This is a genomic window from Anaerovirgula multivorans, assembly GCF_900188145.1.
Taxonomy (GTDB): domain Bacteria; phylum Bacillota; class Clostridia; order Peptostreptococcales; family Natronincolaceae; genus Anaerovirgula; species Anaerovirgula multivorans.
The window spans coordinates 1-115343 of sequence record NZ_FZOJ01000005.1 but is presented as its reverse complement, the minus strand read 5'-3'; the positions used below and the strand labels follow the sequence as shown (position 1 = coordinate 115343).

At 36.4% G+C, this 115343-nt stretch carries 88 protein-coding genes, 1 pseudogene and 3 riboswitches (1 of these 92 running past the window's edge); of the genes and pseudogenes, 13 read left to right on the top strand and 76 right to left on the bottom strand.

Going from position 1 to position 115343, the window contains the following annotated elements; all coding sequences use genetic code 11:
• Window positions 1–1209 carry the beginning of an acyl-CoA dehydratase activase gene (locus CHB72_RS06840; protein ID WP_089282138.1) on the bottom strand. It extends 2844 nt beyond the left edge of the window, so 1209 of the gene's 4053 nt are visible here — the first part of the coding sequence; the start codon lies at window positions 1207–1209; the stop codon falls past the left edge of the window.
• A gap of 403 nt (window positions 1210–1612) precedes the next feature.
• Between CHB72_RS06840 and CHB72_RS06835 the strand changes: the two genes are divergently transcribed.
• Window positions 1613–2293, top strand: coding sequence for a Crp/Fnr family transcriptional regulator (locus tag CHB72_RS06835; RefSeq protein WP_089282137.1), 681 nt, complete (start codon window positions 1613–1615; stop codon window positions 2291–2293).
• A 93-nt stretch (window positions 2294–2386) separates the two neighbouring features.
• Here the strand turns inward: CHB72_RS06835 and CHB72_RS06830 are convergent, their stop codons facing one another.
• The gene (locus CHB72_RS06830; protein ID WP_089282136.1) at window positions 2387–2725 is read right to left on the bottom strand and encodes a cupin domain-containing protein; all 339 of its coding nucleotides are present in this window, start codon (window positions 2723–2725) and stop codon (window positions 2387–2389) included.
• Window positions 2726–2994: 269 nt separating this feature from the next.
• Here CHB72_RS06830 and CHB72_RS06825 point away from each other — a divergent pair.
• A pseudogene (locus CHB72_RS06825) lies at window positions 2995–3264 on the top strand (transposase); the annotation flags it as partial.
• A 100-nt stretch (window positions 3265–3364) separates the two neighbouring features.
• Here the strand turns inward: CHB72_RS06825 and CHB72_RS28225 are convergent.
• The 11 genes from CHB72_RS28225 to CHB72_RS06775 all read right to left on the bottom strand — a co-directional run bounded on the left by CHB72_RS28225 (window position 3365) and on the right by CHB72_RS06775 (window position 13250).
• Window positions 3365–3511, bottom strand: coding sequence for a HepT-like ribonuclease domain-containing protein (locus CHB72_RS28225; protein WP_141131333.1), 147 nt, complete (start codon window positions 3509–3511; stop codon window positions 3365–3367).
• 115 nt (window positions 3512–3626) lie between these two features.
• Window positions 3627–4628 (bottom strand): 3-dehydro-L-gulonate 2-dehydrogenase, encoded by a 1002-nt coding sequence (yiaK, locus tag CHB72_RS06820; protein ID WP_089282134.1) that lies wholly within the window; start codon window positions 4626–4628, stop codon window positions 3627–3629.
• Between the two features lie 159 nt (window positions 4629–4787).
• Window positions 4788–6005, bottom strand: coding sequence for an MFS transporter (locus tag CHB72_RS06815; protein WP_089282133.1), 1218 nt, complete (start codon window positions 6003–6005; stop codon window positions 4788–4790).
• 64 nt (window positions 6006–6069) lie between these two features.
• Entirely contained in the window at window positions 6070–6408 is a 339-nt protein-coding gene (locus tag CHB72_RS06810) for a cupin domain-containing protein (RefSeq protein WP_089282132.1), read from the bottom strand.
• Between the two features lie 331 nt (window positions 6409–6739).
• Window positions 6740–7474 carry a mannitol dehydrogenase family protein gene (locus CHB72_RS06805; protein ID WP_089282131.1) on the bottom strand — a complete coding sequence of 245 codons (735 nt, stop codon included), beginning with the start codon at window positions 7472–7474 and terminating at the stop codon, window positions 6740–6742.
• A gap of 144 nt (window positions 7475–7618) precedes the next feature.
• A complete protein-coding gene (uxuA, locus tag CHB72_RS06800) occupies window positions 7619–8689 on the bottom strand; it encodes a mannonate dehydratase (RefSeq protein WP_089282130.1) in 1071 nt (356 codons plus the stop codon).
• A 62-nt stretch (window positions 8690–8751) separates the two neighbouring features.
• Complete coding sequence (locus CHB72_RS06795; protein ID WP_089282248.1) at window positions 8752–9222, bottom strand: YcxB family protein; 471 nt, start codon at window positions 9220–9222, stop codon at window positions 8752–8754.
• A gap of 8 nt (window positions 9223–9230) precedes the next feature.
• Entirely contained in the window at window positions 9231–10523 is a 1293-nt protein-coding gene (locus tag CHB72_RS06790) for a TRAP transporter large permease (protein WP_089282129.1), read from the bottom strand.
• A complete protein-coding gene (locus CHB72_RS06785; protein WP_089282128.1) occupies window positions 10513–11046 on the bottom strand; it encodes a TRAP transporter small permease in 534 nt (177 codons plus the stop codon). The genes CHB72_RS06790 and CHB72_RS06785 overlap by 11 nt, the downstream gene beginning before the upstream one ends.
• A gap of 156 nt (window positions 11047–11202) precedes the next feature.
• Window positions 11203–12273, bottom strand: a complete 1071-nt coding sequence (locus CHB72_RS06780; RefSeq protein WP_089282127.1) for a TRAP transporter substrate-binding protein — start codon at window positions 12271–12273, stop codon at window positions 11203–11205.
• Between the two features lie 290 nt (window positions 12274–12563).
• Window positions 12564–13250 (bottom strand): GntR family transcriptional regulator, encoded by a 687-nt coding sequence (locus CHB72_RS06775; protein WP_089282126.1) that lies wholly within the window; start codon window positions 13248–13250, stop codon window positions 12564–12566.
• A 299-nt stretch (window positions 13251–13549) separates the two neighbouring features.
• Between CHB72_RS06775 and CHB72_RS06770 the strand changes: the two genes are divergently transcribed.
• On the top strand, window positions 13550–15262 hold the full coding sequence (locus CHB72_RS06770; RefSeq protein WP_089282125.1) for an IS1634 family transposase: 1713 nt from the start codon (window positions 13550–13552) through the stop codon (window positions 15260–15262).
• Between the two features lie 1038 nt (window positions 15263–16300).
• Here CHB72_RS06770 and CHB72_RS26360 read toward each other — a convergent pair.
• The 12 genes from CHB72_RS26360 to CHB72_RS26355 form a co-directional block, all read right to left on the bottom strand.
• A complete protein-coding gene (locus tag CHB72_RS26360) occupies window positions 16301–16444 on the bottom strand; it encodes a hypothetical protein (protein WP_176431238.1) in 144 nt (47 codons plus the stop codon).
• Window positions 16445–16688: 244 nt separating this feature from the next.
• Window positions 16689–21110 (bottom strand): S-layer homology domain-containing protein, encoded by a 4422-nt coding sequence (locus tag CHB72_RS06760; RefSeq protein ID WP_089282124.1) that lies wholly within the window; start codon window positions 21108–21110, stop codon window positions 16689–16691.
• 71 nt (window positions 21111–21181) lie between these two features.
• Window positions 21182–22648, bottom strand: coding sequence for a prenyltransferase/squalene oxidase repeat-containing protein (locus CHB72_RS06755; protein WP_089282123.1), 1467 nt, complete (start codon window positions 22646–22648; stop codon window positions 21182–21184).
• A 38-nt stretch (window positions 22649–22686) separates the two neighbouring features.
• The gene (locus CHB72_RS06750) at window positions 22687–24087 is read right to left on the bottom strand and encodes a DUF4430 domain-containing protein (RefSeq protein WP_242975066.1); all 1401 of its coding nucleotides are present in this window, start codon (window positions 24085–24087) and stop codon (window positions 22687–22689) included.
• Window positions 24088–24089: 2 nt separating this feature from the next.
• A complete protein-coding gene (locus CHB72_RS06745; protein WP_089282121.1) occupies window positions 24090–26522 on the bottom strand; it encodes a VWA domain-containing protein in 2433 nt (810 codons plus the stop codon).
• Entirely contained in the window at window positions 26509–28029 is a 1521-nt protein-coding gene (locus CHB72_RS06740; RefSeq protein WP_089282120.1) for a vWA domain-containing protein, read from the bottom strand. The genes CHB72_RS06745 and CHB72_RS06740 overlap by 14 nt, the downstream gene beginning before the upstream one ends.
• A complete protein-coding gene (locus CHB72_RS06735; protein ID WP_089282119.1) occupies window positions 28030–28869 on the bottom strand; it encodes a DUF58 domain-containing protein in 840 nt (279 codons plus the stop codon).
• A 1-nt stretch (window position 28870) separates the two neighbouring features.
• Complete coding sequence (locus tag CHB72_RS06730; RefSeq protein ID WP_089282118.1) at window positions 28871–29842, bottom strand: AAA family ATPase; 972 nt, start codon at window positions 29840–29842, stop codon at window positions 28871–28873.
• The gene (locus tag CHB72_RS06725; protein ID WP_089282117.1) at window positions 29842–31248 is read right to left on the bottom strand and encodes an ICP22 family protein; all 1407 of its coding nucleotides are present in this window, start codon (window positions 31246–31248) and stop codon (window positions 29842–29844) included. Before CHB72_RS06725 ends, CHB72_RS06730 begins: the two co-directional genes overlap by 1 nt.
• Complete coding sequence (locus CHB72_RS06720) at window positions 31241–31948, bottom strand: hypothetical protein (RefSeq protein WP_089282116.1); 708 nt, start codon at window positions 31946–31948, stop codon at window positions 31241–31243. The genes CHB72_RS06725 and CHB72_RS06720 overlap by 8 nt, the downstream gene beginning before the upstream one ends.
• A complete protein-coding gene (locus tag CHB72_RS06715; protein WP_089282115.1) occupies window positions 31941–33941 on the bottom strand; it encodes a hypothetical protein in 2001 nt (666 codons plus the stop codon). The genes CHB72_RS06720 and CHB72_RS06715 overlap by 8 nt, the downstream gene beginning before the upstream one ends.
• 104 nt (window positions 33942–34045) lie before the next feature.
• Window positions 34046–34231: a hypothetical protein gene (locus CHB72_RS26355; RefSeq protein WP_176431237.1), complete on the bottom strand. Its 186-nt coding sequence runs from the start codon at window positions 34229–34231 to the stop codon at window positions 34046–34048.
• Window positions 34215–34407: riboswitch (cobalamin riboswitch) on the bottom strand. Its footprint overlaps the gene before it by 17 nt.
• Window positions 34408–34539: 132 nt before the next feature.
• Here CHB72_RS26355 and CHB72_RS06710 point away from each other — a divergent pair.
• On the top strand, window positions 34540–36753 hold the full coding sequence (locus CHB72_RS06710; RefSeq protein WP_089282114.1) for a nitrogenase component 1: 2214 nt from the start codon (window positions 34540–34542) through the stop codon (window positions 36751–36753).
• Complete coding sequence (locus CHB72_RS06705; protein WP_089282113.1) at window positions 36719–38044, top strand: nitrogenase component 1; 1326 nt, start codon at window positions 36719–36721, stop codon at window positions 38042–38044. The genes CHB72_RS06710 and CHB72_RS06705 overlap by 35 nt, the downstream gene beginning before the upstream one ends.
• Before the next feature lie 70 nt (window positions 38045–38114).
• On the opposite strand, the gene CHB72_RS06700 is transcribed toward CHB72_RS06705, so the two are convergent.
• The 22 genes from CHB72_RS06700 to CHB72_RS06595 form a co-directional block, all read right to left on the bottom strand.
• Window positions 38115–45524: an S-layer homology domain-containing protein gene (locus tag CHB72_RS06700; RefSeq protein WP_089282112.1), complete on the bottom strand. Its 7410-nt coding sequence runs from the start codon at window positions 45522–45524 to the stop codon at window positions 38115–38117.
• 429 nt (window positions 45525–45953) lie between these two features.
• Window positions 45954–46745: a DUF4430 domain-containing protein gene (locus tag CHB72_RS06695; protein ID WP_176431236.1), complete on the bottom strand. Its 792-nt coding sequence runs from the start codon at window positions 46743–46745 to the stop codon at window positions 45954–45956.
• A 277-nt stretch (window positions 46746–47022) separates the two neighbouring features.
• A complete protein-coding gene (locus CHB72_RS06690; RefSeq protein WP_089282110.1) occupies window positions 47023–51357 on the bottom strand; it encodes an S-layer homology domain-containing protein in 4335 nt (1444 codons plus the stop codon).
• Between the two features lie 118 nt (window positions 51358–51475).
• Entirely contained in the window at window positions 51476–51640 is a 165-nt protein-coding gene (locus CHB72_RS06685; RefSeq protein WP_207652513.1) for a DUF2292 domain-containing protein, read from the bottom strand.
• A 145-nt stretch (window positions 51641–51785) separates the two neighbouring features.
• Window positions 51786–51977, bottom strand: a riboswitch (cobalamin riboswitch).
• A gap of 84 nt (window positions 51978–52061) precedes the next feature.
• A complete protein-coding gene (locus CHB72_RS06680) occupies window positions 52062–53489 on the bottom strand; it encodes an S-layer homology domain-containing protein (RefSeq protein WP_089282108.1) in 1428 nt (475 codons plus the stop codon).
• Between the two features lie 5 nt (window positions 53490–53494).
• Window positions 53495–54133, bottom strand: a complete 639-nt coding sequence (locus CHB72_RS06675; protein ID WP_089282107.1) for an ECF transporter S component — start codon at window positions 54131–54133, stop codon at window positions 53495–53497.
• A gap of 33 nt (window positions 54134–54166) precedes the next feature.
• Entirely contained in the window at window positions 54167–55840 is a 1674-nt protein-coding gene (locus CHB72_RS06670) for an ABC transporter ATP-binding protein (RefSeq protein ID WP_089282106.1), read from the bottom strand.
• Complete coding sequence (locus CHB72_RS06665) at window positions 55813–56733, bottom strand: energy-coupling factor transporter transmembrane component T (RefSeq protein WP_089282105.1); 921 nt, start codon at window positions 56731–56733, stop codon at window positions 55813–55815. The genes CHB72_RS06670 and CHB72_RS06665 overlap by 28 nt, the downstream gene beginning before the upstream one ends.
• A gap of 13 nt (window positions 56734–56746) precedes the next feature.
• Window positions 56747–57697, bottom strand: coding sequence for a DUF4430 domain-containing protein (locus tag CHB72_RS06660; protein WP_089282104.1), 951 nt, complete (start codon window positions 57695–57697; stop codon window positions 56747–56749).
• 31 nt (window positions 57698–57728) lie between these two features.
• Window positions 57729–60956 carry an S-layer homology domain-containing protein gene (locus tag CHB72_RS06655; protein WP_089282103.1) on the bottom strand — a complete coding sequence of 1076 codons (3228 nt, stop codon included), beginning with the start codon at window positions 60954–60956 and terminating at the stop codon, window positions 57729–57731.
• A 196-nt stretch (window positions 60957–61152) separates the two neighbouring features.
• Window positions 61153–61344: riboswitch (cobalamin riboswitch) on the bottom strand.
• Between the two features lie 281 nt (window positions 61345–61625).
• A complete protein-coding gene (panC, locus tag CHB72_RS06650; RefSeq protein ID WP_089282102.1) occupies window positions 61626–62537 on the bottom strand; it encodes a pantoate--beta-alanine ligase in 912 nt (303 codons plus the stop codon).
• 154 nt (window positions 62538–62691) lie between these two features.
• On the bottom strand, window positions 62692–63489 hold the full coding sequence (gene panB, locus CHB72_RS06645) for a 3-methyl-2-oxobutanoate hydroxymethyltransferase (protein ID WP_089282101.1): 798 nt from the start codon (window positions 63487–63489) through the stop codon (window positions 62692–62694).
• Window positions 63486–64364, bottom strand: coding sequence for a Rossmann-like and DUF2520 domain-containing protein (locus tag CHB72_RS06640; RefSeq protein WP_089282100.1), 879 nt, complete (start codon window positions 64362–64364; stop codon window positions 63486–63488). Before CHB72_RS06640 ends, panB begins: the two co-directional genes overlap by 4 nt.
• 299 nt (window positions 64365–64663) lie before the next feature.
• A complete protein-coding gene (locus CHB72_RS06635) occupies window positions 64664–65038 on the bottom strand; it encodes a sigma-70 RNA polymerase sigma factor region 4 domain-containing protein (protein WP_242975059.1) in 375 nt (124 codons plus the stop codon).
• A 111-nt stretch (window positions 65039–65149) separates the two neighbouring features.
• On the bottom strand, window positions 65150–66121 hold the full coding sequence (locus CHB72_RS06630; RefSeq protein ID WP_089282099.1) for an SIS domain-containing protein: 972 nt from the start codon (window positions 66119–66121) through the stop codon (window positions 65150–65152).
• Between the two features lie 46 nt (window positions 66122–66167).
• Window positions 66168–67883 carry a hydantoinase B/oxoprolinase family protein gene (locus CHB72_RS06625; RefSeq protein WP_089282098.1) on the bottom strand — a complete coding sequence of 572 codons (1716 nt, stop codon included), beginning with the start codon at window positions 67881–67883 and terminating at the stop codon, window positions 66168–66170.
• Window positions 67876–69945, bottom strand: a complete 2070-nt coding sequence (locus CHB72_RS06620) for a hydantoinase/oxoprolinase family protein (RefSeq protein WP_089282097.1) — start codon at window positions 69943–69945, stop codon at window positions 67876–67878. The genes CHB72_RS06625 and CHB72_RS06620 overlap by 8 nt, the downstream gene beginning before the upstream one ends.
• Before the next feature lie 38 nt (window positions 69946–69983).
• On the bottom strand, window positions 69984–70829 hold the full coding sequence (locus tag CHB72_RS06615) for a sugar phosphate isomerase/epimerase family protein (protein ID WP_089282096.1): 846 nt from the start codon (window positions 70827–70829) through the stop codon (window positions 69984–69986).
• Window positions 70830–70841: 12 nt separating this feature from the next.
• The gene (locus CHB72_RS06610; protein ID WP_089282095.1) at window positions 70842–71735 is read right to left on the bottom strand and encodes a fructoselysine 6-kinase; all 894 of its coding nucleotides are present in this window, start codon (window positions 71733–71735) and stop codon (window positions 70842–70844) included.
• Window positions 71736–71927: 192 nt separating this feature from the next.
• On the bottom strand, window positions 71928–72971 hold the full coding sequence (locus tag CHB72_RS06605) for a TRAP transporter substrate-binding protein (protein ID WP_089282094.1): 1044 nt from the start codon (window positions 72969–72971) through the stop codon (window positions 71928–71930).
• A gap of 23 nt (window positions 72972–72994) precedes the next feature.
• Window positions 72995–74287: a TRAP transporter large permease gene (locus tag CHB72_RS06600; RefSeq protein ID WP_089282093.1), complete on the bottom strand. Its 1293-nt coding sequence runs from the start codon at window positions 74285–74287 to the stop codon at window positions 72995–72997.
• Entirely contained in the window at window positions 74280–74843 is a 564-nt protein-coding gene (locus CHB72_RS06595; RefSeq protein ID WP_089282092.1) for a TRAP transporter small permease, read from the bottom strand. The genes CHB72_RS06600 and CHB72_RS06595 overlap by 8 nt, the downstream gene beginning before the upstream one ends.
• A 517-nt stretch (window positions 74844–75360) precedes the next feature.
• On the opposite strand from CHB72_RS06595, the gene CHB72_RS06590 reads away from it, so the two are divergent.
• Window positions 75361–76071, top strand: a complete 711-nt coding sequence (locus tag CHB72_RS06590; protein WP_089282091.1) for a GntR family transcriptional regulator — start codon at window positions 75361–75363, stop codon at window positions 76069–76071.
• Between the two features lie 43 nt (window positions 76072–76114).
• Here the strand turns inward: CHB72_RS06590 and CHB72_RS06585 are convergent, their stop codons facing one another.
• Entirely contained in the window at window positions 76115–76489 is a 375-nt protein-coding gene (locus CHB72_RS06585; RefSeq protein ID WP_242975058.1) for a sigma-70 RNA polymerase sigma factor region 4 domain-containing protein, read from the bottom strand.
• Window positions 76490–76822: 333 nt separating this feature from the next.
• Here CHB72_RS06585 and CHB72_RS26350 point away from each other — a divergent pair, with 333 nt between their 5' ends.
• The 5 genes from CHB72_RS26350 to CHB72_RS06565 all read left to right on the top strand — a co-directional run bounded on the left by CHB72_RS26350 (window position 76823) and on the right by CHB72_RS06565 (window position 82802).
• A complete protein-coding gene (locus CHB72_RS26350; RefSeq protein ID WP_176431235.1) occupies window positions 76823–76960 on the top strand; it encodes a hypothetical protein in 138 nt (45 codons plus the stop codon).
• Entirely contained in the window at window positions 76947–78311 is a 1365-nt protein-coding gene (locus tag CHB72_RS06580; protein ID WP_089282090.1) for a uroporphyrinogen decarboxylase family protein, read from the top strand. The genes CHB72_RS26350 and CHB72_RS06580 overlap by 14 nt, the downstream gene beginning before the upstream one ends.
• A 191-nt stretch (window positions 78312–78502) precedes the next feature.
• Entirely contained in the window at window positions 78503–79870 is a 1368-nt protein-coding gene (locus CHB72_RS06575; protein WP_089282089.1) for a uroporphyrinogen decarboxylase/cobalamine-independent methonine synthase family protein, read from the top strand.
• 94 nt (window positions 79871–79964) lie between these two features.
• Window positions 79965–81155 carry an MFS transporter gene (locus tag CHB72_RS06570; protein ID WP_089282088.1) on the top strand — a complete coding sequence of 397 codons (1191 nt, stop codon included), beginning with the start codon at window positions 79965–79967 and terminating at the stop codon, window positions 81153–81155.
• A gap of 279 nt (window positions 81156–81434) precedes the next feature.
• The gene (locus CHB72_RS06565) at window positions 81435–82802 is read left to right on the top strand and encodes a uroporphyrinogen decarboxylase/cobalamine-independent methonine synthase family protein (protein ID WP_089282087.1); all 1368 of its coding nucleotides are present in this window, start codon (window positions 81435–81437) and stop codon (window positions 82800–82802) included.
• Between the two features lie 354 nt (window positions 82803–83156).
• Here the strand turns inward: CHB72_RS06565 and CHB72_RS27255 are convergent, their stop codons facing one another.
• The 3 genes from CHB72_RS27255 to CHB72_RS06550 all read right to left on the bottom strand — a co-directional run bounded on the left by CHB72_RS27255 (window position 83157) and on the right by CHB72_RS06550 (window position 85578).
• Window positions 83157–83468 carry a transposase gene (locus CHB72_RS27255; RefSeq protein ID WP_242975057.1) on the bottom strand — a complete coding sequence of 104 codons (312 nt, stop codon included), beginning with the start codon at window positions 83466–83468 and terminating at the stop codon, window positions 83157–83159.
• A 218-nt stretch (window positions 83469–83686) separates the two neighbouring features.
• A complete protein-coding gene (locus CHB72_RS06555; protein WP_242975056.1) occupies window positions 83687–84460 on the bottom strand; it encodes an HAD family hydrolase in 774 nt (257 codons plus the stop codon).
• On the bottom strand, window positions 84460–85578 hold the full coding sequence (locus tag CHB72_RS06550; protein ID WP_242975055.1) for a PTS transporter subunit EIIC: 1119 nt from the start codon (window positions 85576–85578) through the stop codon (window positions 84460–84462). The genes CHB72_RS06555 and CHB72_RS06550 overlap by 1 nt, the downstream gene beginning before the upstream one ends.
• 170 nt (window positions 85579–85748) lie before the next feature.
• On the opposite strand from CHB72_RS06550, the gene CHB72_RS06545 reads away from it, so the two are divergent.
• Together CHB72_RS06545 and CHB72_RS06540 are read left to right on the top strand one after the other, a co-directional pair.
• Window positions 85749–86678, top strand: coding sequence for a helix-turn-helix domain-containing protein (locus CHB72_RS06545; protein ID WP_089282085.1), 930 nt, complete (start codon window positions 85749–85751; stop codon window positions 86676–86678).
• Window positions 86679–86915: 237 nt separating this feature from the next.
• Complete coding sequence (locus CHB72_RS06540; protein WP_089282084.1) at window positions 86916–87137, top strand: T7SS effector LXG polymorphic toxin; 222 nt, start codon at window positions 86916–86918, stop codon at window positions 87135–87137.
• 513 nt (window positions 87138–87650) lie between these two features.
• On the opposite strand, the gene CHB72_RS06535 is transcribed toward CHB72_RS06540, so the two are convergent.
• The 25 genes from CHB72_RS06535 to CHB72_RS06420 form a co-directional block, all read right to left on the bottom strand.
• A complete protein-coding gene (locus CHB72_RS06535; protein WP_089282083.1) occupies window positions 87651–88424 on the bottom strand; it encodes an REP-associated tyrosine transposase in 774 nt (257 codons plus the stop codon).
• Window positions 88425–88640: 216 nt separating this feature from the next.
• Complete coding sequence (locus CHB72_RS25870) at window positions 88641–88805, bottom strand: RCC1-like domain-containing protein (RefSeq protein WP_141131331.1); 165 nt, start codon at window positions 88803–88805, stop codon at window positions 88641–88643.
• Window positions 88806–88938: 133 nt separating this feature from the next.
• Complete coding sequence (locus tag CHB72_RS06530) at window positions 88939–89901, bottom strand: hypothetical protein (protein WP_089282082.1); 963 nt, start codon at window positions 89899–89901, stop codon at window positions 88939–88941.
• Between the two features lie 119 nt (window positions 89902–90020).
• Window positions 90021–91175, bottom strand: a complete 1155-nt coding sequence (locus CHB72_RS06525) for an RCC1 domain-containing protein (protein ID WP_089282081.1) — start codon at window positions 91173–91175, stop codon at window positions 90021–90023.
• A 110-nt stretch (window positions 91176–91285) separates the two neighbouring features.
• Window positions 91286–93721 (bottom strand): hypothetical protein, encoded by a 2436-nt coding sequence (locus CHB72_RS06520; RefSeq protein ID WP_089282080.1) that lies wholly within the window; start codon window positions 93719–93721, stop codon window positions 91286–91288.
• Between the two features lie 197 nt (window positions 93722–93918).
• On the bottom strand, window positions 93919–94212 hold the full coding sequence (locus tag CHB72_RS06515; protein ID WP_242975054.1) for a hypothetical protein: 294 nt from the start codon (window positions 94210–94212) through the stop codon (window positions 93919–93921).
• Window positions 94213–94462: 250 nt separating this feature from the next.
• The gene (locus CHB72_RS06510; RefSeq protein ID WP_089282079.1) at window positions 94463–94759 is read right to left on the bottom strand and encodes a hypothetical protein; all 297 of its coding nucleotides are present in this window, start codon (window positions 94757–94759) and stop codon (window positions 94463–94465) included.
• Window positions 94760–94772: 13 nt separating this feature from the next.
• Window positions 94773–96023 (bottom strand): DUF4280 domain-containing protein, encoded by a 1251-nt coding sequence (locus CHB72_RS06505; RefSeq protein WP_089282078.1) that lies wholly within the window; start codon window positions 96021–96023, stop codon window positions 94773–94775.
• Between the two features lie 13 nt (window positions 96024–96036).
• Window positions 96037–96561 carry a hypothetical protein gene (locus tag CHB72_RS06500; protein WP_089282077.1) on the bottom strand — a complete coding sequence of 175 codons (525 nt, stop codon included), beginning with the start codon at window positions 96559–96561 and terminating at the stop codon, window positions 96037–96039.
• A gap of 79 nt (window positions 96562–96640) precedes the next feature.
• Window positions 96641–97240: a hypothetical protein gene (locus CHB72_RS06495; RefSeq protein ID WP_089282076.1), complete on the bottom strand. Its 600-nt coding sequence runs from the start codon at window positions 97238–97240 to the stop codon at window positions 96641–96643.
• An 18-nt stretch (window positions 97241–97258) separates the two neighbouring features.
• The gene (locus tag CHB72_RS06490) at window positions 97259–98671 is read right to left on the bottom strand and encodes a phage baseplate assembly protein V (RefSeq protein WP_089282075.1); all 1413 of its coding nucleotides are present in this window, start codon (window positions 98669–98671) and stop codon (window positions 97259–97261) included.
• Window positions 98668–99261: a hypothetical protein gene (locus CHB72_RS06485; protein WP_089282074.1), complete on the bottom strand. Its 594-nt coding sequence runs from the start codon at window positions 99259–99261 to the stop codon at window positions 98668–98670. The genes CHB72_RS06490 and CHB72_RS06485 overlap by 4 nt, the downstream gene beginning before the upstream one ends.
• Before the next feature lie 110 nt (window positions 99262–99371).
• On the bottom strand, window positions 99372–100148 hold the full coding sequence (locus CHB72_RS06480; RefSeq protein WP_089282073.1) for a hypothetical protein: 777 nt from the start codon (window positions 100146–100148) through the stop codon (window positions 99372–99374).
• A 27-nt stretch (window positions 100149–100175) separates the two neighbouring features.
• A complete protein-coding gene (locus tag CHB72_RS06475; protein ID WP_089282072.1) occupies window positions 100176–102785 on the bottom strand; it encodes an acetate and sugar kinases/Hsc70/actin family protein in 2610 nt (869 codons plus the stop codon).
• A gap of 22 nt (window positions 102786–102807) precedes the next feature.
• Window positions 102808–103503, bottom strand: a complete 696-nt coding sequence (locus CHB72_RS06470) for a hypothetical protein (RefSeq protein WP_089282071.1) — start codon at window positions 103501–103503, stop codon at window positions 102808–102810.
• Window positions 103500–104777 (bottom strand): hypothetical protein, encoded by a 1278-nt coding sequence (locus CHB72_RS06465; protein WP_089282070.1) that lies wholly within the window; start codon window positions 104775–104777, stop codon window positions 103500–103502. Before CHB72_RS06465 ends, CHB72_RS06470 begins: the two co-directional genes overlap by 4 nt.
• Window positions 104778–104800: 23 nt before the next feature.
• Window positions 104801–106612, bottom strand: a complete 1812-nt coding sequence (locus CHB72_RS06460; protein ID WP_089282069.1) for a PP2C family protein-serine/threonine phosphatase — start codon at window positions 106610–106612, stop codon at window positions 104801–104803.
• Window positions 106613–106646: 34 nt separating this feature from the next.
• Window positions 106647–107495, bottom strand: a complete 849-nt coding sequence (locus CHB72_RS06455; RefSeq protein ID WP_089282068.1) for a PP2C family protein-serine/threonine phosphatase — start codon at window positions 107493–107495, stop codon at window positions 106647–106649.
• Window positions 107496–107500: 5 nt separating this feature from the next.
• Window positions 107501–108007, bottom strand: coding sequence for an FHA domain-containing protein (locus tag CHB72_RS06450; protein WP_089282067.1), 507 nt, complete (start codon window positions 108005–108007; stop codon window positions 107501–107503).
• 16 nt (window positions 108008–108023) lie between these two features.
• Window positions 108024–108578 (bottom strand): FHA domain-containing protein, encoded by a 555-nt coding sequence (locus CHB72_RS06445; RefSeq protein WP_176431233.1) that lies wholly within the window; start codon window positions 108576–108578, stop codon window positions 108024–108026.
• 14 nt (window positions 108579–108592) lie between these two features.
• A complete protein-coding gene (locus CHB72_RS06440) occupies window positions 108593–109033 on the bottom strand; it encodes a DnaJ domain-containing protein (protein WP_089282065.1) in 441 nt (146 codons plus the stop codon).
• A 53-nt stretch (window positions 109034–109086) separates the two neighbouring features.
• Window positions 109087–109512 carry a membrane-associated protease 1 gene (locus CHB72_RS06435; RefSeq protein WP_089282064.1) on the bottom strand — a complete coding sequence of 142 codons (426 nt, stop codon included), beginning with the start codon at window positions 109510–109512 and terminating at the stop codon, window positions 109087–109089.
• Between the two features lie 33 nt (window positions 109513–109545).
• Complete coding sequence (locus CHB72_RS06430) at window positions 109546–109971, bottom strand: membrane-associated protease 1 (protein ID WP_089282063.1); 426 nt, start codon at window positions 109969–109971, stop codon at window positions 109546–109548.
• Window positions 109972–110126: 155 nt separating this feature from the next.
• On the bottom strand, window positions 110127–112292 hold the full coding sequence (locus CHB72_RS06425; protein WP_089282062.1) for a transcriptional regulator: 2166 nt from the start codon (window positions 112290–112292) through the stop codon (window positions 110127–110129).
• 45 nt (window positions 112293–112337) lie between these two features.
• The gene (locus CHB72_RS06420) at window positions 112338–114344 is read right to left on the bottom strand and encodes a vWA domain-containing protein (protein WP_089282061.1); all 2007 of its coding nucleotides are present in this window, start codon (window positions 114342–114344) and stop codon (window positions 112338–112340) included.
• Between the last annotated feature and the right edge of the window lie 999 nt (window positions 114345–115343).

Below are 115343 nucleotides of genomic sequence, written 5' to 3'. Positions count from 1 at the left end.
TTGAGCTGTTATTTCGTCTATGATGACATCAACACCTACAAATTTTCCTGTCATATATCTTCCAGAGCCAGTAGCACCTACTCCAAGAACCCGTATATCTTTTCCAACATCCTCCCTTATTCCCAAAAGTCCTTTTTTAACTGCTTTTATAGGATCACCTAAGGTTCTTAGATACTTAAATGCAATAATATTATCCTCCTGATCCATAAGCACGACATTTATACTGGTAGAACCTACATCAAGACCAATATAGCCACTTACTTTTGAATTTGCCTCCACTACCTTACAGTTATGTTTATCAAGACTATCATTTTTCCCATACTTGCCTAGCGAAGGGAGGATCACCCTATCCTCTATTAAGTTGATTTTTGTGTCAGACTTTTGAATGATGTTTTGTAGTTTCGATAAATCAACAGACAAGTTTTCTTTGCTGGCTATCATTGCTGCCCCTAATGCTCCCATGTTTCCACAGTCTTCAGGTATTATCATCTCATTCTCTTTTAGTTTCAGTATATCTTTTAAGACCTCGAAGATTGCTTGGTTATAAGCAACACCTCCTGTAAATAACACTGGCTTCATTATGGGGTGTTTCTTCACAACATTTGCCCTATAATTCTTCACTAGAGCATGGGCCAGACCAAGCAATATATCTTTTGCATCGGTTCCTTCCTGCTGATGATGGATGATATCTGTTTTAGCAAATACACTACATCTACCAGCTATTCTAGGGACAAAAGTAGCTCTTTCCGTATACTTAGAATAATCTTCAAGTTTAATTCCTAATCTTGATACCTGTTCTTCTATAAAAGAACCTGTGCCTGCTGAGCAGTTTGAATTGATAGATATTTTTATATTCGACTTATGAGATTCACCTATGTTGGTGATGTATTTTGCACTTTGTCCTCCGATTTCTACAATAGAATTTATATTAGGATAGAGGTGTCTACTTCCTTCTACTAAAGAAGTCACCTCATTGATCCATGTTAATCTTTGGTCTGTTGAAAGAAATTTACTTCCTTGACCTGTTGCAGCAGCATTGGTTATATTTTTTTCCCCGTATTTCCCTATCGCTGTCTTTATATACTGGTCTATTTCCTCTTTAATTCTTCCTTTATGTAATATATACGCGCTATCGACAATTTCCCAGCTCCTATTGATTAATACAAACTTTATAGAAGCGTATCCTATGTCCATACCTAAACTATACAAAGCAAGACCTCCTTTTACCACAATCTACAATCAACATAATTTAAATTATAATGACCGACCATAGCGTTTAATAAAAATAGATTGCAAACTTTTTGTATCTGTCATCCTGAATAATAACGAAGAATCTTACGAAATGAAGAATCTTTCTTTACTATTGATCAAAATTCTTCGCTATGCTCAGAATAACACCAATCGTAGCAACATGTATTTTTATTAAATTCTGGAATTGGTTATCTATAGAGAATTCTATTTCTATTTTTAAAAAACGTGATTGACTTTGATAATCATTTTCATTTATACTATAGCTAGATTATATACTTAAATTTCAAATAAAAAAGTATCTCTCGATACACTTTCATACAATTTTTGTTTATTTGGGATTTTTTTTATAGGGGGTAGAATTATGAGTAGTAGCATAAGGTTTCTTAATCATTGTGTTTTATTTAAGCACTTATCCAAGGATGAAATTGAAGAGCTGTTATCTGATATTACTTATACTATAAGATTATACAAAAAAAATGAGGTGGTTTTTTCCCCTCATGATTTTACTGATACTTTAGGAATTATCTTAGATGGATGTATAGAAGTTCAAAAGATATTTGCATCTGGTAAAGTACTTACAGTTAATAGAAGGTTCCCATATGACTTGATTGCAGACGCATCTTTATTTGCAGATATTAACCATTATCCTTCTACTATATCAGCCTGTGAAAATAGTCAAATTTTCTTAATTAATAAAAGTAATCTTTTACAACTGTTTTCCAAAGACCAAAGCATCATGGCCAATTTTTTAAAAGCTGTATCTAATCGGGTTTTAGCCCTCAATAAAACCATAGATATCCTCTCTTTAAACTCTGTTCCCGCTAAGATAGCTTACTTTTTAATTATGGAACAGAGGAAACAAAAGAGCCTTACAATAAAATTAGAGTTCACGAAAAAATCCTTGGCAGAGCACTTGAACGTATCAAGGCCTACCCTATCAAGAGAGCTTAAAAATCTACAGACAAAGGGAATTATATCTTTTGTAAAAAGAAAGATTGAAATACATAGTCTTGAAAAACTAGAGCAGATTTGTTCTCATTGAACGAAAAAAATCAAAATAGAAACAGCTAGAGGTTTGGTTTTACCTAATCTCTAGCTGTTTCCTATAGCGTCTATACTATTTTCTAAATATCCTCTAGGGTTTAAAAACTACGACTAAAAACATTTTAAACTGCTCTTTTGCCAGTAGTGCATGAGGAATGCCCGCCGGCATGACAATCGTCTCTCCCTTTTTTACATGAAAGACCTCTTCTCCTATGGTGATTTCTGCTTCTCCATCAAGTAAATAAACCATTGCATCTCCTTGAGAAGAATGGGAGCTTATCTCTTCTCCTTTATCAAAAGCAAATAATGTTAAGCTTACATTTTTTCCTTGAGCCAGTGTTCTACTAATTACCTGCCCTTCTTGATAGGCAACTAGAGATTCCATTTCCAGTGTTTTAGAAAATTCTATGTTTTTAATGAATTGTTCCATAAAAATCCTCCTTATATAATTATTTATTTCATATACTACAATATCATTTATCCAATATCTTTTCTGTAACCGGCGTCACATATTTGTTTTTTTATTTCAATTTAAAGTTGAGAAGAAGATATTTGGGACTTGTTTTATTTTCTACACAATATTTCTATTTATACCTAATGCTTTAGCTATCTTTCTTATATATAGATTGCAATAAACTTGTTACACGGTAAAAATATCCATTGAAAACTCAAACCATTTCATTGTATTATGTAAGCTATATGGTACTAGATAATGCTAGAATTCACCATACAAAGCTACTTGAACCATTTCTAGAAGAACAAAAGGATAGATTGCAACTAGTTTTTTTACCACCTTATAGCTCAAAACTTAATCTTATTGAAGGCTTGTGGGGGTGGATGAAATCCGAGATAATAAATAATGTTTTCTATCCTAATGCTAGAAAAATAAAAATAGCTGTAAGGAACTTTATACATTCTATTAACCAAGCGTCTCAAAGGATTATAGATCGTCTTTGTGTTCAAATGTAAAACCTTTATTGCAAATCATATATTTTGTATTACGTCCTTCATTCACAGGGGTAGAGCTTATATCTAAGGATGTTTTTCCTAGCATATAGACTAGATATATTCAGTTTATTGATATCTTTTTAGTAGCTTCTCCAATAATTTCTAACTTTCTAATTACCGCATCCTGAATTAAAGTAGATTCCATAAACTTACTTTTTCCTTCTTTTATATAGCTTTGCTTAGTGGGTAAATAAACAAATATTCCCATATTGTTTTATTTGCTGTGTATATTTGTTTATAGAATGTAAAACAAGCTACCAAGTTTTAGTAGCCTGCTTTGTTCATGTATATCGACAAACCACATATGTACTACGTGTCTCTCGTTATAGCTTCAACAATGTTTCCCACATTTCCTCGTTTACGGGAATATCTTCTCTCATATTCGCTACCCGTTCTCGGAAAGCTCTTTCTCCAGGATAAAGGATATCGGTAACACTTACCTTCTTTGCTGATGTCTTAATATACTCAGTCATGTCTTCTATATAGGCATCAGCATAATCTTCACCGGCATATACTATGGGATTTATAGCGATAAATACCTGTGAAATGCCTGCATCATTTTTGTTCATCCTTAGATCATAGGTAGATTTGCCAACTGATAGTGCTGCAACTACCATATCAATGGCTATAGAAAGTCCAGATCCCTTCCAATAACCTGTAGGAAGAACTTCACCACCATCTAATATAGCATTGGGGTCGTCAGTAAGATTTCCATCTTTATTATAGCCTCCCATAACCGGCAGCTTCTTTTCAGCAAGGGAGTATGTCTGCAGTTTTCCAAAGGAAAACTGAGACTGAGCCATGTCCAATACCACGTGCCCTCCACTTTTATGTGGAATAGATATAATAAAGGGATTATTTCCTATACGCTTTTCAGTACCACCCCATGGTGGCATATTTGGGAATGTATTTGTCATGCAAATACCGATACACCCTGCATCGGCAGCCCTCAATCCATAGGTACCTCCACGAAGCCAGTGATTAGTGTTTTTAAGAGCAACACATCCTAAACCGTATTGTTTGGCCAATTCAATAGCTCTATCCATGGCAATACACGCATTTATTGGACCAAAGCCTAGCTGTCCGTCCCATTGTTCAAGTGCTCCGGCACCATTCAACATTACTGGATGTCTATCGGGCTTAATCATACCTTCATCTATAGATTTTACAATAACAGGAAACCTATTTAAGCCATGGGAATATACTCCATCACGGCTGTTGTCTGCAATTATGGAGGCTCCAATCTCCGCAGCTTCTGCTTCAAATCCTCTACTTATAAGAACTCTTTTAATTTCACTTTTCAGTTCATCATAAGATACCCTCATTAATAACCCTCCTATAGTTCCAGTTTTTATTAATAGAATAAATTCTCTTACCTTAGTGTTCAGTTATTATTTCTTATAGTAGTTCTTCACAATCTGCATCATACCATTTTGGAACATTACGTATTTTTGCATAATCTTAAGAAAGATATAATCAACTTTCTAAATATTTTCAAATTCTTTATTCCCATTCACTTTTAACTGCATTTTTAGCCTTGATACGTTTAAAATTACACATATGATCATTAAAACAATCGCACCTACAATAGCACTCATACCAGCAAAAATACCAAAAGCATCTGATAATGCCCCGGTTATAATTGGCATGATAATAGCACCAATACCTCCTAGCATTAACAAGACCCCCATCGCCATAGGATAAGACTTAATGATATTTCCAACTGTAGAAATTGTTGTAGGATAAATACCTGCCATAGAAAATCCTAATCCCATTATCGCAATGGTAATTACCTTTAAGTTATTTGTAGAAAGTAATAATAAATAAAAAGCAGCGGTACCACAGCTAGTTATTAACAAAAGCACTTTCTTAGATATTCTATCTCCCCAAAATGCACAGGTTAATCTACCAGCAAGAATAACTACCCATAATAGAGAAGCAAGCATTTGGGCATATTCTATGGTCATAATACTTGAATCAATGAAATATTTAACCATCCACCCATTAATAGTTGCTTCTGCACACAAATAAAAAAACAAAATTCCAGCACTGATGCAAAAATCCTTGTTCTTCAAAAATTCATAAGACATCTTTACTTTTTCACTCTTTTTCCCAGTGTTACCTATTTTCATCCTTGAGAAAAGAAGCATAGAAATAATAGCAAGAATAATAATAAAGCCGGCAGCTATTTTCCAACCCAGTTCCCCAGAAATGTTTGTAGATAGAATAACTAAAAATGGAGAAGTTAAAGCACCCACAGCAAAAATACTATGTAAAATATTAAGAGCAGCTGGACTACTATTGGATATCTCATTTACAATTGTGTTATTAAAATTAGAAATACTACCACGGCTTAAACCTGTAAATAAAAACCCTAAAATCAATAGAACTGGATTACCTGTTAGAATCATGATTGAAAATCCCATCACAACAAAGCTACATAAAAATATAATTGATTTTTTTCTACCTAAATATAGAGGTAATATGCCTGCGATAAATCCAGCAATTAAATTACCTGCCTGGTGGGCAGAGATTAATCCGCCACTTACTGTATTGTTCAATTCATATTCAACACTAATTAAAGGAAGCAGTGAACCTAAAATCATAGAATATAAACCATTGACTGCAAAAACGAAAAAGCAACAATTCAAAATATATCTTTCATCTTTGTTAAGCTGTGTGTAAAACCATTGATTTTTCATATTCCTTAATTCTCCTATTTAAACATAGATGACAATCCTAGTAATTATAGCACAACAACCTGAATTATTTATTATTTATAAAATCCTCCCTATAGGGAGTAAACATATCCAAAAGTATCCCCTTTTTAGTGCATTTACAACCGTGCACAAGGTTAGGCATCTTATATAAAGTATCACCCTTCTTTACGATTTTTTTAATTCCGTTAATTTCAAACTCAAACTCACCCTCCAAAACATAGGAAAGCTGCGTATGAGGATGACTATGTAAAGTTCCCACAGCGTCTTTGTCAAAGTGTACTTCAACAGCCATAAGCTGATCTCCGTATGCTAATATTTTTCTTTTTACCCCTTCTGACACTGTTTCAAAATTACAATCTTCTGCAAAAACAAAAGGCTCATTCATGATTATTACTCCTCTCGGAAAAAAATAGTATCTTATCAAGCAGTGTGTGCTAAACGATACTTCACTTTATATCCCCACGGAAAACATCAAGTTTGTATTAAAATTATCACCTAATTTATATTTCCTCAAAGCTGCATTTATGTACCCCCAAGGGTTGAAATTCTGCTTCCTTACTTTGTACATAGAAATATGAAATATATTGTTAATGGTAAAAAGATAAGATTAAATAATTATGTATATTTTGATGGGGATAGAATCATAATGGCATTAGAAGTGTTTCAAGATCAAACTGACGTATGTAAGGTATGATGAGAAAAAGGAAGGAATCTATTTAATGAACATATTTTTTTAGTGTTTCTCTAACTGCACCCTTTTTCGATACCAATTCTGTAAAATATCCTTCAACTTTTTCTCCTATGCCTGCATCATAAAGATTTACACCAAATATGGTTGCATTTGATAAGATAGGTTTAAGCTTGTCATGGAATGGTCCCTTATCCCCAAGAGCAATAGTTGTAACATAAGGTACTACCTCTCTGAGAAGCGGGTCTGGACTTTGCGGAGCATTATTAAAATCTTCAACTACCGCAGGGAAATATTCTCCCTTGGCATCATTTAAACTGTATCCCTTTTCTGTGATTGTGAAGCTTGCCATTTGCAAACTTGGATTGACAAAAACCTCTTTTAACCTATACCAGTTTTCTTCATTCTGTGCATCTACAATCAAGGATTCTACAATACTAGCTACAACCGTCTTCTCTATGTTTCCATCTGACTTTAAGGTAACAAGCACACTTAGGTTATCATGAAGCTTATTGATCTTTTCTATGATTTCATAGTCAAATCCCTCTGCTACGATGATCCCCTTATCATTCTTACCCTCATTTAAAATATTTTGCTGGACATTTGCTATAAATGCTCTAAAGATATTGCCTGCACCAAAATGAATCCAGATAGGGTTAGCCTTGGTATTTGCTTTAACTTGCTCAATATTAAATTTAGGAAGCTTAAATTCTGAATTTTGCCACACCTTCCCATCGTTTAAATTCTTTAAATTTAACTTCATTTTAGTTCACCTCTTTTTCTAGTTTTATACTTATCCATTAAATCCATAACTAATATTCATACATATAGTACTATCAGACACCCCATAAGATAAAGATGTCTGATAAATTTTTTATTAAATAGCTATAGATTGATATACTTTAGATTATTTTTTAGCTGACTTCTCTATTGCTTCCCATAATCCATTTAGGTAGGTTGCACCTAAAGCTCTATCATATAAACCATAACCAGGCATCGCCTTTTCGCCCCAAAGCATCCTTCCGTGGTCAGGTCTAATAGGTCCAGTCATACCGATATCATAAAATGCTTTCATAATTTCGAACATATCTAAAGATCCATCAAAAGATAGATGAGCTGCTTCGTCAAACTTACCCGGTGCAAGATGGATAAGGTTTCTTACATGGCCAAAGTGAATTCTTCCCTTGAAGCTTCTTATCATATCTGGAATATCATTGTGAGGGTTTGAGCCTAAAGAACCTGTACATAATGTAAGACCATTATTCATTACAGGAACCGCATCTAATAACCTCTGAATATTTTCCTTATTATTTATAATTCTTGGTAAACCAAATACAGACCATGCCGGATCATCCATATGAATGGCCATTTTGATTCCATATTTTTCGCAGGTTGGCATAATCGCCTTTAAGAAATATACAAGATTTTGGAATAGCTTTTCTTCATCTACTTCTTTATATATTTCAAATAGTTCTTTTACCCTTGCAAGCCTATCTGGTTCCCAGCCAGGCAGAATAAACCCACCAGAATTGGCATCCATTTCTTCAAACAGTTTTGCAGGATCAATCTTATCGACAAGTTCCTGATCATAAGAAAGGACTGTAGATCCATCAGGTCTTTCTTTCGCAAGGTCAGATCTTGTCCAGTCAAATACAGGCATGAAATTATAGCATACTAAATCGATTCCTTCTTCACCAAGATTTTCCAGAGTTTTGATATAATTTGCAATATATTGCCCCCTTGTAGGAAGACCAATTTTAATATCATCATGTATATTTACACTCTCAATACCACTCAATTCAAGCCCTGCTGCTTCTATTTCTTCCTTCATGGCTCTGATCGCTTCTCTACTCCATATCTCTCCAGGCTTAGTATCATAAAGCGTTGTAATAACACCTACACAGCCAGGAATTTGTCTTATTTGCTCTAAGGTTACGGTATCATATTGGCTTCCGAACCATCTTAATGTCATTTTCATTCTTATAGACTCCTCTCTATTTTCATATTCATATATTAGCATGGTAGTATGACTCATTATATTTATTTTTGAATCTTTGAAAATACATAGTCATGAAAAGCTTCTTTTTGTTTTCCTAGCACTCTATTCGTTAGTATAAAACCATGTTTATCCGTTGAGAATATAACAATCATACTCGGTTTTTTTGACACTCCTTTTATGGTATTCCATTTTAAATCTGAACTTTGTTTTTCAGTTTTTACATGAATTCCATTATCATCAAAGCCTATCTCCATATCATGTGGAATCGCTGCTACCTGTCTTTTTCCTCGCATATAAACGACTGCAGGTTGAATAACTGTAAATAAACAAATTCCAATTATTAGAAGCATTCTCATAAAGCTATTTACATAACCCCAAAATTTTGCTGTCAACAATAACATCGCAACAGTAAATATAATATTACATACCCCTACCATTGAACCATAAATACCGTACATGGATAACTGCCAAATATCAAAAGCTGTTGTTTGATAATTGAATTTATATTTCATATCTCTCATTACCTAAATAAGGATGGAAGCCATAAACTAACTCCGGGGACAAAGGTAATCAATAAAAGGGTAATAATCATACATACATAAAATGGTAATGTGGCTCTTACAACCCGCTCCATTGATACTTTACCAACTGCAGAACCAATAAATAATACGGCACCAACGGGTGGCGTTAAAAGACCTATACCACAGTTTAAAACAATCATAATACCAAACTGAATAGGACTAATGCCAATTGAAGTTGCTATTGGCAGCAAGATTTGGGTAGCAATCAGTATGATTGGAGCCATATCCATAATACATCCAAGAACCAAAAGAATAAGGTTTAAAAGTAGTGCTAAAAGAATTGGATTATCTGTAAGACCTATAATTGCATTTGCTGCTAACCTAGGAACACCCAATCGTGTCAGAAGAAATCCAAAAATACTAGAAGTTGCAATCAGAATGAGCACGATAGAAAGTGTATCTATACACGTTTCAAGCACTTTCCAAACACCCTTCCAATCAAGACCTTTATAAATAAATACACTAACGATCAAACTGTAAATAACCGCAATAGCTGCTGATTCTGTAGCTGTAAAAATACCACCAACTACACCTACTACAACGATTAGAACGGCTGCAAGAGCCCAAAATGAAACGAAAAATTGTTTTAACAAATTCATCATGCTGAATTTCTCGCCCTTTGGATAGTTTCTCCTAACAGAAATAATATAGGAGCCTATCATCAAGGATACTGCCAGTATTGCCGCCGGTACATAGCCTGCAAGGAAAAGGCCTCCAACTGAGATACCACCTGCAGTAGTGGCATAAATAACCATGTTATGACTTGGCGGAACCAAAAGTCCTTCAACAGATGAAGTAATGGTAACAGCCGTTGAAAAGTCATCATCGTAGCCTTGTTCTACCATCATAGGGATTAAAATACTACCAAGAGATGCAGTATCTGCAGATGCAGAACCAGAGATACCTCCAAAGAAATAGGACGCAACGATATTAACCATCGCCATACCTCCTCGCATCCAGCCTACACAGGCCCTCGCCAGGGCAATCAGCTTTTCAGAGATTCCTCCTGATCCCATAAGAACCCCCATCGTAATAAAGAAAGGTACTGCCATAAGGCTGAAAGAACTAATCCCCTTTACCATCTGCTGAGCAATGGTACTAAGTGGAAGTCCTTGGTACAAAAGAGTGAACACAGACGATAGAGCCACTGCATAAGCAATAGGAAATCTTAAAAATATCATGATAAAAAAACTTCCTAGTAAAATCAGTATTGCCATAGTCTCAGCACTCATTGTATACCTCCTCTTTTAGAAAAATTCCTTTAATATGATTGTATATAGTGTCTATTTCGAAAATCACCATAGCTATACCTGCTAGGGGAACCGGAAAATACATCCAGAATCTAGAAACACTTGGCATACTTACATAGGATCCTCTTGAACCAAGCAACACTGCATATCTCCAACCTACTACCATCATAATCACTCCAAGTGCTAAAACAGCAGCATCCGAAAGAATATCCAAAGCGATTATCACTTTTTTAGGCAAATACTTGTCAAATGCTGTCATACGAATATGTGCCTTTCTTCTAATGGCTAAAGCCGCTGACAGAACTGCCATATATGCCATGCAAGTTAAAACCACTTCTTCACTCCATGCTGGATCTGGAATAAAAGAAATGTATCGACCGGCCACTGCCATAGTGGTAATGAGAATATCTACTATTAAAAGTAACTTGCATAAGAAAAGAACTATCTTATAAGTCATATCATATGCAGGTTTTATCTTGTCTATTGTATTAAAAATGTTTGGCATACCTTACCTCCCCCTATAACTAAAGTTTTTCTTTAAAATACTCGGTCATTCTTATTAAAAATTTAGACACAAAGGTTATAATATACCTCTGTGTCTTTTGAAAATTATTCAAATTAAACAATTTATATTATGCTTCTAGCCAATCTTTTGTGAATATTATTGCATGTCAACAATTTTTTGATAAAGTTCAGCATTATTTGCTGTAGCAGAAGCAATGACATCTTTAACTGCTTCCTGCCATGGTGTAATATCGTTAACTTCTACAACATTAACACCTTCTGCTTTTAACTCTTCTAGCACTTTATTTTCAGCTTCCTCAGAAATCCTTCTATTAAATTCTGATGCATATCTACCAGCTTCCATAAGAATATCTTGCTGTTCTGCTGTAAGTTTATCCCAAGCTTCATCTGTAATAACTACTTGGATTGCCCCAAGTGTATGCCCATTAAGAATTAAGTTTGGTGCAACTTCTGGGAACGCATTTGATTTGTAGTTAGCGATAGGCTGTTCAGCACCATCAACTACACCTGTTTGAAGTGCAGAATAAAGTTCACCGAAAGCTACAACTGTAGGTGAAGCACCAAGTCCTTCTACCATCCCATTCATAATAGGATCATTTGATACTCTTAGTTTCATACCTCTTAAATCTTCCATCCCACTAATTGGGTTAACTGTAAAGAAATGACGGAAACCTTCTTCCCCATAGAATAAACCTCTAATACCAGTACCTTTTTCGTGTGGCTCTTGAAGGAATTCAGGAGCTAAGTCAGATGTAGCAAAATTCCAAAAATGCTCACGGTTTACAAATGTAAAAGGAACAGAAAGCAGTTTTGACTTTTCTCCGCCGTAGCTTGTAAGAGCAAAGGCTGAGATACGGGACATATCAATTGTTCCGCCACCACCAAGCATTGTATCAAGCACATCATTTTCTGATCCTAAAACGCCGCTTGCCGCAATATCAATCTTAATCTTTCCACCTGAAAGTTCTTCAACTTTTTCTTTAAAAACAAGACCTGTTTGACCGACTATAGTATCAAGTGGATTAACTTCTGCATATATAAGAGTAATCTCCGGTGCTTCTTGATTTGTTTGTTCTTGAGTCGGTTCTGTTGCCGATGGTTCTGTTGGTGATGGTTCTGTTGGTGATTTTACACCACAACCTGCCAATGCTGTAACAATTAACACTAGTACAAGACTTAATGATAATACCTTAAAACTTTTTTTCATTTTGTCCCCTCCTATTTTTTTACTTAATATTTGCATTGTAGAAAGTTCCTAAAAAACCTTTTCCTTAAATCAGCACCTACATCTAGAAAATTTCTACATAAATGCCGCTAATTTTTCTTTACTACAAGACAACGTTTTCATAAAAACTAAAAATAGTTCTTTATTTCATTCTTTAAAATTCATAATGACTTTTATCCTTCATCTTTATCTATAATGCATACTACCATACTACCATACCTAGAATTAATTATATTATCAATTAAAATTTTAAATCTGATTCTTTTTTACGATTAGTCCTTAAAGTATTCAGGATACTTTTCTTTTAATTCTATCTGCTCAAATATCAGCTTTTTGATATGATTGCTTATAACTTCCTGTCCCATTTGCTCATCATGATTTCTAATACTCTCTAAAATCTGCATATGTTGTCCAATAACATTTTTCCAATTGATATCTGCAATAAAGGTAAGCATACGAACACGCTTGTATTCTGAATTAATTTGTTGTATGAAAGACCATGTTCTTACTTTGTTGCATCCCCTAAATATGATTTTATGAAACTCTTCATCCATCTCTAGAAACTCAAAGTATGATCTCTTCTCTATTAGTTTTTTTTGTTCATTTATATTCTCTTGAAGAACATCTAATAACTCCTCTGGAAACTTTTCCGTAGCAATCTTAAACACAGACTTCTCTAAACTTTCCCTAATAAATCTTGCATCCTCAACAATATCTAAATCAATATAGGAAATATAAGTTCCTCTCTGAGGAAGGATGTAGAGTAAGCCTTCTTTGGCTAATTTAATGAAAGCTTCTCTGACCGGCGTTCTACTAACATTTAGAAGATCAGAAATCTCCTTTTCACTCACTCGAGTTCCCGGAGCCATGTTAAGGTTAATAATGTTTCTTTTGATGACTTCATATACATAATCACCGACTGTCATTCCATCTCTTTGTTTTTCTATTGCTAAATTCACATGTTCACTTCCTCAGAAGAATAATTTTATCCATTATGTACCGCTTGCTACCATACTACCATAGTATATATTTGCTGTCAACCATTATTTGGAATATATTAAGATGGACATAAAAGAACCCCCTTGTGATAGATTTCTCGTCAAAATCTATCATAAGGGGGTTCCGGGTTTTTGACAGTTGAATAATAAAAGAATCCTAAAGCTATTGAAAAGGCTTTATTTTTTGTCAAATTTCAAAATATACCTTCGTATTTTATCGTAATCTATTATAATATAATAGATTGGAGGGAATTTTTATTATGAGACTATCACTTTCAAAATCTAAAAATGCTACTCCACTTTATGTGATAAAGGATGTTATTGAAAAGAATAAACGCACTACTAAAATTGTAGAAAAACTTGGAACCATTAACGAATTAGAGGAAAAATTAAGCGGACAGGATCCTATCGAATGGGCTAAAAAATATATTGCCGAACTTAATGAAAAAGAAAAAGAAGAAACTAGTAAAATCATGGTTCAATACTCGCCTACAAAGCTTATAGAAAAAGAAAAACAACATTTCTTTAACGGGGGCTATCTTTTTTTTCAAAAGATTTATCATGAACTGGGACTTCACAAAATCTGTAAAGAGATTTCTGACCGCTATAAATTCACCTTTAATCTTGATTCTATACTTTCAAGGCTTTTATACGGCAGAATTATTTTTCCTAGTTCTAAGCTTTCAACCTATAACCTTTCTTCTAAGTTTTTAGAAAAGCCTGTTTTTGATATTCAACACATCTATAGGGCACTTGAAGTGATTTCAAAGGAGACGCACTTTATTCAATCTGAACTCTATAAAAACAGCCTAAAACTTTCTAAACAAAATGCTGGCATTCTTTATTATGACTGTACAAATTATTTCTTCGAAATTGAGCAAAAACAAGGGCTCAAACAGTATGGTTATTCGAAAGAACATAAGCCTAATTCTATCGTTCAAATGAGGCTTTTCATGGATGGTGATGGTATTCCTCTTACATTTAGCATCACTAAAGGTAATACCAATGAACAGCTTACTTTGAAACCTTTAGAGCAAAAGATACTGGATGATTTCAAACTTTCAAAATTTGTTATCTGTACTGATGCTGGTCTAGCCTCAACGGATAATAGAAAGTTTAATGACCAAGGTGAGCGTGCTTTCATTACCACACAGTCTGTCAAAAAACTTAAAAAGCACCTCAAAGAATGGGCGCTTTCAAACGAAGGATGGCATTTAAGTGGTGATAACAAGGTTTATGACATCTTCGATATCAAGGAAGATCAGTTTACAGACAGAACATTCTATAAAGAACGCTGGATCAAAGAAAATGGTTTGGAGCAAAAGCTAATCGTTACTTATTCTATCAAATATAGAGATTATCAAAGAAAGATTCGAAATGCTCAAATTGACCGTGCTGTTAAGGTTGTTGAAACTAATCCTTCAAAACTTAAAAAAAGCAATCAGAACGACTACAAACGATTTGTTGAAAAAACAAGCGTTACACTAAATGGTGAAGTCGCTGAAAAACACCTCTATAGCATCAACTTAGAAGTTATTGCAAAAGAAGAAGCTTATGATGGTTTTTATGCTGTCTGCACCAACTTGGAAGATGAAGCTTCTGAAATTATTAAGATCAATCACAGACGTTGGGAGATTGAGGAATGCTTTAGAATTATGAAAAGTGAATTTAAGGCAAGACCTGTGTACTTAACAAGAGATGATCGTATCGAAGCCCATTTTACAACTTGTTTCTTAGCAATGGTACTCTACAGATATCTTGAAAAGCGCTTAAATAGTAAGTTCACCTGTTCTGAGATTGTACAAGGGTTAAAAGATATGAATTTTTACGAAATCCCTGGCGATGGCTATATTCCAACTTATATGCGAACGGATTTTACAGACGTTCTTCACGAGGCTTTTGGCTTCAGAACGGACTATCAAATCATGAAAAACACTCAGATGAAAAAAATTTTTAAAGACACGAAAAACTAAAAAAAGTACGCACTTTTTGAACACATAAAGAAAGCTTGAAACCTAGTTTTTTCAATAGGCTACAAGCTTTCTTTCTTTCGCAACTGTCAAAGATGGGATATTTGTCAATTATTATTTCTTCTTAATAATATCCTAAATAAAGGAAGACTCTATTTTACAACTTTAAATATTCATATTACTGTATTTTTCAATATCAATCAGCCCATATTTGATTTTGATTCTATCTAATTTTTCAATCATAGGCTCAGAAATAAGATATAGAAAAAAATGGTAGCAATAGCATGAACCATGTCAAACCAAAAGCCTGAAATATAAGTTGCTAATAAAGCTCCCCATGAAAATTTAGATGTAAATATTAATAAGCTTCCTAATACTTTAGCTATCTTTCTTATATATCTATTTATCCTTCGGTGTATTGCTAAGACTCCCTCTTCAAGTAAACAAACTAAGTGTGAGATCAATCACTGCATCCTGGAAATAGACTCGACTACAATTCAGTGGGAGTAAAAACTCCCTCTTAATTAAGTTTCATTTTATCTTTTCTTATACAAAAACTCTTGAGTTAAACTATGTACTTCTCCTCAATGTTTAAAAGTTATTGCTAAGTACTTAGCAAAACTACTAAACTCTAAATATGTAAACTAAGCTGAAGGAAAATTTTTTCTCCTTGGAATTGGTCTTTAATTGAATATGTTTGCTAGTTTAATAATCAGACTATTCATTATTTTTCTTTTAAAACTAGCTATATTATTTTCCAATATAGCTTTGTTGATTTTTTCTAGATTATTTTTTGATTTTTTAGCTTTATTACTAATCTGTTCTTCATCAAGTCTCCTTTTAGAAATTCCTCCACTTATTGTTATATCTCCTTTTTAAAGTTTGATAGCTGTTAGTTCTTCCATAATCTCTGTGGAAAACTTCATTATTTTTTCATTAACTTCTTCTTTATCTTCAGATTCGATTATGTATCTTATCTGTCCCCATATATTCACTATGTTTATAAAAAACTGCACTATCTCCTCTAAATCGTTAGCTTTTTTACTTGTTTTTTTCTGTCAGATCCAGTGCTTCCACTTCAAATATAGAAATGATTTTCTCTATAGTTTCCTTTTCAGTTGCCTTTTCCAAAGTTTTTATTAAAATCTCCATTACATTCTTTTGCATATCTATAATAAACTTCAAATTCTCTTCTGTTGTTATCTTTCCTGCATCCCTTTGACCTTCTTTACATAGTATTGATGTTCTTACTTTCCCTTAAGTCATACAGGCTTATGGCTGCTTCAGCTCTTGTTACAGCTTTATCATGATTTTGTTTTTAGGGTATAAAACCCCCACCTCTAAGTGTTAGCGTAGGTGGGATTCTTAATCAGGTGGAGTAGACTCTCCACCTGATTCCTCGGTGTTCAGCTTTAGCTGGACGAGTTCACTACTTCATCATTAAATCATATAATCTGCTGATCATATAGGTGGCTTCTGCTCTATTGACAGGCTTTAATGGATTAAAGTTTTCTTGTTCTAACAATATATCATTTGCTGCTAAAAGTGCTACTCCTTCTTTTGCCCATTGATCTATTTTTTCTGCATCTTCAAACCTTCCCAATATTTCCATATCCTCTTGAATAAAACCATAGGATACTAATGTTTTAGAAAGAATAACTGCTAATTCTTGATTGGTTATATTGCCATTAGGATCAAAGCTAGTTTTACTTTTTCCGCTTATTAATCCCTTATCGAATACCGTTGCTACTGGTATATAATACCAATCATTCTCTTTTATGTCGGCAAACATCATATCAATATCATCTTTTGGTGGATATTTTAGGATTTTGAACATTAACGTAGCAAATTCTGCTCTAGTAAGGGTGCCGGACGGGTCAAAGGTTTGGTTGTTTTTTCCACTAATGATTCCTTTAGATGCCATTTTTTCAATATCTCTTTGTGCCCATTCAAATCCATTTAAATCATCAAACTTTCTTTCCACATGCTCTATCACGATTCCTCCTTCACTGTTTGTAAGAAAGGTTACCCCTTCATTTTCTTCATCATACACGCCGCCCATGATGATTCTATTTCCTTCTTCTGTAATAAGAATTGCTGCTAAATTATCTTTGTTATCTTCTTCTAGATTATAAGGAATCGTAACTTTTATTGGTTCTTCTAATTTATCCGTAATATTGATCTTGGTTACTTCTCCTATTTTCTCTATCTGTATTGTAATTTCATCTTCTTTATTATCAAGGCTTCCAAAGGTAGACGGCTTTATTTCTATAGTTGCTCTATCATCTACAAGCCTCAAACTAACAATCTCTTCCTTTATTTCTCCCAATAATTTACTGCTCATTTTTATTTCAGATCTTTCATCTCCTGTAATTGGTAATTTTATCACTAGGTCATTGGTGATTTTTCTTTTACTACTATTTCTATCATTTTCTAACATTACCCTGTTAACTTTTTCCAAATGACTTTTTACTCCCTTCGCCTTGTTAATAATTTCTTCTTCATTCAGTTCAACTGTAGATACATCTCCACCTATCTCCATACTTTTTTCTTTAAAATCAATAACTGTCAACGCTTCTATTACCTCTTCTAAGAACTGCATTACTTTTTCATCTACTTCTTTCTTTTCTTCAAGTTCCCCTATTGACCTTATCTGTCTCCATATATCTGCAATATTTATAAAAAGATTCACTTTCGTATCCAAATCATTCACTTTTTCTCTTATTTTTTCTGTTAAATTTAGTACTTCCACTTCAAATATAGACACGCTCTTTTCTATAGTTTCGTATTTTTCTGCTTTTTCTAAGGCTTTTATCAAGACTTCCACTACTTTCTTTTGTATCTCTATAAGAAACTTGAAGTTTTCTTCTATGGTTATTCTATCCGTTGCAAGATTGATAAGATTTAACACATCCTTCACTTCAGAGGCTATTTGCAATGCTTTATCATCTGTTTGTATCTCTTCAGCTGTTTTTTGCAGTTTTTCATACGCATTTTCCAATGCCTTTAATATCTCTTCTTCTTTAGATTTTTCATCTATTATTATTTTAAACTCGTTTTGATATTTTTCATTTTCCATTTCTATGTTTGTCGGAGATATTGTTTCACCCGTAACATTTATTACTATGCCTATTGGTCTGACAATGTCCTTTAATCCTTCTTTATTCACCCTCTCTGCACTTATTGTATAACTGCCTGGACTTAAAAATTTCAAAGTAGCTTTTCCTTCTGAATCTGTAATAACCTCTTTTCCATTTTCTTTGTAAGGGCTTCCATTTACATGGATTTGTGCATTTCCTACCTTCGACCTAACGGTTGCCCCAATACCGCTGGGGGCACTTAAATCAGTTTTTTCTCCAATTAAAGTTATGGTGATTTCCTCTCCTGTTTTGGCATTTGTTTTATCTGCTTCCATCTTGGTAAAGAGGGTTTCAAAGCCATAGGCCCCAAAATACCATTCTATAACGTCTCCATCCGAAAGAACATATTCCTGACAACCAAAGTTAGGTAAAACGCCATTTACTCTATACATCCATCCTGATGTAGATCTATGATCAAATTCTCTATTTCCATCAATCATGGCAATATATAATGACCATCCATAATCTTGAAAATCATAGCGGGCTCTTACCTGTTCTAATGCCTCCACTGTTGCATGGGCGGCTGTTGGTCCGTTAGGAAATCGATCTTCTCCCCACCCTGCCGAAGGTGTGGCAGAACTTCCTGATGCTGGACCTAAGTACTCATCAAGACCAAAGACGCTTGTCGTTATAGTTCTCATAGGTACTACCGTCCGGTCATACCCCTCAACCCGAATTTGCACAGTCACTATTTTGTCGGGGTTTTCTGGATTTTCTGGGTCTACAGGGTTTGTGGAGCCTTCTTCAGTATCATACAATACAAAGCTTGCTAAATGCTTTGTTCTAATCACCATAGCATTTCCATCAAAGTAGGCATATGCATCTAATTTTTTTGCTTGTCCTTCCTCTTCATTTGCTACCTTATCTATTATCTTTACATTGCCTAGATGATCTATGTAAGCTATTTGTTTTTCAATATCTGTTCCAACTATCATTGTAATAGGTTGGTCAAGTGCTATGCTTTCTACTTCCGATCCAGCTATAATATAATCACTTATTGATTTTACCTTTTTTGCTTCTGTTTTAAGTATCTGATTTATCTTTTCCTCTGCAGCCTTCAAGCTTTCTTGGCTGCTAATGATTTTAGGTAGTTCTACTATGTCTGCCCCGGTGGTAATTTTCGTACCTTCTTTGATGATGAGCTTGATTACATTCCCTTTATGATTTTTTCTTTCTGCTTCAATGTAAGAAAGTACTTTATCTTCTAAAACTATTTTTGTACTCTCGTTGCTGTTAGGCATTTGAATTTGCAAGGATGTTACATTTTTAGGTACAGTTATTTCTACTAAAGCGTACTTTACTTCATCTTCACTGATATGAGCTTTCCCTTCAGTGTCTGGAACAGCAATGATCTTATGTACTAGATATACCAAAGATTTCATTGTATCTACAAGAAGCTGCGTTCCTTGATTCACTTCCTTCTGGGTTGCATCTTCCTTTGCCAAGATTATTTCTGCTTTAGCTATAGCATTTTGTAATACTTTATAGCTTACCTCCGTATAATTAGCTTTTTCTATTGCCTTTGCTTCTTTTAACTTTGCTTTTAAGGCAGTCTTGTCTACTGTTGGAATTTCCTCTCCCCATCTAAAGATACTTCCCTGATTCCCATCCATATAGTAAAGCAATTGTGCTATGCCATATAATGCCTGTTCACTGGCCATCCCATTGGGCTGCCCTGGTTCTGAACCTGGTGAAGCTTCAAAGGAATGGGTAAACCCCCCTGGTACTTTAAATTTTAAAATTGCATCCCCTATGGCATTTCCATTTTTTACAAATTCTTCAGAAAAAGGATCTATATTGTTAGCAGTTAATCCCATCACCACTTGCACACAAGATTCTACATTTACTGTTCCCCATGAGTAGTATCCCCCCGCAAATTCTCCTTCTTGTATTTGAAGGGATGCCAGTACATCCGCCGCCCGCTTTACTGCTGCTCTTACTTGAGGATTACCATCACTATAGGGGCCCAGAGCAATCATTGCCATGCCTGTGATATCTGGATCAGGTACGTTGCCGTATAATGCCCATCCTCCCACAGCTCCATTAGAGGCTGTAATTTCTTTTGATAAAATCTCATCAATCATTCTTTCCCTTGTCCAAACTGCATTATCCGGCACTTCATAATCCCTTGTATCTACAGCTATCAATCCGAAAATTACCGCATTGATCCCCTGATTTGTAATATAATCGGTCCCATCGTCCTTGTATCTTGGATTGTAAATTCTTTCTATTAAGTCAATACCTCCAACATCCCTTGGATTTCCTCCTGCTGCAACGATACCTATGGTCATTCTTTCAAACTCTGTTATTTTAAAGCTTCTATCTCCTTGATCCTGCAGCTCCGCTTGATCCTGAACAATAGGCACTCTGCTTCCTACATAGTCTGATGGTATTCTATGCCTATAGCCTTCAAGTCTACCAAGCCCTGAGACCACCCAATCCATACTATTGGCACTTTGCAGAAGAAAATCTACCGTATCTGGTAATGCTGCTTCCAACCTGTCTCTTAGATCTGGTTGTTTTTCTTCTGAGATTGTTAAGGTATCTCCCTGCAGTGTTTTTTCATCATAGACGGATTCTGTTACTGTCATCTTTGAAGAAGTACTCAATTCTTCCCCAAAGGAAAAAGCCATGTTGCCTAATCCTAATGAAGAAAATAGAATGCTGAATACTATAAGGATAGATAATATTTTCTTATTGTATTTTAACAATCCAACCCCCCCTAATTCTTCAAATTTTCTTTCACTGTTTTGCTAACTTCTTCATCTCCTAGACCTTTCTTTTACATTGCACTTTTGCTTTCCTTTAAGGCATATAAGCTTATGGCTGCTTCTGCTTTGGTCACGGCTCTATCCTTATCAAAGCCCTGATAGATCAATCCTTTTCCCTTTAACGCTTCTATTGAATTCTCAATTCCTATAGCTTTCGAAAGAATTTCAACAAAATTTTCTCCTGTTATTTCAGTTTTATAGGAGGAAAAATCTACTGTTTCTATCTTATAGCCTAAATCCTGCATTCTTTTAAGGGCTCTTTCTAATTCCTCCTTCTTGATTGGCTCAACTGGATGAAATTTGCCTTCATCATCAATTAGCATAATATAATCATAGGCAAGTGCCAAGGCTTCTTTGAACCCTTTATCCTGTGGTTCAAAATCCTTAAACACATGTTCCACTGCTGTAGGCTTATATTTTTCATGAAGTATATCATAGGCGGCCTTATTATTATAGGCATCCGCTAATCCATACAGAGATTGTTCCGTAGCCATACCATTGCTATAAACAGGTAAATTATCCTCCTCATTCAAAACATGGCTAAAGCTTCCATCTGCCTGTTGAAATCTAAGAATAGATGCTACTGGATTTCCCCCACTAGGTTTTGTCCATTCTGGTCCCATAGGATCTACGCCAAACAAAGTCAATGCCTTAATAACCCATGCACAGCTTTCTGGATTATCCGTACCCCAGGAATGGAATCCTCCATGCTCCAGCTGTTCCTCCTTTAGAAAATCCCATGCTCTTTTTACATGAGGTTGAGATAGATCTTCTCCTAATATTGCAAACGCCATTAATCCTCCTGCCGTCATATCTACATCCGATACTACTCTTTTATAATCCTCAGGATCATCAAAATACTTGACATCCCACGTAAATCCCCCATCTATATGCTGTTGTTTTATCAGCCACTCCAAACATTTATCTCTGTTGGGAATAGGTTCTCCAGCCACATGAAGGGCAATGATGCCGAATATATGGGCGTTAATTAAGGTTTCTCCTACGGGCTTACCTGTTAAGTTATCCGCTACAGAATCAGCAAAATGTCCATTTTTCATCATGGTGCCCTTAACGGTTTCTACTAGATTATGTCCTCCAAAATCTCGAGGATCTTTTCCTGCTGAGGTTACTCCTATAATGGTTCTTTGATAATCTGTATTTTTTACCTTTGAAAGCCCTGCTCCTGTCTTAACCTGTTCTTCTCTCCAATAAGGACCATTTTTCCCATTGATCGTCCATTTTGGGCCACTTACATCCTCCCCCATAGCAGAAAGCCCTAAGGCCGGCCAATCTAAAATTCCAGCATAGCTGTATTCCTTATAGGTCTTATGGTAATAATCAACAGTTTCTCTTATCCTCTTATACAGTTCTTCCCTGGTGATACTGGACTTATTTGCTGCAAAAACAGGTTGGACCACACTCAGTAACATGATCCATATCAATAGTAAACTTAAGACTTTTTTCCACTTGCCTCTCATTGGTATACACCTCCATTTATATTTTCCTTCACCAATTATTAGATGTAAGGAATTTTTTCTACACCCTTTTCAGACACTACGATACCAAAGGCATCCTTAAGCTTTTCTGGTTGATTTAATAATGTTTCAAAGGTGATTTTAAAACCCTTGTCATCAGTTCCTGCTACAATCCATATTGGCTTTGTAGCACCTATTCCAGCTGCATAGCCATAGATAGTACCTGCTTGCGTATGAGAGGTTTTCTTATTTCCCCTGTGATCTAAAGCATGAAGCTTCCCCTCTTCGAATTTAGCATAAACCCCAATAAATTTGTTCTTATCATTTGTCTCTTCTAATAAATTTATCTCTTTTCCTCTGCTATTGGTTATTGTAGACTCCTTCACCAGCTCCTCCCAAACACCTAATACGATATAGTATTTCGCAGGATTTTCTAATAGTTTTGCATCATACACAGCAATATCTACTTTTTTTACACCTTGTTTTTCCAGGCTTGCCTTTAGCTGTTCTGCTTCATTTTTGTAGTCTCCTGTATACAGGATGACTGTTCCAGGATTGTTTCCAAAGAAGCCACTCTTGAAGGGCTGTGGGTAGGAGCCTATAACAGCAGGAATAAACATCGTGGTTTCCCAGTCATGAAAATCCCACCAGATAACGTCTCCTGGCTCTGGGCGATATTCTGCCACCCCTATAGGTGCCAATATCCCATTCACCCAATAGAACCAATCCTCTTTTTTTCTTTGACTTCCCGTAAAAAAGGTGAATTTCGATTCAATCCCATTAATAGCGTTTACAAAACCTCCTCCATAGGCAGTCTGTATATCTAGGTTTCTAAAAAGAACCTCCATCCCTACCTCGTCCTTTACCATGCCCACATTTTTTGCATAAATTTTGCTATGACCAAAGTCAGTAGTAACCCGTAAATCCACTTGATAGGGGCTTCCTATATCTCCAGATGCCTTTCTACGGTCAGAATCCTGCTCAGCAGGTCTTCCCTCCACATACTTGATCTCCCCTTGAACAGGGCCTTTGTAATTCGTATATTCTACACCATCGATTACCGTAACATTATTTTTTTTATCCTTTTCTCCCTTACTTGCCTCACCACTGATTTCTTTTGTATTCTTTTCTTCTTTTTTGGTATCCGTTTCTTCCTTTTCTGTATCACGCTGCTCTTTCGAATTGCTTTCTATCTCTTTTTCCTCTTCTGTAGCTTTTTCCTCTTCCGCAGTTTTTTCCTCTCCTTCCTCTTTTTCTTCTTCCCTATCCATTAATTCATCAATATTACCCTTTTCTTCTTGCTTTTCATGTACCTCTACCACCGAATTATTTTCATCAAGATTTGTAATGGTCTTTTCGCTTTCCTTAGAACATCCCAGTAATCCTAGCACCAGTGCCATTACCAGTATCAGTGATAGAACAAATTTTTTACCTTTTCTCATTTTCAAGCCCAAAACCTCCTCCAGTTTTTTCTAAGCCATAAATCTGATATAAAAAAGATGATGGCTAAAGTTAAAAAAATATCCTTTAAATCCCTATAGGATCTAGTTTTGATGGAAAGAGGATGTTTAAATACTTCTGTACTGTTGTCTATTAAAGTGAAATCCTTAAAAACTTCCAACCGCTTATCCTCCTGCAGCCTCATATCATGTTCAGGAGAATAATCTAAAGCAACCTTTCTTCTATAATTGCGGCTTTCTCCATCTTCTGAATTTATATGAATATTTAATAAATACTCTCCCACAGCCTCTAGGTATAGATTTTCCTCAAAGATTCCCTTGGATGTTTGACGCATTCTTCTATCGAACTTTATGGCAGAACCATAAATATGCTCCAGCCTTACATTTTCTGCCCCTTCTTTTGCCTTTATCCTCAGATGGAGATTCCCCCCCTCTAAATCCATTTCTATTTCATCCTCATTAAAGCTTTGCTGCCTTATGTTGGTATTTACCATCTCTCTCCATACCACTGTCATTTCTTCCCAATCTATCCACTGATCAGACCATTTTCCCTCTAAATCCGAGGTCCATACCATCGTTCTCCCTAAACCATAGTTTCTTTCTGCCAAAAGAGGTTCTCCCAAATCTGTCGCCAGAATTAAATGACTGCCCTCCTTTAGGGTAGTGGATACATAGCCGTATAGATTTGGCATAGAACCAGAAAAGCTATTGTTATTTCCACTATATTGGGGGAGGATTTCTCTTTCGTTTACATACTTTCTACTGGCTACATAGTTCTCCTCTGTTAATAGCTTAGGTATTTCAGCAGCATTTTCAGCAAAGTAGCTCCTCCCTCCTGTTGCATTGCTCAGCTCCTCTAAAAACCTTTTGTCAGCATCTACTCCTATGGCTATGGTGGATAAGGTGATTCCCTCTTCCTCCATCTCCCTTAGAAGTCCATCATATCCCTCCTTTTCTCCTTCTCCATCCGTCATAAGTACAATATGATTTATTTTTGTGTCACTATTTTTTAAGGTTTCCATTGCCTCCTTAATGGCTGGCAGAATCAATGTTCCTCCTCTTGCACTGATCTTGCTTACATTTGCTTCTATCTTGAAATGGCCTGGAGACTTTTCATAGGGTACAATCCATTCAAAAGTATCAGAAAAAGCCATTACCCCTAAATAATCCTCTTCATCAAGAATCTTGGTTGAATTGACTATAGAGTGCTTAGCTAACTCTAATTTTTTTTCATGTCCATCTCCATCCTCCATGCTGCCAGAGGCATCCACCACGACAATCAAACCCATGCTGGCCTTTTCTTTATCTGCCTTGATAAGGCTATCTACTGGCAGCATTTTTTCTAATAGCGTTCCCTTATATCCCCCTAATGCAAAACTGTTTTCTCCTCCTATAACCAGAAGACCACTTCCCAACTGCCTTACACAGTATTCGATTGCATCCTCTAAGCTTTTCCCTATTGCATCATGGGCTACATTCACCAATATAATCTGTCCATATTCCGATAAATCCTCTATTGTATAATTGGCTTCCCTAGCTGTTATAGTATCTATATCTATCCCTAAGCTTCTTGTGAGAGATACAACATTTTTTGCCTGGTTTTTTTCACCTATAATCAATACTTTGGGCCTGTCCTCCAAATAGATGTAGGCTGTCGCCCTGTTGTTTTGAGGGTTTTCATCTCCTACAGCAATGATTTCACCTGTTATTTTTTTGACAAAGTTGTTCCCTGTATCCAGCTTTATTTCATAGGAATTACTGCCTTCTGCAAAGTCAATAGCCTTAGATACAATTTTTTCACCATCTCCATAAATGTTTATGATGCCTTCTCCCCTGTAGTTAGCCTCTATCTCAGCCACGATAAACATATCTCCATTTTCATATATAGAAGCTGGTAATTGTAGCTTTGTAAACTGAACATCTGTCTTTTCTTTTCGTTTTAAAGAATAGGCTAACAGATTGATGTCTTCTTTGGCTAACCTAAATGCAGCTTCACGATAATTTCCTATATTCTCTTCTGCATCTGTAAACAAAACCAATCTTTTCTGAGTATTGTCAGGAAAACAGGTTACTGCAAAATTTAGAGCATTTTCTAAATTGGTAAAATTGCTGTCTATTTTTGTATTGAAGATCACTTCTTTTTTTTCACGGGTTGAGGGTACCTCTATCATGGCATCTTTGCCAAAGGATATAATCGTGTAGGTATCCTTTTTTCCTTTTGTTTCAATTTGTTTATTGACATAGGCTTGTACAGCATTTTCATGCTCCAAAGCACTCAGAGATCTGTCTACCAAAAATATAGTGCAAGTATCAGAGGATTCTCTTGTTATGGGTATATAAAAAAGAGAAAATATCAGACATGCAATGGCAGCAATCCTTAACAGTATCCATCGATTTCTGCTTTTAATATCTAGCATTTTTATACACCTTCCATTCTATAAAAAGCAGCAGCATTGCCAGATATATGAAAATATTTTCAGGCTGTATTACTACCGGAATCCAGCTTTTTTCTGTTGAAACTATAGACACCGCCTCCCCTACAATAAATTTCTTAGGTGGATTGTTGATAGGTTCCATATTTTTCAGAAAGCTTTCATCCAACAAATGGTACAGCATTTCCTCTACATAGATAGGAAACAAAGGTGTCATTGTTAAATTTGTTTTTGATAGGTCTATTGAAGAGTAGACTATCCTTCTATTTCCCTCTACTCCAATAATCGCTAAAGCCTTCCCCTCGCTTTCAATTACAGGATGAAAACCCTTTTTTTCCTCTAAAACAAAGGGGTTTTCTATATAAAGTGTTTCTTCAGCTGATTCATAACCTCTTATCCTAAGCTCCTTTGTCCCCTCTCTTTCTTCCGCTTCTAGAATTTCCTCCCCCTTTAGATACCAAGTAGGCTTTTCGATTTCATACACATGTTTTTTATCTATGATATAGAGGTCATACCCCGCCTCTATTTCCTCTGATTTTTTCCAGTTGATGCCTCTAATACTTTCTAGGGCTTTTTCCATGTAATAGTTATCCCCTATTAAAAGAACTTCTTTTTTGTAGTCTTTCCCTATCCCCAACACATATTGGTTATCCTGCTGCAGCATATCTTCAATATCCAACGAAACCTTGATCACTTCCGGTTCAGCTTCCAGAGCTATTAATAAATCCTCCTCTTGATTTCCTTTAATGATTTTCCTTTGAAGATATTCCCTTCCACTTTCGTCTCTTAAGGATACTTTTGCTTCTATACTAGTGGTACTATAATTCCTAATACTGCAAATAACTACATGCTCATAATAGTCATACTTTACATCGGTAATCCCCAAATTATATAAATCCTCCCCTACCGTTATAATCCCTTCCATATCAGTTATCTTCTTGTTGGTAATAAAAATTTTACAGGAAAGAAATTCAGGATTTATCCCCTCCATTGCCTTTAAATTTAAAGGTTTATTAGAAGGCTTTACAGCTTCTAAGGATTGTATTGCTTCTCTTTTGCTGCCTCCTTCTAATAGGAGATTCATTTCATCATTGGCTGTTATTAGGGTGACCACTACCTTCTCCCCTAACCCGCTAATATAACTTCGTCCCTTATCCTTTGCCAGTTCTAAATGACTTTTCCCACTGGAGACCGCCTGCATAGAGAAGGAATTATCAAGAATGATGGTTACATTTTCCCTGGGTGCTCCCCCATAGATCATAGGCTTTGCTAGAGCCATCACCATAAATATCACAATTGCTATCTGTAATAATAAAAGTAAGTATTCCTCTACTTTGCTTATTTTTATTTTTTCTGCATCCGCTAAAACCTCTTGCCATAGTTTTATACTGGTAACCTTTAGCTCTATTTCCTGTTGTTTTTTTAAATAAATGATGATTACCATGATGATGCCTAACAGCATCCATAGTCCCAGTGGATTTAAAAAGCTCATTTATATACCTCCAATGGCTTCAAACAAGATTTCCGCTGGAGATCTTGTGGTTTCTGAAAAAATATATTTTATACCCCTTCTATTGCATTTTTCTTTTGTTTCATCAAGAAAAGCGCTGATTTTTTCCTTATAAATGCTATGAATATCCTTTGTAACAGCAATTCTTTGTTCTTCCCCTGTTTCTGTATCTATGAGCTTTAAATTTTCCTTTAACTTAGGACTTCTTTCTTCCTCCGATAAAATATGAAATGCAATGATTTCTTCGTTTCTAGAGGCTAAAAAATCCAGCATTTTTTCATAACCCTGTGATAAAAAATCTGTAAAAAGGAAGGTGATACCACTGTAGAAAACCTCCTGCTGTATTAAACCTTCGTAGTTGGTTTTCCCCTCACAATGCAACCTTTCCATCTTTACCTTAAAATCATAAAATTGATCAATATTGTTTAATTTGTATTCTACAATCTCTGACTGATCATTTAGTTTCACAACCGTCAACAAATTTAACCCTTTAAGGGTTAAATATCCTAGTCCCATAGAAAGCTGCTTTGCCAATTGAAATTTGTTATGTTCACCGTAATCCATAGATAAGCTGGCATCTAAAATAATTTTTATATGTATTTGACTTTCCTCAGTAAACTGCCTTACATACAACTCCTTTGTGCGGCAATAAAGCTTCCAATCCAGCTTCCTCAAATCATCCTGTGGAGCATAGGGCCTATGTTCAAAAAAGTCCGTAGAGCTTCCCAATCCAAAAGACGCTGTATTGCCCTTTGTTCCCTGAAGGATTTTTCTTTTAGGCGTAATCTTTAAGCCTTCGATTTCTCTTAAAAATTCTTCCACTTTATATCACCTGCTTTAAAATTGTGGAAATAATGGTTTGTCCATCTACTTTGTCGGAGATGCTTTTGAAATTTAATTTTACTCGATGGTTTAAAGCGACAGGTGCGATAGTATAAAGATCCTGAAGGGCTACATGATATCTTCCCTCGGTTAAAGCTTTTGCTTTTGCTCCCAAAATAAGGGCCTGGAGTCCTCTGGGGCTTGATCCCCATCGTACATAGTCCTTTACCTCTGGTATCTTCGTTTCTTCCGGATGGGTATTTAGAATGATTTGAATAGCCCTGTCCTTCACCTCATCACATACCGGCACGCTATATACTATTTTTTTCATCTCCATAATTTCTTCCTTCGTCACTACAGCCTCTAGGTCTACTTCTGTTTTTTCTCCTACGGTGATATCTACAATATCTGACAGCTCCTTCTGTTTAGGCAGTTTGATTTCTACCTTAAACATAAACCGATCCAACTGCGCCTCCGGCAGATTATAAGTTCCCTCCATCTCTATAGGGTTTTGGGTGGCTAACACAAAAAATGGTTCTTGCAGGTTATAGGTTGTCTTGCCTACTGTCACAGTTTTTTCCGCCATCGCCTGTAGTAAAGCACTTTGGGTTTTAGGCGTAGCACGGTTGATCTCATCTGCTAATATGAGGGAACTAAATATAGGCCCCTTTTCAAACTGAATTTCCATCTTTTCATGATAATTTCTTACTATCTCCGTTCCTATAATATCCATTGGCATTAAATCAGGTGTAAACTGGATTCTTGCAAAAGGTAGGTTCAACACCCTGGCAAAGGTTTTTATCAATAAAGTTTTCCCTAAACCCGGTGCCCCCTCCATTAAAATATTTCCTCCGCAGATAATGCCAATGAGGACATGATGAATATTTTCTTGTTGGCCAATCATTTGCTTCCCTACTTCCGCCGTGATCAAGTCGAAAACCCTTTTAAAGTTTTCTGGGATATTTCTATACATCAATTTTCCACCTCTAGTTCTTTAAAGTAGTTTATAACTAGCCTTCTATTTGCTGCTGATACCTTATATCTATCTAAATAGCCCATAGGATTTTCCACAAACTCTCTGTAATAGGCACTTCGACTTTCCTCTATTCCCTCTATCCCTATGGTCTCCTCTATACCTCTCCGCTGAAAATTACCCTTCTCTGATTCCTGTCCAGAAAAAGCTGCCTCTACAAAAGCTTCCTCCATAGGGGAATCTTCTCCTTCCTTCCCGATACTTCCCTCTTCTTTAAAGCCAGTATCTGACTGTTTTCCTGTTGTTGATCCACCTATGCCGCTATTTTCCTGGCTGTTTTCTTCTCCAAATCCTCCCTCTAACCGCTCTTCTCCTAGCTGCCTGGTGGCCTCCGCCCTCTCGAGGGTTTCAGTTGTTCCTTGGGCAAAGTTTTCTATGACGTCTTCTCCAGATTTACTTTCTAAACCCTCTTCTGCCTTTGAAAGCATCCTCTGTTTCATTTCCTCTAATTCTTTGGTTTTTACATCCATATCATCCCATAATCTCTCCCGTTGCTGAGGATCAGAAAAATGCTCCAGCATATTTTCCTCTTCATGGCCTGTACCCTCTTTATCAATTCCCTTCGAAGAATTTTCTTTTCCTGCAAGATTGCTTATTTCTCTTGAAAAGCTATTGGCCTCTTTATTTGAAAAGCTTTTACCATAAATACCCTCCAAAATCTCTTGGGTTTTTTGAATTTCCCATGCGGCTTCATTATATTGATAGGCTCTATTTAGTTCTTTTTTTAAAACTTGTACGGCTTCAATAGCTTCATTTTTTTCTTCCTCACCTAAAGTTATTTCATTCTCCTCCAATATTTTCATCATTTCCTCTAATGCTGTGACTTCTTTCTTGATCTCTTGGTTGATCCTTTCCCTTTCATGGGCTGCTTCTCTTGAGGTGGTGGGTAAATATAGCAATAAAATAGCTATACAAAAAGACATCATGCCCAGAAAAAACTGCTTTTTATAAAATCTTATCCTGAATCTTTTATGGGGTTTTATTATTTTCAATACTTTGCCGGTTTCCTCCAAAAAACAATACCATACAGTATCCTCTCTTTCCTTATGCTGGATATAGGTGCCGAACCTCTCCCGAAAATCCATAGCATCACCAAGCCTTGCAGTTTCTTTTATAGTAGGTCTTTTCACCAGTCCCATTACTAAAGCAATAAAGAGGTAGACAGCCATTAATCCCAGTCCCTTATCCCTTATGTTCATAATCATGTGAAAATGACTGATAACAATCAATAACAGCATTGTTACACCAAAACAACAGATACCATAAGCTATGGATTTTAAAAACCTTTGTATCCAGTATTTTTTTCTTAATTCATAAAGGGCATCGTTAATATTTTTTTCATCCATCTTGACTTCTCCTCATCATCCTATATTTACTGATGCAGAACAAAAGGATTTCAAAAAAAATCCAGAACAGGAGGAAAAGCATCACAGGTACATAGCCTATATGATTCACTTCTCCCATTTGTGTTCTTAAAATACCAATGATGGTTAACAACGGATTAATAAAAAATCCTTTAGGTATTCTTTTGTCAAAAACAGATACCAGCACCAGACTCTTATATTGATAAAACAGATAAAATAGCATCATCCCCCCAACCATAACAACAAAATTGAAAAGATTTACGTAACAGACTTTTTTCTTATCTATAGCTGCCAGGCGTTGTTTTATATTCACCAGAATTATCCCCCATAGATATTGTATACTTAGTGGCAATAGGGGTTGAAGCCTGCCTATTTGGTTGCCATAGGCTACCACCATGAGCAATGGCAGGATACCTAATGTAAACACCCCCACCTGCAATAGACTGTCTATGTAGTTTCCCTCTTCAATTTTCAGAGCCTGTACCAATATGGTATAAAGAATAAATTGAAATAAGAAGAAAAAAGCGTAAAAGCCCATGCCAAATAAACTTTCTTCCGAAGAGTTTTTTACAGCAACAATCACCAAATAAGCAACGACTACAGAGGCACTTATGCAGAGATCCAAAATACAAATCCTTCTATTTTCCTCTTTGATTGAGATTTTTTCCACAAGCTTATTCATCTGTACTTTCCCCCTCTACTAGCACACGAATCTGGGGTAAGAATATTCTGGATTCCCCTAATATCCTTATAGAAAGAGGTTCCTTTGAAATATAGCTGTCTATTGCATTTCTGGATAGGTAGCCGATATCTTCCCACCTCTGGGTTTCTTGATTTAAAACCTCTATCACAGGATTTCCCATCTCCACCTTCATGTTCAGATCAATGGCTTTTACCCTGCCACCTCTGGGAATGTTGTAATAGATCAACAAAGCTTCTTCCTCTTCTAAAGTAAATTCCCTTTTGAAAGTCTCATCAACATATCCCTCGTATACCGTTTGAGGTCTTATACTCCCCATAGGATAAACCGTTTCCTTTTCTTTATCTAGCGCTATCTCCAGTACATGCATTACATATTTATCATTTTTCATTTTGCTATTATTTTGTTCCAGCACTTCTTGTTCTGATGAAAATCCTATTAATTTCAAATTATAAAGACTTTCATCCTGGTGATAATAATAATACTCAAAAATCATCCTTTGAAGACTGTTAAATTCTCCTTTGGCGAACAATATGCTCAAGTAATTAAAATCACTGGTATTGCTTAAATTATGATCGAGGCTGTAGTGAAGCTGAATACTTTCCTTTCCCTTCATATCCCCTATAGGGATCAAAGTATCTCCTATTAAAAGCACCGCCTGTTCTAAAGTACCAGAAAGAGGATTTTCTATGGTGCCTCGAACCACATCTTCTGCGTCTATCTCCAACTTTATCCCACTGCTGCCGATATCCTCCAATCTCCTTCTATAGATAAATTTCTCTCCTTCTTCCTGAAATAAAATTCTCCCTTCGTTTAAATAGAGCTTTGAAATATCCTGGGTATGGTTTCTCATATAATCACCCTGCACTTTCAGCTGGGTATTCTCCCTGTTGTTCTCAAAGCGAATAAAGGTAGCTGTATCCGTCAAATATCCCCTTTCTTTGATTTCTAAAATAGCAAAGCTTTTTGTTCCAAACTCTAGAAAATTTGTTGCTATTAAAAATCCTGCTATAGAAAATAGCATCATCAATAAAAAACCTTTTCCCTTTTTATAATGATTCACCACCATCAACAGCAAAAGATAAATGACGATTAAACCAACATAGCTATATACTTTTCCATATCCATCTCTTTGCCAAAGACCCCCTAAAGTAAAATTTTTTTGGGATTTCTCTACAATGTTGTTGATATTGCTGCCTTGCCGTAATCTACTGTAGGGAAAATAGTAATCAAAATATTCACCAATATTTTCAATATCCTTCTCTAAAATAACAATGTTTCCATTTCCAAAAGAAAAGGCGTTTTTCTTGCTCCTTTCCCCTGCTGCCCCATCAAAGATATTTTCAACAGCAGCAATATCTCTTGCAAATAATGTATTCCCTTCCTTGATCCAAAGCCTTATTCCCTCCATCAAGCCTTCTGTAAGCTTCCTTGTATCATATCCATCTATTACAATAAAATCAAAGGCTCTTAGATCATATCCCTTAAGATAGGTTTTATCAGCTATATTTACTGCTACTGCCGTACCATAACCTAATCTGATATTTCCGGTATTCCCTAAATAACCGGGGATGCTATTGGTTTCCGACAACACACCTATCAATAATGCCTCCTGATGAAGCATCTCTAGCTCATACCTCTCTTTTTCTTCATGGTCATCCTTCCTAAAAATCATCTCTATTTCCCTATCATTTCTATTAAATGGCAAGGAAAAAATAAATTCTTTTTCTGTATTTCCCTCCAAAAACACCTGGATAAAATAACTTTCATCCCCTATCTTTATTTCTATTTCTCCATCTAGGGGATACTGCTGGGATCGTACATTTAGTTTCACAGGATTCATAAACGCTGGTTTCACCCTGCCGTCAAATCCTGCTTCAATGGTTATGCTTGTCTTTGAAAAACCGAAGGAAAATACGCTATTTGGCAGATAAACTAGAATAATCAAAAATATCATGATCAACTTTTTCTTCAAATCCCCTTACCCCCTTTTATCCTTCAAGTATTTTGGCAAACAAAAAAACCAGAGTTATCTTACTTTTTTGAAAAGAAGATACCTCTGGTTTTCCAGTCAGTACTTTATTTGTTTTTTTCATGGACTTTTCTCATCTTACTTGGTTTTTGCAAAATAAAAAAACATCTTTTCCCCTGGGGAGCATCGGATGTTTTGCAAATTTCTTCAACACCATTTCCAGTTGATATATTCTGACAATGATGATACAAGCCCCTTCTCATCCCCGTGAGAAATACAGAGTACGCTTTCATGGCAGGTCTCCTGGCTTCGCTTCATTGAAAAACTATCTCCTTCCCATTCTCATCAACAGTGGTTATGATAATTTTCTCAGCGTTACAGTGGCGGGACCGCGTTGGATTTCCACCAAACTTCCCTTTTCAGTTTTGAAAACTTCCATTTCCAAAACACCATAAAAACTTTTTGTTTAATTCTACCAATAGTGTACCATTTTTTACAATTCAAATCAAGAGACAGTTCTTTTTCACTAAAAAACAATTAACACTTCTTTAAAAATTATGTACAATAGAATTAGAATTCATTTATTGCGAGGTGAAATAGCTTGAAAGAAATTGCTTTTTATGGAAAGGGCGGTATTGGGAAATCTACAATTTCCGCTAATATTGCAGCAGCTCTGTCCTTATTGGATAAAAAAGCATTGCAAATCGGTTGTGATCCTAAGCATGATTCTACTCGTCTCCTATTGGGAGGACAGCAGATTACTACAGTACTGGATTATTTAAAGACCACCAATCCCTTAGCGTACCGCTTGGAGGATATTCTCTTCCATGGGTTTAACGGTATTGGCTGTATCGAGGCAGGAGGACCTGAACCGGGAATTGGTTGTGCAGGCAGAGGGATTTTGTCTACCTTTGAACTTTTAAACCGCCTAAGCTTAAAAAAACATACCTATGACTTTATACTCTATGATGTGCTGGGAGACGTGGTCTGCGGAGGTTTTGCAGTACCTATTCGAAGAGAGTATGCTGATGAAATCTACATTGTAACCTCCGGAGAGTATATGTCCCTCTATGCTGCCAATAACATCCTCCGGGGAATCAGAAATTATGATGACCAGAAAAAACGGGTAGCGGGGTTGATTTTCAATCAGCGTAATATTCAAAAGGAGATATATCGGGTAGAAGCCTTTGCCGAGGCAGTAGGTCTACCTATCTGTGGATACATTCCCAGAGACGAGACCTTTGCTCTTTCAGAAAAAGCAGGTAAAACCCTGGTGGAAGGCTTTCCTGATTCTCCCCTTAGAGATACCTTTAGGGATCTGGCGCAACAGATGCTCACAGACATTCCTCTATATGAGGCGAAACCATTAACTGATGCGTTATTGGAGGAAGCCGTTTTAGAGATAAAGAAACAACCATTTTCCCATAACATAGCCATAAAACAGCCGCCTATAAAAGAAAATACTGAAGTAATCATATCCTCTGAAGGGATTGATATACAAAATCCAAACGGCTTTTTATCTAAGAACATTATCTCACAGGAACCTCTTCATGGATGTGCTTTCAATGGTGCTGCCACCATGAGTGTCCATGTAAAGGATGCTATTGTTATTGGTCACGGTCCCAAGAGCTGCTGCCATATCTCTTATCAAGGTATTTCCTCTGCTGGGAGAAGAAATTTATTTGAAAGAGGCAGTTTGTTGCCGGTACCTATAGCTCCTAATCTTGTCAGCAGCATGATGGATGAAAGTATCATGGTTTTTGGAGGGATCGATCTGCTGAGGGAAAAAATTCAAGAAATGAAAAAATATCATCCTAAAGCTATTCTTCTTCTAAGTACCTGCCCTGCAGGTATTATTGGAGATGACCTCAGTCAAATGGAGGCTTTCTCAGAGCCAGGACTACCGGTGATCCCTATCGCAACGGAGGGTAATCTGTCGGGAGACTATCTTCAAGGAATGATTCTATCCTATCTTACCATTGCTGAAAAACTGATTCAAAGAGATGTTCCTCAAATACCCGACTGTGTCAATATTGTATTTGAAAAGGTAGTGGCAAAAAATACAACCCAAAACTTTAGTGTCATTAAAGGATTATTGGAACCATTGGGCATAAAAATCAACTGCCGTTATCTTTGTGAAACCAACGTATCAGAAATCCAAAACTTTATGGCAGCCCCTCTCAATCTATTGGCCCACAAAGATTATATGGGCAGGATGATGGAGAAGTTTTTTCAGGATACCTATCAGGCTGTTTTTTTAGATGTTCCTTTTCCTATAGGTTTTTATGAAAGTAAAATATGGCTTTCCAAGGTAGCCTCTTTTTTTGGCAAGGGTACTTTGATAAACGAAACCATTGTTATGCATGAAGAGATCTTTCAAAGAGAAATCCAAAGGCTAAAACCTATTTTGAAGGGTAAAAAATTAATGATCATTACCTACAATCATCAGATAGATTGGATTTTAGAGGTGGCACTAGCTTTAGAAATGGATATCGTTAAAATAGGTATTTTAAACTTTTCACAGGATGATCTTTTTATTACTCGTTTTGCAGATCAGTTTCCTTTGGTAGAAAATTATGATCAACAGCAACGTACTGAAGATGTTCAAACCTTGAAACCTGATATCCTTTTATCCAACTACACTTCCTCAGATTTAGATCCTTGTGTCTTATTCGATACCATCCCCTACTGTCCTGATGTAGGTTTCTTATCAGGACTAGTATTGGCTAAAAGATGGGCCAGGTTGCTGCAACTAAATTTACAAGAGGGGTGGAGAAAAGATGAAGTTTTATTCCAGAAATATTACAGCCGATAGTCTAACAGGAGCTGTCTTTGCTTTGGAGGGCATCCGAAGATCAGCAGTGATTATGAATGCACCTACAGGATGTAAGTTCTATCACAGCGCTATTTCTGACAATCAGTATCCAAGACAGATCTCCTTTGATCCACTAAATTATCCAGAGACCTTTTATTTTGGACAGCCAAGGGTGCCCTGTACCTATTTGGACAGTTATGATTATGTATACGGCAGCAAAGATAAACTCAATGCATTACTGGATTTTATCCACGGAGAGGATTATGCTTTGGTGGCTATCGTCAATTCCCCTGGTGCTGCCTTGATTGGCGATGACTTAGAAGGTATTGCCAGGGCTAAACTTCCCCATACGCCTCTGTTGGTAATAGAAAATCCTGGTTTTTCACAAAGCTTTTATAAGGGTTTTCAGGACACACTTCAAGCCCTCCTAAAAAATCTTCCTCTGGTAAAAGGGCTGAAAAAGAAAAACAGTATCAATCTCATAGGTATATCTATTTTTAATAAATACTATCGAGGGGATATAGAGGAAATAGAGCGACTTTTAAAACTATGCGGCATTGAGACCAATTGCGTTTTATGTGCAGATACCAGCCTTGATGATCTTAGAAGAATTCCACAGGCTGCCCTCAATGTCATTTTATATCCGGAGCTGGGACTAGATATCGCCAGATATTTAGAAGAAGCCTATGGGATGCCTTACTTTTTATTTGATAAGGGCCTTCCCATTGGCTTTGATTTGACAGAGGCCTTCCTGTCAGGAGTTTGCGAAAAACTTTATGGCGATGCTTTACCGACAGATGAGGGACTTAAAGATCAGCAATCTTCTTTTACCATGGAGTTGGAAAAGGCAAGGGTTGATGCCTATCTGCACCTTTCAAGAATTCATTCCCTTACGGGACTGCCTAGGGGCGTTACTTTTTCTGTCGAAGCCCTCTCCTCCTCTTTGTATGCCTATACAGATTTTTTCTTAAATTATTTGGGTATGATTCCCAACGCCATTGATCATATAAAAGATGATCCCTGCCTCTTTACAGATAAATTGAGGACTCTTTTAGAAAAACATCACCTGGAACAAGGGCTGCACCAAAGTGTTTATGAAGCAGAAAGTGATTTGGTATTTTCCAACGGCAGTACTATCGCTCAGCTAAAGCTAAAAGGTCATGCCTTCAGTGGTATAGAAATTGAACTTCCCAGTTTGGGCTATATTGATGTCTTCCCCAAAACACATCTGGGAATTAAGGGAAGCCTTCTCCTAGTTGAACAAATTCTTAATGGCATGAATTTTTCTTAAAGGATACAAGGTGCCGTAAATTTATTGTAGAAAAAACTGCCGACCCTCTTGGCCGACAGTTTTTTATTTTTTATTCCTGGATTAAGTTATACAACTTGTACAGCATCACTGCTGTCTGGGCACGATTGGTTTTTTCTTTTGGTGCAAAGTTTCCATCTCCCATACCTTTTATGATGCCTTTTTGGTGGCAGAGGACAATGGCTTCTTTTGCCCATGGTGCCATTTCTTCTTTGTCTTTAAAGTTGTTTAATACACTTGTATCTGTTGTTTCTTTTTTCAATACTTTCGCAATGATTACTGCCATTTCTTCTCTGGTGATTGCTCCATTGGGATCAAATTCGTTATGGTTTCTGCCTTTAATTAATCCGGCTCTGTAGGCTTTTGTTACTGCTTCATAGTACCATGCGTCAGAGGCTATGTCTTCAAAACCTATTGCTTGTGCTATTACTTCTTCATGGTTTGTTAGCTTGGTTATCAGAGCTGCAAATTCTGCCCGAGTAATGTTTCCTCCAGGATCAAAGATACCTGCTCTTCTACCACTAATGATACCTTTTCCCGCCATAGTTTCTATGGCTTCTACTGCCCAGTCGTAGTCTGCAAGGTCTGTAAAATAGTTTTGTTTCATGACTGCTTGTGCTTCTTCTGTCTGTTGGATTGTCTCTTCTGTCTGCATGGCCAGGTATTTGCTAAAGTGACTGGTACTAAAGGTGATGGTCTTCGTTAGTGGATGATAGGTTCCTCCTATCAGCGCTAAGCTTCCATCCTCTTTAAGTAGGAATACTTTCACTTCCTTGTCTTCTTCGACCTCTCCTGTATAGGGAAGAGTCACTTCTATAGCTTCTGCAAAGCTTTTAATAGTTTGATTTCCTATTTGCGCATTTAAATCTAAGATGATGCTATCCTTTGGAATAGCGGATCTAGCGGCAATAGGAAGATCTTTTAGTTCTATCTTTTGCGCTGTAAGGGTAATGGTTTCTCCTGCTGCTACTTCTCCAAAGGTGTTCTCTGTTAAATGGAAGCTCACCTGTTCTGTTTTTAATGTAATTTTTTGTATACCTGCAGCTGCTGCTCTTTGAAGGAGCTCTTGATCCAACTGTAGTTCTGTCTCTTGACTTTCTCTCGCTGTTATCTGGATGATCATTTCTTTTGTGAGGCTGCTTTGTATACCGTTTTCTTTTAGGATCTTTTCCATTTGTTCTATCTTTTTAATAGTTTTTTCTGCCATTTCTTCTAGTCTGTCTATCGTTGCTTTTGCAATGATTTTTTCTTTTATAAGGTTTACTGCTTTTTCTGTTAATTCATAGGTGCTAAATTTTTCAATAATGGTTTTAGCTATTTGAATGGCTGCCGATTCTACTGCTTTACTATTTTTTGTACCTATGTTTCTAATCAGTTTTCCTGCAGCAGTAATACTTTCTTCTGCTGCTTGATCCAACAGGGTTTCTTTTTGGATTTTTTGAATCAAGGTGTTAACGATTTCTAAGGTTTTGACTGTATTCTGTGCTAGCTTTTGTTTGTCTGTTATCTGACTAAGCTTTGTGAGGGTCTCTGTCAATGCTTCAATCAATTCAGCACTTTTGGTAATAAGTTCTGATGCATTTTCCTGGCTTTGTATTCTTTCTGCTGCAGCTTGGTAGACCTTTAGGATATCTTGGATATCTTTGAAAATATTTTCTATATCAGCTTGTGTGCTGATTTTTTCAATGGACTCTTTATAGATATCCAAAGTCTTTTTCACTGCATCGATAATCTCTTTATCTGTAGTAGAAACCAGGATGGTATCGTAGAGTTCCTTGTAAACTGGATTGTTGATTTGCGCTGCTCCTCCTGAAGGAACGATGCTGCTTCCACTGACGCTGATGGTTACTGGCTCTGGTCGTATAATGTTTCGGATACCTTCGCCGCTGAAGCGTTCTGCACTGATACTGTAGCTTCCTGCTTCGTAAAAAGTCAAAGTAGCTTTCCCCTCTTGGTCGGTTTTTACTTCTTTACCTTCCATTTCATAGGGTTTTCCATTGACATAGATGATGGCATCTTTTAAAGGTTCTCGTTTTTCTGCTCCAGTATCCATATCGGTGTTCATCCCGGTTAATGTAAAGATTACCTTTTCTCCTGTGGCAACACTGCTCTTGTCTCCATTGAGCTTGGTATACCATGTGTCAGAACCATAGGCACCAAAGTACCATAGAATGTCCTCCCCATCCTTTAAGATGTGGGCCTGGCTGCCATAGTTGGGCATCCAGTCGTTCACACGATACATCCAGCCGGAGGTTTTACGATAATCAAATTCTCGGTCTCCTCCAATCATAGCAACATATAGACTCCAACCATAGTCCTGTATATCATGTTGTGATATACCATTTTGTTGTAGGGCTGTTATTAGCTGATGCAAAGCAGTGGGTTTCGTCAGTCTATCGGGATCCCATCCTTCGGAAGGGGTTGCAGTACTCCCTGTGCCTTTGCTTAAATAAGGGGTCAAGTCGAAATTGGTGGTGTTTACCATTTGTTTTGGCACCAAGGTACGGTTATAGCCTTCTACCCGTATATAAGCAGAGACTGTACCTTCCACTGGATCCTTTGGATCTACTGGCCCCGGACCCGGTTGCCATTCTCGTACTTTAAAGAGGCTGGTGGCTATATGACCTCCTTCCATGGTGACATATACATGGTAATCTCCTATCTCTAGGGTATCTGGTATGTCTAAGGTCAATTCTGCTTTGTTGTTCTTTGTTTTTGCTGTAACGGATGCAATCCCTAGTACAGGTGTGATTTCTTGTCCTACATCGTCTACTAAATCTTTCATAGTTACTAATTCCGCATTTACAGTGGTATTATCTCCTATCAGCATGGTGTTGACTGTTACTTCTAACTTTATCGCCTCTCCCTTCTGTACAGAAGTTTCCTCTAAAACTACACTGAGGATGGAGGGAATCTTAATTTCATAGGGGGGAAGATCTTTTTTAGGGATTCCCTTGTACATGGATTCTTTATGCTTGATATCTGTTAACGCCATCAGACTTTGCTGAGTAGCCATATAATTTTTCATCAGGCTTCCATGGGAGAAGGAACCATTTGCTTCGTCCTGTGCTTGGAGGATCATACTTAGCAGGTTTCCATTGACATTGGAAAAATCCTTCATTAATGGATCTTCTCCTCCACTGGTTAAACCCTGTACTACGGTTACAATGGACTCGGGATTGTAACCGGAACTTCTATATCTTCCTAAGGGTGTTATTCTATTTCTGACATCTTCTCTTAAGATAAGATAAGCTTCATTGGCTACTGGAAAACGTCCTCGATAGGGTCCTAGGGCATTCATTCCCATGCCTGCCATGTCTACACCAAAACTACCGAAATCTAGTTCTCCACTTTTATCAACCACTCGTTGAGCAAAGGTGGTTACCAGTCGTTCTTCTGATGCTGCATCGTAGCCATCGGAGGCATCGGCTCCGGCGGCATGCATGGCGATGATGCCCCACATATGGGCGTTGTCGCCTCCTTCAAAATCATAGTTATATGCTTCAAGGGTGTTGACCATCATCTCAATGACATTGATACCGGCAAAATCTCTTGGGTCATGGCCGCTGGCCACAATCCCTAATATACTTCGTTCAATGTCTGTGGGTCTGGGATTGTTTCCGGTAGAGTAGCCCCAATCACCACTTGAAATTTTTACGGCCTTCCAATAGGCATAATCTCTGCCTTGGCGGTCCTGCCATTTGCTGTTGCTAAGGTCTTCACCTGCCCAGGCTAAGGCTATAGCATCCCAATCGTCCAGTATGTAACCTTCATTTTTTACAATGCGATTTAAGTACTGTACTGTTCTGTCGATGGCATCCTTTACCAAAGCATCGGTGTTGCCAAAGACGGTGTAAGGCAGGGCATATTGGGATCTTTCCCCCATTTTTACTGTTAGGTAATATTCCCCCGCCGGTAGACCCTCTGGTATGTTGAGGATGCTTTTTATGGAGGAACAATTGGGTTTGCTAACGGATCCGCTGTGGTTTCCAATCTCTGGGTTGTTATGATGATATACCATGGCCTCTCCCTTAAAGTTGAGGGGTTCGCCTCCCTTATCCTGGCTAAGGGAAATGGTAATGGGCAGTCCCTGCAGCTGGGATGCCAAATCTCTGTCGAAGATGGTTTCAATATATGCGTCGTAGCTAAACCCACTGCTGGTTCGAAGGAGGTTTACCTGCATGTCTCGTATGAAATCAACTTGTATTGGCAGTGGGACAGCTGTTCCTGTTTTGTTTGTGTTGGAATCGGTATATTCAGCGCCAATGAGGATTTGGTGATAAAAGTCTCCCTCCACTAGGCCTCCTAAGTCTTGATCCGTAAGGCTGAAGCTATAGCTGCTACCTCCCGTGCCAAGGTTGATTCTGTTTTCCTCTACTGCTTCTCCTTTGTAGTAGTACCAAATGATGTCACTTTCAATGGGCTGACCAAAGGAGTCTGTCACTTGGGCGTTGACTTGAACCATTTCATTCTGCCGGAAAAAGCTATTTTCTGTGGGAAGTGTCAGGATTAATTGCGGTTCTTCTCCTTCACCAAATAGGGAATAAGGAAAGGTGTATTGATTCTCCCCATATCCCACCTGGATTTGATGATCCCCTGGCGTAGTATCAGCAGGAATCGTTAAGATAAAGGAAGCCTGATTTTCTGCCACTGTTCCTAAAGCGATGATGGGTTTTCCATCGGAATCAGCTAATGGTTCGCCATCCTCCTTTAGCAATGAAGCTGTGATTTCATAGCCATTGAGGGCTGGACTGGTGCTAACTTGTATCGGTACATCATTGTCTTGAGGGTTGTTCCCCGTCCTTTCGCTAACCTCAACATCAACAATTGTTTGGATATCGATTTCAACAGGATTGGAAAGATGGCCATCGTATTGGCCATAGATATAGATCCTCTGAAGACCAGTGGTTTCGTCTACCCCCTCCAGCATATCCAGTTGTACATTCAGTTGGGTAGCATCGTTTCCTAAATCACCAATTTTTTCTCCATCTGGGGTAATGGTGTAGTACCAATGAATACCCGATGTCACCGGCTGACCGTTTTCGTCAATGGCAGTGGCAGTGAAGTTAACTGTGTCTCCATGGTTATACAGGTCTTTTGGGGGGTCTTGTAGAATGGTGATTCCCTTGGATTCAATGAACCAGTAGGGGATATTAACACCCCGATTGCCAGAAGCGAACTGTAAAAAACGCGTACCTCCCTCAATACCTGCTCCTGCTATTAATTCAGCAGATAGTTCTAGGGTTCCCATCACTAGATAGCTCTCATCCAACTCACCGTTTAAAATTGAAACTCTAGCGGTTCCCGCCCCTCCCATATCAATGTAAGCATTACTATCTGGCGCTTTATGCAAACTTACCCCTGAAGCTCCCTTGGGGTTGGAAAAGGTTGTGCCAGGGGTTACCTGATAGGAAAAATCAATGGCCATCCCTTGGCTGTTAAAGGGTTGTTGGGATGGTTCTGCGATGAGGCTGCCTAATTCTATAGGGATTACAATAAACACTGGACCGTAGTAGGTATTATAATTACCGTTTTCATATCTGCTAAATAGCTTGTCCGAATTTTGCCAGCCGCTTTCATCATCACCATATTCCACAAATAAGAAGTTTATATACTGCGCACCAGAAAACTGCATACCCAGTTGTCCTGTTTCTGCTATCTGAGGGGTAAAGGTGATCTTATCTGCCTTCAGCTGATAATCGGTGATATACACCCGTTCCGTCAGACTACGATCCTGAAGCCGCGAATGGTAATAAAACCTTATTTTATCGATATTTTCTTCTAAATCCAATACTTGGCCTTCATTATCGGTAATAACAATACGGGCAGTAACTGGCTGACGATGCAGGTAAACAGCATAACCGTCTTCATGAACGTTGTACTCATGGTCTACAAAGGTGATTTCAAAGTTGATGTTTTCCTGCTGCTGCAATGCGAATACAATCTCTGGGGTAGCTTCGCTTACATGGGAGTGGAGGCTGTATTCTCCCGGTTCTAAAGCTGACGGCAGGGTATAGTCCAGTTCTACTGCTGATTTTTCCTCTGATGCTATCAATATACCGCTTAGGGTAATCTTCTCTCCCTCTATTTCTACTGGATTGTCCCCTTTCTTTAATGTGAGATTTATAGTTTCTCCTGCATACTGCAGGGGAGCAGTGGCGGTTATCGTTAGGATTTCCTCAGGATTTACCGTAGCTTTGTCTGCTGTTATATCTTTAAACAGACTGATGGGCAGGATAATCCCTTGGCTGACAAGGATTTCTTCTTCTGTACCATATTCTGCGTAGATTTTTATATAGCCTGCATTGTAGTCCCAATCAATTTCTATATCTGATGGCGCATAGGTCAATTGAGTTCCTGCGGATTCTGCTATGATGATGGGGTCTTTTCCCTCTATGTCCATGGTACTGGTGGATGTCTTGTAGTACCATTTCACCCCTTCTTCTGTCTCTATGGGATTGCCCTCTGTGTCGGTGATTTCTGCCACCAGTTCCAGCTCTGCTCCATTCCTATTGTTCCTTGCGTTCAAGATATTGGCATTGTTGGTTGGGCTGGTGATGGTGATGCTTTCAGGTGTCTGAGGTATTTGTGTTCCTTCGGTAATGGTGAAGATTACCTCTGGAGTAGGGGCACTGGCAAAGGAATGAAAGCTGTATTCTCCTGGTGCTAGATCCGCTGCTACAGTGTAGCTCAGCTCTACTGTAGCCTGTCCCTCTGATGCTGTAAGCTCTCCACTTAGGGTAATATTTTCTCCCTCTTCTTTCACTACGGTATTACCTTTTTTCAAGGTGAAGTTTACAGTTTCTCCTGCATATTGTTCTGGTGTAATGGCTGTTACTGTTATGGTTTCGCCTTGTTTGACTTCTTCTTTATCTACGGTAACGCTTTTAAATAGGCTGGTGGCTCGGGTAATGCCGCTACTGACTACTTTTTCATCCTCTTCTCCGTATTCTGCGTAGATTCGCACAAAGCCTGCTTGATACATCCAGTTGATAGCTACATCTGATAGGACATAAGTCAATTGGGTTCCTGCAGATTCTGCTATGATGATGGGGTCTTTTCCCTCTATGTCCATGGTACTGGTGGATGTCTTGTAGTACCATTTTACCCCTTCTTCTGCCTCTATGGGATTGCCCTCTGTATCGATAATTTCTGCCACCAGTTCCAGCTCTGCTCCATTTCTATTGTTCCTTGCGTTCAGGATATTGGCATTGTTGGTTGGGCTGGTGATGGTGATGCTTTCAGGTGTCTGAGATACCTCATCAGAGGTCGGTATCTGCACTGGAGCTGTTCCTTGTTCTCCATAGACTGTTTCTGTTACACTTATGGATGCTTCTGATTGAATTTCTAAAAAGTCAGCAGCTGCATTCTCTGCCAGCACTGGCAGGGATAGACTAGAAATTATCATTACCATGAGAATCAGCCATGCCATCCATCGACTCCACTTCTTTTTATATAGCATTTTTTCCTCCTCCTCCTTTTGTTTTCACTGAAATAGCTTCTATACCCTCCTTTCTTTTTATAGGTTATTTTTTGACTTTTTTTCCTTTCTTTGTAGTATGATTTTTATGCAAAAAACTGGAGACAACACTCTATTTTTAGAGGTTGCCTCCAGTTTTCTGGTCAGCTTTTTTATATTTTGTCAAAACATATTGATATTAATAAAAAAAATTGTTTTTATCTTTTAAATCATTCCTAAAACTGTATGAAGAATTTGTTTTTTTAGCAAATAATGTTTTTTTCAGCTCATTCATTTCTATTTTACCTATTTTTGTCTTTTTATACAAGGTTTTTCTCTTTTTACAGACTTTCTTTTTACTTAAAAAAGGGGAGCCCTTTTTAATGAAGGGTTCCCCTTTTGCTATGCTAGCGTTTCATTCTTAACTGTCTTTTAATTCAAAGGCACAATGAAGGATTCTACATATTCAATGGCACCATTGTTTTCGTAGGTTCCTCGGTAGTATACACCATAATTTCCACTAGGCAATTCCCCGACATCGAATACGACTCCTGATGAACTTAAAGGCTTTTCAACTTGGTAGACAGGATTATCTATATTTACTAATACAATGGTTCCTGTAGTTAAAGTTGTAAAATCAGTGAATTCAAAGTCCCATAGGTTGTTATTGTAGCTGTATTGAGCGGTTACAGTATATTCGTCTTCATCCTGTTCCACATTGACTCTAGTATATCGGGTGCTTTCTGGTGTGTCATACCACATATAGATGCTATCATTATCCTGCAAATAAGTGGATGCAATGGTTCCACCCAGTACTCCATAAGTGGGATCATCGTCATCTTCTATAGGTACCTTATGATTTACCCTAAAAACCCAGCCGCTATAGGTGCCGGCTTCTCCGTAGCTTTGACCATTGATTTCGCTGACATAACCATAATCCAAACCTTGAATAGTCAAGCTTGAATCATTCGCAGCTGCAGCCTCTAAAGCATCCTTTACATTTTTAGTGGTATTGCCAGTTAACGCAACTTCATCATCGAAAAAGATATTTCCTTCTCCATAACCCATAATTTTTACATGAACATCTATCGGTCCTGTTGGATAAGGAGCTCGATCGTCAATCAAATACATCGCACTACTATCTGCCCAAGCGGTGGTTACCCCCAGTGTAAATATCATGATCAAAGTCAATAGAAGGCTTAAAAATCTTTTATTCATTTTCATTTCTTTTCCTCCCTTTGTCTTATTCAACTTCCTATTCCTATTTTCCTTACTGCTCATCTGTTTCTCTATACACCCCCTTTTGAAATGTTTTCTCTTTTGCTAATGATCACCTTCTTTCTATATAACAAAAGACGGCATCCTTTTGGATACCGCCTCCAGTTTTCTGGTCAGCTTTTTTTATTTTAACCTGCTGTTTTCTAGGATTGAATCTTCGGCATCTCCCTCATTTCCTACATGTACCTTGCTACAAAATCAAAACAAATCTTTTATCTTTATACTATTGAATAATTTTTACAATTGCTGTTACTGCTTCAGCTCTTGTAGCATTATTTTGAGGTTTAAAGGTATTATCTGGATAACCGTTAATAATACCATTGTTACCTGCAGTATTTACTGCTTCCTTTGCCCATGAAGAAATGTCCCTATCATCTGCAAACTTATTTTGCACTGTAGTATTTTCTAGACTGGCAGCCTTTACTACCATCACTGCCATCTGTTCACGGGTAATAAAATCATTAGTACCAAAGGTGGTTTCATCGTAGCCACTTAAAATACCGTTAGCATAAGCTGTTGAAATATAATCCTTTGCCCAATGGTTTTCTGTATCAGCAAACACCTTACCTGATTTCACTTCTAAACCAAGAGCCTTCACCAATGCTGTAGCAAATTCAGCTCTTGTGATATTGTTATTTGGCTTAAAGGTTCCATCTGCATATCCACTGATGGCTCCTATTTCTACCATTTTGTTGATGTGTGCTGCTGCCCAGTGCCCTATGACATCGTTAAAGGTTTCCACTGATTTTTCTGCTGCTTCCTCAACTTCATTTATTACTTCAACTGCTTCTTCTGCTTCCTTTTCTTTTTCTACCGCTAATACAGCAAACTTTCCAAGATAATCTGCTTCGCCCTTTACTTTACCATTGGATTGATCTACTTTTATGTTGTCTAGCTCTATCCATTGTTTTTTTCCTTCATCTAACCAGAAAAGAGAGATATCATATTTGTCGAAATCTACTTTAGATTTGTCAAAAGGTACAGTTAGGGTTACTGCTTTTTTGAAATTCTCCTCTTTGTTTTTAGTGATCTCAAATACATCTCCTGCAAACTTGCTATTTGAAGCCATCGGTAATCTAGAAGTACCAGTTACTTTTTCGATTTTTATCTCAAAGTCACTATTCATTGTATTAGCAGGAAAATCGATACTAACACCCTGCCCTTTAACTGTGGCTGATTGAGTTGCTTTTACAGTTGTGGTTGAGGTTGAGGTGCTTCCCCCTCCTCCACCACCAGAACTTGATCCGCCACCAGAAGTTTCTGTTGTTATTGAGTAGAGAATATACTCTGTAAAATGTTTAGTTTTTACGATTAAATCATTTCCACTATCAAAAGCATATTCTTCTTTTTTACTGCTTAATCCTTCTTGATCGCTTGCGTATTTTTGAATAGAGTATATTTGCCCATTTTGAACATAAGCAACTTGTTTTCCTTTACCACCTGCAAAATTTATAGTGACAAAATCACTAAATTCTACTTTTTCATTTTCTCCCACAGAAAAAGCTATAAGAATTTTATCAAGTTTTTTGCCTGTAGGGATGAGACTATTTACCTTAGCTTTTCTCGTAGACTCATCAGGATCTTTTGTAGTAATTAATTCAATCGCTGTTGCAGCATCTCTTGTCATCTTTGTACCCTTTGGAATAACTACGGATACATTGCCTTTGCTAGTTTCAATTTGTGGTAAACCTGTGTTAGCTGGAAGTTCAACAAAAACTTTCCCCTTCTGACCTTTAGGAATGTCTATACTGATTTCTTTTTCTTGGTCTGATTCCTTCACAGGTATTTTATAGCTTTTGTTATTTTCTGGAATTGCTATCTTAGGCTTATTGTTATTTTCAGGCAATAGAATTTCTTCTACTTCCGGTTCTTCTACTTTTGTTCCATACTTCTTGGCTTCATTGAAACTAGCTGTTGCTGTTTCTAAAGCTCTCAGAGCTGCATCTACTTCTGCCTGTGTTGCATTCTCATCATCAAGTACTGCTTGAACCCCTTCAATCGCAGCCTCATAGGCTTTCTTTACTGCTGCTGTTACCCATTTTTCTGTTGGTCCCACATCTTTTCCGTCTTCACTTACGGTTACTGATGCTTTGTTTTCATTTGCTGATATGATTGCTGTCTGTAATATTGTTTTGTCTACCTCTTCAGGCGGCAGCTCCATTGCTTCGATTAAACTGTTTAATGCATCATTGAGCTCTTGTTGTGAGACATCTATTTTTTGAAGAATTTTTAATCCATTATTGTAAGCTTCATTAATTTTAGGATCAGATAAATATGTTTCTCTTTCTTTACTGCTATTAATTTCTGCTATTTTCTTCGTTAATCGATCTCTATTTACTACCGGGAAATAATCATTTTCGTTTCCCCATCCCATAGCACTGGCTCCGCCTATATCGGCCCCATAGGCTAATGTAAATTGCACCCGCATTACATCACCGTCTTGAAGATATTTATCAGCAAAGCCAACGTTTGGAAATACATTGTTTACTGCATACATCCAACCAGATGCATGGTTGAAATCAAACTCCCCTAAACTACCATCCCAATAACCCGTTTCTTTATAGGGTAATCCATTTTCTGTTAACTTTTCTTTCAACACTTCTGGGATTTTAGGTGTTGTTTTATAGATTGTATTGTTACCATCGTAAAGACGTGCTAAGTAAAAATTGCTTTGTGGAGTACCTGTATGTTCATATTTATATCCTTGATCATCCAATATCTCAAGCAATTCTTGGGCTGCAGTACGCCCTTTATGAACATTCACTTGAATAGGCTCAATCAAATGTCCTAAACCAATTGTGAAAGCTTCCATAGTAAAAGTAAAGGTACCGATTACATCGCCATCTTCTGCTTCTTGCCGAATCAAAGTATATTCATATAAATAATTTTTACCATTATAGTTTACATTGATTTTTACATGATTTATTCCTATTTCTAAATTTAAAGTATAACTGGTCTTCTCTAAATCATCCCAAGTGACACTGACGGGTTTTTCATTATTTGTAACCTGAATATTTGAGACATTTATTTTTTTGCCATCGGCATCCCTTGCCCATAGATCAAAGGTAATCTTATCTGCTTTTGTGATCATATCTTTTAAATCAGTTGTAATAGTTGGTGCTTCTGATTCTTGAATATCTTTACCTGCTACATCTGTCATATTATACAGGGGATTTTTTCCCTCTACAAATCTGTCATAGGCTACAAGTGCGTAAGTCCCTTGATCAGTAGCCATGCCATTTGCTACTCCGCCTTCTCCTCCGCCACCTGTATCAGCTCCTGCATATACATGCATAAATCCGCCCTCTGGTAACGCGAAGCTCATTAAGGCATCAACAACTGAACGACCATTTTTAATAAATTGAGGATCCGTATGAGGATCTATTCCTAGTCCAGTTAGAGCTACTATAACCTGTGCACAGCTTTCACTGTTTAAACTGCCCCAACTAGCATAACCTCCATTCTCTTCTTTCTGCACAGACGAAAGCCACACTATTCCTCTATCTACCGCCGCTTTTACTTGTGAATTGCTTTCATAATATGGTGTCAGCCCTTGTATGGCCATTGCTGTAATATCTGGATCTGTAGATCCTGCAGTTCCTTGTAAGGACCATCCGCCACCATTTATTTCTCTTGCTAAGATATAGTCAATAAGTTTTTCCCTTGTGGTTTGTTCAGCAACCCCTTCAATGATAGGTATTTCATAATTTTTAGTGTCTAGTGCTATCAAGGCAAAAATCGGACCATTAATTCCTTGAGTTTTTACAAAATTGAAATCAGCTAAGCCATCCCTTAAGTCATATCCTGCCACATCAGTAATATCTTTTCCAATAGAAGTTAAACCTAAAATTACTCTTGAATGTTCAGTTCCTTTGCTTCTGTCTAATTTACCTTTATATCTTTCCATTAAACTTGCTACTTTATCTTCCACATTTGTATAATAAGTATCATAATACCCCTCTGGAACTGCATAGTCCCCTCTTGCCAATGAAAGAATAGACCACTCTCCGCCAAGGGTTCCATAGGTAGGGTTGTCCACGGTATTAACGATATAAGCAAAGTTTCTTTCCAGCTGTTCCTTTATTGTAAGTTTTTCCTCTACTTTGCTTCCATCTTGCTTTGCTGCATTAAATATTATCGTTGCTTCTTCTAATGCTGTCACTGCAGCTTCTACTTCCTCTTGTGTTGCACCTTCATCATCAAGTACTTTTTCTGCATCTGCTATTGCAACCGCATAAGCTGTCATAACTTCTTCAGTTACCCATTTTTTTGTTATTTCTACATCTTTACCTTCTTCACTCACTGTTACAGATTCTTTGTTTTCATGAGCCGCTGTGATTGTTGTTTGTAATAGCTCCCTAGTATTCTCCTGTCCACTATCATATACAGCCTCAGTAACTGTCAATTCTGTCAAAGCTTTTTGGTCATTGGCTAACCTCATCACATCAGGGTTTACACCTTCATTCATGGCCCATGCGATAATAGGATTAAATAGCGCCAAAATCATTATTAACGTAATACACAAAGCTATGCTTTTATTCAATTTCTTTTTTGACACTTCTCAGACCCCCTTCTCTTAGTATAAATCTCTTATTTTGACAAATAAAAAAAACCAGTCCCCACCTTCCTTTTAAAGTAGGTACCTCTGGTTTTCCAGTCAGCACATGTTTTGAATTTTACAGTTTAATAGATTTCTTTAAGTCTTCTACTCGAATGGGACAACTGTCTTGAATAATTACCCTGACCTCCCCATGCCCGACTTTTCGAATCAAATCAATCAAATTCTTTTCTCTTTCTGTCATTTTCTCTTGAAGGTTTTCCTCCTCTATTGAAGTTTTCAACTCTCTCCCCCCTTTACCAAAATTAAAAACACCTTTCCCCTTGGGAAGAGGAAAGGTGTTTTGCATACAAGTTCCTATCATTTCTTAAGTGTAATTGTACTAAATAAAAAATGAATTGATGTTCTCCTTCTCATCCCCGTGAGAAATGTAGAGGATTTTCATGGCAGGTCTCCTGGCTTTGCTTCACTGCAAAACTACCTCCTTCCCGTTGTTATCAACAGTGGATACGATAGTTTGCTCTGCATTACAGTGGCGGGACCGCATCGGATTTTCACCGAACTTCCCTTTTAACTTTTAAAGGATTTTCTTTAAAAGAACCATAAAAATCATTTTATTCAATTTTCATTATAATACCATATTTTTCAATTTTAATCAATATATAACTCCAATATCCCTTAGGTGTTAATAACATCATAAATAATTATTTTAGTAACACTTCTAAGCTATAGGCACATTGTGCTCTTGTAGCAGGTTTGGTTGCATCAAAATTAGGATAAAGAAGACCTTTTTTGCTGGCAACACGAATATACCCAGCATACCAGGCTTCTCCATTCGCTGGTTTTGCACTACCCTCTAATCCTAAAGCATGTACAAGCGCCGTCATGACCTCAGCTCCAGTAATGGTTTCTTCCGGGGCAAACATTCCAGAGCTTCTGCCCTTCATTAGACCTTGGTCTGATACTGCTTTAATATAAGGATTTGCCCAATGAGAGGTGGGAACATCCTTGAAATTTCGAGTAACAGCACTAAAGGATTTGTTTTTGTTCATAGATAATGCTATCATCGTAGCAAATTCCTGCCTTTTTACAGCAGTATTGGGTTGAAAAGTTCCATCTGGGAAGCCTTTTAAAACACCTTCTGCTACCAATTTTTTTATGGCAGAAGCTGCAAAATGACTTTGAGGTACATCACTAAACCGTAGGTTTTCTCTCCTAAGCTTTTTATAAATACTCTCTCCTCGATAGTAATCTCCTAAAGCTATTAACGCTTGATAAGTAGCCATCGTATTACTATCTCCATTTAATGCATGACTGAAGGAGCCATCCTTTTTCCTATAGGCAAGCAATGCAGTTACCAAATCGCCATCTTTCTTGCTCCATTCTGAACCCCCTGGATCTATTCCCAGCATCATTAGTCCTTGGATTACTTGAGAAAGAGATTCAGAGCTGCTTCCACCCCAACCTGTAAAGTCTCCTTTATCTCCCTGTTGATTTTTTAAGTACTGTATAGCCTTTTTAACAGCAGCATGGTCCTTGGTTTCTCCAAGAGCTCCAAAAGCTATTAATACCATGCCAGTCATATCAATATCTGAAGATTTTACTCTGGTATCAATACTGAAGCCCCCATCAGCATTTTGGTTATCAACAAGCCATTTTAGTGCCTTATCCCTGTTAGGTATGGTTTCGCCTGCTGTGTATAGAGAAATAATGCCCCATACATGGGCATTGACTAAATTGCTGCCACCCTTAGCAATTGAATCCCCAAATTTCCCGTTGGCAAGCTGTGATGTTTTAACTTCGTTCACAAGATTGTACCCACCAAAGCTCCTTGGATCCTTTCCTGCAGCTACTGCTCCAACAATACTTCTCTGATAATCAGTGCTTCTATCTGCGGTAAATAGTTCTCCCTTACGTATTTGATTTTCTCTTTTATTGATAAAAGAAGAAACATTTTTACTCATAGCAGCAAGCCCTAAAATCGGCCAATCAAGCATACCATCATAGCTGTTGCTGCCAATATTTTTTTCAAGATAGCTAATGGTACTGTTGAGATTGCTTGTTGCAGCAGCTTGTAAACAGACTGTCATTGTTAAAACAAGGGATAAAAGAAATGCTATTCTTTTTTTCACCAATATCAACTCCTCTCTAATTCTTGTACGGATAAAGAACTTACCGTCAACCTTCTTTTAAATCTATGAAGAATTTTTATTAAATCAGCACCTAAAAAATACATAAAGAATACATTCCCCGAAGCATGTATCAAGTCAAACCATATACTTGTAAGCTGTACAGCTATGAAGGATTTTAATGTAAGGGGATATACAAAGGTAAGCCAATGCCAGATATTTAAAATCCATCCAAAGAATAAACCCCACATGAAGGATAGAATAAGAAGAGATAGGTTTGCATACTTCCATTTCCATCTACCAAGTATACCTCCACTGAGACCGACTAAACCCCATGCCATCATCTGCCAAGGAGTCCAGGGGCCATGCCCTAAAAAAAGATTGGAAACAAAGGCAGCTAGAGACCCTACCATAAAACCAGGTCCTGCACCAAATACATAACCACTGATCAACACTAAAAAGGTAGTAGGTTGAAGACTGGGAATGGCTGCAAAGGGTACTCTACTGAGTCCTGCAAAAGCTGCTAGCGTTGCAATAAGAGCAATCTCCTTTGTTGAACCAGCTTTTCTGTCATACCATAAATAAATAATTACTAAAGATGCAGAAACAATCACTAGACTAAACAATGACCAATGGGTACTTAGCATTTTTCATCACCTCTCACTTTCGAATGGATATCCTTATCCTATAGCTGCTTGCTCTATGATTTTGTTAATAACTTGTATAGATTCCTCTATATTTAGGACCTGATCATTAATTCCTTTAAACAAGCGATTTATTTGAGGTGCGTAATATAAAGAGTTTGCCAGCACCTCTCTTTTCTTGCCATCTGCTATGATTTCTCCCTCTGCCATAATCATGACACTATCACTGATTTCTGCCGCAAATTCTACATCATGGGTAACCATCAATATACTGGTTCCTTGATGCTTGATCACCTGTAAAGTCTCTCCTAGCTCATCTTTTAGCACCACATCCAACCCTCTAGTAGGTTCATCCAGCAATAAAATCTCTGGATTTGTGACCAAAACAGTCCCCAGAGCAACCCGTTGTCTTTCTCCTCCAGAAAGATCTCTTGGATTCATTTTTCTTTTATCCTTCAGCTTCAATAAATCTAAAATTTTCTCCACTCTTTTATCATCTTTTTCCCCTCTTACCTTCAGGTTAAAGAAGATTTCTTCTTCTACCGTATCATGAAACAAATAATCATTAGGGTTCTGGGATAAGTAGCCTATATGTGCTGCTATCTTTTCAGGCTTAAGATGGGTTATGTCTTTTCCTCTATATTCTATTTTTCCCTTGACAGACTTCAAAAGCCCGACAATTGTTTTTAAAAGGGTAGATTTTCCTGCACCATTTTCTCCTAAAATCACCGTAATGCTATTTTTCCAAAGGTGAAGGTTGACTTTCTTTAAGACAAAATCCTTTTTATTGTAGGTAGTATATACATTAGAAAGCTTCAATATTTCTATTGCATTTCCTGTAGCTTCAATAGAATTCCTCTCCTCCTTATAAGGATTGATCCATTCTTTAACTGCCATCCCATTCAATACAGCTCTGCCCTCCTTGATAGTAAGGGGAATATTCTCTCTCCTCCACTTTGAAAAAAACTGTGAAACAGGAGGAATATATTGAGGATGCTTTTCTGCTGCCCATTCCACCGTTTTTCTTGGAGTTTCACTATGTAAAACTTTTCCATCCTCCATAAAAATGATTCGATCCGCTAAATGGAAGCATCTATCAATTCTTTGCTCCACAAGAATCACCGTCAATCCCCACTCCATGTTGAGTCTCTGAACATAGTTTAGAAACTCTTGCGCAGCAAGGGGATCTAGTTGAGAGGTTGGTTCATCTAATAATAGAACCTTTGGATGCATTGCCAGTACAGAGGCCAACACTACCTTTTGCTTTTGACCTCCTGACAGGTGAAAGGTGTTTTCATCCTTCAATGAGGATATTCCAAATAGGGCAAGTACTTCTGCAATCCTTCGGCGCATTTCCTGATAAGGTATATTGATATTTTCAAGCCCAAAAGCAATCTCTTGCTTTACTCCTGTCATAACAATTTGTTTTTCGGGATCTTGAAAAATCATACCCACTTCTCTTGCAAGCTGATTTTTATCCCATTTCCCCAAAGAAGATCCAGAATAATGTACCCCTCCTCCTATTTTGCCCCCATAATAGTCTGGTAGCAAACCTGCCATCGCCCGCAGTAATGAGGATTTGCCACAGCCAGAAGCTCCAATGAGAAAAATAAATTCCCCCTCCTCTACTTGAAGGTTCACTTTATCTAAGGCAGGTTTTTCTCTGTCCGGATAAAAATATGTTAGATTTTTAATTTCAAATAGTCCCATTTTTCCCACCCCCATGCCACAAGCACTGGCAAAATCATAAATATTCCAATAACGATGATCATATATAGGTGTTGCTTTGAAGTTAAGGATGTTCCTAGTTTCGGATAGAAAGTAATCTCTGTCCACCCAAGCATTCTAGACCATACAAGTGCTAATAAAGCCATCGTACTGCTAAATGATACTAAAATATCTCTACCCCCAAAGGACAATGGATAGTAACAGCTGCGAGGCCCACTGCCATAAGCTCTGGCCTGCATGCTTTCTCCTAGGTTGAAGCTATCCTCTAAAGAAGAAAACAGCAATACTTTGATTAAGGGTAATCTGTTTTTTATTCTACTTATATGATTCCCGGTATAATACTGAAGCCCTCTGCACTGCTGTATTTCAGATGCACTTTGTAATTGCTGGCTCATATAGGGGATGGTCTTTGTTGTTAATGCCACCAGCAGCGCCGATTTAGGAAACACCTTTGAAAACACAGAAAGCGCCTTATCGGGATCCATGACCCTGTTATAAAAGATAAAAAGGGAATAAATGATGAATAGCCTTAGTCCCATCACTAAACCAAATATAATAGCCTCTAGTGATATGCTTATCCTCCCAAAAACAGGAACAACAGGACCTACCCATAGTACTGTAGCCCCCATATTGTTGATAAAGAGATTAATCGTCATCAACATGATCACCATATAACCATACATCCTTAAGCTTCTTATCCAAGTTTTAAAGCTTTTAGCGACAATTAATGCAAAAACAACGGCAGTCATAAAACCCATAAGAATAAAAGGGTTGGTGGTAAGAATAGTACCTATCATCATTATGAGTATATATAGCAGCAGTGTCACTGGATGCAGGGTTTGAAAAAAAATTTCCTTTCTTTCAAAAACATACATAGTTCAGCCTCCATCATTGTTGTACTGGCAAACCTATGACTTCTGATTCAGTAACTAAAATACCAAATTTCTTTGATATCCTGTCCTCATGATCAAGCAAGACCTCAACTGTACTGGCAAGGCCTTTCCTATCTACCCCTGTCAAAAGCCAAAGGGGAGTATCATCTCCCATTCCCATTCCAGTAGATAGAATGGCACCCACACCTTCATCATAAGCATTTTGTCGTTCAGCTTTTTCATTTAGTGAATAGAAAGCATCTGTATCTAGCTCAGCGAACCAACCAGTTTTATCTCTGTGGTTCTGTACACCCTTCCAGAAGTTGCTCTCTGAAAGCTCTTCCCATAAAGCAAGAACGATGGTAATCTTTTCTCTATCAGCAGCTAACCCTTCTTGGTAGTCTGCTACCTCTATATCTGCTACCCCTGCTTTCTTCAGATAATCTCTTAAAGAAGCTCCCCATTCTTCACAGCCCTCTCCTACTAAAATAAGAGTCCCAGGATTTTTTCCTTGATAGCCATTAACAAAAGGTTGAGGAAATGCCCCAATCACTGCAGGCGTAAAGGGAATATCTCCCCATGAATGATAATCCCACCATATACTGTCCCTGCTGGTTGGAAAATATTCCGTTGCACCAACATTTGTCATAATCCCATTGATAAAGTAAAACCAATCTGACTTCTCCTTTTCTATGGTGTTGGTATATCCTGATGTAAGTCCGTTGATGGCATTAACAAAGCCCCCACCATACTCTGTTTCAATATCAAGGTGCTGGTTTAAAAGCTCCATGACGGAGGTTTGCGTATCTAGTTTGATATCTTTAGCAAAAATATCGTCCTCTCCGAAGTCTCTTGTTATCAGTAAATTTACTTCTCCTGTGTTGATGTCAGGGGGGCTGCTGCACCCTCCTGACATCAACACCATCACCATCAGTACAACAACCAAAATTCTTTTTAATTTCTCCATATCAATATCTCCTTAACTAAAAGATGGCTGATTACTCCATTAAAAGCTTATGGATTAAAACAGCACTTTGTGCTCTCGTTACATATTCCTTTGGTCCAAAGGTTTCATCAGGGAATCCCTTAAAGATATCATGATCCATAACCTGTACCACCTTATCTAAAGCCCAAGGAGATATTTCGGAAGCATCCTTCAATTCTATTGGTGTTATGGCTTCCTTCTCCTCTAAAATCTTTGCTATCATCACTGCTGCTTGCTTCCTTGTAAGCTTATCATAAGGAGCAAAGCTATGCTCTGTTAAGCCAGTAATAATTCCCATCTCTGCCGCAGCCTCTACATATACTGCATACCAATCTTCTTCGCTTACATCCTGAAATCTTCCTTGGTATTCTTTTGTATAATCTATGTCTAGCACCTTCACTAATAGCGTAGCAAACTCAGCTCTATTCACTTCTCTAGCTGGGGCAAATCTGTTATTGCCAACACCTTTTATAATCCCTTTCTCTGCCAGATCACTGATTTCTTTTACTGCCCAAGGGTAATTTACTTCATCTACATCTTCAAACTGTATTTGTATAGAGGCTTCTTCTTCTTGTAGTTCTTCTGCAGGACTTTTTCTTACCAGTACAGAAAACTTGGTAAAATGCTCAACCGATCCTGTAACAGTGCCCGTTGAAGAATCAACGACTGTTGGCAAGATCACCCACTGCCCTTTTTCTTCGTTATACCAAGCTAAAAGGATATCCTCATGGTTTACTCCATCTGGAATCGCTGTGCGGATCGATAGGTAAACCGGCTTATTGAATACTGTTCCTTTAGGGCCAAATTCATAAATGGAAGACAAGAATTCATGTGTTTCTGGCAAAAGAATGTTTTCATCCATTTCCAGTTCTTCAATGGTAATTTCCACTTCTTTGTTTAGAACATCTTTGACTATTTTTAAGATGACTTCGTTTTGCAAATCCGTCACAATACTCTCTTTTCCTATCTCAACTTTTTGTTGGATAGATACAATATTTTCTTCCAGCAGACTTTGCAATGCCTTTTTTTGGCTTTCCGTCATAGAGTTATCCTTGCCTATAACAATACTTGAACCCTCAAATTCTTCAGCGGCAACGCCTTTAACGAAACTTTTGAAAGCTTCTTCCAGCTTCTTTATAGCATCCGCTATAGATTCTTGTATTTCTTTCATCACTGCTTGTTCTTCCTGCGGTGATATGGCTCCGCCTCCCGGAGAAGTTGAGGTGTAATCTCCAGCCCAAAACCATAATATGGAATCCCCATCCTTTAAAGTATAGTCAATTGCTGGTCCTCCCGGTATGCTAGAGCCCACCTTGTACTTCCATCCTGCTGTTCCTGTTAAATCTTCTCTTTCCCCTGCGATTTCATAAACATAGGAATTATTATCTCTTGTTTTATAGGAAACCCCTGTAGCCTTTAAGGCTTCAAAAACATTGGCTTTATTCTTTGGTAGGGTGATCTGGCTGCGTGAAAAATGGGTTTGATTGTTTTTACCAATGATCTCAACAGAGACCTCTATTTCGTCAGGTGACGTTGGATCTCCACCTCCATTGCTACCGCTACTCACGTTAATGCTTTCCTTGTAAGTAACTACATTAGGATAACCAACATCACTTTGGTTTCGTATAGTATACTGCAAGGTACCTTCAGCTACATTAGGTATTGTTACTTGCCCTCCATGGCTTTTGTGCTCAATTTCTCCTATCTTTACTGTATAGTCTCCTATTACAGCTCTTTCCTCACTAGTCAAGTCCTGCAACCCTGACCAGGTGTATTTTTTCTCACTTATATTGATTGTTACCGACTGCCCTACTGTCGGTGAAGCTGGAGATACAGTTACCACTGGAAAATAGGTTTTACTATTCCAACTATCATCCAATGCTCCTATGTAAAATACTATCACGTCACCATTTTCAACATGATAATTGCTTGCTCCTTGATTGAAGGACTCTTGTTCTATTTCTCCATCTCTAATGACATAATACATCCAGTAAGTGCTTATACCTTCATCTTCTATAGACTGTCCACTTTCCCCTTTAATGCTGTTTATAAGCCCTCCGGGAGCTACTACATTTTCACTGCCAACCGCTTCTATTAGAGCATCAAAAGCCGTTCCTTCTATTATTACTGTTTCATCAGCAAGGCTACTTTCCAGACCCTCTACTCTTACCCGTACTGTAGCCTTTTCCGGCTCACTTGGAGTACCTCCTGATCCACTTCCAGGCTTATAGTCTCCATATCCAGCATGCTCTAATTCTGCCAATGCCCTAAGAGCCTGTCTCGTAGCCATAGCATTGGTGTTCCCACTAGATGAAAATTTGAAAGAGTTGTTAGGAAGCAGATAGGCTGCTAATGCATCAATAATGGTTTTACCTTCCTTCTGCCATTCTACATCTAGTATATTCTCTCCCACAGCTAATAGACCAGTAATGACTCTGGCACTACTCTGTGAATTTTCACTTCCCCAGGATGTAAAGCCTGCGGATTCTAGTTGAACATTCTTTAAAAATTCTATCGCACCATGGATTACATTACTTACTCCAGCTTTATCTCTATGTTTACTTAAAGCCAAAAGAGCTTCTCCTGTTATATCAGGGTCTCCAGAGGTACCAGATAGTGCAAATCCCCCGTCAGATTTCTTTTGGCTCATTAAATATTCTACAGCCTTTTCTTTGTTATAGCTGACCCCTGCTTCATCCAAAGCAATGATTGCCCAAACGGTATTGTTGATAGAACCTCCAAAGGATCCGTTCTGCTGTTGTTTGATGGTTAACTCTTGGAGAAGATTTCTGCCGTGATAGTTGCTAGGCGCTTCTCCAAGGGCTATGAGGGCCAAAATTCTCCCAGCATAGGCAGTTGCTGGCGAATCTGTGTCAAGGCTATTCTGATCCCAACTGGTCAAATCCCATGAGGATGCTTTAAAATCCTCACCTGCTAGCTTTAAAGACACAATTTCTTCCCAATTGTCTAAAGTGGGTTTGTTATTTTTGTAATAAGCCTTTACTTGATATACAATTTCTGACACAGTAGACGTTGCAGTGCTCATAGTACTTATGCTGTAAGTAAAATTGTTATCATCCTCTACTCCATATACTGTCTCTGAAACAGTAGACATTGTATCACTTGTATTGTCTATGCTGTAACCAGCATCAGTATTATCAACAGCGAATACTTGTACATTAAAAAGGATTAACAACATTAATGTAAATGCAATATATTTAAATGCTAATGACCTCTTCATACTTTACCCCTTTCTATTTTAAATTCAAACTATTAACTGCCTAACTTGGTTGAATACACACAGTTAGTTTAAGTTTTCAACCTCCTTCCAATGCCCGTAAAAAAATCCCTCTTTTGCCGCAGAAACAGCAAAGAGGGATTCTACAATAGAATTAGGGTATAAAAATATACCTTTCCCATATACGCGTGGGCAAGTTTTAATAAATGTAGAATAAGCAGGTTTCCTGACTTAGGATCATTATCATAGCTGTGTCTTCCCAGATAGCCTTATCTAGTGACGATTATTCTACAGCTCGACTCTCCTTTCACAGTGGCGCGACCGTGCTGGCTTCTCACCAGCTTCCCTCTCTACTTTCTTAGAAAGTATCACTCATTCTATTTATATTTTTAGTTTTATGTTGTTAAGTATAGGCTATCACTGTTAATCACAATGTGTCAAGCAATATCTTCCTATTAATATTCGCTACCATCCTTTAACATGCAGTAAATTTGACAAAGTCAAGTTTATTTAAAATAGGATACGCAATAGAAAAGAGAAACTATCTTCTAAAGAGATAGTAAACATGAGAATTAATTACTTTTTAAAAGATGTCAGTAGTTTCTTACTCCATTTGCTTATCCACATTACAGTATTCCCATTAATGAACTATCGATTTTATCACTATTGGTATTAATAGTTTTGTCGGCAGTATTTACCACAATTGGTCTGATAGGATTTAAAAGGTGTAGTATACAATAAATCCTCCAAAATAATATTATCAATTAATCTCACTTTACCAATCTTAGCAGCTATGGCAATTAACACCCTACCTTTTAATACATCTATCTTTTCAAATCTTTCAAAATCAAGGATTTCAATATAATCAATCGTTACTGTAGGTTCAGTAGCGATTATTTCCTTGATTTGTGTTAAAATAATTTCAGCATTTCTTTCTCCTGCTACTACGATTTCTTTTGCTCTCAATAAGCTCTTTGAAAGAATTAAAGCAGATTTTCGATCTTGTATGCTTAAATTTACATTTCTAGAACTCATAGCTAGTCCATCTGCTTCTCTGACAATTGGGCAGGGAACAATTTGTACATCCATATTTAAGTCTCTTACCATTTTTTGTATTACAACTACCTGTTGTGCATCCTTCAAACCAAAATAAGCACGATGGGGTGTAACAATATGAAACAATTTAGCAACAACGGTTGTTACTCCTCTGAAATGTCCCGGTCTTGAAGCACCGCATAGCTTTTCTGTGATTTTTTCAACCTCTACATAAGTACTATAACCAGTTGGGTACATTTCTTTGGTGGTTGGATGAAAAATGATATTTGCACCACCGGTTTCAGCTATCTTTTGATCTCTTTCTAGATCCCTTGGATAAACATCAAAATCCTCATTTATACCAAATTGCGTTGGATTTACAAATATGCTGACGACAACAAACTGATTTTCAATACTGGCTTTTTCAATAAGTGAAAGATGTCCATCGTGTAAGTATCCCATGGTAGGAACAAAACCAATCTGTTTGCCATTTTGCTTTTCTTTACGTATAATTGTTTTTAATTCATCAATTGAAGTTATGATCTTCACTATAATTATCCTTCCTTCATTTACTATAGACATACGCTTTTAAAGCTAAATTTTAATATACACGGTCTACGGTTTCGCCCAAAACCGTGGGCTGTAAATGTAGCCCTTAGTATATTAAAATTTAGGAGCGTATGTCTATATCTTCTCATTGGCACTAAAATGTATGCTTTGTTTCTGGGAATACGCCATTTTGTATTTCACTACAATAATCGGTAACTGCTTTTCTAATACTATCTCCTAAATCAGCATATTTTTTAACAAATTTAGGTGTAAAGTTACTGAACATTCCTAACATATCTTGAGTAACTAGTACTTGACCATCACAATATTTGCCTGCACCGATTCCAATAGTAGGAATTTCAATAGATTTTGAGATTAATTCAGCTAACTTTTCTGGGATACATTCTAAAACAATTGCAAAAGCACCTGCCTTTTGAAGTTGTTTTGCATCTTCAACCATTTTTTTTGCTTGATCTTCAACTTTGCCCTGTACTTTAAAGCCTCCAAACATATTAACTGATTGAGGTGTTAAGCCAAGGTGTCCAATAACAGGAATTTGAGCCTTTACTAAAGCCTCTACCTGCGGAATGATTTCAGTTCCTCCCTCCAGTTTAACAGCGTGGGCATTTCCTTCTTGAATCAATCTACCAGCATTTTTAATGGTTTCTTCAATACTAACATGATAGGATAAAAACGGCATATCACCGATAACCATAGCATTTTTGACGCCTCTTGCTACTGCCTTTGTATGATGAATCATATCATCAATGGTTACTTGGAGGGTATTTTCATAACCCAATACCACCATTCCTAATGAATCTCCCACCAATATACTATCTACTCCTGCTTCATCTAAAAGCTTAGCTGTCGAGTAATCATAAGCTGTTAGCATTGAGATTTTCCGACCTTCCTTCTTACTTTTTGCAAAAGATGTTGTTGTAAATTTATTCATTTTTCTCCCTCTTTCCATAATTGATTTATTGTATCCGCTTGCTTAATAGTTGTAAGCTTCTTAAGCTCTGCAAGTTTTGTTGTTTCTCTTCCTAAATAACAGTAAAAATCCTTTGTTTCTAGTTTTTTACTCTTCATTGCATTGATATGACTTCTAATAGTTTTCACATCAGCCCTTGCAATCGGTCCCGTCAAGGCATCGGTAGTACCTAGATTTCTGATGTTGTCAAGACTTCCTTTTATTAAAGGAAACATTGCTTCAAATCCTTTTTGTGGATCTATACCTGAAGCTTCAAGTAGTTTTAACCCATGATCCATCAATGTCACCAAATAGTTAGATACAACGCAGGCAGCAGCATGATAAAGGACTTTATTTTCTCCCTCTAAAAGAAAATAATGATTATCGCATTTTTTCATTATAGTACTTAAACATTTTCTGCCTAACTCATCTCCTTCAATGCTAAACACAGTATTTTTTAAGTCCAATAAGGCCTGTTGAACATTGGCAAATGCTTGTAAAGGATGTAAGGAACAAAGGTTAGTATTTGCATGGGTTTCTTTAATTAACATTAAAATGTTGGAGCTGTGTACTCCACTCATATGTACGAAAGTTTTAGATCCTATCGGCTCCTTTATTGAAGCTATTTGAACTGCAGTGGGTTTAATCATATCATCTGGTGTTGTGATCATAATTACATCAGTTGAATGAATTAGTTCTTTTATCGTATGATAAACACAACTATGGGTTAGTACTGACGCTTCTTTTGAGGATGCTATACTTCTACTGTAATATCCTGTTATTGTAAAACCATTCTGCTTTAAGTAACAACCAAAACTTTTCCCTACTCTTCCTGCTCCGATAAAACCAATTTTCATTTCATTCCTCCTTTAAATATAAAAAATACCTTTTTCTATTCCAAAGAACTGAAATAGAAAAAGGCATATAAGTAAAATACCCCTCTACAAATCGCAAAAAGGCATAAAAATCCAAGAGCTTTTTTCTTCCGTCTCAGTCCTGTGGTTCAGAGCAGAAATATTTTTTAAATAATAAAATTTAGTAATAGGTATAGTTCACAAAAGGTACTATCCTAGTATTAGTGTACCACAGTAAAATTTCAACTTCAAGGAAAATTGGAAATTACAGGGAAATTACAGGGACGGTTCTTTTGATTGTGTTAAGTGATTGATATAAGAGCTTGTGAAACTCCTAAAATCCTAGCCAATTGGCGCTGCGTTACTCCTTCTATGTATTTAGCCTTTTTAATTATCTTATTCCTTTGATCTTTTGGTAAACTCTTTATTTGTGCTACATTAATCCCAGATATTATCTTTTCAATTTCTAACCTTACGTCTTCGTCTCTCGGTCTTGTAGTAATAACATCATCTAAACAATTATCTTCATTTTCTTGCTCATTAAATTCCTTGAATCTTTTTTCCGCAATTTCATTATCTTCTGAGAATAATTTCAGTATCAGCTCACTATTTAACAGTTCTTGCGGATATAATTTCTTTCCATAGTATCCTGAACAACTACTCCATTTCCAATCCAAAAGAAATGACTAATCAACAGAACCGTCCCTGTAATTCAGTACATTGTAAATTGCTTTAAAACAAAAAACCAGATAAGCAAAGCTTAACTGGTTTTTTTGATTATATTATTTTTAATATTCAACTTTCCACATATATCTTCGCTGATCCATTGAGTGATTTCTAACCTCAGCCATTTTTGAAACTATGCTACGCTCAATAGGAACCATAATCACTGAATTGAAAAACTCTACTACACTGTCGTCAATTATATTGATTCCCAACTCTTTTGCATCTATTACAGTAACTCTTGCAGCATATCTGTTAAGGAATTTCAATGCTCTTTCATCCAAAGGTCTTGTGCTTCCTTCACTCATCAACAATATTATAGGAAGATTTTTATCAGTAGTTTCAAAAGGTCCATGGAAATATTCTCCTGTATGCATTGGTACTGCATGTTTCCACTGCATTTCCATGAAGTGGCAGTAGCTCATTGTGTAAGCGGTGCTATAAGCTGGACCACTTGCCATTACATAGAATATTTCATCATCCTTGTATTCCTCTGCAAATTTAATGGCAATTTTGTCGATATACTTCTTTGCTTTTTCAATAATTTGGTCAACTTTAGTGAATGCATCCATAGCAGTGTCATACTTGTCATAGCCTTCATACTGTTTAAGCAATTCAAAACCAATCCTCAAAGAGTTTGCCTGATTACCTTGGCTATAAATCTGATTTTCACCGTTTGAGTATACCACTACATATTGGCCGTTTTTCGCCATATCTGTGGTTGGAAATCCTGTCATTGCAATCGTAACGGCACCTCTTTTGTTTGCTGTTTTTACTGCTTCAACTGTTTCAGGAGTTGCCTTCAAAGAACATATAATACAAATGCAATTCTCGTCAAGCATTGCTGGTGTGGCATGCACAAACTCATTACTGTTGAATATCGATGTGCCAAAAGTCTTAGCTTCTTTATTCAAAAGATAATATCCTCCAAATATAGCTGCCTGTGATCCTCCACATGCTACAAAATAGACATGCTTTAAACCCCCTGTTTTATCAAGGTTTGCCTTTATTTCACTTATGATTTGTTTTGCTTCCATAATATGCCTCCAATTTCCCCGTTTAGATTTATTGTTCAGATGTTATTTATCCTGCAATTCTATACTCATTTCCCACTTTTTCTATTTTTACCCCGTAAAGCTCAAGCGCCTTCTCTACTGAAACCTTATTCTCTATTACATCAGTGAGGACTGCTTCCGCCTTTCTATTTCTAACCTTTCCATAGCCACCTGCCCCAGGAGTTTTTATGGTTATTGTATCTCCTGAATTGATAACTACCTCAGAGCATTTTGACGGTAATCTTTCTATAGTGCCGTCAGTTCTTTTAAGATAATAAGCGCCTCCACTTCCATTTTCGCCGCCATTCAGTCCCCAAGGTGGGAATAGCTGTCTATCTCCAAGGCCCGTGAAATTAATATTATCGAATCTTGCCTCAAATTCTCTGCAAATGCCCTGTCCACCCCTATATTCTCCAGCTCCACCACTGTTAGGAATTAAGGAATACTGTCTTACAAGGACAAGAGGAAACTCCATCTCTAAAGCTTCTATAGGAAGATTTGAAGTGTTTGTCATATGTACTTGCACTCCATTTAGTCCATCCCCATGCTTCGTAGCCCCTGCACCTCCTGCTATGGTCTCAAGGTATACAAAGAAATGTTCTTTATCCTTAGGGTTTGTTCCGCTAAATACAGCGGTTGTACAGGAGCTGTTGCATCCTGCTATAGCCCTCTCTGGAACTGCTGGTGCCATCGCTCCAAATATTACATCCGCAACACGCATACAGGTATCAATTCTCGCACCAACTGGAGCAGGATTTTGAGCATTTATTATAAGGCCTGGTTCAGCAATGATGTTAAAAGCTCTATATATTCCTGCATTTGAAGGAACACCTGGATCAATCAATGATTTTAGAGCATAGAATACTGTAGCCAGAAGGCCATTGTAGGTTACGTTTATAGGCCCCTCAACCTGCTCATGGGTTCCAGCAAAATCTAAATCCATGGAGTCTCCCTTTATACTTATTTTCACACATATCTTGATTGGATCTGGACTTGCTGCGCCTGCATCATCCATAAAATCCACAAACTCATAATCACCATCTTTAAGCTTAGCTATCCCTGCTCTTAATCTTCTTTCAGCATAATCCTGCAGTTCATACATACTGTCTAAAAGCAAATCACCATAAACCTCATATGCCTCTAAAAGCCTTCTCATACCTACTCTATTGGAGGCTATTTGAGCGTTAAGATCCCCATACCTCTCTTTAGGTATGCGACTATTTGCCATTATAAAATCAAGAACTTCTTCATTAACTCTATCATTTTGACATACTCTTGAGATTGGAATCTTAATTCCTTCCTGGTATATACTTACTGCATCTCCTGAAGTAGATCCCGGCACTTTTCCACCAACATCACTGTGGTGGGCAAGATTAGCAACCCATCCAACAAGCTTTTTTTCCGCGAAAACAGGTGCAACGACTGTAATGTCAGGAAGATGTGTTCCCCCTCCATTATATGGATCGTTGCCTATAAACATGTCCCCTGGCTTAATTTGTTCTACAGGATATTTTTTATAAACTTCTTTGATTATACTCAGCAATGAGCCTAAATGCATGGGCACATGTTCAGCCTGAGCAACCATATTTCCCTCAGGGTCAAAGACAGCTGTAGATATATCTCTACGCTCCTTTATATTTGTTGAATATGCACTTTTTATTATAGCTATTCCTATTTCCTCAGCTATGGAAAGTAGCAGGTTTCCAACTATCTCTACTGTTACTGCATCTACTTTTCTATTCATGCTTTTCACCTCCCTGAAAGGCTGCTCTAATATTGTTGAATCCGTCTGTATATGCAACCCATTTTGGTGGTATGATTGTGGTAGAATCCATTTGTTCTACTATTGCAGGTCCCTCAATTCTACAGCCTGGCTCTATATCGGTTCTTTGATAAACATTGGTAGTCAAATAGTTCTTTTGTCCTTCAAACAAAACATTTCTAACCTCTATGACATTTGGTACCTTGGCATCAGGGTTAACATTTTTTTCACTTAAATCAGGTTTTTCTATGGTTCCTACCGCGCTCACCCTGTAATTAACCATCTGTATCCTCATGTTTTCGTTATAATCTCCATATGATTTAAAATGTTCCTTATGGAATTTCTCTATCATTTCCTTCATTACATCTTCCGTCATTGTCATATCAACTTCGATAGGGATTTCATAGTTTTGTCTTTCGTATCTGCACTCAATCACACAATGGAAGCTTCTATCTTTTTCATCTACCTTCTCCTTATCTAGCATAGCTTTTCCTTCTTCTATCATCTGATTGAAAATCTTCTGTACTGCTTGGATATTGTTTTTTTCTGCTATCATGACATTGGAGCGACTTATGTCAAATTTAGTGTCTGCCATTAACAAGCCTAAAGAACAAAGGGTTCCTGGTGACGGTGGTATCAATACATTTTTGATTCCCATTTCTTGTGCCACTTCACATGCATGTAAAGGTCCCGCTCCACCAAAAGCCATCAAGGTAAACTCTCTGGGATCATAGCCTCTTTCAACTGACACCATCCTTATGGCTCGAATCATATTTGAATTTACCACCGATATCACGCCAGCTGCAGCTTCCATTAAGCTTAGAGTTGATTTACTGCAGATATGTTCTGTCAGAGCTTTTTGGGCAAGCTCCAAATCAACTTCCATCCTTCCACCTAAAATTCTTCTTTGGTTAAGCTTTCCTAAGACAATATTGGCATCCGTTACAGTGGGAATCGTTCCGCCCCGCATATAGCATGCTGGTCCCGGTGTGGCTCCAGCGCTTTGTGGTCCTACTTTTAAAGCACCACCCTCATCAATTCTTCCAATAGATCCTCCACCAGCTCCTACTGTCACTATGTCAATCATAGGTATTCTTGCAGGATATCCTTCTATGAGTCTTTCATTTGAAAGCTGGGTTTTCCCATTTTCTATCAAGCTAACATCAATACTTGTGCCTCCCATGTCAAAGGTTATAATCTTTTCTATATTGCATTGGTTAGCTATGTAACTTGCCCCAATCACTCCTGCACTTGGCCCTGATACTGCAGTTTTTATCGGACAATCTACCGTTTCTGCTATAGATATAACCGAACCATTGGACTGAGTTACGTAAGGTGCTACAGTTATGCCTGCATCGATTATTGATTTTTCAAATCGGTTTACATACTTTTCCATTACTGGTCCTAGATATACATTCAATACAGTTGTACTCATCCTAGAATATTCCCTGAATTCTGGAACAAGTTCTGAAGATATTGTAATGTAAACATCTGGATATTCTTCCTGAATGATCTCTTTTATTCTCATTTCGTGTACAGGATTTATAAATGAAAACAGTGTACATACTGCAATAGCCTGAACCCCCTGCTCTTTCAAGTATCTTGCCGCTTCTCTAACACCATCTTCATCCATGGCGGTGTCTATTGTTCCATCATACAGGACCCTTTCGTTGACTTCACATTTCAATCCAGGAGGAATAAGACTTTCAGGCCTTTCTTTAAGCAAATCATAGAGAGAAGGCCGCTTTTGCCATCCTATCTCCATTAAATCCTTGAATCCTTTTGTTGTTATTAATCCGGTTTTCGCTCCTTTTTTTTCTATAAGAGCATTCGTTGCAACTGTTGTACCATGTGCAAGGTAGCTAACTTCCTCTGGTTTTATGCAATGCTCTGTCAAAACATGTAGAACTCCACTTACGATAGCTTTAGATGGATCCTCAGGTGTTGAACTATGCTTAAAATGAGAGAGCTTACCCTGCCTTGTATCGAATATTGAGAAGTCCGTAAAAGTACCTCCAACGTCGACGCCTATCATGTAACTCATAAATATCACCCTTCTTTGTCACGTCATATTTTAGTGTTTTATTCTTCTTTTAGTTTGTTATTGGATATAAGCCATTCAAGGCTCTTACTATCGGCATCTTCGGGTTTGTGCCTATATTGCATGGCAGTAAACTCAAAGGTATAAAAACCATTGTATCCGCTTTTTTCTAGAACATCTATATAATCGCCTACCGGCAGATTTCCTTCGCCCAAAGCCAAATGACCCATAGGAGTCGCATCAAGTAAATGCACATGTGCAAGTTTATCGCCTAATATAAGAGGATAATCATTTATATCTTCCTTTGCAAGTGCCATTTGACCTGTATCAAGCATACCCTTTAAATGGCTTGATGGTATGGTGTCCAGCATTTTCTTCAATTGATGTACATCATTTACAATATTTGAAGAAAATATAGACAAAGGCTCATATGCCAGAATAATATCCTTCTTCTCAGCATATTTAACCAATTCCTTCATTGAAGAAACAGATCTATGCCATGCCTCTTCAATATCTGCATCAAAATATCCACACCCTGCCGTTACCAAAACATACGGAGAATTAAGCTCTTTTGCTGCATCAATTGCAGTTTTAAAATACTTTATGCTTTTTTCTCTAAGAGGCTTTTCTTCTACAGCAATGTTTACAGGATAAGAGCACTGCTCTGGTGTAACGCACACCACCTTTAACCCTCTACTGTCAATTTCGTCCTTCTTTGATTTTAGTATCTTCTCATCTAAAGTATCCAAGTCAAAATGAGGCGCTGCTGCCCATAGCTCAATATTCTCCATCTTTAGATTTACTGCTGAGTCAAGAAAGTATTCAAAGCTCATTCTAACATAATGATAATTGCCAATAGCCAATCGGGACTTCGCTATCTTAGCCACTATAACCCTCCTTTAGCCAATTTTTTTAAGAATTGGTTCCGGCACTGAAATACCGTGTCCAAATGCCCCCTTTACAAGGCAACTTCTTGCTGCAAATTTTGCTGCTTCATTAAGCGCATATTTATAGGCTTTTTCTCTTTTCCCTATGCTTTCTTCAATCTTTTCAGCACTTTCCTTCTTCATTCTTAAATAGTTTACTAAGAATCCTGTAGCAAAGGAATCTCCTGCTCCAAGGGTATCTACCACTTTAACGATTGAAGGTTTTTGATATAGCATCAAATCTCCATCATATAGCCATGCTCCTTTGCTCCCCATGGTTGCCACAACTGTTTTACATCCTAAACCATGTACTCTTCTACAGATTTCTTTCGTTTCATCATCTGACCTTTCTCCACAGGACAGAAAAGCATAACTTAAATAGGGACATACTTTTTCTGTAACTCCCCAGTCCTCCCACTTATACGAAAAATCATAGGATATGGGCACGCCAGTTTCATAAACATATTTTAATTGATCATTAAAATAACTATTATTGCTTGTGTGAACAAGATCGAAGGCTTTTATATACGCTTTATCTTCATCATTTAGAACAATAGGGTTTTTCTTTGCAATTCCTCCCTTATTGCTTTTAACGAATATCCTGTCTCCATCAACAATCTTTACAACAGCATACCCATTTTCTCCTTCGTAATGTCTACTATAGCCATGATCCACTTCTAGTAAATTCAAAGTATTTATAACATGATTTGCTACTTCATCTTTCCCGAATACGCCTAGATATGCAGTCTCCACACCGATTTGTTTTGCATAAACTGCAAAGTTAAGAGCCTGCCCTCCCGGATACATCATATTTGAGGTAATATATATATCACATACATTATCACCTATCCCTATAACCTTAAGCAATTTAGACCCTCCAAATTTTATCGTTAAGCTATACTCCCTCCATCGTGGCGGGAATATAGCTTAAACTATTTTTCCCCTTCGGCGTAGTGCTAAGACTCCCGCTTTCTCAAGCGGCAGCCTAAGCACTACATCCTCGAAATAAATTCGACTTGTAATTCAGAGGGAAAAATGCCCTCTGAATTAAGTCTCATTTTATCTTAAAGCCTGAACCTTTTCATATAATCCTGGAGTATCCCAGAATCCTTCTGCTTCCAACTCGTCAGCAAGCGATGACATTTTAGTCATAAAAGCTTCTTTGTCAAAGTTTACAAACTCAACACCTAATTCAAACAGCTTTTCTTTATCCTCTTCCCATTTTGTATTGATGGTTGTGTTAAACTCTTCTGCTGCAATCTCAGCACATTCTTCGATAATTCTTTGCTGTTCAGGAGTAAGTCTGTCCCAAGCGATTTTTGAAAAACTTAATGCCTCCAGCGGAAAAGCATAATCAACTTCTGATACATAGGGTGCTGCTTCAAAAAGTTTAGCTGAATAATAAGCTTCCTTTGTACTTTCTCCCGCATCAACAACCCCTTGCATCAAAGCAAATGGATACTCAGACCAAGCAACTATTGTTGGTACCGCTCCCATGGTTCTAAAGTTTTTCTCCCAGATTGGTATATTAGGTATTCTGAATTTAACGGCTGCCAAATCATCAGGTGTATATATTGGCTTTTTGGCAAATATAATTCTTGGATTCTTTTTGAAATTAAAGTTAACTACATGGATTCCTTGATCTTCAAGGACATTGAAAGCTGTCTCTGCTAAATCTGACTCAAGATATTTAAATAAATGGTCATGGTCTTCAAATGCAAAAGCCATTGAGATGATGTTAAAGTCCCTTGAATATGTACCAAGTGTATCAATTGCAGTCATGACAGCCTGTTGGAGATCAACTTGAAGGTTTTCAAGCATTGTAATTTCATTACCTAATTGCTCTGCAGGGTAGAATTGAAATACTACCTCACCTTCTAATCTTTCATTTACTAAATCAGTAAATAATTGACACACGATTGCAGCTGGTTCGCCTAATGCTCCAGCGTTTCCAAGTTTATAAACCATTGGCTGTTTATTAGGTGCTTTCTGAGTTGTACTGCTTCCATCTGGTGTTCCATTGGTAGGTGCATTCTCTACACATCCTACAAGAGTACCTAATAATAATACAGTAATCAGAAACATCACTAACAATCTTTTCATTTTTTCCCCCTCTTTCTTAATATTTATTTTATCGCTCCCAATACTCGCGGTACCCAAAGTGTGATACTAGGAATAAAGGTCACCAGCAATAACGTAATTACTAATGGAATTAGAAACTGTACTGTATACTTCAGAGACTTATCAAAAGAAACACCTGTTGCCTTGGCTGTCACAAACAATGAAGGTGCCATTGGTGGAGTTATCAGCCCCAGTGTTAAGTTTAGCACTGCTATAACTCCCACATGAACAAGGCTTAAATTAAGTGCTGCAGCTAGATTCATCAGTAGCGGTGCAATCATTATCAAAACCTGCATAGAGCCTATGAAGCACCCCATGAACAGAAGTATTCCGTTTAGCGCCAGCAAGACTAGATAAGTGTTCCCCAATGACAAAATTCCATTGGTCATATGTATCATTAAGCCGCTTGTTACGATCATCCAGTTGAAGATCAAGCCGGTGGCAGCTAACGCCATTACCATAGCAGAAGATATCAATGTATTGGTAAGTGTCCTAGTCAGCATCTCTATTGATAGCTTTCTATATACCATTGAAAGGGCTACACAATAGGCTGCTGCCACAACACTAGACTCTGTTGGGGTGAATATCCCTGTCATTATACCACCTATAAGGATGATTGGGCCTCCTAAAGCTGGTAAAGACTTAATAGTGTATTCAATCCTCTCAGACCATGATGCCTTCTGTACAGTAGGTGCCTTTATTTTAAATTTCTTTACAGCTATTACCGTCCATACCATCATGGATAATCCCATGAGCACTCCAGGAACAATTCCTGCAAGAAACATTGCTAATGTCGAGGTTTGTGACAAAAATGCCCATATAACAAAATTTATACTGGGTGGAATGATTGGTCCTATAGCAGAAGATGCTGCGGTTACCGCAACCGAAAAATGTTCATCATATCCAGCATCCTTCATGGCCTTAACTTCTATAGTTCCCAGGCCTCCTGCATCAGCTAAGGCCGACCCTGACATGCCAGCAAAGATCATGCTGGCCATTACATTGGCATGAGCTAGTCCTCCAGTGAAATGACCTATCCACTTTTCAGCGGCTAAGAATATTCTGTCAGTTAGACCTATTTCATTCATAAATATCCCTACAAATAAAAAGGCAGGAATAGCAAGAAGATTGAAATCCGAAAGAGCATTTGCAAATTTTTGTGCGAACATTACGAAATTTTGCCCATTTATAACTGCATACAGTACACTAGAAGTGGTCATGGCAAAAGCAATGGGTACTTGTGCCAAGATTAGAAGAATAAAAACTATAAAGTAGTATTTTAGCATTGGATCAATCAAGCTTCACACCTCCTCCTCCAAAAGACGGCATCATAAGGTTATCATCTTTCAGGACTATATATTCTACAGTCTTTACAGCACTTAAAGCTACAAGCAGTATCCCCATAACGATGATAGGAAGGGCAAAGTAATAGGCTTTGCTGAAGGGAAGCCCTCCAAGAGGTATGAGTCTCTGCTGCATCTTAAAAAGAGCTATTCCTCCTGGAATGTATACAAGAGAAGTAGTCAATACAATAATATTTGTCACATGATGCATTATCCTTTTTGCAATGGGTGGTGCATTTTTAAGACAAAATTCTATTACTGCATGCTCGTTATACCAATATACTATTGAGTTGCCTAAAGCCATTGACCAAACCATCAAGGCTGTTACGAGTTCATCTGCACCATAGATTGGGCTTTTAAATACAAATCTTAAAACAACTTGAACAAATAGAATTGTCATAAAAATTCCTATAATATAGCCGGTAAAAACGCTCAAAAATTTCATAAATGCATCCACAATGCTATGTATTTTTTTTACAATATTTATTAACAAATTTTTTGAATCACTCATTGATAGCCCCCTCTCATAAAAACTTTCGAGTCACATTCTGCCAAAATAAAATTCTGATTTAATTTTCATAATTTTTAATATATAATTTATATTACTACGAAGTTAATTATTAAAGCAGATACGAGCTTCTATTTATTTTTATACACACCTCCCTACTAGATTTGAAATACACCCAAACAACCCCCTCTTATTAATTCCTTATATAAGTTTATATGCACTTATATAAACTTATATAATAGTATATAATAATCTCTTTTTTCTGTCAATTGTGAAATCAACTTTTCATTAGAATTTTTGTCAAAACAAGGAGTCTTATGTGGAATTTTTGAAAGGGATTCATCGAACTATTACTGAATTATCAATAACTTTATCATTTCTAGCAATCATAAAGTTTTATTGTGGCCGAAATCATTTCTTATTCTTCTTAGTACATTATGGAAAAATTATTATTACGTAATTGCACAAGCACTTATGTATATGTTATAATAGTTTATATTAGCGCTAGGAGTTGATTGTTATGTTAGATAAAAATGGCATTATCCCATTATATAAACAATTGCAGGAAATACTTAAAAAACAAATACAATCCGGAGAAAGAAAACCAAGAGAGAAAATTTCTTCAGAGATTAACTTGGCCAAAGAATTTGATGTGAGTGTAATTACTGCGAGAAAAGCAGTGAACTTACTAGTAGAAGAGGGCCTTGTTGAGAAAAAACAAGGAAAAGGTACTTTTATTGCAGCACAAAAATATACAAGAAATCTCAGCCAAGTTATCAGTTTTTCAGAAGTATGTCGATTGAATGGCACCATAGCAGGAAGCCAACTATTGGAATGTAAATTTATAAATGCAGACAAGAAAACCCTTGAGAGGCTTGAAAGACCTCAAGAAGAAAAAGTGCTTTACATAGAGCGTTTGAGATTTGTTGATGACGAGCCTATTGTAATTGAAAAGAATATTTTTTCTATTGCATACTCCTTCCTTATCAATGAAGACTTAGATAATGAATCCATGTTTGATATTTTGAAAAAGCGCAGTGGAACTGAAGTTTCAATGTCAAGTAGAACAATAGAGATATGCAGAGCAACACAAAAAGAAGCACAACAGTTAAAAATATCAAAAGGTGCTCCTCTACTTTTAATTAAATCTATTGCTTATTCCACTGAAAACAAACCAGTCTTTATAGGTACTCAAATAATTAATGGGGAGAGATATCGGTTTACAATGTAGCCATCCAAAATCAGAAATCACAGGGACGGTTCTTTTGATTATGCTAAGTGATTGATATAAGAGCTTGTGAAACTCCTAAAATCCTAGCCAATTGGCGCTGCGTTACTCCTTCTATGTATTTAGCCTTTTTAATTATCTTATTCCTTTGATCTTTTGGTAAACTCTTTATTTGCGCTACATTAATCCCTGATATTATCTTTTCAATTTCTAACCTTACGTCTTCGTCTCTCAGTCTTGTAGTAATAACATCATCTAAACAATTATCTTCATTTTCTTGCTCATTAAATTCCTTGAATCTTTTTTCCGCAATTTCATTATCTTCTGAGAATAATTTCAGTATCAGCTCACTATCTAACAGTTCTTGCGGATATAATTTCTTTCCATAGTATCCTGAACAACTACTCCATTTCCAATCCAAAAGAAATGACTAACCAATAGAACCGTCCCTATAATTACAGAGTGTGTCTTTAGGACACATGTGTAATTTAACCACACTTTGAGGAAAATAAGCAAAACAAAGAAAACGTATTTAATTGCAAAAGAAACCGAGGCATTATGCCTCGGTTTCTTTTGTTTTGTTGAGATAACATGTTATAAAAGCAAAGGCAGAAATCTAGCAATAACAATTAAATCCATAATTTTACAAAAATATAAAAACTTGGCACAGGTCTTGCTTTATATTTAGTTATACGACTAGCGTCTAGGTAAAGACAAAAACAGTCTAGTGAATGATAAAAAAGGAGGAAATCGCATGATTGAGTTAAAAAAATTGTCGCAGTTGGTAAGGCAGCTTGGAAAAAATGAGGTGGTGATAGACATATTTGCTACAAGTGCAGCTAAAGGTGTAAAAATATGTGAAGGGTGGATGAAAGAATATGCTGGATGTTAAGGCTCTACAACAAGAAAGAATAAGTATTTTTCATGATGTGTATGATAATAAAATTCCAAAACGGGTTCCTGTTAATATCAGCTTGCCTTTTGAACCCATTGCTGAGTTTGGAGGGATCGATTTAGTAGAAGCTCAGTGGAAGCCTTTATTAATTGAAGAAGCAGTAGATAAGCTTTGTCAAACCTTATATTCCGATATCTGTCTAAATGGTGGTTCGCTTAGATATCCTTCGTTTTACCAAACTTTACAATCCCAATCCTTTGTCATGGGTTCAAATGGATTTTTTCAGCATCCTGAAGTAGAAGGTATGCTACCAGAAGAATATAATTATCTAATTGAAAAGCCTTATGATTGTTTATTAGAAAAGGTGATACCAAGGCAATATAAGGCAGTGAATTTAGCAGACCCCATCAACACGGCAATAAGTATTACAAAAAGTTTGCTAGGCTATAAAAATGACTTTATGGAAACAGGTATGCTTACGGCTAAGATGGTAGAAAAATACGGTTATTATACAGGAACACCGGTTACTGCTGGAGGATTTACAGAAGCCCCCTTTGACTTTTTGGCTGACCAATTACGAGGTTTCAAAGGTGTTAGCATGGATGTAAGAAGAATGCCTGAAAAGGTAGCAGAAGCTTGCGAAGCCTTGTACCCTATCGTGTTGAAAAAAGGTATGCCAAAAACTGTATCAAACTATGCTTCGGTATTTTTGCCACTTCATATGCCCACCTTTATGCGTGAAAAAGATTTTGCAAAACTATGGTGGCCAAGTTTCAAGAAATTGCTAGATGAATATGCATCTATGGGAATCCATTGCCGAATATTCTGTGAAGATGATTGGACCAGATACTTAGATTATTTATATGAACTTCCTACGGATACCATCATGATGTTTGAATATGGTGACCCTAAGTTGATTAAAGAAAAGCTAGGTAAAAAACACATTATTACAGGTCTTTATCCTATAACAATGCTTAAAACCCATACAAAACAACAATGTGTAGATAAAGCGAAAGAAATGATAGACATATTAGCCCCTGGAGGAAAATACATTTTTTCCTTAGATAAAAATCCACTTTCTATTAAGGATGTTAATATGGAAAATTTCTGTGCTGTAACAGAATGTGTTCGCGACTATGGTGTATATAGTAATGCAGATGAAGTAGCTGGTATGCAGTTTAATAAAGCTGATTATAAAGCCCTGTCCTCAAGAAAGATAGAAAGCAAATACTACAAAACATGGGAACAATATAAGGCACATAACCCTGATGTATCAGACTTTGGGCAAGAAAAACTTCAAGCATTTGAGGATAGTCTATTCCAATATCTTATGTTTTTACTATTATAAATAAGTCAAATTATATTTATCACTTCCAGTTTGTTTGATAACGATGATTTTATGCAATATTTTTGATAAGAGACATTAATCCATAAGTTCATTATGACAAAGAAGAACTGGAGGATTACGAAGTTAGATGATATGAAATTAATGAAAAAGGATCTTTGTGAAATTGAAAATATAAAAGGAGGAAGATGACTATGTTAGATGCAAAAAAATTGCAGATGGAAAGAAAAGCACTATTTGAAGATTTGTTTGAGGGACGGATACCAAAAAGAGTACCTATTATGACAAACTTACCCATCGAGTTTTGTATCCAATACGCAGGACTTCCTTTAGCTGAAACTCAGTGGACACTAGAAAATATAGAGATGGTACTAGATAAAGCATGTGAAATGACAAGTGCAGATTGTTATCCCGCGGCTTTTACAAGATATCCAGCTCATCTTCAGATTCTTGGTTCAAAGGGGCTTGTCATGGGTTCAAATGGGTTTATACAACATCCTGAAATAGAGGGAATGGCTGTCAGTGATTATGATGATTTTATAAAAAACCCCTATGATTGTATTATGGAAAAAATACTACCTAAATTATATTCGGCGTTAGATACAGATCCTGTAACTCGATCCATGGCATTTGCAAAAGCTTTTAAAGCTTTCTATGACTATATGGAAGCCTATGCCAAAATAGATCAAAAGCTAATTGAAAAATATGGTTTTCATACCCTGCCAAGAGGATCTTTTTCTGGAGCAACTACACCCTTTGACTTTATAGCAGATTTTATGCGGGGCTTCAAAGAAATGTCTATGGATGTAAGGAGGTGTCCAGAAAAAGTAGCGGAAGCCTGTGAAGCAGTTCTTCCTTTGCAAATTAAGAAGGGGTTACCACCTGCACCTTCTAAATTTAGTCATACTTTCATTGCATTGCATATGGGACCATACCTTAGAACAAAGGACTTTGAAAAGCTATATTGGCCTACCTTCTACAAAATGGTTCAGGCTTTAGCAGAGGCAGGTCAACCTTGCTTAATTTTCTGTGAGCATGATTGGATGAGATATTTAGATCATTTATATGAGCTCCCTGAAAACACAAGACTTTATTTCGAATTTGGCGATCCTAAACTTGTAAAAGAAACATTAGGAAAAAAGCATATTATATCTGGTTTTTATCCTCTTACTTATCTAAAGACAGCAACAAAAGAGCAGTGTATAGACAAGGCTAAAGAATTAATTGATATATTGGCACCTGGAGGAAGATATTATTTTACCTTTGATAAAACCCCAATTAGTTTAGATAGTATTAATGTAGAGAATTATGCAGCAGTGCTTAAGTATGTAGCAGAAAATACAAATTATCATAATGCGGGGGAAGTAATAGCATATGAAAAGAAAACAGAGGTTAAGCTTGTGAGCAAAGATATTCCTGCTTTTGTGTCTAAGTATTATACTCCTTGGGATGCCTACAAGAAAAAACATCCTGAAATGGATGCAAAGCTAGAACCTGTCATGGCATCTAAGCTACAAAGTTATGAAGAGATGATGTTTAGAATGATGGCGATGTTATTGTAGTAGAGGTTTTGAAAATCAACAGTGTAACTATTCCCTTAGTCTTTATATTTTGTTTTATAGCCACACATTTATAAAATAGAGAGGATGGTAAAATATGATGGTAGAAAAGAAACATGACTTTTTTACTAAAGCAGCTGCATTGTCGGTAGCATTATTAATGTATACCACAAGTATGACTACACCAGCACTTGGCGAAATAGCTAAGGCATTTCCGGATGTAAGTCCTGAGGTAATTAAGCAAATTGCTTCTTTGCCCTCTTTGATGATGGTAGTTTTTTCCTTCTTATGTGGACAGTTAGAACGTTTTATAAGTCCAAAGAAGATTTTGTATCTAGCTATGACCCTAACCTTTGTTGGTGGAATCCTACCTGCTTTTGTTGGGGGGATGACCTTTATCTTATTTACGAGGGCTATTTTTGGTGCCGGTTTTGGTTTGTCTTTTCCTATGTCATCTTCTGTAGTAGCAGATTTATTCGAAGGACAGGAAAGAGATACCTTAATGGGCTACAGAAGTGCTGTAGGAGCTATGGCTGGGGTGGTTTTTCAGATGGTTGGCGGCATTCTAGCTTCAAGGTACTGGCGATATTCCTTTTTAGGATTTCTTCTAGTGATACCTATATTTTTACTCATCCATTTCAAGCTACCGGATTATGATAAGAAACAAAACGCCATAACAGATGAAGAGGTTCCTAAAAACAGATTAAGCACAAATACCTACCTATTTTCTATCTTCAATGCATTCTTTAATATATTACAGTTTTCCTTCATGACAAACGTAGCGTTGGTAATGAAGGCAGGGGAAGTTGGAAATGCAGCTCAAGCGGGGACTGTGCTTACAGTATTTACCGCCGCGGCATTTGTGGCAGGGTTAATTTATGGTAAAGTAGCTCGGATCTTTAAAAGATTTACCATATCGCTGGCTATTGGATTAATTGGGGCTTCCTTTTTTATACTGCTAAATGTGAATACCTTTCCTATGTTTATTGTAGGAGCAATTGTTTTCGGTCTTGGATTTGGCACCTATAATCCTACCTTAGTGCTGGCAATTGTAAGGAGCGCACACAAAACTGCATCTACGATAGCCCTCTCCCTCTATGTGGCTTTACAGGGATTAGGGCAATTTGCTTCTCCACCTATATTGGCTTTCCTTACTGGCATCTTTGGTCTAACAGGACCTAAGGCTGCTTGGATTGTAGCGGCAGGAATCATATTAAGTAGTTGTGTGATATCTATTCTAGTGATAGGTTTTACAAAACCAAAAATCCCAGAGACCTCCCCAAACTAAATAACACAAATAGATAAGAAAAGCACCGTTAACTGATTTGTTAGCGGGGCTATGATTTAAGGCATTATTTTAGGAAAAAATTTTATCTTGATGATAGCAATAATATTTCATTGTGATAAAATGAAAATAATGAACTATAGATATATGCCTTTAGAATAAAAAAAATATATATATCGTCTACAGTATATGAAAGCCCATAGACGCAAATCGATAAATAGAAATAGAAAAAATGGACAAGACATAATTTAATCAATCCATCTTAAAAAGGAGAGGTTAGAGATGCAAGATATAAAGAAACTTCAAAAGGAAAGAGAACAGCTGTTCAAGGATCTGTTTGATGGGAAGATACCGAAAAGGGTGCCTATTCATACAAGCTTACCCCTTGAATTCTGCATTCAATATGCAGGGCTTCCCTTAGCTGAAACCCAATGGACATTAGAAGGGGTTGAAGAAGCTTTAGATAAAGCATGTCAGATTACAAGTTCAGATTATTACCCTATAGGTTTTTCAAGATATCCCGCCCACCTTCAAATACTAGGGTCCAGAGCATTTGTGATGGGTTCAAGCGGATTTATACAACATCCTGGTGTGGCTGGTATGGAAGCAATTGAGTATGATGAACTTATTAAGAATCCATATGATTGTATTATGGAAAAAGTGCTTCCGAGACTGTACCCTGAATTAGACACAGATCCCATAACACGCTCTCTAGTAATGGCAAAGGCCTTTAAAGCATTTTTTGATTATGTGGAAACCTATGAAAAAATAGATGCAAAGCTAATAGAAAAGTATGGTTTTCATATAGTACCAAAAGAGTCGATTGGGTCGGTAACTACCCCTTTTGATTTTTTAACAGACTTTTTAAGAGGTTTCAAAGGTATTGCAATGGATGTGAAAAGGAATCCCGAAAAAGTAATAGAAGCCTGTGAAGCCGTACTTCCGACTCAGATAAAAAGGGGAATCCCACCTGTGCCGTCTAGGTATGGTTATACCTTTTTACCTTTACATATGGGGACTTATTTGAGGGACAGTGATTTTGAAAAATTATACTGGCCGACGTTTTCTAAAATGGTGAATACGCTGGCTCAAGCAGGTCAGCCATGTTTAATATTTTGTGAGCATAATTGGATGAGGTATTTAGACTATCTATATGAGCTTCCCGAAAATACAAGGTTTTATTTTGAGTTTGGTGATCCTAAGTTGGCAAAAGAAAAACTAGGGAAGAAACACATTATTTCGGGATTTTATCCTTTAACGTATCTTCGAACCGCAACAAAACAACAGTGTATCGACAAAGCGAAAGAGCTTCTTGATATTTTAGCACCTGGAGGAAAATATTATTTTACATTTGATAAAAGTCCCGTTACATTAGATAGTGTAAATGTAGAAAACTATACGGCAGTGCTTCAATATGTAGCGAAAAATGGAAAGTATGATTATCCTGGAGGAACTACGACTTTGGAAAGTAAACAAAAAGATAAGTTGCTTCAAGCTAAGGCAAATGGATTAAAGTCAAAATACTATAAAACTTGGGATGAGTACAAGGAAATTCATCCTAGAATCAGTCCAAAGCTAGAGTCAGCGATAGCAACTAAACTACAGAGCTATGAAGAAATGGTGTTTAAGATGATCTTTATGTTGACATAAGGAATGAAAAAAAAGGTTCAACAATAAATTTTGTGGTGTCATGTACACCTATCCTGTCAATGCATAATTTACAGGAAAAATATTCATATATCTAGAAACCTTAATTTTCTTCTACTTGATAGATTTGACTAGTGATGATTTTTATTGATTTAAAGGATAATTATAGTAATATAAGAACTTAGACTTTCCCTATACCTCTTTAAATCTTTGAAGAAAGCTAAACTCTAGGCACATTGAAATTCATACTTAACCCTAATTTCCCAATTACTATGATTCCGATAGCCGTAGACTCTACGCTTTATGTTTTTCAAATCACAGGGATGGTTAATCACAGGGACGGTTCTTTTGATTGTGTTAAGTGATTGATATAAGAGCTTGTGAAACTCCTAAAACCCTAGCCAATTGGCGCTGTGTTACTCCTTTATGTTTTTCCTCTATTCTACTATAAAAGAAATGACTAATCAACAGAACCGTCCCTATAATTATGTGCTTATTCATCAAACACCAACCATATATCTTAATTTCACTTTTCACTTTATATTTTGCTAAAGTTTCAAGGAATCTTAAGCAATCCTCATCATCATGAAATATCTCCTGTCTATTTGCGCCTCTAATTATTACATGATATATACCACTTTTACTTTTCACTCTTGCAGTTCTTGGCATTCTGATTACTCCTTTATGTTTTTCCTCTATTCTACTACAAAAGAAATGACTAATCAATAGAACCGTCCCTATAATTACCTATAATTAAGAACTGCCGGGACCAATGTTTAGCTTTAGTGCCTATGCAGGTGGAATGGCTGCCCGTGGCTAGGGTATTATAATCTGCAAAAATGTGGTGATGATAAAGTACAAATCTACACATATATTACTGTGTAGGTCTATATATTGTACAGCTTAAGCAGATCCTCAGGCGATGAAAAAATATAATCTGCATCAGGCTCTAAAACAGATGAATGGTTCCAGGTCACAAGTCCAGAAGCAAAACCAGCCGCATTTGCACATGCAATATCTGTCGGCATATCGCCGATATAGATGCATGAATCAGGGGTTGTACCGGACTTTTCTGCATAATAAAGAAGCGGCTCAGGATCCGGTTTGTGCTGCAGTGTATCGTCTGCACAGACAATCAGATTAAATATCTGTTCAAGATTGAATTTGCGAAAATAGCTTTCATATTCCGTTTTCTTTCTGGAAGTGACAACGCCAAGATGAAATCCACTTTTTTTCATAAACTGCAGTATGTCTTCCGCTCCGGGAAAAAATACAGCCTGATCTGAGAACTTGCTGTAATTTTGTATCCATTTATTTTCAAAATCCTGATCTACAGATGCATCAAGCAGTTCAAGAGCATCAAGAGTCGGAATGCCCAACACGATCCGCAGATTTTCAAGAGAATAATCGAGACCATATGTTTCAAGTGTGTACTGCCAGGTCTTCAAAACGGCATTTTCGGTATCAATCAGTGTTCCATCCAAATCAAATACGATATGATTATATTGCATAAGCTTCTCCTTTGTGGTGAGTTCAATCAGTTGCAGTGCATAATTCAGATATAACTTTCGATAGGTGTCACATTTGGTGTCCTGAGCCAGATATATTATATTTGAGATCAAGGTGTGGCGGGCACAGTTGTGTACGATTGGAAGAAACATCAGCTAAGACCTCCTTTTGATAAGGCGCCGGTATCGGCAACAGCAGTATCAGTATCAGAAGCTATCAAAATTGTAAGAACAAATCCAATCATAAACCCTGAAAGGCATCCGGTCAGATAAAGCATAAAGTGATCACCATAATAGATCGGTAATGTTATAAGACTCGGAAGAACAAAAGTGGGAGTTTCGATTTTGGAAAGTCCAGCCAGTAGCCCACCAACGGCACCGCCTATGCATCCAAAAAGGAAAGGCTTCTTTCTGGGGAGATTTATATTAAATAATACAGGTTCAGTTATTCCAAACAGTGCAGAAAGAATTGCAGAGGCACATAATGATCGAAAAGAAATATTTCTGCTTTTTACCATAACAGCAAGGGCTGCACCGGCCTGAGCAAAAATAGCAGGAGCTATGATCGGAACAATACTGTCATGCCCCGTAACTCCAATGTTATTTATTGCTACAAGAAACAATCCCCACTGAAAGCCGAAGATCACCATCGGCTGAATCAGTGCACCTAGCAGAATACCGGCTACTGCAGAGGAAAAGGAATAAAGCAATGCATAACCGGCTGCAAGAGCATCTCCGATTATGGCACCGATTGGTCCGAAAACAAAAAGTGTGGACAGACTGACAATACTGAGACTGAGAAGCGGGGTAAGAAAACCTCTAACCAGTTCGGGGAGTATCCGTTCAAGAAAATGCTCCGTAACAGCCAGAAGAGCACTCGCCGCGATAATTGGAAAGATACTAGAGTGGTAAGTTACAGCTTTAATCGGAAGAGTGAAAAAATGAAGAGTTGTACCGGTTTCAAAAGCTTTTGTTAATGATGGATACAACAGAATCAGGGCAATTACTGTACTGTAAAACGGATTGGCGCGGAATGTTTTTGCTGAAGTAATTGCCAGCAGCACTGGAAGAAAGTAAAAAGTGCTGTCGGATATTGCATTCAGTATGAGATAGGTTTCACTGCTGTCAGAAAGAAAGGAGGTTGTTGTTAATATAAGCAGAGCTCCTTTCATAATTCCACCTGCGCACATTAAATTCATAAGGGGCATAAACATATCAGAAATGGCGGCTATCAACTTGGAAAGTAATTTTTTTTTCTCATCATGCTTCACTGTATTTGACCATCCTTTCATTTTAACATTTCATTTATTCCTTGTAAGTATAATTATAGCGAATGAAATACGTTGCGTCTTTCTGATATGCGACATATAATATAATTATTGCGACAGACATAGGATTCTGCAGGATTCATGTTGGATATGGGACAAGGAGGTGATGAAGCATGCTGTCGACCGTTAATACAATTCCTTTGAATGATGAAGGAAAAGAAATCATGAAACGTGGAACACCAGGTTTTCCCTGCAATGCTTACATCGGTGATATTCATAATTATATCGGAGGTGAAATATCGCTGCATTGGCATAGTGAGCTTGAAATGTTTGTGCTAGATGAGGGAATGGTGCAGATCATATTTGCAGATCATTCATATGTTCTGCAACCGGGCGAGGGGTATTTCGTGAATTCGGATGTCCTGCATAGAATAATCTGTAATACTGATCAGCCCTGCCGATACCGCTCTATTGTATTTGACCAGTCCGTTATATCAGGACGTACCGGAAGCGTGTTTGATGAAAAATATGTCAGCCCCTTTGTAAAGGGAGGCGCATCATCCTGGGCACTTAATCAGAGAGATGCAGGTAGCGCGGCAGTGATATCTCTTTTTAATGCAGCGTTCTATGCCTGCGAATTGGAGCCGAAAGGCTATGAATTTACAGTAAGGGATGCAATGTCGAAGATTATCATGTTATTGAACGGACACAAGGAAAAGCAGGCAGTCAGGGTTGAGACAATGCAGGAACAGCGCCTGAAGCAGATGCTGAACTGGATTGATGAACATTACATGGATAAAGTAACAGTTGAACATATTGCGGATGCAGCTGGAATATGTGTACGTGAATGTCAGCGGACATTTGCAACAGTTATCCAGGATACTCCGACAAGATATCTGATGCGAAGGAGAATTGCTATTGCAGCTGATATGTTGAAGTCATCAAATGCTGCCAATAGTGAGATATGTGCACAGTGTGGTTTTGAAAGTCAGAGCTATTTTACAAAACAGTTTCGGCTTATTATGGGAGTTACTCCTAAACAGTATCAGAGAAATGTACGCACTAATTGGCAGACAGTAACTGGGAGCATACATGATATATAATATTAGGAATATTCACACATCATTGTCGAGAGGCCCAATTAGAGTACTCGACTGTTTTTCGATAACTCAGATTTGCTCGGTAAGATAAAATATTATAAAAAGGATACTTAAACGGAACCGGTAAATATTACGGTTCTTTTTTGTGAATTAATTATGGAAAATTTGATGTTTAAGTGAGGGAGTGGTATATTATAAAAATGTAAAAAGAAGGTTGAAAAGTAAATTAAAAGGAGTTATATGAAAGCAGACATCAATAATTTCAAGGAAAGCTATCTTGAGTTGGAGGAAGCATTAAAAGAAGAATCAGAAGCTTTGAGTGAACTTTCAGATGCATTTGATGGTTTTGTAAATATGGAGTCATTTCAAGGGGATACGGCGGAAACCACGAGGGAATATATCCAGGATATACAGAAACCAATAATAGAAGGTCTGAAAGCGGTAATTACATCTAATCTATAGGAATTTGCTTTTTCAAAATTCTCCTATGATACCAATTAAATCATAATAATTTCTAATAATCAACAGGCTTTTTGCTAAGTTCAGTATATATTTTTTAGTATAAACTCATATCTCCCCTAAATTGCTGTTTCATAATATATAACAACCATATTCCATGCATAGCAAAACAGAGCCTATTTTATTCAATGAAGCTCAATGTAAAACTAACATGTATGATCTTCGTATGGTGTTAACTGTGAATATTCATCTTCATATGGCATTTGATAAATATCTTCTATAAAGCTGCCCTGACAGGGTGTATCTTCTTTAGTTTCCCACCACTCAATACTTCTGGGCCCTATATGTACCTTTTTTATCTTCTGGTGGGTCATGATTATACGTCATCCATATCTTCAGATGTGTAAGTATTTTCTTAATGGTCTCTTCATCTTCAATAAATGATATTATTCTCATTTCCCCATTGCATTTTGGACACAATAATGTATGATCGCAGGGACGGTTCTTGTGATTATGTTAAGTGATTGATATAAGAGCTTGTGAAACTCCTAAAACCCTAGCCAATTGGCGCTGCGTTACTCCTTCTATGCATTTAGCCTTTTTAATTATCTTATTCCTTTGATCTTTTGGTAAACTCTTTATTTGCCCTACATTAATCCCTGATATTATCTTTTTAATTTCTAACCTTACATCTTCGTCTCTCAGTCTTGTAGTAATAACATCATCTAAACAATTATCTTCATTTTCTTGCTCATTAAATTCCTTGAATCTTTTTTCCGCAATTTCATTATCTTCTGAGAATAATTTCAGTATCAGCTCACTATCTAATAGTTCTTGCGGATATAATTTCTTTCCATAGTATTCTGAATAACTACTCCATTTCCAATCTTGAGGTTTACTTACAAGTCCAGCTTTTATAGGATTCTGATGTATATACCGAATTACTGTCATAAGATATTCTTCACTTTCCACATTCTCACTTTTATACCTGTCTTGAAATAAATGCCCTGTCGTATCATATTTACAATGATAATATCCTACAAAGCTTACACCTATTCTCTTCATAGTTGTTGCAAGCTCCTCTTTACCTTCTTTAACAAGTAAATGTATGTGATTATTCATCAAACACCAACCATATATCTTAATTTCACTTTTCACTTTATATTTTGCTAAAGTTTCAAGGAATCTTAAGCAATCCTCATCATCATGAAATATCTCCTGTCTATTTGTGCCTCTAATTATTACATGATATATACCACTTTTACTTTTCACTCTTGCAGTTCTTGGCATTCTGATTACTCCTTTATGTTTTTCCTCTATTCTACTACAAAAGAAATGACTAATCAATAGAACCGTCCCTATAATTAAAGGTACCTACTCCTTCTTATTTCATAAATCGGACTTTTCTATTTTATGAATTAAATATATGAAAGAAGCAAGAGGTTTGTCTCTTTGCTTCTTTCATAGCTTCCTCATCCTTTATTTCCATGATATAGACAACGCTTCTTAATTCTTTAATACATTATCCATAATTTTTACTGGTTTGAGTTTATTCTCTAAAGTTCCATTTCCCAGCTGACCATACTCATTAACTCTCCATTTATCTTTACTACATCCTATTAGTGAAAAGGACATAATAAAGACTAGGCTGAATAATATCATTTTTTCCATCTTCTATTTCTCTTCCTTGTATACATTATTATAAAGCTCATCTTTTTCTTTTTAATATTTGCCAGCATAAAGCCACGGTAGTCTCTAAAAATAACTGATGATAGTTATTTTTAACCTGGAAATTCAGTAAGGTTTAAAATATAAAAAGGCTTAATCCAAATACTCCCACCGATAATACAATAACAGTAAATAATAGTATAATCATGGTTACAATATCAAATTGCATTTTGGGTTTTACAGTGGTTCCTTCTTTTTTAAGTTTCTCTTCTACACTATTAATAGCTTCTTTTTTTACTATGTCCTCTATATCGGATGGTTGTAGATTTTTTATAAAGGTATTCTGTATACATAAGCTTAAGCTCGTAGGTATATACTTGTTATCGTGGATGAATTTTAGTATATGGTATGTTATTTGTGTCTGTTCCTCCTTTGACATTTCTATTGCATTATATGTTATTCCCATAGGATACGCTCCCTCTTCTTGTTGCATGACTCTTTGGCTAAGTACTTCATAGGGAGGGGGTGTTTCATAGTCTTCATAGAGATCTATTGTTGTCTCTGCATATAAAAATACTTTGGCTTGGTTTTCCTTTGATTTTTTTATTAGTTCTTTCTCTTCTAGGTATTTTATTAGTTCTTCTTGTATTTTTTTCTCCCAATAACTAGTAAAATAGGCATCTGTTATGGGGTTGTTTTCTGTAAAAATATAAAAATTAATTCCTGTAGGATCTTTTCCTTTTGTTAACAGATTGGAGTCTTCTTCTGAGTTTCCACACTCCTCAACTACTTTTACTTTCATAGGGATTTTGTACCTTTTCTTTAAATATTGTTCTGCTTTCATTTTTAGCTTATTATCTTCTGCTGGTATTACATGGTATACAATGGGGGTAATGATTATGGCTATGGCAAATCCCAGTACAGTGCTTGTTGTTATTTCTTTTATAAAAATAGCTATGACTGTAAGTACCATCATGTATTTTATGGATAGAAATTTTTGATTTCCTTCTTGCTTTTCTGTTGACTTTCCCTTTATTTGAGAATCCATTTCTTTGTGTGCCGCTAGCTTTTTATGATAACTGTTTAGTTTATTAATCATAAATTCTTTTACTCCTTTTTTTAAACCTAATTTCACATATATACAGTATTAATGCTTCTATAAGTTATGTATTTTAAAACACTATAGCTATGTGATGGAGGAAAATGGTATTTTCTTACTTAATTCTCAAATACATTATCCATGATTTTCACCGGCTTGTTTCTATACTCCTTTGTTTCATCTCCTCGTTCACCGCTCATATTACCTCCCCATGTCCATAGGCTGCCATCACTTTTTATCGCCATGCTATGCCCCGAACCTGCGGCTACTTCTACTACATTATCCATAATCTTTACTGGTTTATTTCTATCCTCATTGGTTCTATCTCCTAGCGATCCATACTCATTAAGTCCCCATGCCCATAGACTGCCATCACTTTTTATTGCTATATTATGTCCATGACCTGCGGCTACTTCTACTACATCATCCATAATCTTTACTGGTGTATTTTTATCCTCATTGGTTCCATCTCCTAGCTCGCCATACTCATTAATTCCCCATCCCCATAAACTGCCATCACTTTTTATTGCCATACTATGAACTAAACCTGATGCTGATACTTTGATAACATCATCCATAATCTTTACTGGTTCTCTTTTGTCTTCATTGGTTCCATCGCCTAACTGACCATAATCATTTCGTCCCCATCCCCATAAACTACCATCCTTTTTGATTGCCATGCTGTAGCTCAAACCTGCGGCTACTGCTTTTACATCCTCCATGATTTTTACTGGTTCATTTGTATTGTTGGTGGTGCCATCTCCTAGCTCGCCGGATTCATTCCATCCCCACGTCCATAGACTGCCATCACTTTTTATTGCCATGCTGTGTGCCCCGCCTGCTGCTATGGCCTCTACATCATCCATGATTTTCAGTGGCTCCTTATGTTCACCATACCCTCTTTCATCTCCTAGCTGCCCCTCTGCATTCCTTCCCCATGTCCATAGGCTGCCATCACTTTTTATTGCCATACTATGTGTAAATCCCCCTGCTACTTCTACTACATGCTTCATAATCTTTACTGGTACATATTTACTTTCCTCTGTTCCATCTCCTAATTGCCCTTGGGCATTATCTCCCCATGTCCATAGACTACCATCTCCTTTGATTAGCATATTGTGAACTGCAATAGTGCTTAATCTGTACTCTATATTTTCTCTCTTCATTTCATTTACCTCCATCTCATTATCCTTTGCTTCCAATTTGTTATCATTACATCCTACCATTGAAAACATCATCATGAGGATTAAACTTAAAGATATAATTTTTTTCATGATATCTCCCTCTTTCTATTTTTATAATTTAATATTTTATTCTTTTACATAAAAAGCATTGAAAATACTTGAACAAACTATAACACAATGAGAGACTTATTTTCTCATCTTTAAAATGAAGGCACAGGACTATCATGTCTTTGTTGCTGTTTTTTTTCTTGCTCCTTTAGCTCTTTCATTTTCTCTTCATAACCAGCTTCTATCCCATAAAGCTCTTGCCAATCTACATCTGTGTAGGGGGCTTTTGGTGCTATCCGTTCAGCTTGTTCTTGATTTCTCCGACTTTTTCCATCGGGATCAATCCTATCCTCCTCTGCCTTCCATCTTCCCCATTTTTCTGGACTCCAGCTATCCCGTTCTTCCCGAGCTTTTGCCTTTTCTTCACGCATAGCGTTATGTGCTACAATTCCGGGGTGGTCAGTAAAAGTATTATTTTCTATTTTGGGTAATTCATTTTCTTTTCTATTAGAACGGTCTTTTACTTTATCGAAAGCTCGATCTTTAACCACATTTACTGCCTCACCTTGCCATCCAGCAGCACCGGGACCTAAGTTAGTGGCAGCAGCTTTTGGTACATCTTCTGCTGCCTCTGAAATAAAATCCTTAACCCAATCTTCTTCTCTAGATCTCCCAGTAGATACATATCCTAAAAATCTTCTCGTATTATCCATTAGAACAGTTTTACCCACATTTTTTCCCCATACTACGATCTTTTTTCCCTTGAATGCTGGAAATAATAGTAGTTCTGTTCCTTTCCAAAATGTTGTTTTTGCAGCAGGAATTACATAATCATATCCTTCTCGAACTTCTCCATTTTTAATATCCTCTGCTGCCGTTTTATAAATTTCATATCCTCCCCAAACACAAGATCCTCCGAATGCCAAAGTTGCCAAACCAACTACAGCCTTTACAGCAAACGTTCCTTTAATTGCTAATGCCACCGTACCCAACATAAGTCCTCCAACTACTCCCATGCTAAAGGCAACAGCTACTACTACAACAGCTGCTACTAGTACATTTACGATAAGTTTCTTCCAATTAAACGGTTTCTTAACAGGAGCATCATCATATTGTGGAAATAGTTCGGATTTTCTTCCATAAAGATATGTATTTTCACCTAAGATATTAAATTCATCACTCAATGTAAATACTTTTGCACTGCCTCTTTTGCCTTTTAACATGCCTACATAGGTAGGTGCGTTGATCATAATCTTTTTTTCTGCAAATAGCTCTATTTTTCCTTTGGCTTTTAATAGGAAGGATTGATGACTTTCGAATTTTATTCCTTTTTCTATTGGTTCTTGTATTTCTTCTTCTATTTTATCTTGTAATGTGATTTTTAATGGGTGATCTTCTGTTCCTACCCCTGTAAAGGAGATTAATCCTGGTAATAATGCCATTTGTTTGTTGTGTTCTGTTGTTAGGTATCTGTTGTTGGGGTTGGAGGTTCCTTTACATTGGCTTCCGTTGGTTCTGACACAGCCGATGACTTCTGCACTTTCTTCTTTTTCGTTGGAGAAATACAAGGCTACTTCTGTTCCTATTTTGGGCATGCAGTACATGGTGTTGCCTGTTGGGGGAATATATTTATACCAATAGGCGGTGTTTTTATCCTGGGCTTTGTCTATATCTAAATGTACTTTTAGGTTTTCTCCTTGGGTGTCCAGCACTTTCCCCTTTATGGACATACCGCTTATGATGTGGTTGTATTGCTTTTTTAATCCGAAGCCCGGTTGAAAGCCTAATATATAGGTATAGGTCCATAATCCTTTTTCCATTTTGGCTTTTTTTGAGGTGATGATCATTTCTTTGTTTTTAAAGGTTACTTTATCTCCTATGTTGTAGGCTTCTCCTGTTTTGATTTCGTAGTAAAAGAAATCTTCTGGTCTATATCCTTTTCTTTCTCCTGCCATTTCTCTATAGCGATCTATATCTTTCCATACTTTGTATTCTACATCTGAACTGATTTTTCTTTTTTCTCCCTGGGGCATGCCAAACCAAAACCGGGATCTGATTTCGGTTACTTCTGGCACCACTACAGCGCCAGAATGGCTGGCCATTCTTTTAATAAAGATCCAATCGCTTTCTCTGTATTGTATTCGTGGAACGGATATTGACTCTTTTTCTCCTGCTTCAAAGATGGCATCACTTTTTGATGTGTCTTTTATTACTTGTTTTATTACGTCTCTGTAGGTCATGGCTGTGTTTTGAAAGGATCTGCTTTTCTTTTCTATATCTAAATAGAATGTTCCTGATATGCCTTTTGCTTCTATATGATATATGCCGTTTTCTTCTTTAATATCTACATCTAATACTTCGGCGGTAAAGATGACTTTTTCTTTGTCATTTTCATCAATTTCTACCACCTGTATCTGGTCATGCTCCACGTTTTTTTCAATTGTGCTAAGTCCTGTCTTCTCATCTACTATGCCTGTAAATCTAACTGTTGCATGTTGATTGGGTTCGATATTGATTTCCAGATCCTTTAATGTTTGTAAACCCCATGGGCATTTTACTCTTATTCTATCGTATCCTAAAAATTCCATTTATCCCACACCCCTTTTGATACTTCTTGGTGTAAAACCTGATAAGAATTTTACACAGATGAGGGCATCCGACAGTCATACAGGACACGTCCATTACCGTCTTTATGGCTTCTTACAAGATGCCCTCCCTCTATTCTAATATTTGTGAACTTATCCTTTTTTTACTTGATTAACAGTTATATTGCTTAACCCTAGTCTTAATATTTCTTTATATATTCTTCCCATGTATCGGGATAACGCTTTTTAATTCCTTCAAGGGTAGATTTATTGATCTCTGTATCCCAGTAATTCACTCCTTGTCGAGCAAATTCTTCAACAATCTCCATCTTCAATTTATGTCTTTCTGAATCTAAGTCATAAACCCAAGTTCTTAATATATTTACTGGAAAAAATTCTTCATAAGGATCACCCTGACCATAGTTTGTCTCTCTATAATAAGGCTCTGATACTTTTGCTTTCTTTTCAACAATCAAATAATGTGCATATTCCATCCCTACTACCCATAATGGCAAAGATATGTGATTATCTCATTTCCTATCATTCCCTTCTAGCAGTTGCCATAGTTATATAGAATTTTAAATTGCTCTATTATCTACTATATTTCATGATTCTACTGAAAAATAAAAATCGATAAGAGAGAATTAGTTCACCTACCCTATAATATACTGAATGAATTGATGCATCTATACTCTTATTCTATACAAGCCATCCCTCATCCTCTCGGTTCGTTACGTCATAGCACTAACCTTTTATAGGTATAAATGGAAGTTGAATAAATCTTATGAATAAATATAATGCTAATCCTAACGTAATTGCCTGCCAAGTATTTAAATTAAACTTAATTGCTAAAAAAAGCATCAATCCAAGTTCAGATAAAAACAACAGTGCATGCCATGCAGGGAGTTGTATTGTTCCTCCGCATTCTTTACATTCATGTGTAAACCTATAATCAATTAATTTCATCTTTTCTTTATAGGTAATACAATATTTGCCGCAACTAGGACATTTACTGTTGCCATAAAGTTTTTTTGTATTCATATAACACCTCTCTTTATTCATAACCTTCTTTTTTCCATTTAGATTTTATCATGTTTTCATAGGAAAGCTGTCTAGGTACAGTAACATCATTTGAGTTGAATTCTTGATACTCTAGAATTTCATCATTTCGGATGTATGCCTTTATTGTTGCAGTCCTCAATCCCTGATTTGTAACAGTTCTTATTTGAACATAGGTATCATTTTCTTGTATAGTTATTCCATCGCTATTATAGGTATCCTTTTTATCTTTTATTAAATTGCGGCGGGTGTCCTCCGCTGACACTATAAACCCAGGCAATGGTTTTTCAACGTTCAGTATTCCTAATGCAGTATTTTTTGCTACATTACGAGCTGATATTTTTTCATTTTGTTCTTGCTCAACAGCCAACGAACTCAAACCTCCTAATACAGGTCCAACTCCTGGGATTAGTCCTGCTAAATAGATCATCATATCATCTTTTTTATGAAGCTTATGTATATCTTCAACTCTAAAGCTTTGAACATAGTCAATTGATACACGCGTTGTTTTCTTTTCGCTAGCAAAAGAATAGTCTGTTATAGGAATACTATTTTTTTGCTGTATTCTTTGTATTTCTCTTATCGTAGCATCCGTCCCTGATGCATCTTTCTTTAACTCATACTCAGAGAATAGTTTCTCTAGCACTAATATTGCTGCTGCATCTGTTTGGGATAATCCTACAGGTTTACCCGTTTCCCCTATAGCACCAGGCATATTATTTGCTTCAGTCGCTTCCTGTCCAGTCTCTGCTTCTGTTTCAGCTTGCTTTTCTGGTGCATCTATTTCTTCTTGCCCTGAAGTTTCTGGTATAATAACGCCGCCATTTTCACAAAATATATAGGACTGCATTGTAAGGGCTGGTTTGCCATCTATAAATGTATCTTCTTTACATCCTTCCCACTCTCTACCGATAAATTTAGGTGTACATTCTTTTCCCGTAACTCTGGTAACACCACCATCTTTTTCTAATTCATAGGTAACTGTTGGATTTGTATTTTTATTAAAATGGTTATAACACACACCAAAGGACATGATATTTACTTCGGGTTTACAATCGCCTTGATTTAACATTGGTTTTTTTCCTTCTGATTCTTCTGCATACTGGGTATAGCAGCCATGACAGTTGGTTAAATTGGCTCTTCTTTTATGACTTCCAAATTCCACCACACCTCCTCCAGGTGCTCCCATTACACACTTTAAAAGTGCTCCTCTTACTAAATATTCTTTTCCTTCTGATTCAGACATGCATAACCCTCCTTTATTCCACTTCCACTCTGGTTAGGTTTATCCCGCTAAAGGCTCTTCGTAGTATGCTTTCAGCCAAGTCCAGTCTTATGGCAACATAAGTTGAGGATACGCCTCCTATTTTAAATATGCTTTTATCTTCTATTTTTTTCTCTTCTAATACTGCTCGTTTTATGATGCTTTTGTCTCTATTTAATTCGCTCTTTTCAGATAAGCAGTCTATCGTATCTAATATTGGCAGATGGTATTGAGCGGTTTTTGAGTTTTCTGCATCTATTAGTTGCATGATTTTAAACTTTAAGTAAGGCTCGTATTTTTCTACCAGCTTTTTCAATTCATCCGAAAGAAGAAACAACTGTCTATCTAATAAATCTATAAATTGGGTATTTTTGTTGGATTTGATGTATAGTACGGAAATACGTGGAATGTTGGTTGAGGAATCTTTGCTTATATGTCTTCTGTCTATTCTGTTAAATAGGTTTAATATAATTGGTGCATGAATGTATCTTTTGTCTTGTTGTATCAAAAAGTATTCCATAGCCTTTTATCCTCCGTTTTTTATATAGAGATAACGCACTGTCCCATGAGGGGTAACTCCCCTAAAAAAGTATTTTTTCTTATGGGTTTTCTTGATCATAGATGATATCAACCTTATCCATATATTCGCCAAAGCCTATTTTTAGATCTTCTGTTTTATTTAGGCTTTGGTATTCTTCTGTTTCTAATAAAAGCTTGATGTTCTTTTTCAAGTATTCATAAAGAAAGTAGTTATAAATAGCTGCATAATCTTTTTTTATCAATTCATATGAATTATCCTGTATCTTTTCTATGTATTCCTCAATCTTTTCTTTGAAAAGTTCAATATCTTCATGAAGATACTGAAATACAAAATCCACCTTCCAATATCCACTGCATTCAACCTTGTCTAAATAAAACATCTCATCATAGAGATCGATTCTTAGCTGATAATCTTCTTCTATAATACGGGTTCTTAAAAAGGATATCACGATGTATGCAATGGGCCCTTTTTTCTCTTCGTTTTGTAATTCAGTCGCTTTTGTAAATACTTCTTTAAAGCTTTCTATAAACTCTGTGTTTACGCTTTTTTGATTACTTAACCAATAATCATATATTTTGCCGTAGTTTCCGATAAATCTTTCCTGCATACTAGTTTCTAGTATATTTTTTATTAACTCTGTAAACCCTATTGCTTCCATTAGCTCACCTACTCTTTTTTAATTCTCCTCCTGCAGTCTTACCTGACCTCCATTAAAGGTAATATTCTCTTCAATAACCACTGTTGTTTCTCCCTGTTTTAAGTTTACTGATTCTCCTGCCTGCATAGTTATTTCTGCTTCTTCACTTGTTATCTCTATGTTTTCTTTCGCAAACATTTTTATATCTTTATCACTATAAATCTCGATGCCACCATCGTCAAAGAGTTTGATGTATAGATCATCGCTGTTTTTGATTTCTATTGCTCCTGGGGATAGGATAATATGTTTGCCGTACTTTGTACTTAAGCATTTTACACTGGGATCTGACCGTCTGCCTGCATGGGAGGTCTCTTTATGAACTGCACTTATGACAAAGGCATTTTTTTCTTTTTCGTCGGGGAAGTATACCCGCACGGTATCTCCCTTTTCTGGCATACAGTACCAGCCGGTTCCATCTGGTGAAGAATAGACAGTGGAGTAGGGAAACCATTTTGCTATGGATACATCCTGCTTTGCATCCACCAAAATATGTACTTTTACGATGTCTTTTGTTATATCTAAAATCCTTGCATCTAAAGATGCTCCTATTAGTTTTTCATTATATTCCTTCTTAAATTTAAAGCCCCCTTCACTTTTCAGGGTATAGTAATGCATTATTTCTCCAGCTTCCAGTCTGCTGTTTATCTCATATATATAGAGCTTTCTATTTTTAAATTCAACAGGAATACATAGGTCGTATATTTCTCTGCTTTGCACACAATAGTAAAGGGCATCGTTTTCTCTGATTTCTTTTACTTTGTATTCTGTTTTGTTCATATATTCCCCTACATCTTTTTTTATGGAATAGGCTATGGCTTTGATATGTTCTAGTTCATTTTTATTGGGTCTTCCAAAATAGATCTTGGCTCCGTCAATAGCGTATTCGGGAACTAAATAGCTATTGAAATGACTTGCCAGCCTTTTTGCAAAGTTCCAGTCGGTTTCTCTGTACTGTACGATAATGGTACCTGTCTGACTTTTTTCCCCCACCGTCATAAATACACCGCTGCCATCGCCATATCTGTTTTTCACTGTGTTCATAATACTTCCATAGGTTTGTTTCTCGTTTTGAAAGGTGCAGGTTTTCTCGTGTATGTCCATAAGATAGGAGCCGCTTATGGCTTCGATCTCTAAGGTCCTGACTTGATTTTCTGTTTTTACAGCAACGGTCTTTATAAGTCCTTTAAACAGAATATTTGTTTCTTCTTCATCTAATGCCTTTATGGTTATCCACTCATTGCTTCTTGTCATTTCAGCATACTTGTCCTCTAGCTCCTCTGATATATGCCCTACGATTTTGACTGTTGCATGTTGATTGACTTTTTTTTGGATATGGAGTTCAAGTAAATCAATAAACTGATAGGGCTCTATGATAATATTGGCTTCTCTCATGCTGTTTCACCTTCTTTTTTCTGGGTTAAGTCTTTAATGGACAGTATCATTTGGAGAGCAACCGGTTTCCATTCCTCCATGTCTTTAAATATGCAATTAAAGGTGCCCATCAGCAGCTTTGAATCGATGGCTCTTACAAACATGATATTATACAGGTTATCATCTAGTGCAGGGCTTCTGTAATCAAAGTATCCTATTTTTGTGTCTTCCATATCCATTATTTCATTGTCAAAAAATAGGGTTGAGGGGTTCATCCTTTTAATGATGGATCTAAAGCCGTTTCTGCATTCTTTTATCTGGTCTTTTTCTATAGCTTCATCAAAAAGACTAAGGGTTATATTCACGCTTCCATCCTCATTGGTCTTTATGCTCTGGGGTCTTTGCTCTGAAGGATATTTCATTTTTGCCATTTCTAATGGCATGTCTGTAAAAACTTCTGGAATTCGCATTGTCATTTTGCCGTCAAAAAATTCTACATCCTCAAATTCAAATTTTTCTTCTCCGATGTGTACGGTACCCATAATGTCTTTGTTTTCGTATTTCTTGAATTGATTTTTCATTTTCAATATCTTTTCATCCATATACTCCATAGCCCTTTTCCTCCTTTTTATCATATAAAACGCTCTATGCTGACTAAGCTTCAAGTCTTAATGAAATTTTATCCTTTGTTTGTAAAATCAAAAGGTTGATTTCAATGTGTTTAGTCTAACAGAATCCTCTTTTGGAGATAGTCTGTGTTTGATTTTCCTTGTCTATTGTGTTTTATCCTGTTGAGGATTTGAAGTAGATGTCTATAGATTCCTTCATTGGTACCCTCCACATATTCAATCTCCAATCTTGCTGATATATAGCTTAAAATCAGTTCTTTACTGGTTATTTGTTGGTTTTGCATACACTGCATGCAAAAGGATATATCCAAGGAATTGTTTAACTTGTACTGAAATGCTTCTTTTGAAAAACACGTCAAAACATAGGGTGATAAGCTGCTGCTTTCATATGCAGCAAAGGGTGAATGAATAATATTGACGGTATTATATTCTGTGGTCATATCCTCAAAGTTGATATAATCGGTCCTGAGTCTGGCTCCTTCCTTTAATTTAAATCTGCAGAGCTCTATTTCATCCTGATGTATGATAGTATTATGATCAATGAATATTTCTGTTCTGTGATTTACAAAATCTTTATCTGAATTTTCTCCGATAAATTTTACCTTTAGGATGGCGGTTTCATTTGTATGGTTATAAAGCACCCTATAGCTTTCCTTTAGTACATAGGTGATTCCATCAAAATGAATGACTCCTGGTGATACAACAATATAGTTTTCATCTACTAAAAGTCTGCATCCTGTTAAAATACCATTTGCATATTCATGAAGATATGCATCCATCAAATCCTTTGGAAAATCCCTTAAATGCTCTAACATCTCCAGCTTTAAGATTCTTCCTCTGTTAAATACAGGGTATTTATTTGAAAACAATTTATTCCCCCATTTCTACTGTGTTTATTATTTGAGTCCATCGAAAAAATTGGTTTCCCAAATATCATTTTCAAAATTGAAAAAGCCTTCTTTTCCTATAAATAATTTTTCATTATTTCTTAGGACAGGTACAACACAAAATCCCCATTCTTCCTTTTTAGCCCATACAAAAAATTTAACTTCTTTGTTCACAATATTATCAGTTTCATCTTGTATGATGAGCCCTTTATATTTTTCTTCTATTTCCTCAAAGATTGTCTCCTTAAAATCTTCTTGTTTATTTTCATACGCATATTCATATCGAAGGGCGCCATTTGTATCCTTTAGATATAGCTTTAGTGTGATTCTTTCCATAAACCTAGATATCGTCCCGCTTATATTGTTCTTATCAAGGCTGTGTATAAGTATTTTTTCTTCACCACTATGGGTAAAGGCACTAATCACATAGGGCAATATAGGAAGCTTTGTTTGTATGTTTATATCCATGTAGCCAAGGTTTTTGGCCTGTAGATGCTTTAGTGCTCCTCTTAGACAATCTAATTTCAACCCATAGCTGTGTCCAATTGCCTTCTTGTCCTTTCGTGACTGTATGACTCTTCCCGGCACAAATTCTTTTATCGCTTCTCTGAATGCATCTATTTTACAGGATTGTCCCGTCAGCTTGATGACTGAGTATTCCAGCAGTTTGTCCTGTCGGTAGATGCTTTCTAAAAACTTTTTAATGATGTTGTATATATCCGCTTTTATTAGGGTGGTTATATCAAATATGCTTAAGGTTATTTCCGGCGGATTTTTAAGCTGTTCTAAAAATTTCCCACTGTATGTGTGGATTCTCCATTTGTCATAGTCTATGGTTGTTTTGTCTTTACTGGCTTCATTATGTGGTGTTATTAATATTTCCAAGCTATTGTTGTCATGAAAAAATTGTTTTTTTACTTCTTCTGCTAATTCAAATAATAGAAAAAAATTGCTTTTTACTTTGAAGTATTCGTCACTGCTTTTATTTTCGTACTGTTTAAATTTTGTAGGAATAATTTCTTCTACTTGATTGTATTCATAATCCAGCTTTTTATAGATTTCTAGCCCTCCATGTTTATCTACATATCTAAATAGATCTACATCAAATTCTTCTAGTAACCTTGCTTTTATGTTATCATTGCTATTTAATTTATGGGCAAAAATGATTTTTATAAGCTGCATGATTCTAAAGGTAAGATTGTTTCCACCAAAATCTGTATCTCCATTTTCATAGGAAGTTTCTATATCAATTTTGTAAGAAACTCTATTGTTTTCTATTTTAAACTCGCAGGAGGATAAATCAGTGGTTCCTCCTCCACAGTCAATAATAAGGGCTTTGTAATATTGTCCTTCTATATAGCTTTTATTTTCTATTAATTCTGTGATGGTGTTGAATAATACTGATGCACCTTCATCCAACATATTTTCGTACTCGATTTTATATTCTGCAAGGATTTCTTCAAACATTTTATAAAACTTATATTTCTGTTTTGAAGGGCAGGATATATGTATTTTTTTAAAATTGACCTTAAATCTCTGTTTAGCAAGATGAATTACATATTCTAGAAAAGCTTTTATCATATGCTTTCTTTTTATATAGGTTTTTTGCCCTCTTGTATCTGTTATTTTTTCTTCTCTTTCATAATCGCTTATCCATCTTTTGATATCATAAAATATACATATGCCATCATCTTCATAGCTTAGCTTTGAAAGCTTTATGGCGTCATACCCAAAAACATATTCTATGTCGTCATCTTCGATGGATTTTATTCCTACAACACTTGGTATTAATGGTGTTATTTCTATTGGAGCTAATGTTGTGTTGAGGACTTTTACAACACTGATTTTATCTTTGTTTTGGTCTTTATCCTGTTGCATTTCATGAAAAAAATCAAAGGATTCTTTGTTGATATAGATCCCTGCTGTTGTATTGGTGGTTCCAAAATCTATAGCAAGGGGGGTATCTGTATCAATAGGTTCTCTTATGCTGTAATCTAAAACAGGAAAGCTATAAAACTTAAGATGCTGTGGAATATGTTTTGTATTATGATAGTATATATCATATATTAGCTCCGACTGTTTCTTATCAAAGTATAATAAACTATAGTTTTTGCTTGTCGTTTCTTTGGCTTTCACATTTTCATTTTTGATTAAATAATATTTTTCATTAAATTTAGTCAAGTTAAATATGGTGCATATATTGTAGCTGCCATCAATCAATATAACATTGCCTTCCTCTATGATATCCTTCGCGGTTACAAGGTAATTATCAAAAATTTCAATACTTAAGCCTTCATATAATAAAAGTTTTGATGGAAAGTTAATTATTTTATCATTTAACGTGATCTTGTTGACCTTTGTTAAAAAGCCTTGCAGTTTTTTTAACCCATTCTCATCATGTTTATTGATGAATAGATTTTCATCTATTCCCCTATAACGCATAATAAGTCGCACAAGCTCTTCTTTGTCTAATGGATTCAGTGTATTGCTTACCAGCTTTTCCTTTGAGCATATCTCTCTTAATTGAAATGTTGTCATTTTCCTTAGCTCATTTTCTCTATATCTGCCGTTACTGGTGACTTCTTTTTTATTTTTAAATAATTTGTATGAATATCCCATATCTCATTCTCCTACGATCTGGCTAATATAGTACCATTTTTTCTATTTTCATCGTTTCATCTATGTCCAATATGCCAAAATGATATTGCCAATATATATTTACTTCATACTCTATATGTAAAAACAGCTCTACTAGAGCATCTATTTTGCAGTTTAGCTGAGGGCTTTCTGGTTGATCAATGTATATCAGTATTTCCTTCTTATCATCTTGGTTGCTGTATACTACACTCTTGGGGAAAATTTTCTTTACCACGCTTTTGAACAGCTCTATCGAAGTTCCAGTCTCATACAGACTTATTAGACTATTTAGCACGATGTCTAATTCATCCTTATTAAATATCAAGATATTGTTTTTTATTTTTTCAGCAAAAATATTGTCTAGTATATCTCTTAATATAAATTTTTTATAATATTCTTTTCTCGTTAATCCCTGTTTTAAATCCAGTTCCCCTAAGTGGTGAAGGATGATATCAAACAAAACTTCTCTAAACTGAAGATTCTCTTTAAGATTTATATCAAATATATTTTTAAATATAGAAAAAAACCTATAGTATGGGTTAATTTCCACTATAAGTGTTTCATCGATTTCTGCAGCATTAATATCTTCAAATGAAACCTCCATATAGGGACTATATGATTTTGCACATTTAAATCTAATACTTTCTCTATCTATATTTTGTTTGTCTGCTCGTAACAGTATATCCCAGATATAATTCATATCAATCTTCCTTCGCATTTATATTCTGGATAAAAAAACTGTATTTCTGATACGATGAAGCTAAGTAAATCTCTTATGATAAAACTCTCTTGCTTGGGAGTAAAGTATAATATCATTTTTTTACCATAATCGCTGTCTCTTACTTCATCTAATATAAAAAAGTTCATGTTATAGGTTTCTTTCCTTGAATTTTCTTCTTTATCAACGATTTCTATATCTTTAAAGTCCAAATATGTGGATATTTCAAAGGAGTTTATTATTCTTATCAGCTCTGCCTTTGTTTTTATATTTGTAACTCTTTTTCCGGAGAGCTTCTCAATAAAACTAACCTTTTTTGAATTTGATACTAGTTCGTAGTTATATTTTTGCAGCTTGGATTCCTTTGGTTTTATCACCTTAAGGACACACCATTTTTCTAAATCGCTTGTTTGTGTTGTAATAAACAGTGTGTCCCTTCCACATCTTATGCTGTTTATGTCCTTACTTTCGTGTTCTATCAAATACCCATGCTCTGCGCCTTCTCCTTTTAAAGGTATATCATGTTCAAAATTTACTTTATCTTCGCAAGGTCTAGGAAATCCTGTGCTTTCTAAAAGCAATTTTTCTATATTCCAAACAGGTATGATATCGTACTCTACATATTTGCTGTATTCACCAAAATCTACGTTTACTTCTTGTATCGTTTCTCCCTTGGTTATACCGTCTTCATACTCAACCATAAATACATCTGCAACTCTTGATATATAGGGGGCATTGATGGTGCTCCATGGTATATTGTTTCTGATAAATATCTGATACAGCCTATATACCTGATCCCAATATTGCTTATTTTCTTTGACTTTAAAATAAGCATCGTAGGTTGTTTTATCTGTTTTGATTTTTCCTTTGAACTTTGTGTTTTTTGTAAGTATATCTTTAAAAATTAAGTAATCGCATTTTAAAAAAATCTTGAACATATTTACTTCTTTTTTTTCCAGCATAGTATTTAAGATGTACTGCAGGTCGTACGCTTTATCTTCTATGTCTTCCTCCAGCATTGGATGCAAAAAGTAATGGATTGGGTCAAAATCCTGTTTTTTTACGATAGTTGTATAAATACTATAATTTTGCTGGGCGTATTCAATTTCATCAAAAACTCTTTTTTCTAAAGAATTATACATGCCTTCACTATGCTCATATAGAGGGATAATCACCTCATTAAGCAGCTCCTTCAATAAAGCACGATCCTTTAAGTTTTCAATATGATTGATTTTAAAGTAAATTTTTTCCTTCATTGGCTCTCCTTTTTACTTGCAATTTACTGATTTTTTTCCTGGATTAGGTCGTCTATTACTTTTATTTTTTCATCTATTCTTTCTATGTCCTTAGGTAACTGAATTTCTTCGTAGATGCCTCTAGCAAATAAATATAGCATTTTAGCATCATTCAAATTACCTTCTTTAAATTGCTCAGCTGCATCTTTTTCATAGATTGCTGCTTTTGCTTTACTGGTTGTTTCGTTTTGTATTTTTGCTTCTGTAAGCTGGATTTTTTCTTCTATTTGATCTGCAAGACTATAGGCTTGGGCTTTTTGATACAGCTCCTTAGCCATCATATAGTACATCTTGGCATCTTGATAATTGCCTATGCTATAGCTTACATCTCCTTTTTTGGCGATTTCCATTCCGCTAAGTTGATCTTCTAATCTTTCCTTTGCTGCCTGTTCTTCTTCTTTTCTTTCTTCATCCTCTGCTGCCGCTTGAGCTGCTGCTGCTTCTTCTCTTTCTTTTTCTTTTTCTGTTTCTAACTCATGAAGCTGATTCAATTTATCCTGTGCCTCTTGTCTCGCACTGGTAAAGAATATGCCGTAGGCTAAGTCTCTTGCAAGTCTGTAATCCTCTTGTGCTCCCGCTAAATCCTCAATATCTTGTTTTCTATCCCCTTGCTCTATCAAATCAAGCACCTTCATATGTTGATTTGCCTTGTTTAACTGGCTATCTATATAACTTCTTCCTGTGTGATCTGCATAATAGGATTTTTCTTTTGCCAATAGGTACTCCTCCAGCGCCTTTTGATAATTTTCCTGTTGTAACAGCTGATCTGCATTGATAATGGCTTCTGTTGTCTTATAAAATTCGTCTATACGTTCTCTTTTATCCTTTAGTTTCAGCTTTTGGGCTATACCTAAGGCGTTTTTATATTCTTCATTTGCCCTCAGAAAATTATTGTCTTCTACATAGGTCTGTGCATTTTCTATGTAGTAATTCATTTCGTTTATTTGGTGAAGCTTTTGTCTTCTTTTATAATAAAATACGGAAAAAATGATGGCTAAAATCAAGATAATTGGAATTAAAGTAAATATGATTTTTTTTATTTTCTGCCTTCTTTTGGGGTTTTCATAGGTTTTGTCAACAAATATAACTGCTAAGGTATAATTTTCTAAGTTTGGAGGCTGTTTTACCAAAAGCATCTCTTCGATATTGTCAATCGCCTCCTGTGGTTCCTTCACCTCAGCAATTCCATCTATTAGCTCACCGTTGTCCATATTTTCCCATATTCCCTTTGTTGTAAGGGCGATAATGTCTCCCTTTGTTAGAGAGATTTTTTTGGAAATATAGGGTGTGATCCCTTCATCCTGTCCTAGATAGCAGTATAGGTTATTTCTTTCTTCATGTTGTGCCACCTTGTCTAGCTGTACTTTCTCCTGATCGACTAATTGTTGTGTCACCGATTGATCTTTGCTTTGATGCTTGATATATCCATCTCTAAGTAAGTAAAATCTGGTGTTTCCTACCAGAGCATACCGTGCCTTTACGTAATCGGTAACTACAATGGTAAGAGACACCTTTAGCCTAAAATTTCTACTTTCTTCTATTAGCTTTTTATTGGCAAGCTTCAAAAGCCTCTTTAGGTAACCACTTCTCATACTGGGTTTTTCGCTAAAGCTGCTTATGATATTTTCTACTGCAATCTTGGCACCTTCTAAATCTGTATCTTTATCGATCCCATCTGCTATTACATAGATAGCAAATTTATCCAGCTCTACAAATCCAAAATAGTCTTTGTTCCGTAGAAAGCTGCCTGTCTCTGATATAAATTCTGTTATAAATTTTGAATTTGTTTTTCTCATTATTCTACACCTGAACTTTTCCCTCTATAGGTCATCAATACCTCATTAATATAATGCTGGCATTATCCTTTTCTGCTATAGAGGCTTCTTTTAGTTTTTTAATGATCGTTGTCGCCATTTCATCACATGTTAAATCCTTTTTCAATACATCTTCAAGCTGGTTCCATGGAAGATAACTATGTATGCCGTCACTCATTAGAAGAATGATGTCGCCATGTTTCAGCTTTACTGGTACATCATAAATTTCTATATCTTGGAATCCATCCTGTCCTACGTAGTTAAATAATCTTTTTTCCTTCAATGCCCATAACGCATCTTGTCTGCTTATTTTCCCTTGATAAAAGCCTTTTTGGGCCAGGATGTTTACTGTATGTCCTTCGCTTAAGGGGATTAGTTCGTTATTTCTAAAAACCGCAATCATTGTATTGCCTACTAAAGCATAATGCAGCAGGTCATCTACAATAATGCCACATACTACACTTGCACCCCCCTGATGATCCTCCAAGGACTTTAAAATTTCTCTATTGCTTATATTAAAGGCTCGTTTAAAAAAATAATTGATGTTATCTATTGAATGATTGGCTGTAAATAAATCTACAAATATCTTAACAACTAACCTACCGGAAAGCTGTCCTGCCCTTCTTTTTCCTATACCATCTGCTAATACAGTCAATGTTCCTTTTTTAAAGGAAGCGATATCCATAGCATCCTCTTGAAGCTCTCTATTGCCGATAAATGTTGCAGCTCCTATTTCCAGCCCATTATGATACATCCCTCTTCTAAGCTTTGATTCCATAAGGTTCCTTATTAATAGTAAAAGGCCTATCATACTGATTAAAATAAATGTAACTATATATTTGTTTTCAAACATAAGCTCTCTCATGGAGATTACTCCCTATCTGTGTCATCCCATTCAAAATGTTCTCCACAAAATGGCATGAACAAGAATTTACTTTTTCCTAGTTCTATTACATCATATGCCGATAGCGGTGTCGGTACATACACTGCTTCATCGTTTAGGTATGCAATGCCGGAAGCATCTCCTGGTAACAGAACATAGCTTCTTTTTTTTGCATCGTATACCACAATTGCATGGTTTCTTCTTGATATCTTGTTATCACCTAATATCTGTATGTCCATATCATCGGCTCTACCGATAAAGTTTTTACCTTCTCTTATTTTGTAATCCTTTCCTACCCTCGCCCCTTCGACGCAAACAATCCAACCGCAAACTGGCTGTATTTCTTCCTTTAATAGTTCATCCTCTATATCAAAATCATCTGGAGGGGTTTGAGGTTGTTCTTTTGTAGCTGTTTCTATATTACAATAGGGACATATGCTTCCATATCTTCTTTCACTAAACATATGTCCATTTTTACATCTTGTAAGGCTCATTTGCTAACACTCCGTTTCATCTAATCAAAAGTTTCGTTTTAGCTATAAAGACAACATCTCCTTTGATTATTCTACAAGGTTTATCCTTTGATAGCTTATACCTTATTCGATCTTCAGCTTTTTGGATACTTATGCCATTTTCTGAGTATAAATCTTCTATATACCAGTTTCCTGATGCAAAGTTTAATACTGCGTGCTGTAAATCTATTAATGCAGCATAGGTGGAGGTGCTTAAATCTATATCCACTTCATTATCCTTTGTATTTCTTCCTATTACCATTGAGGCTTGATTTAGTAAATCCCATTCTTTTATCATTTCGTTTTCTTCATTTAATAGTGCTAAACCATTTACAGCATTGGGACTGTTTGTGATTTCTTCTTTCGTCGAGGAATCGTTAACATCCAATGCCTTGCTTATATAGATGATCGCTACGATACCTAAAGCAAGACTTACTGCATATTTTTTCAAATTGTCATCAAAAGCTATATATACATAAATACCTGCTCCAATAGAAATAAGTGATATTAGCACATCTATAACTTTTATATTTCCTGAAATTGATTTTTCCAAAGTGATCAACTCCATTAACGTCTTTTAGCTTTAAAAAAAGTATCAAAAATATTTGTTGTATCCATAGGATTTTTATTGCTGCTTTTATTAAAGCCTTTTCTCTTTTCTTTGGTTTTTGGATTAAAACCAAAGAAGTTTTCAAACTCATCATCTACATCGACTCTATCTGTTGATGTCTTCTGTCGGGGTTCTTTTTCTTGATTAAATTTAGCAAAGGGATCTGCCCCTTGACCTGTTTTTTTACTATTAAATAGTTTTTTGTCATATTCTTTTCTAAATTTTTCATCCCTCAAAAGATGGTAGGCTTCTGTTATTTCCTTAAATTTTTCCTCTGTGTCTTCCCCAGTTATATTGGCATCGGGATGATATTTTTTAGCTAGCCCTCTGTATGCTTTTTTTATTTCAGTTTGAGAAGCATCTTCGTTTATTTCTAATATTTTATATAGGTTTTTCATTGTCTTATCCTTTACAAAGCAGATGTCCTAAAAAGGACATCTTCATCGTTTTATTAGGCACTATAGCCGCCTTCTATCGTTATTTTGTCTAGCTTGTCTTTCTTTTGCTTAATAACTAGTTTAAATGTTCCTACTCCTTCGGTATCTCCAAAATGTTCTCGATAATCTACTACAAAAGCATTTGGGAAAAATATCTTTCTTACTACTTGATCAGCTGATATAACTTCTACTGTTAATTTTCTATAGCAATCTGCTCTTTCTGCTGGTACTAATGACCAAAGCCCTAGCTGTCTTGTGCTGTCAAAAGGATCTCCATCTACTGCTGTTAATATTTTGCCACTAATAATCATAGTAGACCCTACGTCTTTTGTACGAGCATTTGAATCTGTTGGTATATCTGTTTTTAAGCTTACTTTTTGTACACTTTCAATGTGAAGTTCAATCGTTTCTGCGCCTTCGATTTTAACTCTAAATCCCATACTGAAACACCCTTTCTATCATATTGTTATTTACTATTCTTGGAATCCACCTTCCAATTTTATTGATACCATTTTGTCCTTTTTTTGTTTCATGTGTAGATAAAATGTTCCTACACCTTCTGTGTCTCCATATTCTTCTGTGTAATCTACTACAAAAGCATTGGGCAGATTGATTTGTCTAACGATCTGTGATGCTGCAATTACGTCAATGGTTACTTTTCTGTAGCAGTCTACTCTTTCACCTGGTACCAATGACCATTGAGCAAGCTTGATGGTGCTATCAGCCTCTTCTCCATCCACTGCTGTTAATATTTTTCCCTTCACAATCAATGATGTGCCTAGGTCTGTGGACCTTGCATTTGAATCATTAGGCGTATCAGTTTCAAACTCTACTGTCAATATGTTTTCAATGCCTAATTCAATCGTCTCAGGTCCTTCTACTTTCATTCTAAATCCCATAAATCTTCCTCCTTATCTTTTTTTATTTTTTTATAATAACCATGCTCTATGAGCATGACTATAACAAATTAATGGATTATACCAGCTTTCTTTAATCATAGAAAATGCTGTTTAAAAGTTTTAAATCATAACAGTTTTATACCGTAAAGCTATCTCTAATTTGCTACGCTTCTGGTTATTTCAACCTCCAGATTTTTTACGCTTCCATTAAATGTGATATTAATATTACAGCTTCCCAGTCTTTCATCTATTACGAAGTTGATATCATCACCCTCTTGAATAATAGAGTTAATATAGCCCTTATTTGCAAGCCATTTACTTTTTTGGCTATTAGGGTTATTACTGAAAAACTTAACAATATTGTCTTGTTTAAAGTCGTTTGTATGGAAACGCAGCATTCTTTCTATATAGGTTGTTACAATGGTTTTGTATATGCTCTCAAAGTCATTTCCTACTGATTGTAAGCTTCTCGCCTTATAAACGGTAATTTGTCTTATATCTCTTCCCTTCACTTGAGCATTTTCAGAGGAAAATACAAAACCAAAGTTTTTCCTATTGATTGCATTTTTTATATTATTGGTAAAACCAGAAATCTCTTTTGCTAAGCTGGTTTTAACATTAAGCGCATTATCGTCTGCCTCTATATCAAATCTTACTCCTGGATATTCATGGCTAGCATTTTTGAATATTTCCCTTAAATACTCTGGACATTGGTAAGCTGCTACCAGACCAGCGGCTGTATAGGAGGCTCCAATGTATACCCCTTCTATCCACAGCTTTAATATATCTTCTTTTTCCTTCGATAGATTTGGTATTCCATTTTCCTTTAGAACAATTTTACTATCAAGTACAACACCTGATTTATCTTTAGGAATAATGGTAAAGTTAGGTATACATGGTATTGCAAATTCACTATAATCTTTTCTAGTTAAAGGCGTACATTTATCTATATATTTTTCTACACCACTTATTGCCATTTGAGAAAAGGTCGTCTCTTCGTTTGTGTCAAAGTTGAAGAATATCTGTATTCTATAATCTTTGACGACATTTAAAAGAACTGTTAATGCCTCCATTGTGTTAAAATCTGTTTTTTCCACATGCTGATTTCCTTTAAATCGTTCTCTGCGCAAATTTGCTTTGCCACTCATGCTCATTTGTATTGAGGGAACAATACCGAACCATATCGTATTTTTAAAATCATTTTTATCGTTTACAGTATTTAAGAAGGTTACTAACCGAGGTAGATTATTGGATTTCACTAGTAAATCTAATTTTGTATTGGTTACCAACAGGCTAGGCACCATGCCTTTATTTTCTACCTTGTATTGATCAAAGAACATTTTTACTCCAAGCATTTTCTCGATTAATGGTTTTACTGTTTTTATAAAGTCATCCTTTGCACTTTTATAAAAGTCTAAATATGTATTATAGTTGTTAACTTCAGTTTCTATATCTATCTTGCTCTCTAGGGTAGAAGTTAATGGACAAAATGTACGAACTACCAAATCTCTTACGTAATCTGAAGGTGTTTGGTTAATAGCCTGGTAATCCTCCTTAAATGCCTGTATTAAGCCAGTATTAGCATTATCATCCAGTGCTACTAGAGCATTTTCTTCTTCTTTAGGCGCTTCTAAAATTTTAAGCTCTCCGCTTTCCCCCATGCTTAATATACCTATTTTCAATTCTTCGTTGTTTTCTTCATTGTCTCTTTGACCCAATAGTAATCTGGTCTTTATATCTTCTATAGCTAATGGAAGCATCGCCATTACATTGTTATAATTTTGACTTGCCTCTTCAAACATGTAGTTCAGCTTGTCTCCTAAATCTAACTTCTTAGGATCTTCTTCGTCTAAGTCCTCGTAGTTGCTATATACATATTGAATCTCTTTTCTTGATTGTCTAATATCATCCATTACTTTTTTTGGTGAAATCATGTCTAATAAATTTTCAAATTTAAAATCAACATTTTCCAAGCCTTGTGCAGTTTTTGTTTCTATAAGTGTTATTAACATCTTTAAAAAGTCATTTGACATGTTTATTGGTATTTCAGTAATATAATCTTCTGGCAGGTTTTCTGGCTTCTTTAATGTATACATAACTTTTTGGTTTGTTGCATTATAGAAGGAATATACAATTGGTGAAAATTTATCTAGAAATTCTTCAAAGCTCTTTACTAAAAGAGTTTCATTGACTTCCTTTATTTTGTCATCATCTAAGCTGTCAATTCCTTTTGTGTCACCTATTATAGTGAGCAAATCTAGCCTTTCCGGATTAATTTCCTCAAATAATATAGTTCTATTGGTTTGATTAATGATTTCCATTTTATACCTCCTAATTGTTTTTTTGTTTTAAATATAAAATATTTATTAAAAATTTTTACTATCTTGTTGACTGGGATTACATCTATTATAATGAAGTTCCATCTCTGAACCATCTTCAAATGTAATGTAAATTTTCGCTTTATATTCAAGTGAATATCTTACATCCTTACGCAATATTGTTGCATCCTTCATACAAGTAGCAGATGTCGTATTATAAAATACTATAGCTTTATCCAACCCAGGCTCAAAATAGATTTGTTTAGCATTTAAAAAGGGTTTATTGATATTAGCATGAAGCAAAAGCTCCTCTAAACTAATTCGTTTCTTATTTTCAAATTGATATAAAGGGAAAGTAAGTGGTGCTACCTCGTCTCCATCCTTTAAACTTATGAAGTATGCATTTAATTTTCCCGTAAATGTAGGCTTTGGTGCCTTTCTTTTTATATAAATGATTATAGAAATTAAGACTGCAATCAATAGACAAACAACAGTGATTGTAATAGGATAATAGTATTGTAATGTTGGCAGAATCAACAGGCTAATGGGTTCACTTTTATAGCTTAATCCTTCGTTATCCGTTGCTTTTATTATGAACTGATATTCTCCTTTGCTTATTGAATTTATGGTTAATATAGAATCTTTTATTTCTAAGCCATCAGTATCCGTATTAATGATTTCATAGGTTAGTTTATCTCCATCAGTATCTTGAAAATATTTGTCTAATTGGTACGTCTTAGGTTTAGATGCTGTATGCAGCTTAATCTTATTTAGAAATTCTCCCTGAGGCTGGTTATTTTTAACACCAATAAGCACTTCATTAAATGCTATATCAAAGTTCGGATGAGTGAGGAAGGTATATAGTGTATAGTTACCACTATGCTCTAACCTCGTACTAGCTTGTATCTTTTCCTTAGAAGTATTTACATTTAGGTCAACCTCTTGTGTATCACTTATCATCCTGAAGCTAGGTATGATCTTGTTGTAAAACTTTAAATTCTCTACCACTTCATTATCAATATTATTTCTCAAATAAGCATCTATGTTGAAATCTTTGTTCTTTTGTATGTTGTCAGGTATATCTAAAATCAAACTCATGTCATAGCTTGATACTAAATAAGCCTTCATGGTGTCATTGGTTCTGCTAATAAACTCTAATCTTATTTCTTGCTCTATCGGGTTTGATATTTTAGCCGCAAAATAATTTTTAGATTGACTAAAGGAGAGCTTTTCACCTTTATAAAATATTTTGGGCTCTTTAATTGGATACTGGGTTGTTAATATAATATTCACTTCTTTTGTCATGGAATCTTCGATAGGAATAACCATTTCCTGTTTTTTCCCTGTGCCAATAGCAGCTAAAAGGGGGTTGATGTTGGTGTTATCATTGCTTTTTATAACCTGACTTACTACATCAATAAAATCACTAGTGGCTAGGTTTCTATAAAACTTGCCGCCTGTTTCATTTGAAATAGTTAGAAGCGTATTTATTGTTTCAAACTCATCTCCTATTTCAATGGTGTAAATGGGCATATTTAATTCTTTAGCCTTGCCTACAACATAATCAATATCATGATTAGCATCATCTACATTTCTAATGCTATGGGAGGATAAGTTGGTTTCACCATCAGATATTAATATAATAACTGGCTGGGTATTTTCCTTTAAATTGCCTGTAACTAGCTCAAAGCCAGTCTTCAACCCTAGTCCCATATCAGAAAATCCACTTTTCCTTATCCTGCTTATTTTATTTTTTAAAGATTTTCTTTGACCTTCTGTTTCAAGCGATATCGGCTCGGTGAAAGAAGTAATTCCATGATTATAGGCTACATAACCTACACTAGCCCTATGGGATGGAAGAATATCAATAAACATCTCCATCATTTCTACTGCTACACCCTTTGGATCATTTCTATTCATAGAGTTACTGCAATCTAGGACAAACATGATACTGATATCATTGGGCTTATAGACAATTTCTTTAGCTGATACCGTTTGTAAAGAAATCAAGATAAGAAGAATAGAAAAAGCAATTAACCTATTTAATGTTTTCATAGCATCACCATTCTGTAATTTTTTCTAATCTATGGCTAAGCATAGATTTATATAAGGACAATTTTCTATATTGCCAAGTTTATTACATAACTTTCCAAATTTCCATACCAACAGATCGACATAGATTTTCATTTTTCGACATTTTGCGGTTATTTTATGAATTTTCAGTCAAAATCATTGTGTAAATTTCAAGGTTTTATATGTGTTTGATCCAGAATTTTCTATTTATGGTAAAAAAGTCTCATTTGTTAAACCTAGAGCTACAGCAATTAGCATATGCATCCCCCTTAATAGCTCTTAAGTATATGTTTATATCATTGTAGATTTTGAATTAATCTTCGCTATATATCCAATTCTTCTTTATAGAACACTGCATACTACCTACTGCCTGTTATAAAGACCCAAATTGTTAATTTCCTCTTGATCATAAAATGAGACTTAATTCATAAGTAGACAACCGAAAGTTTGATTTGCAACTTTCGTGTTGGTCACTTAGTTTGTTTATCTATAAGCAGATAACCAAAATCTTTGATTTTGTGTTAGTCGCTTAGTTTGTTTATCTAGAAGAAGCGGGAGTCTTAGCAATACACCGAAGGATAAATATGACAATGCTTTAAACTTAACTTCTCCTTTTTTCCTAAAAGTAAGATAATGTACCAATTGCCTTTAATACATTAGGGACGGTTCTTACTGGCACGCAGGCAGTACATTACTGTCATACTCTCCTAACAGTAGTTCTGCTTATCTCCGTTACTCTTGAAATCTGTAAAATAGCAATCCCTTTTATCTCCTTTACTTGTTTTAGTATTCTATGTAGTAATAAAGTCCTGTTTTAAGCTTTATTTCCTTCAACTTGTAGAAATATTGACAATGTATATTGCTTTTTTTTATAATTTTATGTATTATCCCGTCTTTGACAGTTGAAAAGGATAAAAAGCTTGAAACCTATTGTAAATACTAGGATTCAAGCTTTTGTTGTGTGTTCAAAAACTGCGTACT

Bases quoted from the DNA above. Each gene is read 5' to 3' on its own strand.
- CHB72_RS06750 (WP_242975066.1), bottom strand. From the start codon at position 24,087: ATGAGAAAAGGTAAAAAATTTGTTCTATCACTGATACTGGTAATGGCA.
- CHB72_RS06740 (WP_089282120.1), bottom strand. From the start codon at position 28,029: ATGAGCTTTTTAAATCCACTGGGACTATGGATGCTGTTAGGCATCATC.
- CHB72_RS06505 (WP_089282078.1), bottom strand. From the start codon at position 96,023: ATGTCTGAATCAGAAGGAAAAGAATATTTAGTAAGAGGAGCACTTTTA.
- CHB72_RS06755 (WP_089282123.1), bottom strand. From the start codon at position 22,648: ATGAGAGGCAAGTGGAAAAAAGTCTTAAGTTTACTATTGATATGGATC.
- CHB72_RS06835 (WP_089282137.1), top strand. From the start codon at position 1,613: ATGAGTAGTAGCATAAGGTTTCTTAATCATTGTGTTTTATTTAAGCAC.
- CHB72_RS06455 (WP_089282068.1), bottom strand. From the start codon at position 107,495: ATGAGAGAGCTTATGTTTGAAAACAAATATATAGTTACATTTATTTTA.
- CHB72_RS06565 (WP_089282087.1), top strand. From the start codon at position 81,435: ATGCAAGATATAAAGAAACTTCAAAAGGAAAGAGAACAGCTGTTCAAG.
- CHB72_RS06770 (WP_089282125.1), top strand. From the start codon at position 13,550: ATGAGACTATCACTTTCAAAATCTAAAAATGCTACTCCACTTTATGTG.
- CHB72_RS06810 (WP_089282132.1), bottom strand. From the start codon at position 6,408: ATGAATGAGCCTTTTGTTTTTGCAGAAGATTGTAATTTTGAAACAGTG.
- CHB72_RS27255 (WP_242975057.1), bottom strand. From the start codon at position 83,468: ATGCCAAGAACTGCAAGAGTGAAAAGTAAAAGTGGTATATATCATGTA.
- CHB72_RS06545 (WP_089282085.1), top strand. From the start codon at position 85,749: ATGCTGTCGACCGTTAATACAATTCCTTTGAATGATGAAGGAAAAGAA.
- CHB72_RS06540 (WP_089282084.1), top strand. From the start codon at position 86,916: ATGAAAGCAGACATCAATAATTTCAAGGAAAGCTATCTTGAGTTGGAG.
- CHB72_RS26355 (WP_176431237.1), bottom strand. From the start codon at position 34,231: ATGAAAGCGTACTCTGTATTTCTCACGGGGATGAGAAGGGGCTTGTAT.
- CHB72_RS06725 (WP_089282117.1), bottom strand. From the start codon at position 31,248: ATGGATGAAAAAAATATTAACGATGCCCTTTATGAATTAAGAAAAAAA.
- CHB72_RS26350 (WP_176431235.1), top strand. From the start codon at position 76,823: ATGATTGAGTTAAAAAAATTGTCGCAGTTGGTAAGGCAGCTTGGAAAA.
- CHB72_RS06595 (WP_089282092.1), bottom strand. From the start codon at position 74,843: ATGAGTGATTCAAAAAATTTGTTAATAAATATTGTAAAAAAAATACAT.
- CHB72_RS06700 (WP_089282112.1), bottom strand. From the start codon at position 45,524: ATGCTATATAAAAAGAAGTGGAGTCGATGGATGGCATGGCTGATTCTC.
- CHB72_RS06785 (WP_089282128.1), bottom strand. From the start codon at position 11,046: ATGCCAAACATTTTTAATACAATAGACAAGATAAAACCTGCATATGAT.
- CHB72_RS06790 (WP_089282129.1), bottom strand. From the start codon at position 10,523: ATGAGTGCTGAGACTATGGCAATACTGATTTTACTAGGAAGTTTTTTT.
- CHB72_RS06805 (WP_089282131.1), bottom strand. From the start codon at position 7,474: ATGAAGTTAAATTTAAAGAATTTAAACGATGGGAAGGTGTGGCAAAAT.
- CHB72_RS06640 (WP_089282100.1), bottom strand. From the start codon at position 64,364: ATGAAAATTGGTTTTATCGGAGCAGGAAGAGTAGGGAAAAGTTTTGGT.
- CHB72_RS06530 (WP_089282082.1), bottom strand. From the start codon at position 89,901: ATGATTAATAAACTAAACAGTTATCATAAAAAGCTAGCGGCACACAAA.
- CHB72_RS06815 (WP_089282133.1), bottom strand. From the start codon at position 6,005: ATGAAAAATCAATGGTTTTACACACAGCTTAACAAAGATGAAAGATAT.
- CHB72_RS06465 (WP_089282070.1), bottom strand. From the start codon at position 104,777: ATGAAGGAAAAAATTTACTTTAAAATCAATCATATTGAAAACTTAAAG.
- CHB72_RS06695 (WP_176431236.1), bottom strand. From the start codon at position 46,745: ATGAAAATGAATAAAAGATTTTTAAGCCTTCTATTGACTTTGATCATG.
- CHB72_RS06590 (WP_089282091.1), top strand. From the start codon at position 75,361: ATGTTAGATAAAAATGGCATTATCCCATTATATAAACAATTGCAGGAA.
- panB (WP_089282101.1), bottom strand. From the start codon at position 63,489: ATGAATAAATTTACAACAACATCTTTTGCAAAAAGTAAGAAGGAAGGT.
- CHB72_RS06655 (WP_089282103.1), bottom strand. From the start codon at position 60,956: ATGAAGAGGTCATTAGCATTTAAATATATTGCATTTACATTAATGTTG.
- CHB72_RS06430 (WP_089282063.1), bottom strand. From the start codon at position 109,971: ATGGGATTTAGAATGAAAGTAGAAGGACCTGAGACGATTGAATTAGGC.
- CHB72_RS06730 (WP_089282118.1), bottom strand. From the start codon at position 29,842: ATGTATAGAAATATCCCAGAAAACTTTAAAAGGGTTTTCGACTTGATC.
- CHB72_RS06490 (WP_089282075.1), bottom strand. From the start codon at position 98,671: ATGAGAGAAGCCAATATTATCATAGAGCCCTATCAGTTTATTGATTTA.
- CHB72_RS06520 (WP_089282080.1), bottom strand. From the start codon at position 93,721: ATGGAATTTTTAGGATACGATAGAATAAGAGTAAAATGCCCATGGGGT.
- CHB72_RS06720 (WP_089282116.1), bottom strand. From the start codon at position 31,948: ATGAATAAGCTTGTGGAAAAAATCTCAATCAAAGAGGAAAATAGAAGG.
- CHB72_RS06745 (WP_089282121.1), bottom strand. From the start codon at position 26,522: ATGCTAGATATTAAAAGCAGAAATCGATGGATACTGTTAAGGATTGCT.
- CHB72_RS06485 (WP_089282074.1), bottom strand. From the start codon at position 99,261: ATGGAGTATATGGATGAAAAGATATTGAAAATGAAAAATCAATTCAAG.
- CHB72_RS06605 (WP_089282094.1), bottom strand. From the start codon at position 72,971: ATGAAAAGATTGTTAGTGATGTTTCTGATTACTGTATTATTATTAGGT.
- CHB72_RS06450 (WP_089282067.1), bottom strand. From the start codon at position 108,007: ATGAGCCTTACAAGATGTAAAAATGGACATATGTTTAGTGAAAGAAGA.
- CHB72_RS06630 (WP_089282099.1), bottom strand. From the start codon at position 66,121: ATGGAAGCAAAACAAATCATAAGTGAAATAAAGGCAAACCTTGATAAA.
- CHB72_RS06575 (WP_089282089.1), top strand. From the start codon at position 78,503: ATGTTAGATGCAAAAAAATTGCAGATGGAAAGAAAAGCACTATTTGAA.
- CHB72_RS06570 (WP_089282088.1), top strand. From the start codon at position 79,965: ATGATGGTAGAAAAGAAACATGACTTTTTTACTAAAGCAGCTGCATTG.
- CHB72_RS06495 (WP_089282076.1), bottom strand. From the start codon at position 97,240: ATGGAAGCAATAGGGTTTACAGAGTTAATAAAAAATATACTAGAAACT.
- CHB72_RS06675 (WP_089282107.1), bottom strand. From the start codon at position 54,133: ATGCTAAGTACCCATTGGTCATTGTTTAGTCTAGTGATTGTTTCTGCA.
- CHB72_RS06830 (WP_089282136.1), bottom strand. From the start codon at position 2,725: ATGGAACAATTCATTAAAAACATAGAATTTTCTAAAACACTGGAAATG.
- CHB72_RS06460 (WP_089282069.1), bottom strand. From the start codon at position 106,612: ATGAGAAAAACAAATTCAAAATTTATAACAGAATTTATATCAGAGACA.
- CHB72_RS06425 (WP_089282062.1), bottom strand. From the start codon at position 112,292: ATGGAAATCATTAATCAAACCAATAGAACTATATTATTTGAGGAAATT.
- CHB72_RS06470 (WP_089282071.1), bottom strand. From the start codon at position 103,503: ATGAATTATATCTGGGATATACTGTTACGAGCAGACAAACAAAATATA.
- CHB72_RS06435 (WP_089282064.1), bottom strand. From the start codon at position 109,512: ATGGGATTTAGAGTTAAAATCGAAGGCGCAGAAACGATTGAACTTCAC.
- CHB72_RS06535 (WP_089282083.1), bottom strand. From the start codon at position 88,424: ATGCCAAGAACTGCAAGAGTGAAAAGTAAAAGTGGTATATATCATGTA.
- CHB72_RS06580 (WP_089282090.1), top strand. From the start codon at position 76,947: ATGCTGGATGTTAAGGCTCTACAACAAGAAAGAATAAGTATTTTTCAT.
- uxuA (WP_089282130.1), bottom strand. From the start codon at position 8,689: ATGAAAATGACATTAAGATGGTTCGGAAGCCAATATGATACCGTAACC.
- CHB72_RS06795 (WP_089282248.1), bottom strand. From the start codon at position 9,222: ATGAAATATAAATTCAATTATCAAACAACAGCTTTTGATATTTGGCAG.
- CHB72_RS06420 (WP_089282061.1), bottom strand. From the start codon at position 114,344: ATGAAAACATTAAATAGGTTAATTGCTTTTTCTATTCTTCTTATCTTG.
- CHB72_RS06475 (WP_089282072.1), bottom strand. From the start codon at position 102,785: ATGGGATATTCATACAAATTATTTAAAAATAAAAAAGAAGTCACCAGT.
- CHB72_RS06515 (WP_242975054.1), bottom strand. From the start codon at position 94,212: ATGGAATATGCACATTATTTGATTGTTGAAAAGAAAGCAAAAGTATCA.
- CHB72_RS25870 (WP_141131331.1), bottom strand. From the start codon at position 88,805: ATGGAAAAAATGATATTATTCAGCCTAGTCTTTATTATGTCCTTTTCA.
- CHB72_RS06670 (WP_089282106.1), bottom strand. From the start codon at position 55,840: ATGGGACTATTTGAAATTAAAAATCTAACATATTTTTATCCGGACAGA.
- CHB72_RS06625 (WP_089282098.1), bottom strand. From the start codon at position 67,883: ATGAATAGAAAAGTAGATGCAGTAACAGTAGAGATAGTTGGAAACCTG.
- CHB72_RS06525 (WP_089282081.1), bottom strand. From the start codon at position 91,175: ATGAAAAAAATTATATCTTTAAGTTTAATCCTCATGATGATGTTTTCA.
- CHB72_RS06440 (WP_089282065.1), bottom strand. From the start codon at position 109,033: ATGAAAAACCTATATAAAATATTAGAAATAAACGAAGATGCTTCTCAA.
- CHB72_RS06660 (WP_089282104.1), bottom strand. From the start codon at position 57,697: ATGGAGAAATTAAAAAGAATTTTGGTTGTTGTACTGATGGTGATGGTG.
- CHB72_RS06500 (WP_089282077.1), bottom strand. From the start codon at position 96,561: ATGGAATACTTTTTGATACAACAAGACAAAAGATACATTCATGCACCA.
- CHB72_RS06620 (WP_089282097.1), bottom strand. From the start codon at position 69,945: ATGAGTTACATGATAGGCGTCGACGTTGGAGGTACTTTTACGGACTTC.
- yiaK (WP_089282134.1), bottom strand. From the start codon at position 4,628: ATGAGGGTATCTTATGATGAACTGAAAAGTGAAATTAAAAGAGTTCTT.
- CHB72_RS06555 (WP_242975056.1), bottom strand. From the start codon at position 84,460: ATGTTTCTTCCAATCGTACACAACTGTGCCCGCCACACCTTGATCTCA.
- CHB72_RS28225 (WP_141131333.1), bottom strand. From the start codon at position 3,511: ATGGGAATATTTGTTTATTTACCCACTAAGCAAAGCTATATAAAAGAA.
- CHB72_RS06705 (WP_089282113.1), top strand. From the start codon at position 36,719: ATGAAGTTTTATTCCAGAAATATTACAGCCGATAGTCTAACAGGAGCT.
- CHB72_RS06665 (WP_089282105.1), bottom strand. From the start codon at position 56,733: ATGTATGTTTTTGAAAGAAAGGAAATTTTTTTTCAAACCCTGCATCCA.
- CHB72_RS06780 (WP_089282127.1), bottom strand. From the start codon at position 12,273: ATGAAAAAAAGTTTTAAGGTATTATCATTAAGTCTTGTACTAGTGTTA.
- CHB72_RS06510 (WP_089282079.1), bottom strand. From the start codon at position 94,759: ATGAATACAAAAAAACTTTATGGCAACAGTAAATGTCCTAGTTGCGGC.